Source organism: Lactobacillus sp. (genome assembly GCF_014803895.1).
This window is the reverse complement of record NZ_JAAVAU010000005.1, coordinates 1-115,343: the sequence shown is the minus strand read 5'-3', so window position 1 is coordinate 115,343 and position 115,343 is coordinate 1. Positions and strand designations below refer to the sequence as shown.

Below are 115,343 nucleotides of genomic sequence, written 5' to 3'. Positions count from 1 at the left end.
ACAACGTGATGAAGCTTATATTGGTGTTTTAATTGATGATTTAGTAACGAAGGGTACTAATGAGCCTTACCGCTTATTAACCAGTCGTGCAGAATATCGTTTACTTTTACGCCATGATAATGCGGATTTACGTTTAACTGATAAGGGCCATGATTTGGGTTTAATTGATGAAGAACGTTACCAAAAATTCCTTGAGAAAAAAGAAGCTATTTCCCAGGCAATGAAAAAGGTTGAGGAAATTAAAATTCATCCAACTGATGAAGTTCAAGAATATCTTGCGAGTGTAAAGCAAGATAGATTAAATAATGGTGTAACTGCAGCTGACTTTATTAAGCGACCAAGAGTTAGTGTTGATGCGGTTGAAAAATTGACTGGTGAAACTATTTCTGATGATCGTTATGTTAAAGAGCAAGTGGAAATTGCTTTAAAGTATGCCGGTTATATCAAGAAGGAAAAAGCAATGGTTGATAGATTACACCGTCTGGAATCTAAAAAAATTCCTGATAGAATTGACTATTCGGCAATTCCTAGTTTAGCAACTGAAGCTCGTCAAAAATTTGAGAAGATTCGTCCAGAATCTATTGCTCAAGCTGAACGTATTTCAGGTGTAAATCCAGCTGATTTAGCTATCTTGACTGCCTACATTCAGCAGGGTAGAATTGCTAAATTACCAGAAGAAAATAAATAGTAAAAGTAAAAGAGCTCTAAGTGGAGCTTTTTTGTGTATTTTTCACAATCTCTATTTTCACTAGTTAATATCTTCACAAGCCGGGAATTTGCTAAAATATATATTTTGAGAAAGTATTATTATTGAAAATATAATTTTTTCTTTTTAATTAAAAGTAAGTAAATCTATGCGAAATTTTTTCAAAAAAAGTATACTATAGGTAAGATAAATAAACAGAAAGTATGGAGGCATTATTCTTATGCAACAATTTGGTGTTATTGGCCTTTCCGTTATGGGTAAAAATCTTGCACTTAACGTTAAAAATCATGGATTCTCGGTCTCTGGCTTTTCTATTGATAAGCCAGAAGTAGATGCTTTAGCTCAATATGAAGATAAAAATTTAAAACCAACTTATACTTGGGAAGAATTTGTTAATTCTTTAGAAAAACCTCGTAAAATTTTGATTCAAATTATGGCAGGTAAGCCCGTTGATGAAACGATTCAAAAATTATTACCATTACTTGATAAAGGCGATATTTTAATTGATGGTGGTAATTCTAACTTCCACGATACCAATCGTCGTAGTCGTGAATTAGAAAAGAAAGGTATCCATTTTATTGGTATGGGTGTGTCTGGTGGTGAAGAAGGTGCCTTAAATGGTCCAGCCTTGATGCCAGGGGGTGATGAAGAAGCTTATAAAGAAGTTTCTCCAATTTTAGAAGCAATGGCTGCTAAGACACCAAGTGGTCAAGCATGTGTAGGCTATATTGGACCAGAAGGTAGTGGGCACTATGTGAAGATGGTTCATAACGGTATTGAATACGGAATTATGCAAATTATTTCTGAAGTATACGATATCTTGAGAACTGTTGGTCACTGCTCCAATGATGAAATGAGCGAAATTTTTGCAAAATGGGATAAAGGTGCAGCTCAGGCTTACTTGATTGAAATAACTTCTAAAGTATTAAAGCAAAAAGATAATTTAACGGATGATCATATTATTGATCATATTCTAAATGAAGCTTCTTATAAGGGGACTGGTAACTGGATGCTTGAAGATGCTATTCGTTTAGGTGCTCCAATTACTGTTATTGCAGAAGCAGTTCTTGCTCGATTTATGTCTAAGGCAACCTTTAGAGATGATCCAGAGCCTAAGATTGATTCCGAAAAAGCTCCTAAAGATTTAGTTGAAAACTTAGAAAAAGCACTTTACTTAGCAATGGCTGTTTCATATGCTCAAGGTTTCCAACAAATGACTATGGCAGCACATACTTATAACTGGCAATTACACTATGATACAATTGCTCAAAATTGGGAGGCTGGTTGTATTATTCACTCTCAAATGCTTCAAGATATTAAGTCTGCTTATAGAGCTGATGACAACTTGAAGAATTTATTTAAGGCACCATTCTTTGATAAGACTAAGAAAGCTAATATGCCTGCATTAAAGAAGATTGTTCAAGTCGCTGCAGAAGCTGGTATACCAACTCCAACTTTAAGTGCTGCATTGAATTACTTAGAATCCATCTTTAATCCAAACTTGCCACAAAATATGGTTCAGGGTCAACGTGATTACTTCGGTGCACATACTTACCAACGCAATGACCGTCCTGGTACTTTCCATACTGAATGGTACGAAGAAAAATAATAGTGTTTCATGTGAAACTTAAAAGCTGTAGCAAAAGCTACAGCTTTTTGTTTTATACTATTTATAGGAAAAATCCAAATAAGTAGGGGAAAGCAAATGAATAAAGAAGAAAGAAATAATCTGAAAGTATTAGGCCAAGCATTAATTGTTGGTATTCTTGCAGGAGGTGTTGTTGGATTATTTAGATTTGGTATTGAAAAGACATCAGGTTTTTGGCTAACGTTATTTAAAAATGCTCATCGTAATCCAGTATGGTTTGTTGCAATTGTAGTTGGTCTGTTTTTAGTAGGCTTAATTGCTGGATATTTTGTTAAACAATATCCTCACGTTGGAGGATCTGGTATTCCTGAAGTTAAATTGCAAATGGAAGGTAAGCTTCATTTACAATGGTGGCCCATTCTTTGGCGAAAGCTAATCGGTGGAATTATGGTAATTGGCACGGGTCTTTTTTTAGGACCAGAAGGTCCCTCACTACAGTTAGGATCATCTATTGGTCAAGGTGTTGCTCAAGGATTTAAGCAAAATAAAACTAATACAAGAGTTTTGCTTGCTACTGGTGCAGCAAGTGGTTTGTCAGCTGCTTTTGGAGCACCGCTTAGTGGAGCGCTTTTTGTACTTGAAGAAGTTTTTCATAATTTTTCACCGAAGGTATGGATGAATGCGCTAGTAGGAGCGATTGCAGCTGATTATGTTGTATCTAATATCTTTGGGCAAAAACCCTCCTTGGCATTAGCTTATAATTTTCGCTTACCAACTAACTTGTATTGGCACTTACTTATTTTAGGCCTTGTCTTGGGTCTGTTAGGTCACTTGTATAAGGTAGGATTATTTAGCTTGAGGAAAGTTTATGCTAAAATCACCTTCTTACCTTCATGGCTTCATGGTCTAATTCCTTTAGCTATTTTGATACCAATCATGTATTATGTACCATTAATTACTGGTCCGGGTAATCGATTAATTTTAGCATTGCCAAAAATGATTACAGGAACCGGATGGGCTTTGATTGGAACTTTAGGAGTTTACTATATTCTCAGAATTGCTTTCTCTATTGTGTCGTATGACTCAGGCTTGCCGAGTGGGATCTTCTTGCCAATCTTAACCATGGGTGCCTTGATTGGAGCTGTGTATGGAATGATAATGAATCAACTAGGATTATTACCGGGGAAATTTGTCATTAACTTGATTATCTTCTCCATGGCAGGATATTTCGCAGCAATTATCAGAGCACCTTTTACGGCAATTGTATTAATTACTGAAATGGTTGGCTCACTTTTCCAATTAATGCCATTAGCTGTCGTAGCTTTTGTGGCGTTACTAGTTGATCAGCTACTTGGTGGACATCCTATATACGGTCAGTTAGCAGCTGCTATGGATAAAAAAGGTACTCATAATGACGAATATATTGGGACAGAAGATGAATTGACTTTGCCAGTTTATGAGAGCAGTCATTTGGTTGATAAGAAAATTTCTGAAGTTAAGTGGCCAGAAAATACCTTGGTTAAAATTATTAAGCGAGACGGCCATGATATTATTCCTGATGGAAGCACGGTGATTGCCGCTGGGGATATGTTGGTCTTAGAAGTGGATACTAACCAGCGTGGGTATGTTTATGACAAAATGAAGAAACTTCAAGGCGTTGAACTTGATGGATGAAATTAAGATTAGATAAAGAGCAAAATTTAGATGAATTATGCTCTTTATTTTGCATAAAAATTTGTTATGATATAAAAACTAAATTTAGTATTTGTCCCAATATTGAAAAGAAAGGTGAGATAATTATGAAAATAAATGAAGCTTTAAAAGATGAGCGGATTAAGTTGGGACTCACACAGGAAAAGTTTGTAAAAGGGATTTTTACGGCATCAAATTATTCAAAGATTGAATTAGGTCAGCAGGGAATTGATAGTGATGACTTGTTTAAGTTGCTGGCTGCTAATAAGATAAATTTTGAAGATTTTGCTTTGAAGCTTAGGGAAGAATATATAAGTTATGAAAGTCGAAATGTAAATCTTCAATATAGATTAGCGACTAAATTGAGAGATGTATTTTATCAAAAAGATGTTAGTCAGATAGATGAATTAGACGCTACAATTCAATCCAGTGATGTTAGTCAAGAAGTTAAGATTAGGTCAGTCCTGATTAAACATATTTTAAAAAATACAGTAGATAAAATAGATAGTAAGACCAAGCAAAAAGTTAAACAGATATTATTTACAGAAAGTAGTTGGGTAAAAAGCGAGTCTAGGATGCGTTTATTTGTTAATTCGATGATTGTTTTTGATGGTAATGAACTTGATTATTATATATATCAGTTAATTCAGTATTATGCAGAAAATGATATGAATAATATTGAAACTGAGGAGTTAGTTGCAGGAATATGTGTAAACTATGTATTTAATAGATGGACTAAAAAATTAAAATATGTTTCTGAAGTTTTAAATCTTTTAGAAAAAGTACCAATGACACCAGAAGTTTTTGTTTATAAAATTATAGGTAGGTATTTGGATGATATTTTAAAGGATAATCAAGAGGATGCTAAAGAAATTGCTAGAGTATTAAGTAAATATGGCTTGAGTAGTATTGCAAAGTTATTACCGAAGGAAAAATAATCGCGAAATTCGCGATTATTTTTTTATTTAGCGAATCTAGTGACGAATTTGCTAGCTTACTTTAAAATAAATGTAAATTCTAATAGAGAGGTAAAAAAATGCTAATTACAATGTTACCAATCTTGTTATCTGTTTTTATTTAAAGAAAGAGGACAAAGGGGATGAAAAAGAAGATGTTAAGAAACGGTATAGTAGCTGCTTTAGGTGCTACTATGCTTGCAGTAGGAACAACAGGGATTGTGTCTGCTAATAATCACTCAGATAGTGGATTTGAATTTAATCTAAGTCCTTTTGAAGGAAGTAGTTATAGTTCTGCACGATTAAAAACTGATAAAAGTAGATCTTATGCACGTGTGACACAAATTGGAAAAGGAGAAGCTCATGTATGGACAGTACGTGCAAATGGAGCAAGTATTAATACTGGTAGCTATGATTTAAAGCAAGGTCAGAGCGTTAAGATTTATAATCGAGCATATGAAATGTATGGTCGTACTAATATTATGCTAGGTGTCCATACGGCAAGTATTAATTATGTACGTATTCATGTAAAGGGATTATGGAGTCCAGATTCTATTTAATAATTTTGAAAGATACCCAGAAATGGATATCTTTTTGTTTAGGGAGACAAATATGCTGTTTAAAATTGAAATGAAGCGACTGATTCTTAGGTGGCAAACAATAGTTGCTTTGTTACTTGGCTTAGTAATTGTTGTTATTCAGGCTAAAACCATCAATCATGTAAATGCGTTTTGGTACAATAATGCTTTTGCACATATGATTGGCTATGATAACTCTGGTTTGGGAAGCCAATTATATTCTGTATTATTACCACTAATGTGTGGGTTAGCAGGAGCAAGTATAATTGAAGAAGATAAGAAAAACAGGATGATAACATCAATTGTAGTTAGAAGTAATAAAAGAAAGTATTTGAAAAATACGCTTTTATCTGGTTTCTTAATTGGAGGAATAGTGGGTATTTTTCCATTAATTATTGAGGGAATTATTTATTTTAGTAGATATAAGGTTACTACTTTACCGTCTCACCCTGAGTTTTATTTAATAGGTAGAGACGGATGGGGATATCAGTTATTTTCTACTTATCCGTTTGTGTTTTGGACTATTTATCTCGTAATTATATTTATTTTCAGTGGCTTTTTTGCTCAATTAGGCTTAGTAAGTGCATACTTTCCAATTCATAGGGGAGTAGAAACAATTTTTCCGCTTCTGATTGTAATATTATCTACTATCTTAGGCAATTTAAGTGGCTATCAAAATTTAGCACTTTCACAATTAATAGTACCAAACTACGCTAATTGGTACAGTGATGGGTGGCTATGGATTATTGGATATTGGGTAATACTTACTGTAATCATATTTGGATTAACTTGGGAGAATTATCGAAATGATTCCTGTAGCTAGAAGAAGGGTTAAGACTGTTAGTTCAAAAATATATGCGTCTGAATTTATATTCATTGTGTTATTCATCTTGTATTATTCTATCAGTGGTTTGGCTGATGTACCATTTCTTGGTAAGATGGCAGTTTTTCAAAATATTTATGAAACAAGCTTTATATTATGGATAGGATTATGGACAGGTGGAATGGTAAGCACTATGCCTTGGAAAGGGCGACCAGATGAATTAATTCGTTTAAAGGATAGGACAATATGGTTAAAAAGTCAGCTCATCAATATTATTAAAATTTGTTTGCTTAATACAATTACTTCAACAATAGTTTTGCTTGGATTTCTAATGGTTAAACAACGTCCATTCATTATTTCCTGGACAAACCTTTTTCTTAATATTTGGCTTATTTTTGAAGAGTTAGTGGTATTAGAAGTATTTCTTTTAGGTTTTAGTATTATTTGTCATAAGCTTTCCTATGCGTTAATTAATATTTCTTTTTATGTAATTTTAGAGGTTTTAACTTTTAATCCTGTTTTAGGTAATATAATTCACTGGATTACGGGGGAAAATATTATTGTTAAGCCAAATTACGTAATTTTGATTGCATATGATTCCTGTATAATTTGGGGGATAGTCATAATTTTAATATTAGGAGAAGTATATCTGTTTAAGCGGAGAGAAATTTATGCATAGCCGGATGAAGATAAGATTATACAAGTACTTCCTTTTAATTTTAGAAATAATATTGCTAGCTCAAATTGTATTGACTGAATCATTTAGTAGTAAAACCAACATCTTCAACACCTATCATGCTCCAAATTTGGATTTCATTTTTCAAAACTTAAATTGGATCTTGTATTACTTGGTGGGAGAATTGCTAATCTTGTCTAGGTTAGAAGAGATACTACTAGCACCTAATCCCATGACACAGATCAGATATCCAAGTAGAAATAAAATTTTGGGGACGACAGTTATTAATCTAGGTGTCGCAACAATAATTTATAATTTTGTTTATTTTGCAATAATAACGTTATGCAATAAATTTCAAGATATGGAGTTAATTGCTTGGTTATTTGTTAACGCAACAGTAAGCTTCGCAGCTGTCACACTACTATTGTTACTAATTAGCTTGCTGTTTACGCAGACGTTTAGTTGGCAAGTAGGAATTATTTTAGGGATTTTTGCGCTGGCATTTAAGACGAATTTTCTATTGTTTGTAACGACACCAAGTTTAAATGCGATTTATTTTGAATTAATTTGCAGTGCAATTTTGATAGTCGGAATTTATTTTGTAAATAAAAAAGTGGAAGTGATCTGATAAGTATGGCTTATATCGAATTAAAAAATGTTTCTAAAAGGGTAAAAAATGATTGGTTGTTAAATAATATTTCTCTGGAAATAGAGCAGGGTACGGTTAATGGTTTTGTTGGTGAAAACGGTTCTGGTAAGACGATGCTCTTTCGTGCTCTCCTTGGTTTCATCAAGACTGATGGCGAAATTAAGATTAAGGGACAAAGAATCAATCTTAATAGTGAAATGCCAGTTAATGTAGGAACAATTATTGAAACGCCTGGTTTTATCAATTCTTATACTGGATTAAAAAACTTAGAGTATTTGGCTGATATTAAAAACTTAGTGGATAGAGAAGAAATTATTGCTGCAATGCGAGTTTTTGGCATGGATAAGTACCAAGACACTAAAGTAAAGAAATATTCGTTGGGGATGCGTCAAAAACTTGCGATTATTCAAAGTTATATGGAAAATCAAGAATTACTTGTTTTAGATGAACCAACTAATGGTTTGGATGATGAAGCGGTTGAAATTTTTAAACAAAAAATGAAACAACTTGCTAGTGAAGAAAAAACAATTCTGATTGCTAGTCATGATAAGGAAGTAATTAATGATTTAGCAGATAAAATTTATCGAGTAAAAAACGGTACTGTTTCAGTAATAAAAGGTTAAGATAGCAGTACACCAAGGGTTTGAAAGCCCTTTTTATTTTGTGAAAAAACAAAAAAAGGTTGAAAAATTCAAAAAACGTAGTATAAGTACTATGTTAGAATTATGGTCATATCTACGACCATTAATATAACTAAAGTTTAATTTATATGAGGAGGACTCTATTCAATGACAGCATTCTTAACCTCTGTGTCAAGCATTGTCGTAATTGTCTTGATTATGTTGCTTGGATATGTTTTGCGTCGTGCTGGTTGGTTAGCAGATAGCTTTTCAGGTAATATTTCTAAGATTATTACTAAGATAGCTTTGCCAGCTTCAATTTTTATATCTGTCCAAAATAATCTTACCCGTGGAAAATTACTTAATTTATTTGCGGGATTACTTATTCCTGCTATTGGGGTAGTAATTTCTTATATTGTAGCGTTTATTTTGGTAAAGGTAATGAAGATTCGCGTAGGTCGTCGTGGTACCTTTATTAATACAATTGCTAACGCTAATACTATTTTTATTGGGATGCCTTTAAACGTTGCTTTATTTGGTAATGAAGCAATGCCATATTTCTTGATTTACTACATCATTAACACCGTTTCTACTTGGGCATTTGGTGTATTCTTAATTAAGAATGATGATCCTACTTTGATCAAGGAAGAAAAGAAAGAACGTAAAATTGAATGGAAGAAACTTCTTCCAATGCCACTTGTTGGTTTCATTGTAGCAGTTTTATGGCTTTTAACAGGTCTTCAATTGCCTTCATTTGCTAGTCAAACCTTTACTTATATTGGTAACCTTGTGACACCATTATCGTTAATTTATATTGGTATTGTTTTAGCAAATTCCGGTATTAAAAATGTTAAATTAGATAGAGATACTGTTGTAGCTTTGCTAGGTCGTTTTGTTTTAGCACCTGCAGTTATGATTTTATTAATTAAGGTTTTTGCACCAGCTATTGGTCTTTCAATGGCACCTTTAATGAGCAAGACCTTTATCGTACAAGCTGCAACTCCAGCATTAGCCGTTTTACCAGTTTTGGCAGGAGATGCTCACGGAGATGTTGATTACGCAACTAATGTTGTTGTTTTGAGTACTATTTTATTTATCGTAGTTGTTCCAGTATTAATGTTAATCATTGGCTAATAAGCTATAGAATTAATAGTTACTATTTTCAATATTTTTTAGAATCAGGTCATATGACTTGATTCTTTTTTTTACTAAAAAATTTAGTTCTGAATATAATTGTGATATATTTCTAGTTAAAGAATTCACAATAAGTTGTATTAGTGATTTTGCAAGCCTGTAAGAAAGGAAAAATATATTATGACAGAAGAAAATTATCGTATTGAAGAAGATACACTTGGTCCCGTTAAAATTAATAAGGATGCTCTATGGGGACCACAAACTGAACGTAGTCGCAATAATTTTCCCACAGGTGAATTAATGCCACTATCAATTATTCGAGCATTTCTCCACTTAAAACGTGCTGCTACGGAATCAAATGTTGAAATTGGTGATGAACCGCAAGATAAGGGAGAAGCAATTGAAGATGCTATCGATCATTTACTTGCTCTAAGTGATAAAGATCTAAGAAAAGATTTCCCACTTCATGTATTACAAACCGGATCAGGTACTCAAACTAACATGAATGTTAACGAAGTTGTTGCAAACTTGGCAAATAAGCTCCATCCTGGGTTAAATGTTTTACCTAATGATGATGTTAACCGAGGACAATCTTCAAATGATACTTTTCCAACCGTAATGAATATTACGGCAGTTGAAGCTTTAGATGAACTTGAACCAGTAGTGGAACACTTAATTGAAGAATTAAAGGTAAAGCAAGATAAGTACTGGAAGACAGTTAAAGTTGGCCGTACCCATTTGCAAGATGCTGTACCAATTACTTTTGGTGAGGAATTATCGGGCTATATTGCTGCCTTAAAACATGATTTAGGATATATTCAGCAATTAAAGCCAACACTATATGATTTGGCTATTGGGGGAACTGCTACAGGAACTGGTCTAAATGCTGCACCTGGTATGAAGGAAAAGATTGGTGAAAAATTAAGTAGGGTATATCATCATGACTTTAAAGTAGAGAATAATAAATTCTGGGGAATGGCTCATCATTCTGGATTGGATGTTGTTCATGGTGCAATCAAGACCTTGGCAGCAGACGTGTTTAAGATAGCCCAGGATATTCGTTACTTAGCATCCGGTCCCCGTGCTGGTTATAATGAACTCAATATTCCGGCAAATGAGCCTGGTTCATCGATTATGCCTGGCAAAGTTAATCCTACTCAAGCAGAAGCTGTAACGATGGCAGCAGCCCAAGTATTTGGTAATGATACTACTATTACTTTTGCAGCTTCTCAGGGTCAATTTGAATTTAACGTTTATAAACCGGTTATTATTGCGGCTTTCCTTAATTCATGCCAAATTCTATCTGGTACTATAACTGGATTTACTGATCGAATGATTCAAGGGTTAACGGTTAATGAGCAACATATGAATGAGCTACTTGAGAATAGCTTGATGACCGTTACAGCGTTATCCCCACATATTGGTTATCATGATGCTGCTAAAATTGCCCAAAATGCTGATAAGGAAGGTATTACCTTGAAAGAAGCAGCATTGAAGAGTGGTAAAGTAACTGAAGCTGAATATGATAAGTGGATGGACTTGTTGAAGATGACTAATATTGAAAACAACACTCCTGAATAATAAAAAAGAATTAACTCAGATGTTAATTCTTTTATAAAAACAGAATCAATTGATTCTGTTTTTATTTTTCTGTTAAAATTTTCCAAAAAGTTTCTTCTCGTTCAGTCATTAAATAGTTCTTACGTTTCGCAGCTACTAGTAGAAATTCTGGCTGATCTTTATCCGATAATGGAATTAGATACAATATTATCACTTGGTTTAACGGATAAAGATGTTAAATAAGAAAAACCAATATTTTTCGATACTAAGTCTTTAACTACCATTACATCAGGACTGCGATAAATAGTATTTAGGCTAATTTTATTTCTTTCAAGTAATTGATCTAAGGCACGAGTATGAATATAATCATTATTTAGTCCAATAAAATCCATCTGTGCTAATTCTTTGAAAGAGATTGTTTCTTTATGTGCAAGAGGACTATCTTTAGAAACGACTATTTTCATGGGATAACGTTTGATTAAATGAAAATCGATTTCAGAAAAAGTATTAAGATTTGTTTGACCAAGCAGGGCAATATTGACAGTGCCAGAACGTAGCATCTGCTCTAAGTCATAAGATCCGCGCTCAATAACGTTTAAATGGTTAAGTACACTAATTTCTAATAATTTAGGCACGAGTGTCGGAAAAAAATTACGCCCAATAATTGGTGGTAAGCCAAATGAAATTTCAGCACTTGATGCTTGTTTTATTTCAGCTTCGGCAACATTAATTTCATTTAAAATTGACTGAACATGCTCGTCGAATTGCATCCCTATTTTGGTAATAATGATATTTTTGTGGGATTGATCACGAATTAGAAATTTAGCATTAAACTTTTTTTCTAAACGTTTAACTGCAGCCGTAATTGTTGGTTGACTAACGCCAAATTTTCTAGCTGTTTTTGTATAACTCTTTTGATTTACTAATTCATGATAGTATTTTAAATCTTGAATATTCAATATTATTTAACCTCATATAAATAAATGATTGGTATTTCGTTGGATTTGACTATAAATATTTCTCCCTCCTATAATCAAAAATGAGTAAAGAATTTTAGGAGGCAATCTTCATGACTAATGCATATAATATTTTAAATGATCCTTTTTTAAATAAAGGAACTGCATTCACTAAGAGTGAAAGAGAAGCACTTGGCTTGGTGGGTACATTACCAACCGAAGTTCAAAGTATTGAACAACAAGCTAAGCGTATTTATGACCAATACAAGGAACGTCCTGATGGATTACAAAAACGTGAATATTTAATGGAAGTATTTGATACCAATCGAACTTTGTTCTACTACGTTTTAGAACAACATCTTGAAGAAATGCTTCCAGTTGTTTATGATCCAGTTATTTCACCAGCTATTAAATATTATAGTGAAATTTTCATGAGACCTCAAAATGCGGCATTTCTTTCAATTGATGATCCCGATGCTATTGAAGAAAGTTTAAAGAATGCTGCAGGTGGTCGTAAGATCAAGTTAATCGTTGTGACTGACGGTGAAGGTATTTTAGGTATTGGTGATTGGGGTGCCAATGGTGTAAATATCTCTGTTGGTAAGTTGATGGTTTATACTGCAGCAGCAGGTATTGATCCAAGAGAAGTACTTCCAGTTGGTTTAGATGTGGGTACTAACAACGAAACTTTACTTAATGATCCATTCTACCTCGGTAACAAGCATGAACGCGTAACTGGTGAAAAGTACTATGATTTTGTTGAAAAATTCGTAAGAACTGCGCGTGAAGTATTCGATGATGTTTACATTCACTTTGAAGATTTTGGTCGTGATAACGCTACTAAGATTTTGAATAAGTATCGTAAGGAAATTCCAGTATTTAATGATGATGTTCAAGGTACTGGTATAGTATGTTTATCAGGTGTACTTGGTGCATTAAATATTTCTAAAGAGAAATTTACTGATCAAGTATTCTTAACTTATGGTGCTGGTACTGCTGGTATGGGTATTGCGAATATGATGTATCGCGAAATGCTTGTTGAAGGAATGGATCCTGAAGAAGCTAAGAAGCACTTCTACTTAGTTGATAAGCAAGGTTTGCTATTTGAAGATACTCCAGGTTTAACACCTGAACAAAAACCATTTGTACGTAAGCGTTCTGAATTTGCTAATGCCGATGAATTAACTGATCTTGAAAAGATTATTGCTGCGGTTCATCCAACAGTTATGATTGGTACTTCAACTAATGCTGGTGCATTTACTGAAGGTGCAATTAAAGAAATGGCTAAGCATACTGAACGTCCAATTATCTTCCCAATTTCTAATCCGACTGAATTAATTGAAGCTACTGCAGAAAACGTTATTAAGTGGACTGATGGTCGTGCATTAGTGGCTACTGGTATTCCTTCTGCACCGGTTGAATACAAAGGTGTAACTTACCATATTGGTCAAGCAAATAATGCTTTAATTTACCCTGGTTTAGGTTTAGGTGTTCTTGCTAGTGAAGCGAAGTTAGTTACTGATGAATTATTATCAGCAGCTGCTCACTCTTTAGGTGGTATTGTTGATCCTGATGAACCAGGTGCACCAGTATTGCCACCTATCAGTAAACTTCAAAGTTTTACTGAAAAAGAAGCTATCGCAGTTACTCAAGCCGCAATTGATGAAAAGCTTGCTGGTGAAGGCATTACAGATGCTAAAGCTGCTACTGAAAGTATGAAGTGGATTCCACGTTATTAATACTTTTAATTTAGAATAAAATTTAAAAATCCCTTATGAGATTCATCTACTATTTCATAAGGGATTTTTATTTATAATTATTTTGCTAAATTTTTGGCAAATTTAGGTGAAGTTTCTGCTGCAAAGAAGAGGTAGGGATATATTATGCTAACAAAAATAGCTTAGAGAAATCAGTAACTTCTTTGTTTTTAATCGATAATATTAGCTCCTAAGCAAGCTCTAAAATGGTTTAATGCCCAGTTTTGCCCAGCGGTATTTAAAGCAGCGACAGATTTTTCATGAATAACTAAATTATAATCGCGATTATAGGCATCTACTGCCGTGTGAAGGACACAAATATCGGTACATACCCCGGTTAGATGAAGGGTATCAATGTGACGATCACGTAAAATTAGATCAAGTGGTGTACCTGCAAAGGCAGAATAGCGTGTCTTGTCCATAAAAATTACGTGTTCATTGTCTTTATTTTTTTCATACCACGTTTGTAACTTACCGTAGAATTTTCTGCCCCAAGTGTTAGGTAAATTATGAGCTGGAAAGAGTTTGCTTTCAGGATGATAAGGATCATCTTTATAATGTAAGTCAGTTGGTAAAATAACCCAATTATTGTCGTCTAAAAATGTATCAGCTAAATTAACGATATTATTTTCTAATTTTTGAGCCGGCTTGCCACAAGTTAGAGCACCATTGTCATCAACAAAATCGTTAGTGTAGTCAATAATTAATAAAGCTTTGTTTGTCATACTTTTTCTCCAATCATTTTTTCTAGTATAAGAATCTTAACTGATTTCTGCAAACAATATGTTCCATGTGTAACAAAAAAGGTATTTCCGAAGAAATACCTAAAATATTAATCTTTGTAAAAAGTATCTTTAACTGCATGGGTGATGGCAATTTTAACATGTGCATAAGAAAGACCACCTTGGATATAGAGACGGTATGGGGGACGAATTGGACCATCTGAAGAAAGTTCAATAGTAGATCCTTCTACAAAGCTTCCAGAAGCCATCACAACTTCATCTTCATAACCATCTTGATGATAAGGAATAGGATCTACAAATGAATTCATTGGGGAATAGTGTTGAATTGCTGCACAAAACTTAATCATTGGATCAGGTTCACCAAAGGTAACGGTTTGGACAATATCAGTTCTTGGTGCATCCCATTTAGGTGCAACATCCATCCCCATTTCTTCACATAAAGCAGCCGTATAAATCATTCCTTTTTGTGCTTCCCCAGTAGTATGAGCAGCCATAAAAAATCCTTGGTACATGTCTCGCATGTAACCCCAGGTTGCTCCCTCACTTTTACCAGCACCAGGAACGGTTAGACGTGAACCAGCACCTTCAATTAAATCTTTACGACCTACTAAGAAGGCGCCACCTTTAACAATTCCTGCACCTGCATTTTTATATAGTGACCCTGCCATAATATCAGCACCAAAGAAAGTAGGCTCTTCAGTTTCAGAAAATTCACCATAACAATTATCAATAAAAATATTTACATCAGGACGATTTTCTTTAACGAATTCAATCATTTTTTTGATTTTAGCAACAGTAAAGCTATCTCTGACAGAGTAGCCGAGTGAACGCTGAATTGCTACTACCTTAATTGCGGGATTCATAATATCTGTTTTGGCCTTTTTATAGTCGACTTCACCATTATCCAGTAATTCTGTAGTAGCGAAATTAATGCCCCATTCTTTCATATTACCCGGTTTATTACCAGCCAGACCAATAACTTCTTGAATGGTGTCGTATGGAGTTCCAGTTAGATAGTAAAGGGTATCATTCGGACGTAGCATACTAAATAAGGCAGTAGAGATGGCATGGGTACCAGAAGCGAATTGAGGACGAACAAGTGCATCATCAACCTTAAAATAGTTAGCATAAATTTTTTCAAGTTTATCGCGGCCAATATTATCATAGCCATAACCAGTGGAGGGAACTAGATCTTCTTCACCAACATGGTGTTTTCTAAATAAGTTAAGTACGCGTTGTTGATTGTAAAGTACTTGTTCATCGATTTCTTCTAAGCGAGGTTGAATCTTTTTTTCAACCTTTTCAACTTTTTCTTGTAATTCTTGTGGTAAATCTTTTTTCCAAGATAATGTCATTTTGTAAAAAACCTCCAAATAAATTATTTTAGTACTTCAGCTTGAACAGAAATTTTGCCATCTTTACTTTGATTCCAATAAACGCCTTGAATTTCTGGAACAAAGCCTGGGAAGCGCTCAATAGCTCCAACTAGAACTTCAAAGTATTTCTGATCAATAGCTCCCCACTTTTCACCAGGAGCGACGATAAAGACGCCTGGTGGATAAGGAAGGGCTCCCTCGGCAGCAATTCGTCCTTGAACTTTGGATAGATCAACTAGTTCACTTTCATTTTTTATGAAAAACGTATCAGCTTCTTTAGGAAGTAAGGTGTAGTTTTGCATATTAGATTTTGCAAAGAGCTCCTGTTGAAGAGTAAAAGTATTGCTATCCTTATAGTAGTTATGCATTTCTTGGCATAGTTGCTTGAGAGTATAGCCTTTATATCGGTCAGAATAAGTTTGAGCAAGTTTGGGCATAACTTTTTTAAGGGGTACATCTTTATTGTAAAGTTCTTCAAATTCTAAAAATGCATCTAGCAATATATTGAGTTCTGCCTCACTGTCACCGGGTGTGAGTAAGAAAAGAATTGAATTCAAATCACCTTTAGCGCGGATGATCCTTTTCTCCATTAAAAATTCAGAGACGATTGGAGCTGGAATTCCAGTAGCTTCATATTTCTTTTTTGAAATATTTATTCCCGGGGTAATAACGGTAATTTTAGTTGGATCAAGCATTGCCTCACCCTTTGCTATTTTTTGGAATCCATGCCAAGTTTCATTTGGATTAAGTTGCCAGTATTTGCTGCTAGTTGCTAAGTCATTGATAGAAATCTCACCAAAATTATCTGGTACAAATGGACGAAAAAGTTTAGATTTCTTAAGAAGTTGTTTACGCCATTTAATACCTAAGCAAACAACTTCGTCCCACCATTGGCGATTGCTTGATCCAGCTGTAATATAAGCATTCGAGGTTAAGGAAGCATAAAGTGGATAAGAGTAACTTGAAGTTACAAATTTTAGGTAAGCATGATTAAAATGTTTGTGGTCAACGTAACGTTTTTGTCCCTTAATATGGGCATCTTTTTTTAAAATTTGTGAAGTTTGAGCCAAACCTGCTTGTTGCTTATGCAGTGATTGGGTTACTAAAATTCCTGGGTCGTCTGGACCGTATTTTAAATTGAGTGGTGAAAGTTGGCTGGTAAGTGGCATAAATTGTTCAAATCCAGCCCAAGCAGAATCAAATAAAATGTAATCACAAAGTTTGCCAATTTTATCAATGATCCATTGCGCATTATAAAAAATCCCATCATAAGTATCTGCTTGAACGATTGCTAATCTAAAAGGACGTTTCTTTTGAGCTTTTTGTGGTGCAACTTTAGCAATTTGTTTACGAATATTTTTTTCGCTAAGAGCTGCTGGATCCATTTCACCAATTAAACCTAGAGGATTACGGTCTGTGGGAATATAAACAGGTTTAGCACCTGTCATTACTAGTGCACTGTTATAAAGGGATTTATGATTATTTCTATCAAATAGAACTAGGTCACCTTCAGTTAAAAGTGCATTCGCACATATTGAGTTAGAACTAGTTGTACCGTTAGTACAGAAATAAACTTTATCGGCATTATAAGTTTGAGCTGCCTTTTGTTCAGCACTTAAGGGTGTACCATCATGTGTCATAGTATCACCAAGTTCAGGTACAGTATCACTTGTATCAGCATACATTAGGTTTTTACCAAAAAAATTATTGAAGAGAGCACCTGCAGGATGCTTATCATAGTATTGACCATTATGATGACCAGGTGTGGTAAAGCTAATTGGTTGATCTTGAGCAAAATTAATTAAATCAGTTAGAAAACCTGGAACCATTTTATCAATATAGGTTTGAGCTGCGTGTTTAATTTTCTTTAAATCTTCTTTGTTAAGTTGAGAATTATTAACTGAAATAATAGGAATAGGGAGACCGGAAGTTTGTTGCAAATTTTTAGCAGTTGTAAAAGCAGCTTGATCGTCTTGTTTTAATACAATTGCTGCTAATTGAGCAGCATTGATATGATTAGAAAGCGATTCTGTAGAAATATCAGCATCGTTAATTTTAATGTCATTGCCAATGGCAATTTTCAAAAAATTCATCGTTTCCCCTTCCAAGTTGATAAAATTATAAAAAAAGTCTTGCAACTAATGAGAAAATCATTATAATTTTCTCCATATGTCCTGTTACATTTTATAAGGATACTTTGGGATAAATTATATAAATCGTTGGGGAAATATACAAGTGAAATTAAGAATTTCGTTCTTACCACCAAATCGTCCAAGCCCAAGGTTCTCTTCTAACCCAAAATAAAGTGCAAGTATTTTAGATTAGAGGAGAGCTATGGCTTTAGAAACAGAAACCATCAATTTAGAACCAAATAAAAAACACTATATGAGCTGGCCAGTCATTGCGTTGATTGACTTTGTTACAATTATCAGTTTTGAAAATATTTTCTATCCATTTCAAAATCAAGGATTATCTGTGGTTATTTCATGGATCTTTCTGCTATTTTCTTACGTAATACCTTACGCACTGATTTCAAGTCAGATGAGTTTAACCTTTGATAATCAAGAAGGTGGTCTTGCTTCTTGGGTACGTCGGAGTAGTAACGATACTTTAGGTTACTGGACTTCTTGGATGTATTGGGTCCAGAGTGTACCTTATATTGTAGATGTCTCCAACTCAGTTATCGTATCTTTCAGTTGGATGATTTTTGGTAATAATTCCCTCGACAAAAAAATGTCAACCTTTTGGTTTGGGATGCTAACATTTGTAATTATTTTAATTTTCATTTTATTAGAAAATAAACTCAAAAATTCTCTAGAAATTCTCTCACTGATCGGTGGGGGTGCGATGTTTATTATGTCATTCCTATTTGTTGCTTTAGCAGCATGGGCAGTGCTTCATAACGGACACCACATCGCTACTCAACCATTCAACTGGGGTGCGTTTAAACCAAGCTTTAGTTTGAACTACTTTTCAACTACAGGTTTATTGATTTTTGCAATGTCTGGGGCAGAATTGGCTGCACCATATGTTTCTGAAATGAAAAATCCTAAGCGCGATTTCCCTAAGTCAATGTGGATGCTCGCAATTATGACGGGATTCTTAACTATCTTTGGTACTTTAGCATTGGCAATGTTCTTTAATGCTCACCATATCCCACATGACTTCAAGATGAACGGTCCTTACTATGCCTTCCAGTTACTTGGAGAAAGCTTGGGAATGGGCAAGATCTTGATGTATATCTTTGCTGTTGTGCAGGCACTCTTTATGATGGCTCAACTTGCCGTTTTACTTGATGCTTCAAGTCGTGTATTTGCCGGTGATGTGGCTGATAAGTTTATGCCTAAGTGGCTTACTAAAAAGAACAAGAATGGTCGTCCAGTTCACTCTTATACCTTTACTGTTGGGTTGAGTTTGTTCTTATTACTTTTAACTGGTACTTTGCCAAATATCAATACAATTTATAACTGGCTCTTGAATATCAACGGTATTATTTCACCGTACAAGACTTGTTGGGTATTCTTCGCCTTTGTAGCAATGAGAATGCACCAAGAGAAGTATCATTCTGATTATGTCTTTATTAAAAATAAAACTGGTGCTTTGACTGTGGGATTCTGGTGCTTGATATTCACATTTGTTTGTGCGACCTTAGGTTTTATTCCACAAAATGTTAAATTTGGTACCAGTGGTTTTAACCACCAATTATTACTTAACGTGATAACTGTTATTGTGCTCTTTGGTTTAGGCTTTATCTTGCCAATTCTTAGGAAGCGAGAAGCTAGACGTGAGCAGATGATGGAAAAGTAATTGAAGCAAAAAATCTTCGTTTATTCTTGTATAAGCGAAGATTTTTATTATATTCAAAAAAGAATTTTGGGAAGGAGTAAAATAATGACAATTGGAGAAGCATTGAAAGATGAACAAAGAAGACTAGGATTAAATAATAAGCAAATGGCAGGGAATATAATGTCACAAGCAACTTATTCAAAGGTCATAAATGAGAAGCAAATATTGAATAGTGAAGCTTTAGTACAACTATTGCTATTCCATGATATTGATGTCGAAGATTTCTTTGAAAAACTGAAGGAAACATATATATCTAGTAGAAAAGATTGTATAGATAAAATTAGGAAGCAAATGTTTATTGAAGCAAATACAGGAAATTTAAAAGAAGTACAACTATTAATAACTAAGTTAAAAGAGTTAGAATTATCAGATTCGGAATTATTCCATGACTATTTGATAGTTGCTGATTTAACTAAAAATTTAGATAAGCTAGATAGTAAAATTAAAAATCAGATCATTAATAAAATTAAAAATGATTCAAATTGGATTAATAATCTTCCAGCTTTACGGTTGTTCGCAACATCACTAGTTATCTTATCGTCTGAATTAATAGAAGAAAAAATGAGTTTTTTCTTTTTTAAAATTAGTAGGATGAAAAAAATTTCTGAACATATGTTAGAAAGGTATGCAATGCTATGTGATAACTATTTGCATTGGAAATTTGATAAAAGAGAAGTAAAAAATATAAATGTTCAGAATGCATTAAGTTTTTTGTATGAATTACCAGATGTACCACATTTTATGATTTATAGAATCTCAGAAAAATATTATAGGAAATTATTTGATGGGGAGATTTTAGATGCCAGAAAAATTAAAGTTGAATTATTAAAACTTGGTTCGAAAACAGGCATTAATAATTGGCCACAGTAAAAATATTTCGTATTCGAAATTTTATTAAAAATAATAAAATTTAGTATTACTCTATCTCTAGAACATTTAAGAAAAGGGGAAATCATATGGATTGGGAAATGTTATTGCCAGTATTATTACCATAATAATTACATTTTGGAGGTAAATTATGAAAAAAAGTAAATTTTGGGTATTTAGTGCTTTATTATTAACTTTAGCTGGCATGGGGGAAGCTAGTAAAGTAGAAGCAGCTACTTTATCTACTACCCCTATTGCAAAATATAGGTATAAGTATAAGACTGCTTATTATTATGATAAGTCTATTTCTGATCATTATAAAAGTGTTTGGAGCCAGGCTATTAATGCATGGAAAAATAAAGGATTTGCATGGAAAAAAGCTGCAGATCATTCTAAAACTACTTTAAGCAGTTATGCTGGTAATGATACAAGTGTAGCAGGTTATGATACAGTAAACTATAACAAATCAACTGGTCAGATTATTTCGAGTGATGTCAGAATAAATAGAACTACTTTTAAAAAGTGGAATTATAGTACGTCAGATCAAGTACATGTTGCTGAACATGAACTTGGACATGCTTTAGGATTAAATCACAATAGTGTAGGTAGTATTTCTGTTATGAATCCTGCTAATAGATATTATCCAATAGAAGATTGTGATGTCCGTGGAATGAATAAGAGGTATTCTACAGTAGCATCATTTGATACAATTCCTGGGATGGAAAATCAAATTGTAACAATTACTGTATATGACACTATAAAACCAGAAATCAGAAGCATTAAAAGTAAATACGATTCTACTAAAAAGACACTTACTATCTCCGGGTTAGCTACTAAGGGCAAGAAGGTAGTCGTGAAGTATGGAAATAAAGAGGTAAAAACAACCTCTGTAAAAGATGGATCTTTTACAACTAATGTAAAGTTTACTGGCTATAAGACCTTCTCATTGTATGCAGTAGATGCTCATGGCAAAAAGGTAACCTCTACTACAAAATTATCGTCTTCTAAGTATGCGGCTAAACAACCAGTTGCGTTGAAAACTGTACGTACTAAAAAAGGCATTACCGCTACTTTGAGTACGGAACCAAATAGTTCAGTTTCGCTTTATTATTTAGGTAAAAAAATTAGCAGTAAGAAAACAACTTCTGATAAAACTAAGGTCTTTATTTCTGCTGAAGAATTAAAGGGGAAGAAGAATTATTTCACTGTTAAGCAATTTAAAAAGAATAAGAAAGTCAGTCAAGCTACCAAGATCAAAATTAATAAAGTTGGAATTGTTTCAGTTATAAATTATTAATCAGTGAAATTAATTGAATATAAAAAGAAAGTTCGTAGATTTTGAAGTCTACGAACTTTTTATTTAGTCTTTGGAAGATTTTAAGTATATTTTTTTATCAAACATATTTAAAATTTCTGATGATAAATTATGAGCTATAAAAATAATAGTATTATCTGTATCAAGTAATTTCTTTAATATTTTTAAAGTGCTTTTTGAGTCAATAGCTGAGGTACCTTCATCAATTAAGAGTAATTCACTATTGTATAATTTTGAGCGGGCTAAGATTATTTTTTGCCGTTGGCCGCCAGAATACACATTATTGTTTAAATCAATTTGGCTATTTATACCCTTAGGAAATTTCTTTAAATCAGCTGTCAGATCAAATTTAGAAGCCCAGTATAGTGCTTCATCATTTAGCTGGGGGTTAAATAAGGTAATATTATCAGCTATTGTCCCAGGGAATAAGATAGGATCTTGGGGAACATAACCAATTTCAGAAGGATTGGGGTGAATTTCTTTGTTATTTGAATTTTTAAAAGTGATTTTTCCTGTAGTAGGCTTATAGGTCCCTAAAATTAGTTTAAATAAAGTACTCTTACCAGTGCCGCTGTCTCCTAAAAGTAATACTTTTTCACCCTTTTTAATTTTGATATCAGGATAATGAATAAGTTCGCTTGAACTTGCTTTGAAGCTAAGATTATTTAATGAAAGGGCTGCAAAGTCGGTTATATCTGAGTGAGATGGAAAATTACTTTCAATGTGAGAATCTAATTGTTTTTTTATAGAGTTATTTACTTCATGACTGGAGTTTAATAGGGTCAAATTAGTAGCTACAGCCACTAAATTAGTAAAAATACTACTGGCGAAATTACCAATACTGAAAAAAACACCAAATTCAACTGCGTTATTGATTATTAGAATACCTGTTACTGTTAAAATAATACTCTGAGCTAAAATATTAACTGAATAATTAATAGAGTTAATTTCGCTATTTTTTTTGCTTAAATTAATGGTAGATTGTTCTAATTTGCTACTTCCTTTAGCAAAGATAGACTTAAAAATATTACTTCGCTTATATCTTTGTAATACTGCTAAGCCATTAATCCAGTCAGATACTACGTTTAAGTATTTTTTATTACTATCTGACAACATAGAAGTTGCCTTTTCAACAGGTTTAGAAAGTAATTTAGGCAACATTAGGATAATTAAGGCCAAAACTATTATTAAAACAAATAATAGACGACTATAAGAATAAACAAAAATTGCGGAAAGAATAATTTCTAAACCACATGATAATATTTTTAAACAAGGATCTAATAGGCTGTCGCTAACTATTTTTATATCATTTGTTAGTCTATTTTGAGCTGCGGACACATTAACACCTTTAATCCAGTAATATTGAGTAATCTGTTCTCTGATGTGATGAATATAGTTCTGCTGTGCCTTATTGTATAAATAGACGGCAATATACTTAATAATTCCTCCGCCTACAGTAGCCAAGGTTGAGATTATGAGTAATTCAATGAATACTGAGATATGGCCACCTTTCAAAGTGTTGCCGATAGCAGTTAGCAAATTAGTTCCTGCCGCTAGAGCAATTGATCCAATTAGTATGAAGGAAATAATCACTAATGATAGACCTACATTATATTATATTTAAATAGATTCTTTATAGACATTAAATTCACAACTTTCTTTTATGGTAAAGCGTTTAGTATTTTGGTCAATCCACGGTTTCCTTCATCAATATCTAAGGATATCCTATCAAAAGAAGATGTAATCAAGTATGCAATATTATTTAATTTTAAGCAGTAATACGGTAGTCTGTTAGCCATAATTGTAATATTCTCTATGACTTTTTTGTCATGGAATTTTTTAGAATAGGTATTTAAAGATAATATTATTCCTAATAAACCTCTAGAAAAACCTCCAGTTTTTGGCATAAAAGAAGTTTTAAGATTATCGACAATTTGCTTAATATTATTATCAAATAGTTTTGAATGAGTTATATCACGATATAAAAGAAAATTGATTAACATACCAGCAGATCCATCTTCTAAATATGGTGATAAGTATGAGGAGGAGTAAGTCATTTTATATCCAATAAACTTTGAATCTTTATTTACTTTATAAAGTTTATCAATCGTGCATAAAATATCTTTTATTTGTTGAATCTGTTCTTTAGTAATAGCATTTTTTAGACAACAGTAGACTAGAGAGAGAATATTTCCTAATTTGAGTTGTTGCGCTTGCTTATTGTTTTTTACGGTATGTAGTATATTTTCAAGTTTGTCTAACTCTAAAAAAAGTTTCTTTTTGCTGATATTTTTGTTTAGGATGTAGCTATATCTAAGTGAATTTAAATTATTATTAAAAATAAAGTCACTATTGTCATCAAATTTAAAAATTTTCGAATCGTTTTCTGAAGTTACCCTATCGATATAAGCAGATTGTAAAGCTAAAGTAGCTTTTTTAAGAATAGATTTATAACTTATTTTTTCTTTTTTTACGTGAAATATTGCATTTCCATTATCTGATAATAGTACAGTTTCGGATAAAGAAATTAAATCTACAGACTCAGAGAAAAGTAACTTTTTGACAATATTAGAATAGACTTTTGGAAGGTTATAGGTAGATAAATATTCGTCGAAAAACTCATAAGACATTTTTCCTGATGTATCAATTTTTAAGAACATATTTGCTCTGGTAAATAATGATATTATCAAGTATCCCAATTGTTGATTATCTTGTCGTTCTAAGTTCAAATAAGGAGTTCTATTATCAAAAAATCCTGGAGTTCTATAAAAAGAATAGTTTTCATTGATGTCGGAAAAAAATTCTGATTGAGCTAAATCAATAAAATTAACAGAGTTATTGTCTATGTCGATTAAAATATTTTTAGCTGATATGTCACCCAAAAATATTTTATTTTGATGCAATTTTTCTAATTTGTTTATTAAGTCAACTATTATTAGCTTGTATCTTAAAATGGTGGCTTCTCTTTTAGATGAATCAACAAAGTTGTTTCTAATATCTGCTCTAAAAGAGTCAATATCCTCACCCTTTACAAGACTTTCGACTAAAAAATAATCTTTGTCTTCATAAAATTCATCCTTGTAAGTTGGTAAAAAGTTAAATTTGCTTAATCGTTTTAAGTTTTTGGCTTCATTTTGCAGTAGCTGAATTGAGGTTTCATAATTTTGACCACTCATATATCCAGACTTAGCATTTTTTAAAATAAATTTTTGTTTATTATTATCTTCTACAATAAATGTAGATCCGGAAGCTTTATTATTTAAAGCTCTAACTGGAAAGTATTTATTAAAAAGTATTTTGCTTTTTTTATTATCATCAATATTTTTTGGAAAAGGTTCAGTGACCCAATTTGGAATATAATATATTAGATTTTTATAATCTTCATAATAATCATTTTTATTATTTGGATTAAATATAAGCATATTAGGTCCTGTAATAATTCCATATCTATAGTAAATTATTGAAGAATCTTTATATCTTCTATCAGATATTACTTCTATACCTTCGTAATTTTTTAATTGCTTTATTCTATAGAGATTGTTGATATGTTTTTTAAACTCGTAGTAATTATCAGGATAAATAGTGATAAATTTACCACTAGACCACACTTTTGCATTACCACTCAAATTTTTTGAAATATTTGATGTATTGGAAATGTACTTAAAACAAACATTATTGTTTTTGCAGTAGTTAAAGATTATATCTAGAATTTTTTTATAATTTTTTAAAGTAGCAGATACATGTATTTTAAATCCTTGGTGAGGTAAGGGAACAGTATTAAAATTAAATTGTAAATAGTAATTATTTTCATTTCTACTAATAAAGACTTCATCAGATTTTTTAAATCCTGATGGTAATATGTTGGTAGAGAATTTGTCTTTTTCTAATAATAGATTATTAATATCATTTAAGTAATTTAGTTCCATTCTTATTGTCCTCTTTTTTATTAAATTTTAATATTTTATATATTTTTTTGCAATTATTTATTTACTTTTAATCAAATTAAAACTATAATACAATCAATATTAAAGAAATTTAATATTGATTGTATCTAGGAGGAAATTATTATGGAAGCTTTAAAGGAATTACAATTGCTTGCAACTAAGGATGAAGAGAAAGATCTAGTTGATCAATTTGAAGATAGTCATAATTGTAAGGGAATAACTATTGTCTGTGCCAATTAGTCTTCTATCCGGCAAGTTATGATGTATGAAAAATCATACTTTTTTTATAATATATAAAAATACTGGTAATCTCGGCTTAATTTTATGAAACCTTGATTACCAGTATTTTTTGATTTTTAATTTGTTTCAGCAATTTTAGTCTTATTTAAAAGCAATGATGACGTTACAACGGAAACGGAGGAGAAGGCCATTGCTAGTGCCGCAAGCTCAGGACTAAGTTCAAATCCTACAGCCACAAAGACACCCGCTGCAATTGGAATACCGATCGTGTTGTAAATCAGAGCCCAGAACAAGTTGAGTTTGATTCGGTTGAAAGTCTTTTTAGAAATATCAAGGGCACGAACTACACCACGGAGGTCATTTTGAACTAAGACGATACCACCAGCATCGATGGCAATATCAGTACCAGAACCCATCGCAATTCCGACATCTGCAGTAGAAAGGGCAGGGGCATCATTGATACCGTCGCCAACGAAGGCAACTTTGTGGTTACCATGTTGAAGCTCTTTAATGTGCTCGGCCTTTTCATTAGGAAGTACGCCAGCGATTACTTGATCAATTCCCACTTGCTTGGCAATAGCTTGGGCAACTTTTTCATTATCACCAGTAAGCATTACGGTTTTGAGACCACGTGCTTTAAGTTCAGAAATTGCTTGCTTAGAGCTTGGCTTAGGAGCATCTTGAATGGCAATTAAGCCAATTATTTTGCCATTTAAGCCAACATAAACAACAGTTTTAGCTTGGTTTTGTAGGGTAGAAGCTTGAGTGGACATTTTCTGGGAAATATCTATATCTTCAAGCAATCTGTCACTACCAACGAAAGCAACTTGGTCATTGTAGTACGCTTTTACACCTTTACCTTCGATAGCTTCAAATTCTTTGACCTTAACTGGGGTAATATTTTCTTCTTCAGCTTTTTTCAAAATTGCGGCTGCTAATGGGTGCTCAGAGGATTCTTCAAGACTAGCAGCTACAGCAATAACTTGCTTTTCATCACCAACAACATTAGTAACTTGTGGCTTACCAACAGTGATAGTTCCAGTCTTGTCAAAAACTACAGTATCTAGGTCGCTAACTTCTTCAAGAACTTCACCATTTTTGATTAAAACACCCATCTTGGCGCTACGAGCAGTTCCGACCATCAAGGCAGTTGGGGTTGCAAGTCCTAAAGCACATGGGCATGCAATTACGACCACACTTACCGCAAATAGCATTGCTTCAACTGGGGTAGCTCCTAAGAAGGAGTACCATACCACGAAGGTTACGATAGCAATGATTAAAACAGCAGGAACGAAAATATTAGAAATCTTATCAGTTAAGTTTTGAATTGGAGCGTGACTAGTCTGTGCCTTTTTAACTAAATCGACGATTTGAGCAAGCATGGTGTCAGAGCCAACCTTGGTAGCTTTAAAGGTAATCGTACCATTACTGTTGATAGTTGAACCAACAACAGTGTCACCAACTTTTTTAATCACAGGCATACTTTCACCAGTCACCATCGATTCATCCAAGGTTGTACTACCTTCAGTAATTGTACCGTCAACGGGGACCTTTTCACCTGGCTTAACACGAATGAGGTCGCCAACTTGAACTTGATCAAGTGGTACCTTGACGAATTTGCCGTCTTTGAGAACTTCGGCATCTTTCGCCTGAAGTCCCATTAATTTGCCTAAAGCGTCGGATGCATTGTCATGCATTTTTTCTTCCATGGCATCCCCAAGTAAAACGAAGACTGTTACAAAGGCAGCACTTTCGAAGTAAACTGCACGACCTGTAATCATGGCAAAGATACTATAGAAATAGGCGACTGCCGTTCCGACAGCTACGAGAGTATTCATATTAGCATGATGCTTCTTGAATGCCCCAATTGCACTCTTCCAGTAAGGTGCAGCACTAATTGCCATAATAATCGTTGTGGTGATAAGGGCAATCCAGTTGTACCCTGGCATCATCCAGTGAAATGGCATAGTGAACATTTGCACCAACATTGGAATTGATAGTACAAATGAAATCCAGAAGCGTTGAATATTAGTGAGCTTCATTATTTAACAACTACCTTCCCATGGAACATATCCATTCCACAAGCCCAGTCATATGTTCCAGGCTTGTCAGTAGGAATATTTACTGTAATTTCTTTTTTACCATCAAGTTTGTCATCAACGTTAAGGTCCTTGAAGACAACTTCGTTCATGCATCCCATATTGTCAGATGCAATAAATTTTAATTGTGCAGGTTTTCCTTGTTTAAAAGTAATAGTATCTGGTTTATAACCGTGATTTTCTGCATTTACAATAACTTTTTTGGTTTGATTTTTAGAAAAAATACTCATTTTATTTTACGATAACCTTTCCATGAAACATGTCCATTCCACAAGCATAATTGAAAGTGCCAGCTCTATCAGTGGGAATGTCGATAGTAGTAATTTTTTGTTTTGTTAAATCTTTGTTAACACCAAGTTGTTCAAAGACAACGTGTGATAAACAGGCTGTAGAGTCTTGCATATCAAAGTTAACTTGAGCGGGAATGCCCTTTTTTAAAACTATAGTAGCCGGTGAATAGCCCCCATTTACAACAATTGTAGCAGTTTGTTCATCATTGACGACTGTACTTTCACCAGCAGCTTCTTGGTGTTTACCAAAGAACCACCAAATAATAAAGCCAATTAATATTAGGCCAATCACAATGGCACTGATTTCACCAATATTCATTATTCATGCCTCCTAGCAAATAGTGTTATCTTCTAAGCAGTTACAAGGTACCATTTCAGGTGCGCTTTTTTCTTTTTCAACGATAACATCGTTCATCTCAATTAAATCACCTTTAGAGATAGGTGATTTTTTTAACAACTCCAGAATTACTTCCCCCTTGTGCATATCGCAGAGCTTGTTGAGGAGTTCGTTGGTTGCTTTTTTCATCATCTCAATTTGAGAAACAGTTGGTAAGTAGATAAAGCGACGACCATCTTTTTCGGTCTTAAGTAATCCCTTTTGAATGAGTCGACGTACTAAGGTCTTGATCGTTGAGTCACTCCAATCATTCTTTTTTTGTAATTCAGTGATGATTTGCGAAGTGTAGGCCTTCTTAAGAGTCCAGATGATTCTCATTACTTCCCATTCACTGTCAGAAATATTAGTTTCTAAATAGTGAGCCATAAAGTTGCTCCTTTCGTTTACATTTGTAACTATAACAACTTTGGTTACATTTGTCAACGAAAAAATAAATAAAAAAAGTTAGTATTCGGCTAACTTTTTTATTTAATTTTTATGTCTTGTCATTTAAAAATTGGCTAAGTTAATAATTTTATCGCATTGCTGAGCTTGCTTAAGATTATGAGTGACCATTAAGATAGTTTTACCATATTTAGAACGTAATTTTTCAATTTCTTCAAAAGCAAGCTGAGCATGTTTTTCATCTAAGGAACCTGTCGGTTCATCTGCTAAAATAATTTTTCCAGGCTTCAATATTGTTCGAGCAAGGGCAACTCTTTGTTGTTCTCCACCAGATAGACTAGATACTTGCTCATTTAAAAGATACGAAATATCTAAGTCTTTGAGTACCTGGGAAATATTTTCTTTTTTAGTATGAGAAGAAGATTTTATAAAATGCATAGCCAGTAATAAGTTATCTTTAACTGACTTATTGGGGATAAGCGCAAAAGATTGGAAGAGATAATTAATTACATCTCGGCGCCACATAGTAGCTTTTTTACTATTAATAGATGGAGCGGATTCATTTAAGAGCGAGAAGCTACCAGCAGTGCTAGATTCTAATAATCCGAGAATATTAAGTAGAGTGGATTTTCCGCATCCGGAAGGACCGACGAATGCCACAAATTCTTTTTCTTTAATTTTAAAGCTCAGATTTTCAAAGATAGTACGTGTACCAAATTTCTTAGTTAGGTGAGTAACTTGGACAGCATAATTTGTCATCCTATTCCTCCTTAAATTGATTGATAATATCCGAAAATTGATTTCGAGATAAGTAAAAATAAAATACGATTAATTCTATTAAAAAAGTAATTAAAATAATTGGAATTCCTATTTTACTGCGTGCAATTAAAATAATAACTATTTCTATAAGTGAAGTAAGAGTAATGAATAAAAGTGGAAGTCCATAAATTTGTTTGAAATTAAAGCCTAGAAATTTTTTAACAGCAATTTGCTGCTGGTTGATAGTTTTGTAAGCCGTAGCTAACACGATAATTAAGAGGCAAAGAATTCCCATTAGAAAAATTAGCACAATCCCGAAGAGGGTTAATGTTTCCCAGAGATTTTTTTGTTCACCATCAATATAACTAGAGATAGTTGTATAAGTTCGTATATTGTCTTCCAAATGATACTTTTGGAGGCGCTGTGGTGTAAAAATACTTTTAGCAATTTTTTGATTTTGGAATTTTAATGGACTTTCTAAACCTGAAGTTTGAATATTTCCAATATTTTCATAAGTCATATTGGCTGGTGTGAGTATATCAATAATAGGTGTTTTACCATTAGATGGCTCAGTTGATTCATTATTCCATAAAAAAATATCTTGATTAGGATGATAAAGAACAATCGCTACTTGTTTATTTTTGCTAAAAGTAGTTTGAACATCACTTTTACTTATTCCATCAGTAACAAAATCTTTGAGAAAAACTTTGAGATTTTTTTGTTCTTTATATGAATAAGTATCAGGTACGTAAAAAATCCTAAGTCCGTGTTTTGCTTTGGTCAAGATAGAAGGAGAGACAAAAAAGTTGATCTTTTTGAGATAATTTGGTGAAACCGTTAAAATAGTGAACGGCTTGGTTGGCATTTTTTTATATAAAAGCCTATCAGAAATCCAGTCTTTAGATCTATAAAAAGAACTGATATAGTAAACACCTTTTTTATCAGCAATATCTTTATAAAAGTTTAGTGTATCGTGATATAAAGATGAAGAAGGATCTCCAGGAGAACTTGGGCCATCTTTACCGGAATCAAAGCTTTTTAAAATGACCATTTTTTCAACTTTATGCCACTGTAGAGCTTGCTGAGTGTTAGCAACTATAGATTTAGTTGGACCATCAATATAAATAGAAACTGTTAGTAAAACACCACTAATTAAAAGATAAATTCCAGCGATGAAAGAATAGAGAATAGTTTTAGGGTAGCGTCCCTTGATTAAGGAAATATTTTTTAAAGTGAGGATAAGCAAAGAATCTATCAGATAAATAATGATTAGGAGAGCGATATTAACTAGGGATGCTAGGAAGAAAGTTAAAATAAATAATGTAAAGAAAGAAATTCTTCCAAAATAAACACTTAGAATAATCGAAGATAATATTCCCCAGAAAATAATAAATTTTAAAAAGGGTTTAAAACGGGCATAAAGAATATTCTTTTTGGACCATCCTAATAAAATTAAAGTTCCAAATTCTTTTAATGATGAGAGTAAATAAACAAAGAAGTAAGCGAATATTCCCAAACTTGTTATTAGTATTCCGCCTATTAAGAAGGTAGTAGTTAAACCAGTATCTTGGGCACTTCCTGATTTAGCACTAGTAAAGTCACTTTGATGCAAAGATGTGATTTTAGCCAAATTACTAATGATAGAATTATATGTATTTGTCGAAGATAGACCAACTAGCTGGTATTGTCCTGAAATTGTTTTGGCTAATTGATTAAATTTTTGTAGTTTATAAATAATTACTTGATTGGAAAAAGGAAATTTATAAATTGGGGCTAGTTGATTAATTGAACCTCTTCCTAAACCTAAAGTTGCATTTTCATTATTAGAGTGAAGAAGTCTGGTTAAAGAGTTACTCTTTAAAATTGAACGCCCATAAAATTCGAAATAGTCTTCAACTTTAGAAGCATCCCTTGCAACCCCAAGAGAAAAAGAATCTCCAATATTGTCTTTTCTCAAAAGTAAAAAATTATTCTTTTCAGCTTCGGAGGTAAGATAGTCAATTACCTCATCTTTTTTATTAACGGAAATATTATTTAGATAAATATTGTAAGATGTTTGGTTGTTTAAATAATCTTGCCATTGATTTTCATATTTATCTGCTAAAAAAGTGAGTGAACTTAGGATAATTAAAATGGTTTGAATTATGATTAAAGCGTACCCGATGAGATGAGTATGCTTTAAATTTTTGCTTTTAGTTTTCATTATCTGCAATCTCAGTATGCTTCTACTCTTTTGGTAGGATTAGTCCAAGTTTTTGCTTCAGCCAGGACACCTTTCTTCTTCCAGCCACTATTTACATCGTTGACAGAAGTACGGTGGGAATAATGACCGCTTTGACTAAGCCCATACTACCATAATTAATTTCCTTCTATATTTATTAAACTTAACTTTATTATAAAGAGCATGTCCTCTATTTGTAATATTCTGCTCATATATGAGCAGCAATAGTTTCAGAATTTGGGAAGTAGAGGAATTACACGTGTATCACCACTTTTAGATAAAATTTTTAAAATATTTTCAGTAGTAGTGGTGTCTCCTTCTTGGAATGCAAAAAAATAGAGTCCTATTATGCGATAAATACTTAGAGAAGGATATTGTGCAGTATTTTTTAGAAGTTTTGATATCTTTTTCCATACCACTGTATTTGGAGTCTGATAAGTATTGAATAAATAATTAATGCACATAGTACAGATTCTTTCTTGTATTTTTAATGGAAATTCAGAAATATTTTGATATCTTCGCAGAACTTGCGACATATAAATATCTAAATAATGTGAAGAAAACAGCTGCATTGAATTACCAAATAATTTCAAAGTCCATTGATTATCGGTCCAATTATCTATGAATAAAAGTTGTTGAATTTTTTGTTTGGTGATGACATCTATATCGCTGAAATTGTTAGTCAAAGTTGCAATAACTAAAATAGCACGCAGCTTTAGTTCATCAGAAACTTTAGAATGGTCAATTTTATCTTTTATTTTTTTTACTTTATCGAGGTCTTGAGCATAAAAAGCATCCCCTAATTGGTTAGAGAGATTTTCTTCAAAGTCTTTTGAAGTTGCTTTAGTATTGTTTAAACTTTCAATAAAACTTGAAATATTAATTTGATGAAACTTCAATAATTTGATCAATTTATCAGCAGTAATTTCAGAATTATCATTTTCAACTTTGCTATAGTAACTGCGGGATAAAATATCTCCAGCCATTTCTTCTTGGGTAAGATTTAATCTGGTACGTTCACGTTTTAGTATTTGTCCAATTGTCATTTAATCAACTTCTTTCTAAACAAAAATGATACTACTTAACTTAAGCAGTATCATTCTAAATCTAAATCAAAATACCATTACAGTGATCGATTTCATGTTGAATTACTTCGGCTATGAAGCCAGTGAAATTCTGAGTTTGTTTTTCAAAATTTAAGTTATCATATTGAACAGTAATGTCCTTGTAGCGCTTAGTCGAACGCTGTCCTTCAAGTGACAAGCATCCCTCGCTGGTAGTATATTCACCAGTCTTTTTGATAATCTTGGGATTAAGCATCACCATTGGAAGAGGCCCCACGAAGAAGGCAATGATGTTCTTATGTATCCCAATCATGTTTGCAGCAAGTCCTGCAGCACGGGTGCTGTTTGCGACTAAGGTATCGCGTAGATCATTAGCAGCTTGAATATCTACTTGAGTTGCGGGAGTAGATTTTTGGCTTAATAGCATTACATCATGAATAATATTTTGTTGAGTCATAATTAATCTTTCTTTAAAACGTATTTTTATATTCATTATAAAAGCCTTGCACTATACCGTACAAGGCTTAATTATTATCTTAAAAATATCATGCCATATTAGTTATTAAGAAGAAAACCACGAATATAATGAATAGGATATACATCATTGGGCTTACTTCTTTATAACGTTTAGCAGCAATCATTGTAATTGGATAGGCGATCATTCCAAGTGCTAATCCATCAGAAATAGAGTAAGTAAGAGGCATTCCTACAACTACTAAGAATGATGGAACAGCGATTTCAAAACTATCCCAGTCAATATGTTTAAGATTAGAAGCCATTAAGACTCCCACGATAATTAATGCTGGAGCTGTGACTGTGGTAGGAATAACTTGAAGAAGTGGACTAAAAATCATTGCAATCAAGAAGAAAGTACCAACAAAGATTGCGGTTAGTCCTGTTCGACCACCCATAGCGATACCAGCACTAGATTCAACAGAAGTACCAAGTGGAGCCGTACCTAAAATTGAGCCTTCGACCATAGCCAATGAGTCAGAAGCAAAGGCTTTACCAATACGGGGAATTTTCCCATCTTTATCAACTAAGCCAGCTTGCTGCGTCATTCCAATCAAAGTACCTGCGGTATCAAAAAAGGTAACTAATAAGAAGGTGAGGACGACCATGAAAAGTTGGGGTGTGTTAATATCTTTTAAATGGAATATAGCTTGACCAAAAGTTGGTGCTATACTTGGTGGACTTGAGATAATACCATGAGGCATCGGAATATTACCAATAATCATGCCAAAGATAGCAGTAATAATCATCCCGATAAAAATTGATCCAGGAACTTTGGCAGACATCAAAATTACTGTCAAAATTAGACCAAATAGGGTAATCCAGACATCATGGTTAGCAAATGAACCTAATCCAACTAGAGAAGACTTATTATCGATAATTAATTTACCGTTTTGTAAACCGATAAAGGCAATAAATAAACCAATACCAGCTGAAATTGCGTATTTTAAATCCTGCGGAATCGCATCAATAACTTTTTCACGTAGTTTTAAAACAGTAATCAAAATAAATAAAATTGAAGCAACTAACACCGCTGCCAAACCAGTTTGCCAATTGATATGCATTTCCGCACATACAGTATATGAGAAAAAGGCAGCACTACCAAGGGTTGGTGCTAGTGCAATAGGATAATTAGCTATTAGCCCCATAAGCAAACAACCAATAGCAGTTGCAATGGCTGTAACTGTAAAAGCAGCTCCCTTTGGAATTCCAGAAGCGCTTAAAATATTAGGGTTAACAAATAAGATGTAGGAGAGACTGACAAATGTAGTTAATGCGGCAATTAACTCTTGTTTGACAGTGGTATGAGCATCTTGTAAATGAAAGACTTTGTTCAATGTCTGCATTTTTTCCTCCGATTATTAAATTATTGTATAAACTAATTGCTTAATTGTTACTAGTGTAGCACAAAAATTTAAGCTGATTTTAGAAAAAATGAATTTCTTTGCTTGACCTTTACCTTAGGTAAGACTGTATTTTAAAAATTGAAGGGAGGAAGAGTAATGTCAAAAGAAGAATATACTATTGGGCAAGTAGCTAAAAAATTAAAAACGACTCCTAGAGCGTTACGATTTTATGAGCAAAAAAAGCTCATCGTACCTAACAAAATTGATACAAATGGCTATCGTATCTATAGTGAAAATGAGATTGAAAATTTACAAGTAATCTTGTATTTACGCTCTTTAGGATTCTCAGTTCAAAAAATTAAACACTTGCTTGCTGAAGAGAATAGTAGTCAATCCTTAGAATTATTAATTACCCAGGAAATAGCCAATAATAAGGATGAAATTGAAAATTTAAAGAAGAAGCAGAAAAAATTACTAGTTTTTAAAGAAATTCTACATAAGCGGAGATTAAAGAAAGAAAAGATTTCTGACATTACGGCAATTATGGAAAAGAACACTAAACTTGCGCAGCTTAGAAGAAGAACTATTTATTTTAGTATTGGAATTTTAGTCTTTGAAATTATTGGAATGATGTTGATAACTAATATCTTGCTTCAACATCACTTTCTCTTAGGAAAAGTGATGGCAGGAATATTAGTACTAATTTTGTTAATATTTTCTACTATGCTTGCAAAGAAATATTATGATTGCGTAGCTTATATATGCCCGAATTGTGGAACTAAATTCATTCCAACTTTTAAGCAATTTTTCTTTGCAGCTCATACCCCACGTTTTAGAAAGTTGCGTTGTCCGCACTGTAATAAAAAATCATATTGTTTAGAAGTGATTCGTTAGTTTTTTTAGTAAGAAAAAAGTGCCTCATTTGAGGCACTTTTGAATAGATTGATTTTAAAAATTTAACACCCATAGAAAAATTATGAAAACAACGAACAATACCCACATCATTGGAGTAACTTCTTTACCACGTTTGGTAGCAACCATACAAATTGGATAAGTAATCATTCCCCAAGCAAGACCATCAGAGATACTATATGCAAGGGGCATTCCAATCAAGATAAGGAATGAAGGAATTGCAATTTCTAACTTATTCCAGTGAATATGAGCAGTATTTTGAGCCATTAAAACTCCAACAATTATTAGCGCTGGTGCTGTGACTTGTGTAGTAAAGACTCCCAATAATGGGCTAAAGATCATTGAAATTAAAAAGAAGATTGCGACAAAGACAGCAGTTAATCCTGAACGACCGCCGACAGCAATACCAGCACTTGATTCAACATAAGCACCAACTGGAGAAGTACCAAATAGTGAACCAAATAACATTGCAGTTGAGTCAGAAGCTAGTGCTTTACCAACACGTGGCATCTTATTATTCTTCATGAAACCTGCTTGTTGAGCAAGTCCAATTAAGGTACCAGCAGTATCAAAAAATGTAACCAATAAGAAGGTAAGTACGACTACCCACATTTGAAGTGAATTAATATCTTTTAAGTGAAAAACAGCTTGGCCAAAAGTTGGTGCTAGGCTAGGAGCCATTGAAATTACTTTATGTGGAAGAGCAATTTGACCAGTACAGATACCGAAGATTGACGCAGCGACCATTCCTATAAAGATAGCACCAGGAACGTTTAAAATCATTAAGATAATAGTTACAAAAAGTCCAAAAATTGTAATCCAGACAAGTGGGTTGTGAAGAGAGCCTAATCCAACTAAAGTTGATTTATTTGCAACAATTAAACCACCATTTTGAAGACCTAAGAAAGCAATAAATAATCCAATACCAGAAGAAATGGCAAATTTTAAGTCAGCTGGAATAGAATCGATAATTTTTTCACGTAACTTTAAAGCTGTAATGATAATAAAGATAATGGAAGCTACAAATACACTAGCTAAAGCTGTTTGCCAAGATACTTTCATTCCTATACAAACGGTATAAGCAAAGAAGGCATTAATACCTAATGCAGGTGCTTCCCCAATTGGATAGTTAGCCACAATCCCCATAATTGCTGTACCAAGTGCGGCAGAAAGAGCAGTAGCAGTAAAAACGGCACCGGTATTCATCCCACTAGCACCTAAAACGCTAGGATTAACAAAAAGAATGTATGACATACTGATGAAAGTAGTTAATCCAGCGATAAATTCAGTTTTTATGCTAGTACCTAAGCTATCCAGTTTAAAGTACTTACTAATAAAGTCCATGTTTTCCTCCAAATAATAAAATGTTCGTGTTTTATAAGTAATAACAATACTAAAATAGTTTATCATTCATATTTTTATTTGTAAACACGAATTATCAATATAGAGCAATAAAGCATAGTTAATTATATTTATGAAAAGGCTATCATTTTGCCATATATAAAAACACGCAAATTGTATATTAACAATTGCGTGTATTAATCTTTAAAATTTATTATTAAAAATTATCCTGTCCCCAATTACAGATATCTTGCAAGATGGGAAGAAGGGTTTTTCCTTTTTTGGTTAGAGAATATTCAACTTTAGGAGGAATTTCTGGATATACCTTTCGCATAATAAGTCCATTACTCTCTAACTCTTTTAATTTTTCTGATAGAACTCTGTGAGTTATCCGACCACAGACATGATTAATTTCGCCATATCTCATTGTGCCCAATTTTGAAAGCGCAAAAAGAATATTCATTTTCCATTTACCTGATATTAAAGACAAGGCCTGATTAAATCCTTCCATATCAATTTGTTTAAATTTTGATAATGCTTCTTCGTCCATATTTTCCTCCATTAGTTACTTTTTAGATACTAGGTAATAAAAAAGTGCATACTTGTATAATACATATCTACATGTAAAATGATACTTGTAAAAAATAAGTAAATCAAGATAAATAAAAATTTAGTGAGGTATGTACGTATGGAAATTACAATTTGGTCAGATTACGCTTGTCCGTTTTGCTACATTGCAGATAAAAGAATTGAGAATATTATTGATGAGTTAGGTGTAGAAGATAAAGTAATTTGGGATCTTCACGCATTTCAACTTTACCCTGATGCTCCAAATGAAGTTACAGAAACAACTTTAGATCGATTTGCAGCTAAGTATGGTCTAACTAAGGCAGAAGCTGCTGATAAAATTGAAGGAATTTCACAAATGGGTAAAGGTGAAGGTTTAGATTTCAAGTATGCTTCAACTTTGAATACCAATACTATGGATGCACATCGTCTTACCCAGTGGGTAAAAGATACTAAAAATGATCCAAAGTTAACCAAGAAGTTGTCAGATTTATTATTTAAAGCATATTTTAGTGATAACCGAAAATTGGCTGATCATGATGTTTTAATTGATATAGCAACTCAAGCTGGTCTTGATGAAGTAGAGGTAAAGAAGTTGTTAAAGAGTACTGACTATCATGATAAAGTTGTAGCAGATGAATACTTTATTCAAAGTAATGGGGTTCATGCTGTACCTTTCATTGTTATTGATAGCAAGGGCTATATGGGTGCACAGCCTAAAGAAGTATTTAAAAAGGCAATTGAAGAAGCTCTTGAAAAAGAAGCAATCGAGGAAAAATAATGCAATTATTAATGCAACCAGTTGTAAATGTTTTTCAAACTAGCTGTTACTTTTTTATTGATGAAGAAACTAAACATGGATTTTTAATTGATCCTGGTGCGGAACCTAAAAAATTAATAGATAAAGTTCGTACAAAGGGATGGATAATTGATAAAATTTTACTTACCCATGGACACTTTGATCATTCCTATGCTGCAGCTGAAGTATCCGATGCTTTGAATGTACCTGTTGTGATGAATAAAAATGCTGTTGGCTTTATGGATAATGATAAATTAAACTTAGCAGCTCGGTATCATCAACATGTAAAATGGCCGAGTAGTATTGAATATAGTTATGATGGAGAAGTAATATCTGGGTATCAAAACAGTTTTTCTCTAAAATGTATAACTACGCCGGGACATACACCCGATTCACAGATTTTTTATTCTGAAAAATATAAATTTGCTTTAGTTGGAGATATGATTTACAACAATGACATCGGCTTAACTGAATTCCCAAAAGGTGATGAAAAGGAAATTTTAAACTCAATTACTAATAAAATTTGTAAATTACCTAACGATACTTACTTATTTAATGGACATACAGCTCCGATGACAGTCCAAGAGGTACGTGATTTATTAGAAGAAGAATATGGGATTTTTTGCTGATTAAGCTAATAGATAAAAAACGAAATTCATTTTGAATTTCGTTTTTTTGTGTTAATTTTCGATAGAGTGATAAATTTTATCTAAATTGACTTTATTATTACCAAAAATAGAAACGTTTCTAATAAAAGGAGTGTCTAATTTTTTGAGGTGCAAACTAGAATTATTTTGAATTTTTCTCTCTGCTAGTGATTTGGGTAAAATCGTGATTAAATCAGAAATAGCGACTAAGGAAATACGAGATTCTACAAAATCTACTTCGTAAATTTCTGGCAAGCTTAGTCTTGATTCAGTAAAAATAGATACTAATTTATCATGAACTGGGCATAATTTGGGGTGCATAATAAGATTTAATTTTTGCAAATCTTGACTGGTTAAAATATCTTTTTTAGTATTTTTTAAAACTTGATTATTATCTGAATAGACTACTACATATGGTTCTGAATATAAAAATTTCTCTTCATAGTTAATTGTTAATAAACGAGAAAATTGGGAATCAAGAAATATTAAATCTATTTTTTCTTCATTAAAGGGATCTACCAAGTCAAGTACTTCATTGGAGAGTTTTAATGAACGTGCTTTAAACAGAGCTGTCTTAAAGAAATCAGGGTAATGAATTGAAGCGATATTATCGAGTGATCCAATTCTAATTTTTGATAGTGGGGTGTCTTCTTTTTCAATATTATGTAGAGATTGAAAATCTTCTAATACAACTTTAGCTTTAGAATAAAATGTTTTCCCTGTAGGAGTTAATTTCATACCTTGCGGTGTGCGAGTGAATAATTTTGTATCAAAATATTCTTCAAGTTGCTTAATTTTTTTGCTGATAGCTGGCTGCGATAAAAGTAAGATTTCGCTGCTTTTATTAATACTATTATGTTCACTAACGGTTATGAAGACTTGGAGTAAGTCTATATTTAAAGAATCTATCATACTTTCACCTCTATAGTTAACTAAAAGTTATACCCCTTATTCTAACTTGTTTATTCTCAAAGATAAATATTCCAGGTAATATAAACTTGTAAAAAGTAAGTGATTAACAGAATGATAGAAAGAGGTAATAAAGATGACTGTTAAAGTTGGTATTAATGGTTTTGGAAGAATTGGTCGTTTAACTTTGAGAAGAATTCTTAAAGTTAACAATCCAAATATTGAAGTTGTAGCAATTAATGACTTAACTTCCCCTAAGATGCTTGCTCATCTATTTAAGTATGATACTATTCATGGTACTTTTGAGGGTGATGTTAAGGCTGATGAAGATGCAATATATGTAGATGGTAAAAAGATTGTTGTTTATGCTTATAAGGATGCTAGTCAAATTCCATGGGTAAATAATGATGGTGTTGATTTGGTAATTGAAAGTACAGGCTTTTATACTTCAAAGGAAAAGTCACAGGCTCACCTTGATGCAGGAGTAAAGAAAGTCTTGATTTCCGCACCAGCTGGTGACATGAAGACAATTGTATATAACATTAATCATGATACGATTGCTCCTGATGATAAGATTATTTCCGCAGGTTCATGCACCACTAATTCTTTAGCACCACTTGCTTATTACCTTAACAAGGAATTTGGTATTAAAGCAGGTACAATGACTACTATTCATGCTTATACATCCTCTCAAAAGTTGCAAGATAGTCCTGCAGGTAATGTGCGCGCTGCACGTGCTGCCGCAGAAAACACAATTCCTCATTCAACTGGTGCTGCAAAGGCAATTGGATTAGTTATTCCAGAACTTAACGGTAAGCTTAAAGGTCATGCTCAGCGTGTTCCAGTTCGTGATGGATCAGAAACTGAATTAGTAACTGTTTTGGATAAGAAGGTTACTGAGGAAGAAGTTAATGCTGCGATTAAGAAGTATACTGAAAATAATCCATCTTTTGGTTATAACGATGATGGTATTGTTTCTAGCGATATTGTAGGTACTACATTTGGTGGAATATTTGATCCAACTCAAACTGAAGTAACTACAGCTGGGGATACGCAACTTGTTAAGACTGTTTCTTGGTACGACAACGAAAATGGATTTGTTTCTCAAATGGTACGTACTTTAGATGTTTTAGCACAAACCGTTTAGTTAAAGGAAACAGTAGTACTTTTTATTTTAAATTGAAGAATGAATTTAAAAATCGGCTTCTTAAGTAAGAAGTCGATTTTTTAGAAAGTTATTGAAATGAAAACCAAACAGTATATATTGGGAATAATTCTATGTTTAGTCGCCACTGTTTCATGGGGAGGAATGTTTCCAGTAATGACTCCTACCTTGCAAAAAATAGATCCAGTGTATTTTACTTTATTTAGATATGGTAGTGTAGCAATTATTTTTACAATTTTATTAATAATTGTTGAAGGTCCAAAATCATTAAACCCTGATGGAAATTTTTTAAAATTATGGTTGTTGGGAACTTTTGCATTTGCTGGCTTTAACTTATTAGTATTTTGGGGCCAACATACAGCAGGAAAGTCTGGTTCATTGATTGCGTCTGTAATGATGGCAATTCAACCATTAATTACGGCAATTATTGCGTGGATTTTTAAAGGAAAGAAACCTAGTTTGATTTCCTTTTTATCCATGATTTTAGCTTTTATTGGTGTTTTTTTAGTAGTAACAAAGGGAGACCCCAATTCTCTTATTCAAGGTGGTAGTACTTTATTAGTCGCAACCTTATTAATTTTTTTAGCTGATTTATGTTGGGTATTATTTACTATGGGTGGAGAAAACTTTAAAAGTTGGTCAATTTTAAGATATTCTACTTTGACTACTATGTACGGTGTTCTTTCTGTAGCAATGCTAACTATTATTCTTACTCTGATAGGAATAATTAAGGTACCAAGCTTAGATTTAATAATTTCGATTCGTGGTTCTTTGTTGTATATGATTAGCCTGGCTGGAATAATTGCCGTATTTGCTTGGAATTTAGGAAATCGCTACTTAGGACCAGTTAATGGTATTTTGTTTATGAATATTGAACCGATCACCGCATTCATAATTACAGCAATGACTGGATATGCAACTACAAATGCAGAGATTGGAGGGTGTGTTTTGACCATAATCGCCTTACTTATTAATAATATTTATTTACGACAAAAAAATGCACCTCCTAAAATAGAGAAGTAATAGCAGCTAATCGTTATCTTCTGTAGTTACTTTTAAGATACTAGGTAATAAAAAAGTGCGTACTTGTATTAAAAATATTACTAGGTAAAATATACTTATAAAAAGTAAGTTTAATATTGGAGGTACAAAAATATGAATACAGATAATAAAAAAGTAAATCAAACTTTTAAAATTGTTACTCCTAGTGACAATTCTAATGTAGGAATATGTGGTCCAGACGGATGTGTGATTGATTGGGATAGACTAGCTAAGGAAAATAATAACGCATAGGGAGATTTAACATGACACAAGTAATCACAGATGAAAATTTTGAAGATGCTACTAAAAATGGTGTAACAGTGACTGATTTTTGGGCAACTTGGTGTGGACCTTGTAAGATGCAATCACCAATTGTTGACCAATTGTCTGAAGAACGACAAGATGTAAAATTTACATCACTAGATATTGACCATAATCAGGAGACGGCTAAAAATTTTGGTATTATGGCCATTCCTACTTTAATTATTAAAAAAGATGGTAAAATAGTTGATCGAATAACTGGATATACTCCAAAAGAAAAGCTAAATAAGATTTTGGATCAGTATAGTGATTAAGCACTTTATTAACTAGATATAGAAATAAAAAATCAGCCTTCAGTTGAGAAGGCTGATTTTTATTAAACTTCTATTTTTACTTTACTAATAGGTTCATTCCAATCTAATGGTAACTTACCGCATGCTTTAAGCTTATCCACAATCATACTTAAGACGATTTCACGATCTTCTTCCTTAGTCATGAAATCATACTTGTCACCATCGATAACCATTTTATCGGAATAATCGTATTTTTCATACCATGGCTTGTAGTAACGTAATAGACGCTTGTAGTAATCTTCAAGTGTTGGATCATAACTAAGCTGTTCATAAGAACGACCACGCTTTTGTATGCGTTTAAGCATTGTATCATAAGAAACATGAATATGAACTAAAAGATCAGGACTCTTTTTAGGCATCCGCTCAATTTCAGACATCATGTTATTAAGAAGTTCGTAATAAGTATCAACTTCTTCTTTAGTTGCACGACCAATATCTGCATTCATTTGGAAAAAGAGTGCATCTTCATAAATTGAACGGTCCAAAACATTGTTACCCTGAGTTAAAGCTTCTTTGATACTGTGAAAACGAGTATTTAGGAAGTATGTTTGTAATAAGAATGTATACTTTTCTGGATCGGCATAGAAAAGTGGCAAAACAGGATTGTCATCTACACTTTCGTAAAATGGCTTAGTTCCTAAATATTTGGATAAAATACTGGTTAAACTGGATTTACCGGCTCCAATTGGCCCGCTTAAAACAATAACTGTCATCACGTTCCTTCTTTTTATTTGTAATCTTACAAGTTACCAATTTCTTGTAATTTTTGGTCGATTTTTTCTAATACTTCACGCTTAGCTTGTTCGTCAACTACGAAATCCAAGTTATTTCCATCGATTTTCATCTTTGGAGAGGCATCATAATTTTCATACCATGGCTCATAGTATTGTAAAAGCCGAGCATAGTAGTCTTTTAAGCTAGGATCAGTATTAAGTTGTTCAAATGAACGGCCACGTTTTTTAATACGTTCAAGCATTGTATCTAAAGAAACGTGGATATAGATAAGAAGATCAGGCTTCTTGCTTGGATTGCCTGGGGTATCTTCCATCATATTCTCTAATAAACTATCATAAATCTTAAATTCTGTCGGATCTGCTACTTTACTATCAGCGTTCATTTTGAAAAAGAGTGCATCTTCGTAGATTGAACGATCAGAAACACTATTTTTATCTTGGATTGCTTGATTAATTTGAGCTAAACGGTGGTTGAGCAAGTAAGTATTAAGCAAGAAAGTATACCGCTTCATATCTTTATAGTATAAAGGCAAAATAGGGTTAGTATCGACACCTTCATAAAATGCTTGTGTACCTAAATGTTCAGCTAAAATACTGGTTAAACTGGATTTACCGGCTCCAATAGGACCACTTAAAACAATAACTGTCATCACGTTCTTTCTACAATATATAGTTTGCTTAATAAGTTTAATACGATATGTTGTGGTTAAGCAAGAAGTTTTTAAAAAATGTTCCACACAAAAAAGTCAAGCTTTTGCCTGACTTTTTTGAAGTAGTATATTTAGTAAATAAATTATTTTCTGTATTTAGAATCTAATTTTGCCGCAGCGATTTCGTCACAAATAATGGTTACATCTGGGTGATCTTGTAAAATTGATGCGGGAACTTTTTCGGTTACGGGTCCTTCAAATAAAGCTTTAATTGCATCTTGTTTGTCCTCACCATAAGCGAGTAAAACAATTTTTTTGCTTTGCATGATAGATCTGATACCCATGCAGATGGCTTGACGAGGTACATCTTCTTTATTTTGGAAGAAACGTGAATTTGCTTTAATTGTACTTTCAGCTAATTCTACTTTGTGAGTTAAGCTGCCGAATGGAGTACCAGGTTCGTTAAAGGCGATATGACCGTTACGACCGATACCTAAAATTTGAATATCAATGGGATTTTCAGCAATAATCTTATTGTAACGATCAACTTCTTCGTCAATATTCTTAGCTAAGCCGTTTGGGATGTAAGAATGTTTGAATGGCTTTTTATCAAATAGATGCTTTTGCATGAAGTAGTGATAGCTTTGATCATTAGCTGGATTAAGACCATAATATTCGTCTAAGTTAATGCTAGTCATTTGAGAGAAATCTAAGTTGCTATCACACATGTCATCATACATTGGAATAGGCGACGAACCTGTTGCTAATCCAAGTACCTTAGCGCCATGTTCCATACCTTCTTTAATAATTTCAAATGCTTTAGTGCCGCCTTCGATGTTATCTTTAGTTACAATAAGTTTCATATCTAAATCCTCCCTATTCCTTTTATTGGTCTAGTCCATTATATTGTAAAAAATTGGTCTAGTCAATTTTAATTAGCTAAAAAATTTAGAGTTTCTTTCTTAATGAGGTAAAATTTAGGTGAGGTGAAAAAGATGACAGATACCCTTGAACTTACGGGTCTTGGAATGGGCACTTGGGGCTTGGGAGAAGATCCAAAAAATAAAAAAGACGAAATTTCTTCTTTACGCTATGGTTTAGATAATGGAATAAAAATTATAGATACTGCTGAAATGTACGGAGAAGGAAAAAGTGAAAGTTTAGTTGGTGAAGCAATTAAGGGATATAGCCGTAGTGATTTATTTTTAATTACGAAGTTTTATCCTTATCATGGAACGCCTGAACTTGAACGCCAAAGTTTAGAGAATAGTCTCAAGCGTTTAGGTACTGATTACGTTGATTTGTATTTACTTCATTGGCGAGGACATAAACGTTTATCTGATACAGTCCGTGGATTACAGGCTTTGCAAAAAGAAGGTTTGATACATCATTGGGGTGTGTCTAACTTTGACATTGCGGACATGGAAGAGTTGATGACTGTTCCTGGTGGTGAAGAATGTTTTGCCAACGAAGTTTTATATAATGTATCTAAGCGTGGAGTAGAATTTGATTTATTGCCATGGCAGAGAGAAAAACATATTAATTTTATTGCTTATTCTCCGTTCAATTCTGGTGGTGGAGATACTATCAGAATTACTAATAATTTAAAAATGGTAGCTCGTCATCATCATGCTACACCCCATCAAATTATGTTAGCTTGGACCATGAGAAGCAGGAATATATTAACAATTCCAAAAGCTAGTAATGTTAAGCATATGAAAGAAAATCTTGCTGCTGTTAAGATTAAATTGGATGATGAAGATCTTGCTCTGTTAAATGCTGATTTTCCTCAACCAACTACTAAACAAGCACTGGAAATGATTTAGTATATTGATAAAAAAACTAGGGATTAATCCCTAGTTTTTTATGTCTTATTTTATTTTGATTTCTCCATTGAGAATTTTTTGACGAGCCTTTTGAACTGCTATCCATACGTTATAGGAAATGTTACTACTTTGAACAATATCAACACCCTTATTTTTTAAACTATAAGTAGTAGTTTTATTTCCTGGGAATTTATCATTGTAACTATCGGTCGCAATATTTTTGATGGCTAAAGCAATATTATTAGTAACTGAGGTAAGGGTGAAATTAGATTTTTGTCCCCCTTTGGCGTAGTAGTCTCCTTGGTTAGTTTGATCTGTATCAACCCCAATTACCCAGACTTTTTGGTTAATTGGTTGGGCTTCATTAATTTTTCTTGCTGCGGTAAAAACACCATTACCACTTTCTCCACTGGCTGCAAAAATAATATCAGCCTTTTTAAGATACATTGCTTGAGCAATATTTTGTCCTACATTAGTATCTGAGAAAGTATTGGTATTTTGAGATAAAATTTTTATTTTTTTGTGGTCTTTCTTAGCTTGATCTTGAATTCCCTGAATAAAACCATTTTTGAATTTGGTTGAACTCTGTTGTGTACCACCTATAAAGCCGATTACATTTGTTTTAGTAGTCTTAGCAGCTACAATTCCTGCTAGATAAGCTGCTTGCTGACTTTGAAAATTAATATTTGTAACATTTTTTTGATTATTAACTTTACCATCAATGATTGCAAAATTGATTTTTGGATATAATTTAGCATTATCTCTAATCGCGTTTTGCAAAGAAGATCCCATCCCGATAACCAGATGGAAATTCTTTTGGGCAGCTTGATCGACCAGACTGTAGATTTCACTACTATAGTTAGGAGTAAAAACTTCGTAACCATTATCGCCAGAATTAAGATTATGGTCTTGAGCATATTTTTTTAATCCTGCAATAGCTGCAGCATTGTAAGGATTAGAGTTGGCATCTGATGCATCGGTCACGAGCGCAACACTTGGATTAGCATGGTGTTGTTGAGAAGATGATGATTGATTAGAACAACTCGTTAGAAGTAATGTACTTGTTGTTATGATAATACTAATAATTAGTTTAGAAAACTTTACTTTCATTTAAGTGAGAACCCCTGTCTTTACCGAATATATGAAAAAGGATAGTTTGACCTATCCTTTTAATTAAATTATTCACTTCTTAAGGCAATAGCTGCATCTTTCTTAGCGGCCAGACGAGCAGGAATGTGTCCACCAATGAGTGTTAGTACTGTAGAAATAACAACCAAGATGAATGCTTGAATTGGATCAAGTTGGGCTACATTAGACATATCAGTTATATGATATAAAACTGCATTGATTGGGAAAGTGAGCAAGTAGGCAATGAGGATACCTAGTACGCCTGAGAAAATACCTAAAATAAATGTTTCGGCATCGAATACACGTGTAATATCACGTTTTCTAGCGCCAAGAGCCTTAAGAATACCAATTTCTTTGGTTCTTTCAAGTACTGAAGTATAAGTTAAAATACCAATCATAATCATGGAAGTAATTAGTGAAATAGCTGCAAATGCTACTAAGACATCAGTGATGCCGCTAAGTAAACCACCAGTTAATTTAGTTACTGTTCCAGACATATCAGTATAAATAATTTGATCCTTCTTGTCTTTGCCTTTGTTCCATTTGTCTAGGTAATCAAGTACCTTATCTTTAGAATCAAATGAGTTAGGGTAAATTAAAATTGCAGAAGGAATACTTGTACCGCCAATGCTGGCAATAAATTGGTCTTTTTCTGTTTTGCTCATTGATTGATTGGTCATGACATTAGTAGAACTCTTCTTCTGTGCTTTTACAATATCAGAATTCTTATTTTCGTTGATGACTTCTTCACTTAAAGCATCACTGTAGGCAATCCCATTATCAAGGAGGGCCATTTGTGAATTATTTTTACTCCGAATAACTCCAGTTAAGGTAATAGTTCGTCCCTTATTGTATAAGCTCTCGGTCAACTTATTAGGTACGAAGTTACCAGTAGGAAGTTCTTGGTAGTAGTCATTATTAGAAACAATTTTGAAAGTTTTACCAACTAACTTATTCAAGTTAATTTTTTCACCATCTTTAACATTAAGTCCCAAATTCTTAAGCGCATTTAAGTTAGCTTCATTTTTATTATTTAAAACTAAAACAACATCATTTTTGGAAGTTGGCCAGCTTCCTGATAATAATTGATAGTTTGTTTTTAAAAATGAACCTTTACTTTTATCTAGGGTAGTGGGGAAAACGCTGGTATTAACACCAACACTAGCCATTCCCTGACTTTGAGCATTGGCCAAAGTGTTTCCACTAGTATTAGTATTTGAAAATTGAATGCGTTGAATTTTACCGGAGTTATTAGCTAATAAATTTAGCTGGGCACTACGAATATAAGCAATATTATTAGCGTAATTAGGATTTATGTTCTTGATATAATCAATATATTTCTGAGTAATTTTATTTTCGTGACTATTTTTTTCATTATCAGGTTTAGCAACTGTTAAATAGCCAGTATTTTTGACATTTTTGTCAGAGGATGTACTACGTTCTGAAGGATTTAATTCTGTTGCAGTTGTGGTAATAGAAATAGGAAATTTAGCTAAAGTCTTACTTTGAGTTTGATTAATTTGTTTTTGGAAGCCATTTGAAAGGGCTAAGACAATTGCAATGCCGATTATACCAATACTGGAAGCGAAAGCAGTTAAGAAAGTACGCCCTTTTTTAGTCATGATATTAGTAAAACTAAGTTTTAATGCATTCCAGTAAGACATTTTAGTTTTAACTAGGTGAAAAGTATCCTTGATATTCTTTTTAGGAGTAAAGGGATTAGAATCGCTTAAAATCTTACCATCTTGAAAATGAACAATGCGGCTAGCGTATTCTTCAGCTAATTCTGGATTATGAGTAACCATGATAACAAGTTTATCTTTACTCAATTCTTGAATTAGCTTCATTATTTCGATACTAGTTTTTGTATCTAAAGCACCAGTTGGTTCATCACAAAGTAGAATATCAGGATCATTGGCTATTGCCCGGGCAATAGCTACTCTCTGCATTTGACCTCCGGAAAGTTGATTAGGTTTCTTTTGTAGATGTTCACCTAGGCCTACACGCTTAAGAGCATCAATAGCCTTTTGATGGCGTTCTTTGCTATCTACGCCAGAAAGAGTCATTCCTAATTCAACATTTTCAATAATTGAAAGGTGGGAGATAAGGTTGTAATTTTGAAAAATAAAGCCGACAGTATTATTTCGATATGCATCCCAATCAGTTTGGGAAAAGTTTTTGGTGGATTTACCATTAATAATAAGGTCGCCGCTATCATATCGATCAAGACCACCAATAACATTTAGTAGGGTCGTTTTACCAGAGCCACTAGGTCCTAAAATTGCAACAAATTCATGATTACGAAAGTTAATCGATACATCATCTAATGCATGAGTAACTGTGTCGCCAACATGATAGGTTTTCATTAAATGCTTAAGTTGTAGCATTATAGCCTCCTTTGGTATTAATTAATTGGAAATATGATAATTGTACACTACTTAATATAGCCAACACCAATAAGAATTGCTCGGACTATAAAAATTATCGCAATTACTCCAATAATAAATAAGTGACGTTTTTTACGCATCATAAAGACGCCAACAAATTCTCTAATTGTCGCATTAGGTAAGTAATAAAAACGAGTAGTAGAGCCAACACCATTGGCATGTAGATGAGCTTGTTTAGCATAAAGGGCAGCTCGAAATAGATGATAATTGTTAGTGAAGAACTTGGCCTTAAATTTTCGACTTCCGTAATTGCGTAAAGCAACCTCTTTAGAAAAAAGCATGTTTTCATAAGTGTTGCGGGATTGATTTTCTAGTAAAATATTTTCTTCAGGTATTCCCCGTTTTATTGCGTAATTTTTCATTGCTTGTGCTTCAGAAATTTGTTCGTCATCTCCTTGGCCGCCAGACATGATAAACGTAGGCAATTTTCGACCTTTGTCGTATTGCTTATATGCAAAAGCTATTGCTCGATCGATGCGAGCCCCAAGAAGGCGGGATACCTTTTTACCATTTATCAAGCCAGCCCCCAATACAATAAGATAATCTTCTCGGTACCGACGAGGAATAAATTGGTAAAGTATAAGATTAACTAAAAAGGTGTACATTACTAAGCATAGGTAGAGTGTAATTGCTACTATACCGTCTAATAGAGTGTCAAACCATTGCGGAAAATGACGAAATACTCCTAATTGAAAGGCAATCCAGATGAAAACTAATGTAATACCAATAATTAATGTTAGTAAATTAGGTAAAGTATGACTTTCATGTTTCCATACAAAATAGGCATTCCATAAAAAGAAGACCCAGGAAAAGATTACTGCAAAGAATATTATGATAAATATTCCTATGGCAATCAGTCCGAATGACCAGTTCATCACAGTATTATGCTGAGAAAATATTAAATATCCAAACCATAATACAAATGATAAAAAGAAGGCTGTAAAGAGTAGGCCATTGATTGAGTTTCTGGGATCGACTATCCAACAAAATAGAAATATGATTAAGCATACAAATAGTAGTGCAGTTAATGTGCTTAATCGTCGTGTATTTAAGTAATTAAATGTTTTAGTAGTATAAAAAATGATTGTTTGCATAATTATTATGTTCCTTATCCTCATTATTAATTATAATGAAGTGATTAGGAATTTTTAAGAAATTAAAGGTGATTTGTGTGAAAAGATTTTTCCGATTGGTTGGTAATGTTGCCATTATGTTATTATCCTTTGCTGGATATATGTATTTGCAACAATTTTATGTTTTACCACAGAAAACAAAAATTAATTTTGGGCTAGGAGCACTCATTGCAATTGTTACCGTAGTTGCGATTTGGTTGATGATTTGGGCATATAAATATCAATTACATCAAGAAAATGATTGGTTCTTTAATGCAAAGCCTCACTGGAGTTGGAAGAGAGTTTTAATCGCTTTTGGGATGTTCTTCTTAATTTTGGTAATGCAGATTATCTTTGTTAACTTATTTGGAGGAGCAATTTCACAAAATCAACAAGCTTTAGATAGTGTGCAAAGTCATTCGAATGCAATTTTTAATCTATTATTAGTAATTGTGGCACCAATTTGTGAAGAAACCATTTTTAGAGGGATGTTTTTTAATACATTCTTTCCAGAAGAAAATTCATGGAGCCAGATTCTTGGTATAATAACAAGTGGTTTTGTCTTTGCTTGGTGTCATGATCCAAGTTTTTCAAAATTTATTTTTATTTACTGGATGTTAGGCAGTATTTTAGCCTGGACTTATGTATGGACAAAAGACTTGCGCTATCCAATTTTAGCGCATATGTTAAATAATTTAATGGGACTTTTATAGGGGAGAGTTATAGATGGCAGATAAACCTTTTTATGAACAAGAATATCATGAGAAAGAAAATGATGTTCCTAATTTTAAATTCGGTCAAATTTGTAAGACGTTTTTTACTAAGCCTTTTACTTGGAATGCACGTGATACTAGAAAAAATTTTTGGGTTGGATATGCAATTCAATTTGTTTGTGAATTAATTTTGCTTGCTGTTTTAGCGTTAGTGATGGTGCCAAGTTATAACATTCGTGTTACTGCAACTGGCTTTGAGGCTGTTAATCAGACAACTTTACAACCCATTACCGTTATCGGCTGGATTATAATTACTGTGTTAGCAATTTATTTAAAGCTTTGTTTGCTTGGTACTGCAGTTAGAAGATTACATGATACTGATCACGAAGGCTGGTGGGTATTACTTTACTTTGTACCAACTTTTGGTTGGATTATTGTGCTTTACTTCATGGTGATTCCAACTATGGAAGAACCAGTTAGATGGGGCAGTTATTTAGAATTTAAATAAAGATATTAAAAATAGAGTCTAGTTTTTGCTAGGCTCTAGTTTTTGGAAAAATTAATGGAAAAAGAAGAGGCAGAGAAGAAGTTAACCCCTAAGGTTGTAATAGCGATTTTGTCAGCGGGGATGCTTTCCTTTTTAGGGATTCTGGATGAAACGGTCACAACGGTTACTTTTCCAACTTTAACGCGTGATTTCAACATTACGATGGATGAAGTACAATAGGTCAACACGCTAGTTTTGCTGCATCATATTTAGGTGGTTTAGGTTTAGTATTTATAAGATTTAGTTTGGGTAAACTGATATAGATTTACTTATGCCAGGCTGTTTTTACTTTTTTCCAAATCTCGGTAAAAGTAGAAACGGCTTTTTTGCAATTCATCATTTTAAGATTATTAATGATTTCTAGTACAGGTTCTTCTTTATCGTTTTCGAGGTCATTAATAATTTTTCCTAGAAAAGTAAAAGTTAATGGGAAGAACATCATGTACTGTGGTAAGTCGATTTCTTGGAGCGCTTTGAGTAATGATTTAGCACGGTTTAAGTCGTGGCCGAGGATTAACTTGATTACAGCATCCCCCAAACTTCCCATCGCTACTTGTAGGTCATAACTAGTGTTAGCTTTTTTTATGTGATCAATATCGTGAATGATATTCATACTTAGTCCGTACACCATTCTAGGCTCAAGTAAAAAGACGCAGCTTCCGAATAAACTAAGATAATATTCGCTCCAAATTTTTACTTTAGAAAAATTGTCAGCCAGTCGTTTTTGGTCGAATTCGGGTAGATAATTCTTCTTTTCAATTGCGTACAAAACATTGCATAGGCTGGCTGCAATATAGAGGTCGAATTTGTCTTTTGTTTTATGATATTTTTCAAGTTGTTCCTTAGTAACTCTTTTAATGAAAGGGACATCATCAGAATCGAGTGCTTGCCAAACTTCATCATTAACATCAGGTTCAGGGGCATAGTCTGACCAGCCCATAAATTCATGGCTTGTAATGTGAATGCGTTCCATTAACTTCACCGCTGTAGAAAAATCGATTCCAGTTACTTCATGTTCCCAACGTGATAGAGTCGCTGAAGAACAGATGCCTTTCGTTGCTTGAATCTGTGTAATTCCTTGAGTTTTGCGTAATTTTTTAAATTCTTGACCGTACATTTTTACGTCTTTCAAAACATCTTTTTCTTCATCATAGAATTTAATTTACATATTTGCAATTTTTTGAAAAGCAGCATTTTTTTCATGCCATAATTGTGACAACAATTATTGAGGAGTGAGAGGAATGCTTTATAAATATTCAAATAAGCTTAAGTTCATAATGATGGTTATAGCGGGATTAATTGCAAATCTACAAAATATTTTGTTAGCTTACATGGTGCAAACTTTGACTAATATTGCCACTAAGAAAAGCTGGGGTGATTTAACACAATTCTTTGTAATTGTGATTGGTGGCTTCATCTTAATTTTATTTGCAGGATTAGTTTTTAATCGTATGAAGACAAGTGTTGTGCAAGAGACAAATACTTACTTGCGGACAAATATTTTTAAGGGGATGCTTAATAAGTCTCAAGAAGAGAATTCTGAAGATTTAGGCTTTTTGACAAATGATTTCAAATTACTAGAAACTAATCGATTTGATGCTCAAATTGAAATTATTATGCAAATTTTCGTTTTAGTTGTAGCGTTAGGTTACGCACTAACGGTTAATTGGTTGATTACGATTTTATTTTTAGTTGGCTCATTTATTCCAATGCTGGTCTCTAATTTGTTTCAAAAGAATATCCAACATACTTCAGAAAAATGGACTGTTGCAAATAGTAAATATGTAACGCAAACTAAGAATTTTTTGGCAGGAAGTAGTACTTTGCACCTTTATCATGGCCAAGAAAGTGCGGCTTTGAAGAATCAACAGCAGGTGGCTCGATTAGAAAATAGTCTAAGAAAAATGAACTTGGCTAGTTTGGATACGAATACTTGGATCAATTTCATTGCACCGGTGATAACGTTCTTGGAGCCATTCTTATTTGTAATTTACCTGGTAGTTAATGGACAAACTGAATTGGGAGCTTTGTTTGCCATTGTGCAGTTATCTAACTCATTCGTAAATCCAATTCTGTTTGTTTTAGAAGATAGAAATAAGCTTTCTACTACTAAGAAGATTGTTGAAAAGGTCAATGTATTTTTGAAGAAAAGCAACGTTGACCAATTAAAGAAGGAGTATTTGTTCAATGAATTGAGCGTCGTAGATTTAGATTTAGTAAGAAAAGACAACAAGTTAGTAGAAAATCTTAGTTTTTCACTTGTTAAAAATCAAAAAATCGCAATTATTGGCCCATCTGGTTCTGGAAAATCAACTCTCTTGCAATACCTGATGTATGGAAAGCATGGTAAAGCTAAGGAATTACTGTTGAATAATAAGAAATTAAATGCAGGTAAATTTGTAGATTCATTTGCTTATGCAAGTCAAGCGCCGGTAATTTTTGCGGACAGTCTATGGTTCAACTTAACCTTAGGGGTAAAGATTTCCCGGGAAAAGGTTGAAGAAGTTTGTCGAAATTTAGGATTGAATGAAGTGATTAAAGAAAAAGGCTTCGATTACCAATTAGGTGATAATGTCGACCAATTGTCGGGTGGCCAACTTGCCAGAATTAAATTAGCACGGGCAATTTTAGCTGGGCGACCAGTTTTACTATTGGATGAAATTAATGCATCCCTTGATAAGAAGACTGCTAAGCAAATTCATGATTATTTGTTGAGGTCAGATTTAACATTTTTAGAGGTAATCCACCATTATGAGCCAGATGAGTTACGACGTTATGATCAAGTAATAGATTTATCAAAATATTTAGCAAATAAAAAAGATATCAGATTAATCTGATATCTTTTTTTGCTTTAAGCAGCGTCTTGCTTTTTAATAAAGAAATTCAAAATGAATGGTGATAAAACTGTTGTTACGATAATAACTAGGATGATACTTGAGTATATGTCTGTTGGGAAGAGATGATGTGAAATACCGATTTGCGCAACAATCAAAGCAACTTCGCCACGCGAGACCATACCGGCACCGACAATGCTACCTTCTAATGGTGTAAAGCCAAACATTTCACTAGAGTATTTACCAGCCCAGTACTTGGAAAGAACGGCTAAAACAGTCATTGCTAAGATGAACCAGATATCTTTAATGAAACTTGCAAAAGTCATTGATAAACCAATATCAGCAAAGAATACCGGAATAAAAATAGAATAACCAATTGCTGAAACTGACGAGTTCACCTCTTTATATTGAGGAGTTTGACGAATTGCTAAACCGCCAAAAAAGGCACCAACTACAGCACTTAAGCCAACAAAATCAGCTGCCCATGCCATTGTTAAGGCCAATACCAATGAAGCGATAACGACGGCATAATTAACTTCAACTTTTTCGGCCAACTTCATAAAGTAAGGTGCAACGAATTTATAGATTGCCCAAACAACTACGAAATAAAGGGCTTCAATTAAAATATTTAAAAAGAAATTATTAGTTAATCCGCTCTTGCCACCTTCGTGACTGAAAGTAGTGAATAAACTTAAAACAATTACGGCTAAAATATCGTCGACTACTGCAGCTCCTAAAATGGCAGTCCCAGCTCGGCTATGAAGTTTATCTGCATCTTTCAATACTTCAACAGAAATTGAAACACTGGTTGCAGCGAAGACAATACCAATAAATAGAGATTCAAGTGGTTGCAGACCAAATCCCCAACTTGCAAGTCCCATAAAGATAACAGGTAAAATAACTCCAATGCCTGCAACGGTGAAACTCAGTTTAAAATATTTTTTTAAAAGATCTAGGTCACTTTCTAATCCTGCTAAAAACATTAACAAGATAACTCCAAATTCTGAAAATAGTGAAATTGTATTACTTGGATGAACCCACCCTAAGATTGCTGGTCCTAAAACTATACCAGAAAGTAATTGACCGATTACTGGTGGAAGATTAAAGCGAGCAAATAATTGGCCTAATAACGTTGTAATAATTAGGATTAAAATTAATTCTCCTAAGAAATGCATATAAAACCTGACTTTCTTTTTTATAAAGAAAAAACTTTCAAGTGCTCATTGACCCAAATAAGCAAATCTTGAAAGTTTTTACTAAAACCCAACCACATAATAAAATTATTTAACTGAGTTTTAGTTTAGCTAAAATTTTATTTTTGTGCAAACTACTCTTTTTTAGGAAGACCAGTTTGCTCTGGATTAGTTGGCTTAGTTTTAGCAAGTAAGGCAAGCAGGATTGTAGTTAAGTCTACCGCCTCTTGCAAAATTGCACCCCAGAAAGCAGGAATAATACCAGTGAATGCGATTAATTCAATTAAAATAACAACACAAATGGCAGTGATGATGTCAATATGTGCAACTTTCATAGTATGTTTAGAAATTGCAACTGCGTCATTAACTTTAGAAAGATCGTTAACCATAATTACCATATCGGCACTTTCACTAGCAGCTGTAGCGCCTTGTGCTCCCATTGCAATACCAACATCAGCAGCCATTAAACTTGGTGCATCGTTAACGCCATCACCGACCATAGCGACAGGCCGGAGATCAGGTTTAACATCTTTAATTTCAGCAATTTTTTGTGCTGGAAGAAGATCCGCGTGTACTTCGGACTTATTAATACCAGCAGCTTGAGCAATTTTATCGGCAACATTTGCGTGGTCACCGGTAAGCATCATGATTTGCTTAACGCCTTGACGACGAAGACGAGTGATGGTTGATTTAGTTTCTGGACGAATTTGGTCCTTAAAGGTGATATAACCGGCAAATTTACCATTAATAGAAATATAGATAGCAGTTGAGTCCACATCTAACTTATCGTGATTTGGATCAACAAAAGATAATTTACCTACTCGAATTTCATTACCATCTACCTGACCACTGACACCTTTACCAGTGATTTCTTTGATATCAGAAACTGATACAAGTAATGATTTAGGGGTATTGTTGACTAACGAGGTAGCAATAATATGGCTAGACTGTTGTTCAACACTTGCAGCTAAGCCTTGGAGTTTATCTTTACTTAAAGAATTATCAGCTGGAATAACTTCGTCAATAACTAATTGATTCTTAGTTAAGGTACCAGTTTTATCAAAGGCAAAAGTTAAAGTGTTAGAAAGTTTTTCAAGTGTTGTACCAGATTTAACAATGATATGGTTACGTGACATTGAACTCATTCCGGAAACCATAGCAACTGGTGCAGCAATTAAAAGTGGACATGGGGATGCCACAACCATAACTTGAGCAAAGCGCATAAAGTGAGCTTGCCAGTCTAAGCCTGGTTGAGTAACTGCTGATGTTATCCAAGCTGCGATACCAATTACCAAGGAAATAATGGTAAAAGGTACGGCGTAACGATCAGCCATTTTAACAAATTTAGCTGGTTTAGCTTGAGATGATTTTACCAATGCTACGATTGATTGGTATTCAGAATCTTTTGCTAAAGTAGTTACTTTCATTTCTACGGCGCTGTTTCCGTTTAAAGAACCAGACATTAACTTGTCACCAACTGTTTTATCAACAGGGACAGATTCACCAGTTAATGATGATTGATCAAAGCTAGATGAACCTTTGATAATTTCACCATCAACAGGAACTTGGTTACCCGGTTTGATTAAAACAATATCCCCGACTTTTAAATCATCGACATTAACATTTTTTATTTCACCGTTGACTAATTTATGAGCAATACGGGGTGTATTTTGCAATAATGCACGTAATTCACGGTCTGCTTGGCCAGTAGCATAATCTTCAAGTGATTCACCACCAGTAAACATAATTAAAATCATCCAAGCTGCCCAGTAATCGCCTACCATCATTGTGGAAACAATGGCGATAATGGCTAAAATGTCAACACCCCAATTCCCCTCTTTAATAGTTTGAAGCATTTCAATCAGCATTGAAATAGCCATGTAAATACCAAAAATATCAATTAAGATTTCAGAAATTGGCAAAGAGAATAAGGTCGGTTTACCGCATAGAAAATCTAGAATTAAACCAATAATACCGAGTACAATAACGGTAATAAATTTCCAGTGCTTTTTCATTATGTACTTTCCTCCAAAGTTATCTATCAAACACTTTTACGGATACATTATATATCAACTAAAATTTTAGTCATAATTTTTAAACTAAATTTTGTAGCAATTTTTAAGAGTACACAAAAAAGACCTACGCTGGGAAGAACGCAGGTCTTAAGTATGGGATAAATTGTGGTCAGCCATAAAGAGGCTGACGAATTATGTTCAATCTACTTGGAGGAGTAAGAATGAAAATAAAAAGTTGGATGTTAATGCTAAATAGCTTTTGGGATATCTCCCATCTGCTATGGTTTATATAATAGATGCTAAATGTGAAGAAAGTGTGACGTTTTTTTGCAAAAATTGTAAATGTTGTAGAAAATCATATAAATTTGTATCATGTAGGAAAATAATTATTTAGTTATATTTAGTTAGAAGAAAGAAGGGGAATTGATGAAGAAGACTTGGCTGCTACTAATAGGAATATTTTTAAATATAATTCTATTTTCTACTATTAATAGAACTGTCCAAGCTGATGTTGACTATGACATAAAGCGTGTGAATGTTGACGCTACAGTTAACTCGGACGGCTCACTATCCATTACTAGAAAGATTGAATACGACTTTGATAGCTCTGCTCATGGAGTNTATTACCGACAAAACCTAGACTCCAATCAGAAGATTTCTAATGAAATGGTAACTGTACAAGCTAATAATGGTAAAAAAGAAGTTGTATCTCCTGGAAATGGGACTAACAATACTTATCAATTGACCAAGGACAGTGAGGGTTATCAGTTTAAAGTATTTCATAATATTTCTAGTAATTCCCGCTTTACCGTGACTTATGCTTATACAATTTCGAATGCAGTAATTAACTGGAAGGACACAGCGGAACTTAATTTTAAAATTATTGGGAATGGATGGGATACCGACTTAGATAATGTACATGTTAAGCTTACGATTGATAATGGTAAGTCTGTTCCTAATTTAAAGGCTTGGGCCCATGGTCAAAGTAGTGGTTATATCGAAGTGAGTAAGAAGAAGGGACAAATCATTTTAGAAGATAGTGATGTTCCAGGTGATGTTGGAATAGAGCTTCATACTATTTTTCCTACAAGTATTACTTCCCTTAATAAAAATGTAAAAAATAAAAATAATAAACAGGCAATTATTACCCAGGAAAAGAAACTGGCTGGAGAGGCTAATCGAAAACGTGCGCGTCAGAGATTGGTAGAAGTAATTATTAGTTTTGGTACTAGTATTGCTGGAATAGTTGTTTCATTTTTCTTGCTCTTCAATGCTTTCAAGTCTAAAAAAATGGGGACTAAACCCCAAAAAATGCGTAATTTACCACGAAATTATGATATTCCTAAAGTTAATGCTGTAGGAGCACAAATTTTGGATAAAGGAAGTGAACCGAATTCTGAAGCATTTACAGCTTATATCACAGCTTTGGCTGGCAAAAATCGAATAAAAATAGAAAAAATTCCTAAGAAGAGAAAAAATTATCAAATTACTATAATTGACGAGAAAGTAAAAGATGAAAATGAACTTCTAGCATATTTATTTGACTATGTAGGTAATGGTAAATCTTTTACTACTCGACAGATGAGACGAACTAAGTCTAGTCAATTGAGCAAAAAGTATCGTCACTGGCGCAGTGAAGAATTTGATAAAGTAGTCAGTGCTGGGTATATTGATGAAAAATTATGGCGTAAAGTTTCTGGGATTAAAACAGCATTTTTAACTTCAACTTTTGTAATGTTTGTGGCAAGTATTCTATTGTTGGCTTTTCTAGATCAACCTCAGTGGCCAGTAAGCATTTTATGGTTATTAGTAGTTTTAGATTTAATTGGATTTATTTATTTTAAAATTCATGCATCATTTTATACTCAAATAGGAGCTGAGATGACGAACCGAGTTAGAGGCTTTAAGAAGATGATCAAGGATATTGGTAACTTTAAAATGCGAGATGTTGGTGAATTAATTTTTTGGGAAGAGATTATGCCTTACGCTGTAGCTTTTGATTTATCCGATAAGGTGATTGATGAATTACATACAGAATTTTCTGATGAAGAGATTGCTGATTCCTTTACTACCGGTTTATGGATTGGACATGGATTTGGTAGAGGGTTTACAAATAGCTTTACTTCAAGCTTTGAACACGGTATTGGTGCTAACAGCTCTAGTTCTGGTGGTTCTGGTGGCTTTTCTGGAGGTAGTTCTGGCGGTTTTGGTGGTGGCTCTGGTGGAGGAGCGTTTTAATGAAGAGGCTTTATTGGAAGCCTTTTTCTTGTTTTTAGTCCATAGTAAAGATTTTTTAGTTATAATTAGGTCAATTAGCTAAAAGGAGAGCTGAAATAAAGTGAAAAAACGAATCAAAGTAATAGGAAAATTTTTGTTTATTTTTCTATTACTTGGGTGTTTAGCTATTGGTGGTTTTTATGCTTTTAAAAAATTTCAATCACATCATGATGCTACCAAAAAGTTTAGTAGTCGTCCTACTTTGGTAAAAGCAAAAGATGGCAATAGTATAAGTGCTGGACATCATAATTTGGAATATTTAAAGAAAAAGTTAAATAAGAAATATCCTAATTTTTATAATGCTATCTATAACACTCCTAAAAGAACACAAGTTGGCTCAGATGTTGTAATTCCAGGGCAAGTTCAAACAATGACTTATTCTTTTAAAAAAAATGGACTAATAAAAACAACTACTATGACGCCTCAAGGTATAACGGTAGCAGGTAAATATATTTTGATTACTGCTTATGATTCAACGCATCAGAGTGCATCAGTAATTTATGTGTTAAATAAAAAAACGGGGCACTATATAAAAACTATTCAAGTAAATGGAACACCACATCTTGGAGGAATTGCTTATGATCCAGTAGCTAAAAATATTTGGATTACTGGTAGTCAGAATGGTCAATCAGCTTTGATGTCATTTACTTATAAGGAACTAGAAAATTATAAATTTTCTAAAAAGAATCCTTTTATCAAATACAATTATATTGTTGCATTGCCGACAATCGAGCGAGCATCGGCTGTGACATATGATGATAATCAATTATTTGTAGGTTTCTTCAATAAATCGGATAAAGGTAGAATTGTAGCTTATCCGATTCCACGAGTAGGACAATTTAAAAATACAATTACTAGTGATCAAATTAAAGCAGCTACCGGTACTGCTACTTGGGCATCTGGTTCTGGAGCTGCATCTATGAATCGTCAAATTCAAGGTATTGCGGTTTATGGAGATTGGATTATTTTGAGTCAATCGTATGGTAGTAAAGATTCTAAGCTCTATTTCTTTCCTGCATCAGCAATCAATAATCTAGATGAATCAAATGCTGATAAGGTGGTAACTGTTCCACCATATTTAGAGCAAATTTATGCATATAAAGGTCAGTTGTTAATGCTATTTGAATCAGGGGCTAAAAAATATGCTAAAGATTCTGTGACAGTAGTTGACCGTGTGTTGTCGGCAAATATTAATGCCTTATTAGGAAGCTAGGTAAATAAATGATAAAAAATAAGACAGTTTTTTGGGTAAGAGTTGCAGGTTGGAGTGGATTGTTGGCTGGATCAGGGATGCTTGAAATGTATAAAATGACTGGAAGTATGTTATTTTTAATAACTTTGGGAATAGTTGTTATTTTTTCGGCATATTTATTAACGACTGCTAAAACGCCACGCTGGCAAAATTCAAAATGGATAGTAAAAGTAATGATTTTTTCTTTGATTTTCTCTTCATTAATCCAGACAATATTTTTGTGGTTAGCCTACAGAAGTGCTAAAACACAGAATAAGTTGTAACAAAAATAGAACTTAATATTTGTTATAATTAAAAAGTAGAATAATTTTACTAAGATTGTTAAAAAAGGGGCTAACTGTTTTTGTAACATTGTTGTAAAATTAAAAAAAGATTACGAGGTGTAAGAATGGCAGATAAATCAAAAACCGAACATCAAAACACCAGAGGTAAAGAAATCGGCTTATTTATTGGTAAGACTGTTTTCTATTTTGCCATCTTGGTTGTGCTTGTCTACCTCTACTCTTACAGTGGGATTGGTGGAGCAAGTTTCATTTATAAAGATTTCTAATTGAAAGGATCGCGTTCAATGATTAAAGACGTAATCAAGAAAATTGATCAAATTGCTATAGATGATCCTAATCGTATCGCATACGACTACTTAGGTGAAACTAATACATATGGTGATTTGAAAAAAAGATCGGATGCATATGCAGCAAAATTAAAAGAGTTGGATATTCCTGAAAAGGCTCCAATTATGATTTGGGGTGGACAAACCTTTGAAATGGTTGCTAGCTTTTTAGGAGCAGTTAAGGCTGGACACGCTTATATTCCGATTGCAAGTTACTCAAATAGTGAACGACTTACAATGATTCAAGAGGTATCTGAAGCACCATTGGTTATTGCAATTGATGAACTACCAATTGAAATGCATGATATTAAAGTATTACAAGCTAATGAAGTTCCAGATGGTAAGTTTGAAATTACTGATGAAGATTTTGTTGAAGGTGATGATAACTTCTATATTATCTTTACCTCGGGAACCACTGGTAAGCCAAAGGGTGTTCAAATTAGTCATACTAATTTATTAAGTTTTGTAAATTGGGAACTGAATGATTTTGGTCTTCCAGAAAAGCCAAGTTTTTTGGCTCAAGCACCATATTCATTTGATTTATCAGTTATGAGTTTATATCCTGCATTAACTGCAGGTGGTAAGCTTGTCGTTTTGCCACATGATGTAACTCAAAATCTCGCACAATTATTCCAAATCTTACCTACTTTACAGTTCAATGTGTGGGTATCAACTCCTTCATTTGCTGAAATGGCTTTCTTAGATCCAACATTTAAAGCAGATCATCATAAAGAATTAACTCATTTCTTGTTCTGTGGTGAAGAATTGAGCCATAAGACAGCTAAGATGTTGAAAGTTAAGTTTCCAGAAAGTCACCTTTATAATACTTACGGACCAACAGAAACTACTGTTGCCGTAACTGCTGTTGAAATTGACGATAAAGTTTTAGAAAAATACGATCGTTTGCCAATTGGTATTTCTAAGAATGATACTGAAGTTTCAATTGATACGACTAAAGGTGAAGATAAGGAAGGTAAGCAAGGTGAGATTTTAATTCAAGGACCTAGTGTTTCAAAGGGATACTTGAATAATCCAGAAAAAACTGAGGCTGCCTTCTATAAAAAAGAAGGCGATAAGTATCCAACTTATCGTACAGGTGACTTAGGATTTCTTGATGGCAATATGCTATTTTATCGCGGGCGTATTGACTTCCAAGTTAAATTTAATGGTTACCGTATTGAACTAGAAGAAATCAATTTTTACTTAGCTAAACACCCACTAGTTAGATACGGTGTGGTTGCTCCTAAGTATAATAAGGATCATAAGGTTCAACAGTTAGTGGCAGTCGTAGAATTAGCCGATGGTGTAAGAGAGAAATATTCTGACTCAGAATTGACCAAGACTTTACGTGAATCCTTGAGTAAAGATATTATGCCTTATATGCTTCCACAAAGGTTTATTTATCGTGAAGATATGCCAATTTCTCAAAATGGAAAAGTTGATATCAAACAGGTAATCAAGGAGGTAAATAACGCGTGATTAATCTACAGCCTTATAGTAATCCGCGTTACTTCGTTATTCTTTTTGTGGCGTTATTACCATTAATTATTGGTTTATATTTTGGACGTCGTTTTAAGATTTATGAAGCTCTTGTCTCGTTATTATTTCTGTTCTTAATGTTTGATGGTCAAGATGCCATCCAAGGTTATCAATTAATTGGATATATTATTTTCCAGTTCCTTTTAACCTTTGCCTATGAGAAGTATATTAAGTCAGGTAAAAATCAAACTTGGGTATTTTGTCTGGTAATTATCTTGTCAATTTTACCTTTGGTGGTTGTCAAGATAGCACCGCATATACCTGATCCAACCGCGGATCTAATCGGATTCTTTGGGGTTTCTTACTTAACGTTCAAAACCGTTCAAGTATTAATGGAGTTGCGTGATCATACCCTTAAAAAAGTTGATCCAATTACTTATGCACGTTTTCTATTATTCTTCCCAACAATTTCTTCTGGTCCTATTGACCGTTATAAGAGATTTGCTCAGGATTATAATAAAGCTCCCGAAAGAGATAAATATATTGAGGATCTAAAAATAGGTACTAGATATATTTTCCAAGGTTTTTTATACAAATTTATTATTGGTTATGTATTTGGGACTCTTTGGTTACCTCAATTGGCTAAGACTGCATTAATTAATGGTCATATGAATGGTGGACTACGTTTATCATGGGCCTTAGTTGGTTATATGTACTGTTACAGTATGTATTTATTCTTTGATTTTGCAGGTTATTCGCTCTTTGCTGTAGGTACTTCATACTTTATGGGTATCCATACGCCAATGAACTTCAATAAACCATTTATTTCAAAGAATATTAAAGATTTCTGGAACCGTTGGCACATAACACTTTCATTCTGGTTCCGTGACTTTATCTTCATGCGTTTTACTTTCTTTGCAATGAAGAAAAAGTTAATTAAAAATAGAATTCGACTTTCGCAAGTAGCATATTTTGTTGATTTCTTAATTATGGGTTTCTGGCACGGCTTAACGTGGTACTATATCGTATATGGTATCTACCATGCCCTTGCCATTATCATTAATGATAAATGGCTAAGGTATAAGCGGAAGAATCGTAAAAAGATCCCGCATAATAAATTTACCGAAGCCTTTGCTATCTTCTTAACCTTTAACGTAGTATGTTTCAGTTTCTTGATTTTCTCAGGATTTTTGAGCACACTATGGTTTGGTTGGAAGTAAAGTAAAATGTTTTAATTTTTGAAAGGAAATAAAAAAGATGGATACAAAGCAAACTGTTTTAGATATTATTAACGAATTAACTGGTGAAGATTTAAGCGATCGTATGGATGAAAATATCTACGAAAATGGCTTACTTGATTCAATGGCAACTGTTCAAATGTTACTTGAATTACAAGATCAAACTGGAATTACTGCTCCTGTATCAGAATTTCACCGTGAAGATTGGGATACTCCAAATAAGATTGTGGCAATGGTAGAAAGTTTGAGAAATGAGTAATAAACGAAAACTGTGGCAGATTTTCGGCCCAGTTATCTGTGCTTTTATTCTATTATTTGTGGTATTTATGGTGCCATGGAATGGAAAAGTATCAGATGGTCTTTTGTTTAAGGCATCAGTTTCACAATCTCGGAATGTTTTTAAGGGTGAAAAGATAAAGCAAGCAGCTTTTGAAAAAGATTACGTTCCTTTTTATGGTTCTAGTGAATTATCAAGAATGGATCCATTACACCCAAGTGTTTTAGCGTATAAGTATCATAGAAATTACCGTCCATTCCTTTTGGGTGGTCCAGGTAGTCAATCTTTGACACATTTCTTCAGTTTACAAGAAACTAAGAAACAGCTAGCTGGTAAAAAAGCAGTTTTTATTATTTCACCGCAATGGTTTACAAAAAAGGGACAGGATCCTGCTGCGTTTGGGATGTACTTTTCTCAGCTACAAGCAATTGATTGGATTTTAGGTGCCAAAAATAGTACAGCTACACGGTATGCTGCACGGCGACTTTTACAGATGCCATCTGGTACTTCAAGTGAAACTACTAAGTATGCCTTGATGACATTAGCTTCAGGTCAAAAGCTCTCTAATGAACAAATTGCATGGCTCAAGATGAGACAGAGACTTCTCACCAATCAAGATAATTTCTTTACTACTTTTGGTATGAAGAACAATATTCCTAAGATTCAAAATGGTGCTAATAAGCTACCAGGAACTTATGCATATGATAACTTGCGGCAGTTTGCTAATGAACAAGGTGCAAAAGACACAACTAATAACCCATTTGATATTTCTAATAGCTTCTTTAACAAGCGTTTAAAGAAGAGTGATTTGAAAGGGTTGAAGGGTTCACAAACTAAATATGACTATACTAATTCACCAGAGTATGCTGATTTTGAATTAGTACTTGATGAATTTGCACGTGAACACGTAAATGTATTATTTGTTATTCCCCCAGTAAACTCTAAGTGGGCAAAATATACTGGTCTATCAGAGAAAATGTATCAAAGATCTGTTAATAAGATCAAGGATCAACTTCTTGCTCAAGGTTTTGATAATATTGCTGACTTGTCACATGATGGTAATAAGAAGTACTTCATGGAAGACACTATTCACTTAGGTTGGAATGGTTGGTTGGCAATGGATCAGTATGTAAAACAGTTCATGAAGCAACCTAATATTCCAATGACTTACACTATTAAGGACTATTACTTTACTAATGCTTGGTGTCGAAAAAAGAATGTCAAGTCTAGTAAAGTAGTAGCCGCTAGTGAGCAAAATGGAAACCAACTTAAGACAATGCTTAATATGCAAAATGTTCAAGGTACTGTCTTAGTAGTAAAGAATGGGAAAAAGAAGTATTCCTATTCTACTGGTTGGGCTAATGAGGAAAGTCATAAGTCAAATACAACTAATACAAGTTATTTAATTGATTCTGTTCAAAAATCAATGACTGCTGTAATGCTTATGCGTCAAGTTGAAGCTGGTAAAATTAAACTTACTGATAAGTTATCTAAATACTATCCTCAAGTTCCGCATGCAAAGGATATTACAATTCAACAGTTACTTGACATGACTAGTGGTTTAGCTACGCGTCCAGGTAGTGTTTTAGGTAGTCCTACTTTTAAGAGCAATCAAGCTGGAATTAATTATGATATTAAGCATAATTTAATTTACTTATCTAAAATGCATGGTAAGAGATACTATTCTTCAATTAATTATGTTTTAATTTCAGGTATTTTAGAAAAAGTTACAAACCAGAGCTATGAAAGTCTCTTTAATGAAACCTATGTTACGAAGCTTGGCTTAAAACATACTGCGTTTGTTTGGAGTAGTGCTAAACAGTTAAAGGCAATTAATTTTGCTAACTCGTATAAGTATGTTGGCGATAAACATGGTGATACAGCTAAAGTAGCTATAAACCTTAATGAAATTCATGGTGAATTAGGTGCTGGGTCAGTTGCTATGTCCAATGGAGATATGTATAAAACGCTTAAAGCAATGACTGATGGTACCTTATTAAGTAAAGCATCGGTAAAGAAGTTATTTAGTGGTTCTGCTCCTAAATATTATGGTGGTGGTTTTTACAACTTACCAAGTGGATTTCGTTCTGCTAATGGTGCTGGTTCAGGCTATCATTCTTTTGTAAGAATCTCTAATAATGGTAAAGATGCAATTATTGTACAAACTAACCATCCAGTTAAGAGTTTTAAGAGTGTTAAGAATCTTATGGATCAATTAATGGTTGATTTGATGAAAAATAATTCTTAGTAATAAATGAAAGACCTGCTTATGCAGGTCTTTTTTATAAAGAAAATTATACCGTCAAATATTTATAGTTCATTGTTACATTTATATTTCTGTGTTATTATTTTCTTGTACCGTCATACGTTAAATTCTTTTCTCCGGTAGCGAAAAGAATTTAGCGTAATATGTGGTCAAAGACGGTATAACACTGTGTGATGTGAGCCTGATTCCAATGTTGGTGGAATTAGGCTTTTTTTGTGCATCTAAAAGTGATTATGATTACAATTAAGTAAAAGAATAATATTTGAGAGGAAATAATATCATGGATGAATTACTAAAATTAACTGATAGATGTCATAAGTATGGGATGGAATATTTGGATAGTTGTAAGAATTTCGTTTATGAAAATAAGGACGTCATTACAAATGTTGTTAATGTTGCTTGTGCAACCGCGATGGTTGGGATGATTTCTAAAGCTACTGTAGAAATTGTACATGCAATTAATGATAAAAAATAAACAATAAAAAGCTGATTTGATATGAACCCTAAAATTAGGACATATTATTGATTAGATCTGATTCATAATCGCATTCCGATATTCAATCGGGGTGCGATTTTTTAGTACAGTTTTGATTCTTTTGGTATTGTAATATTCAATATATGCTTTGATTGCTCGCTCTAGCTCATCTAAATTATGGTAGTTATCTTCCATGTTATAGAACATTTCTCTTTTTAGGATGCCAAAGAAGCCCTCCATCATGCCATCATCTAAAGAATTACCTTTACGTGACATACTTTGAGTAATGCCATGATTTTTAAGCCATGATTGAAAGAGAGGATGTTGATATTGCCAGCCTTGGTCAGTATGGAAGACAAGAGCTGGATATTTCTTGTAAGCTAGCTCTAACATATCCATTACCTGCTTTAAGACCGGATCACGATTGAGAGTGTAGGAAACTATCTCTTGCGTGCAACCGTCCATGATTGGTGATAGATAAAGCTTTTCACCATTTAAATGGAATTCTGTAACATCTGAATACCACTTTCTGTTCGGCATCACGGACTTAAAATTACGTTTGATCAAATTAGCTTTGATCTTACCAATAGTTCCACGATAACTTGAATATTTATATCTACGTCTGATGGCAATGCCATATAAGTGCATCTTAGTCATTAGACGTTTTACTTTTTTATGATTGATCTTATGTCCTTCACGTTGAAGCTGTGCAGTGATTCTTCTATAACCGTAACGATGTTTGTGTTCTTCATATACTTCTCTAATTCTTTCCATGATCTTCTTATTCTTTCTATCTTTATCATCATGTCCTTGAACATAGTAATAGTTACTCCTAGATAGATGAGGAAGGTCAGGGTTAGAATTGATTACTTTGAGCACAAAACTTACAGTCACATGAAGTTCCTGCCTTAGTTTAGTGACTGCAGAAACTATTTCTTGTGCTTTTGGTTTCTGGTTCTTTGTGCCACTAAGGCGTCCAATTTTTTTATAAATTCGTTTTCGACAGTAAGCTCGAGATTCTTCTGTTTGAGGTCCTTGATTTGTTTTTGTAGTTCTTGGATCTGTTTGTCTTTGTCCTTCATTGGGTCTTCTGCCTTTCTTATGGTTAATGACATTATACCCATCTTTGATATATTTGCGCAGCCAATTATGAAGCATTCCTTGGCTTGGAAGAGCCAAATCAAGTGATATTCTGTATATTGCCTCGTCTCCGGTAAGAACTCTTTGAATAGCTTTCTCTTTAAATTCTGTTGAATAAGAGGTGTGAGGCCTATTTAATATCTCTAAGCCGTGCAAATCAATCAATTCAAACAAATATCTAAGATTAGCAGAATTAACTCCATATTCTTCTCCTAATTGGTAAGAAGACTTACCGTAATATTTCCACTTATTATAAATATCAGTTTTGTCTTGTTTAGATAATTTGGTCATAATAAAAACCCCAAAATTCTTTGTCCGAATTTCGGGGTTCATATCAATTAGTATTTCTAACCAGCTTTCTTTTTATTTAAAGAATTAATTACAGCAAATACACTTACAGCTGCTAAAACTAAGACAGTACAAAAAATAAATAAAACCAAATAAGAAGCATTATCAATAATCAAAGCTCCAATTAGTGGTCCTAGTGCACGTCCGGCAGAAGCAACTGATTGAACAATACCTTGGTACTTTCCCTTATCAGCATCGCTAGCGCGATCATTAACAAAAGTCGATACTGCTGGAAAAGCTAAAATTTCTCCACAAGTTAATAGTCCCATTGCAATGAAAAATCTTGCATAGTGAGTTGCTCCAATTAGTAGTAAAAATGCACCTGCAAATAAACAGAAACCTAAATATAAGCGACCATTTAAATGCCTAGTTAGCCAATCATCAAAGTAAGTGAGTATTGGTTGGAGGGTAACAATCAATATTGCATTTAGGGTCCATAAAAAACTATATGATCTGACTGACATATGCAAACTTAACATATAGGAAGAAATATTTGAATTCCATTGTTCGTATGCGATCCAAGCTGCCAGAACGCAGACAAGCAGAGAAATAATCGAGCGTTTAGCTCCAAGAGGAATATGATCATTGTCTTTTGGAGTTAAAGAATTTTCTTTCTGGTTTGTATGAGCGTTATTAAGTCCCCGATATTCAATAGCAACCACGATGTTAAAAAATAAGAACATCACGAAAGCTAGAATAAAGATATAGGTAATTCCCATTGGTAATATGAATCCCACCATTAAAGAACCGAAAACTAGTCCTAAATTTTGGGTGAAATAAAGTACGTTAAAGATATAAGAAGCATTTTTACTACGAATCAAGGTAGCAATGGAATTTAATCCTGTGACTACAATACCGTTTCCTAATCCTAAAGTAACAAGTAGGATTGGGTAAGCAGGCCATCCATGAAATAAAACTAAGAGGAAGGTGGAGATTGTTGCCGTAGTTACACCAACTAGGATGGTATGGTAGGGATGCCAACGATCAAATAGCCAGCCGCCTACGCCATTGCCGACCATTGTAAAGGCAGAATTAATAAATAAGACTACACCCGCTACTGTTAAAGATTCATGCAAGTAATTATGAATATAAATAGTAGTTAAGGGCCAAATAAAACTAATACCTGTATTAACAATTAAAGATCCAGCAAATAACCAAATTAATCGCAGTGGATCTTCTTCTTTTTTTCTAATCAATGTATGACCACCTTTCTAATTATTTTAGCTATATAATAAAAAGCTACTTGATGAGTAGCTTTTGTTTTATATTATATTGTGCCGTAAAGTAGGATACTTGGCAACTACGTTTAGTCTTGTTTCCACATATCTCCGAAGTTACGTAATACTTCTTCAGTTGAAAAGCTATCTTTACCCTTATGTTGGCGAGCTAGTTGGATTTGTTTGCTAGAGAGGTGATTAGTCAAAAAATTTTTAATAAGTTTATTGATTAATTCAGTCTCTTCAACTGAAAAATGAGAAAGATAGTAATCCAACATTCTTGAGGTTTCATCGTCTAATTCTATAGTACGTTTATTCATGGTTTTCCTCCTTTAATCTACATAAATATTATATCAGTATTAAGCTAAAAAGCTTGATCATAATATTTAGTTTCACATGAAACATATATTAGTTATTTATTTAGAACTATAATATTTTGCTTATACATTAAGAAAAACTTTGAGTGAAATTTCACAATCAAAAAGCTAGATATTGATAAATAAATATGTCATCATAAAGGTAACTTCACAATTAAATAAAAAACTGTGGAATTTTATCCACAAAATATTGCAATCTGTGGATAACCTGGTATAATTATACCTGTTAGAATTAGCACTTAAAGTGAGAGAATGCTAAATATTAATTACTTAAATAAGAGGAGTGGAATATATATGGCATACTTTGATAACGGTAGCTACAATTTTGATGATTTATTTAATGAATTAAATAGTGACTTCTTCGGTAATGGAAATAGTAGAAGAATGTCTAACAATCAACCAATGAATTTCCAAGCAGGTCAAGCACCTCAACAAGGAAATGGCCAACAAGCTAAGAAGGAAAAGGAAATTGGTGTTGACTTAACTGAACAAGCTAAGAATGGTAAGTATGATCCAGTTATTGGTCGTACTGCAGTTATTGACCAAGTAATTGAAATTTTAAGTAGACGTAAGAAAAATAACCCAGTTTTAACTGGTCCTGCAGGTGTTGGTAAAACTTCAGTTGTTGAAGGTTTAGCACAAAGAATCGTTGATGGTGATGTTCCTGAAAAGTTAAAGAGTGCACACATCATTGAATTAAACATTAATGAATTAGTTGCAGGTACTTCATTACGTGGTTCATTTGAAGAAAAATTAAAGAAAATTATTGATAAAGCTAAGGGTGACAAGAATGTTATTCTCTTTATCGATGAATTACATAACATTGTAGGTGCAGGTTCAACTGATTCAGAAAATAATTCTGGTGATGCAGCAAACATCTTGAAGCCTGCTTTAGCAAGTGGTGAAATTCGTGTAATTGGTGCAACTACTACTAGTGAATATCAACAAATCGAAAAGGACCCTGCTTTAGCTCGTAGATTCCAACCAGTTCAAGTTCCTGAACCAACTATTGAAGATGCTGTTGAAATCTTAAAGGGTTTGGCTCCACGTTATGAAAAATACCACAATGTAAAATATGATCCACAAGCATTAAAGCTTGCCGCAGAACTTTCTAATCGTTACATTAACGATCGTCACTTGCCAGATAAAGCAATTGACTTGATGGATGAAGCTGGTGCTAAGAAAGCTTTAGGTATGGATCAAAAGGATGAAACTTCAATCAAGAACAAGATCCGTACCTTAGAAGAAAAGAAGGCAGAAGCAGCTAAGTCTGAAAAATACGATGAAGCAGCTAAGATTAAGACACAAATTGAAGACTTAAAGAAGGAACTTAAGACTGCTGGCAAGGCTAGTGAACTTAAAGTTACTCCAGAAGATATGTACTCTTTGATTCAAACTAAGACTGGTATTCCAATGAGTGAAATCAATGCAAATGAAGCTCAAAAGAATGCTAATTTAGCTTCTGACTTGAAGAAGGTTGTTATTGACCAAGATAAAGCAATTGATATCATTACTGATGCTATTGCTCGTAAGCAAGTCTTCAAAGACTCTAACCGCCCAACTGGTTCATTCTTATTGACTGGTCCTACTGGTGTTGGTAAGACTGAATTAGCTAAGCAATTGGCTATCAAGTTATTTGGTAAGGCTGATGCATTGGTACGTTTGGATATGTCTGAATACCAAGACCAAATGGCCGTTAATAAGTTAATTGGTTCTGCACCAGGTTACGTTGGTTACGGCGAAGGTGGTCAATTGACTGAAAAGATTCGTCACCAACCATACTCATTAATTTTACTTGATGAAATTGAAAAGGCTAACCCACAAGTCTTCAACGCATTGTTACAAATCATGGATGATGGTCGCTTGACTGATGCTCAAGGCAGAACTATCTCATTCAAGGATACTATCATTATCATGACTTCTAACGCTGGTTACTCTGATAACTTGTTGAAGGGTGATGACCAAGACGCATTACGTAAGGCTCTTGAAGTTTACTTCAGACCTGAATTCTTGAACCGTCTTGACGCTATCGTACCATTCAACTCATTGAACAGCGAAGATATGCTTAAGATTTTAGATCTTTACTTAGCTAAAATGGAAGCTTCTCTTGCTAAGAGAGACATTAAGCTCCATGTAACTCCAGAAGCTAAGAAGTACTTAGCTAAGAAGGGCTATGATAAGGAATTTGGTGCTCGTCCATTAAGAAGAGTAGTTGAACAAGATCTTGAAACTCCAGCTGCTAAGTTGATTGTTTCTAAGCCTGATACTAAGGAAGTTAAATTCACTATTGATGACAAGCATTTGTACTTAAATGGTGAAATTCTTGATGATATCTTGTTTGATAAAGATACTCGTGAGCAAGAAAAGAAAGACGCTAAAGAAGCTAAAAAAGAAGAAAAGAAGGAAGAAAAATAATTTTTCTTCTAACCAATAAAAACTCAGGAATATTCCTGAGTTTTTTTGTATGTTTAATCACTTTGCTATGTGTAAAACATATTATTTTCTCTTAAAATAATTAGACCAATTTTTAAAAAAAGGGTATAATTAAAAATCGTTAAAAAGTTTTTAGGAGGAAAACGCATGAGCGGAGAAAGCGAAACTCAGATAAAATTAGAAGAAGATCAAAAGTATAATCGCTTGACAGCACTGAAATTATTTGCGATGACATCTTCGATGGTAATTTCAGTTAACGAACTTGCCCCGTTTGGTAAAACTGGTCCAACAGCTTTATTTTATATTTTATTAGCTGGAATTTTATGGTTTATACCAATTACACAAATGGCTGGTGAAATGGCTTCAGTAAAAGGCTGGGAAAAAGGTGGTATTTTTACCTGGGTTAAAGGAACACTTGGTGAAAAGACTGGTTGGACAGCTCTATTTTATCAATGGATTCATATCACAATTGGTATGAACACTATGATGCTGGTTATTATTGGTTCATTATCTTTAACGTTTAATATGCCACAATTAAACAGTAATCCTTGGATTAGATTCATCATGATGATGATTATTTTGTGGGGAATTACTCTCTGTGAATTAGTTGGTGTGAAAAAGATTGGTAAGATTGCAGAATGGCTCTTTGCAATTGGGATTGCTTTGCCGGTTATTTTGCTTATTATTGCCTTTTTTGTCTATTTAGCTCAAGGAAGACCGTTGCATTATACTTTAAACTGGTCAACAATTTTTCCACATCAATTAAATGGGACTACTTTGGTTGCTTTTGTACCGTTTATCTTAGCCTTCTGTGGTGGGGAAGCTTCTGCACCACATGTTAAGTATCTAGAGCATCCCAAAAAGTATTCGAACGTGATGTGGGCTTTAGCTATTACAGCAATGTCTTTTGACTTACTTGGTAGTATGGCAATTGGAATGACTGTTCCTAAGGGAGAAATTTCTAATAGTAGTGGTTTTGTGTTTGCTTTTGGACATTTACTTGATTCAATTGGGTTACCGGGTGAACTTTTAGAAAAAATTATTGGTGTTATGTTGGCTTGCGGAATAATTGGTGAACTTGGTAACTGGCTTTCGGGTCCTAGTCAAGGGATGTTTGAAGCCGCCAAGGAAGGCTACATGCCTAAGTATTTTGCTCATTCTACTAAACGTGATGTTCCAATGCGTTTAATTGTAGTGCAATCTTTAGTTGTAACAGCCTCTTCTGTGATTTTGAATTTCACTAGTGGTAATAATTCTGATTTTGCTTTCAATGTTTCTCTTGCTTCAACTACAGCTCAATACTTAATCGTTTATATCATTATGTTAATTGCGTTTATTGCTTTGAAGCTTAAACATACTAACTTAGAGCGTAGTTATTACATGACTAAAAATAATACGTGGAGTATAGTTGTAGCTTTTATTGCTTTATTTATTACTGTAATTGCTTTCTTTGTTAGCTTTATTCCAGCTACTGGTACGCCAGATAATTTACGTGTACCTTATGTGGCTATTATGATTGGAATTTGTATTGTGGTTACAGTATTACCATTGATTATTTATCATTATCATTATAATTTTGGTAATGCCAAAGAAAAATAATTGTTTGACGGTCTAAGGGACCGTCTTTTTTTATGAATTTTAATTTTGTTATTTTTTTCACAAAGTTGTGTTATGATTATCGTAGATATTATTTACATATGGATTTTTGCATATTGAAAGGAAGCAATATCTATGAAACCTGGAAAATATGATGTCAAAGCACAAGGTCACGGTTCGAGCTATATGCCTATGGAAGTGACCTTATCAGAAGATAAAATTGAAGATATTAAAGTTGATTCTAAAGGTGAAACTAAAGGTGTAGCAGATGAAGTGTTTCATAGATTACCCAAAGAAATTGTAGATAATCAAACACTAAATGTAGATACAGTTTCTGGAGCTACGATTTCTAGTCATGGGGTGATCGATGGGGTAGCTCAAGCAATCACAAGTGCTGGCGGAGATGCTGAAGAATGGAAAAAGCGTGCTAAGCCTGTTAAAGTTAGTGCTAAAGATAAAGAATATACTACAGATGTAGTCGTTATTGGGGCCGGTGGTGCAGGGCTTGCAGCAGCAGCGCGTTCAATTCAACACCATCGTCAGGTAATAGTTTTAGAAAAATTCCCACAAATTGGTGGTAATACTACTCGTGCTGGTGGCCCAATGAATGCAGCGGAACCCGATTGGCAAAAACAATTTAAGGCTTTATCTGGCGAAAAGGAAACTTTAAAAAAGCTAGCAGCAATTCCAATTGAAAAGATTGATGCCGAATATCATGATGACTTTAAAGAATTAAAAAAACAAATTAAAGATTATATTGATTCTGGTGCAGATTATTTATTTGATTCAACTCTTCTTCATGAAATTCAAACTTATTTAGGTGGGAAACGCGTTGACTTGAATGGTAACGAAATCCACGGTAATTATGCTTTAGTTCATGAGTTAGTTACTAATACTTTGGCCTCTGTAAAATGGTTAGCTGACTTGGGTGTAGATTTTGATCAAACCCAAGTTACGATGCCGGTTGGTGCCTTGTGGCGTCGAGGTCACAAGCCCGTTGAACCAATGGGTTATGCCTTTATCCATATTCTTGGTGATTGGGTTAAGGCTCATGGTGGTAATATTTTGACTGAAACACGAGCTAAACATTTATTAATTGAAGATAATCGTGTAGTTGGTGTTGTGGCTGAAAAGGCTGACGGTTCTAAAATTACTGTTCATGCTAAAGATGTCATCTTAACCTCGGGTGGTTTTGGTGCAGATACTAAGAAAGTTCAAAAATACAATACTTACTGGAAACATATTGATGATGATATTGCGACTACTAACTCTCCAGCAATTACTGGTGATGGCATTGACTTGGGTGAAGAAGCTGGTGCTGACTTTGTTGGTATGGGCTTTATTCAAATGATGCCAGTGTCTGATCCTAAGACTGGTGAGTTATTTACTGGTTTACAAACTCCACCAGAAAACTTTATTATGGTCAACCAAGAAGGTAAACGTTTTGTAAATGAATTCGCGGAACGGGATACTTTAACCAAGGCTGCAATTGATAACGGCAGTTTATTCTATTTAATTGCTGATGAAAAGATTAAGGAAACAGCTTATAATACTAGCCAAGAAAAGATTGATGCTCAAGTTGAAGCTGGCACTTTATTTAGGGCTGATACTTTGGCCGATTTGGCTAAGCAAATTGGTATGAAACCTGAAGTTTTGGAAGAAACTATTAAAAAATATAATTCGTACGTTGATGCGGATAATGACCCAGATTTTCATAAGTCTGCTTTTAACTTGAAGTGTGAAGTTGCTCCATTCTATGCTACTCCTAGAAAGCCAGCTATCCACCACACAATGGGTGGTGTAAAGATTGATACTGCTACTCATGTTATTAACACTGATGGTAAGGTGATTCCAGGTTTGTATGCTGCAGGTGAAGTAGCAGGTGGTATCCATGCAGGTAACCGGTTAGGTGGTAACTCATTGGCTGATATCTTTACTTTTGGGAGAATTGCGGCTGATACTGCTGCTAAAGAAATTTTGTGAAATTAAATAATCCTTAATAATTGCATTACTAGCCCTGTTGCTAGTAATGCTTTTTTGGTAGAATATTTAAAATAAAATGATTATTTAATGAGGAGAAGAATATGAAAGAAACGTCCAATAAAAAACTAAGTACGAAACAATATTTAGTCGTTGCTTCCATGATTTTTGCACTTTTCTTTGGAGCCGGTAACTTAATTTTTCCACTTCATTTAGGACAGTTAGCGGGAAAAGCTTGGCTCCCTGCAGCACTTGGATTCTTAGTAACGGGAGTTGCTCTCCCTCTATTTTCATTACTAGCGATTGCAATTACACGTAGTGATGGAATGTATGATTTGGCCCGCCCAATTGGGGGAAAATTTGCTATTATTTTTATGACCTTAATTCATCTAACAATAGGACCTTTCTTTGCTACACCAAGAACTGCAACCGTATCTTATACAGTTGGTGTTGCCCCATTACTTCCTAAACAGTATCAAGGAATTGGGCTGATAATTTTTACAGTTATTTTCTTTGGGGTAGTTTATGCAATTGCCTTTAATCAGAGTGATATTTTATCTAGTCTGGGGAAAATCTTAAATCCAATTTTTTTAGTAGCCTTATTTTTAGTATTTGTAGTTGCTTTTGCTAAGCCAATGGGAAATCCTTCTGCTATGCCAATTTCTAGTGAATATACTTCTGGAGCATTCGTAAAAGGATTTCTTCAAGGATATAATACGATGGATGCCTTAGCTGGATTAGCTTTTGGTGTAGCAGTTGTATCTGCTATTCGTTCAATGGGAATAAAAAAAGAAAGTGAAATTGCTAAGGTTACTGCCAAATCAGGGATGATTGGAATTCTAGCAATTGGGGTGATATATTTGCTTTTAATTGTGATGGGAGCAATGTCACTAGGCCAATTTAAGTTATCTGCTGATGGCGGAACTGCATTTTCTCAAATTGTAACTTATTATGCTGGAACGTTTGGTCAAGCATTCTTAGCATTCTTAATTGTCTTGACTTGTTTAACAACTGCAGTAGGTTTAGTAGCAGCATTTGCGGAAGATTTTCATCAACATTTTCCAATTTTTTCTTATCGAGTATGGCTTACCATTGCCTGCGTAGCCTCTTGTTTAGTAGGATCATGCGGACTTGATCAAATTATTAAGTGGTCTCTACCAATGCTAATGTTCTTATACCCCTTAGTAATTGTTTTAATTGTATTGTCACTACTCTCACCATATATTAAAAAAGATCCTGTAGTTTATCGCATAACAGTTGGGTTAACTTTAATACCAAGTTTTTTTGATTTGGTGAATAGTTTGCCAGCACCGCTTAATCAGACAAGTTTTGTAGTATGGATGAATAAAATTAGAAGTAGTTTTTTGCCAATGTCGGATTTAGGTCTGTCGTGGATTGTTCCAGCATTAATTGGTTTAGGAATTAGTGTTATTCTGCATATTTGGCGAAGAAAAGCTGGAAAAATATGATTTCAAAATTTGCTTTCAATATCTGGAAACAACTATAATAAGCTTGAGTTTAAGTAATAACAAAGAAGGTAGATTATGGAATTTAAAGATTTAATTGAAAAGCGTCATTCTACACGTGAATTTTCAGATAAACAAATTTCTAAAGAAGATTTAGAAGATATTTTGAAGACTGCTAGTCATGCCCCATCTTGGGAAAATTCTCAACCTTGGAAGGTTTATGTTGCAACAGGTAAGACCCTTGAAGGAATTAAGAAGGACCATTTGGAGTTAGCTGATAAGGGAACTATTTCCTGGACTGATGTTAAGCCAACTGTTGAAGATGACTGGACTAAACAAGAAGATGAAAATGTTGCTAATTTTACTAAAGAATTAGCTGACTTTACTAAGGGAGACTTTAGCTTTTTTGCTGAGAAACAAAGATACTTATATAATGCTCAAGCTTTGATTTACTTCACCAGTGATGAAAAAGCAACTCCTTACAAGTACTATGACATTGGTTCGTTTGCTCAAAACTTGATTTTAGCAGCAACTGATAAGGGAATTGGTACAGTTCCGGCTTATGAAATTGTTCGTTTTCCTGATACAATTAGAAAACATATTGATATTCCTAAAAATGAAAAGATTTTTATGGGAATTGCTTTAGGCTATCCAGATGATGATCGTGTTAACCAATTTAAGCTTGGTAGAATGGATATTAATAAATTCGTAAAATTTAGCGATTAGTTATGAAAATTAGTTCGAGTTAAAAGCTCGGACTTTTTTCTTTTAGATATATTTGAGATAGAATATTAATATCTAACAATTATAAAGGAGTTTTTTAATGAAGACAGGTAGTAAAATTATTACTTTAGACAATGGCTATCACTTATGGACTAATACTCAAGGTGAAGGTGATATTCATTTATTAGCTCTTCATGGTGGACCAGGTGGTAATCACGAATACTGGGAAGATGCTGCTGAGCAATTGAAGAAGCAAGGTTTGAATGTACAGGTTACAATGTATGATCAACTTGGTTCGTTATATTCTGATCAACCTGATTATTCTGATCCTGAAGTGGCCAAAAAGTACTTAACTTATGAATATTTCTTAGATGAAGTTGATGAAGTTCGTGAAAAGCTTGGCTTAGATAATATATATTTAATTGGTCAAAGCTGGGGTGGACTTTTGGTTCAAGAATATGCTGTTAAGTATGGGCAACATCTTAAGGGTGCTATTATTTCTTCAATGGTCGATGAAATTGATGAATATGTTGATGCAGTTAATAGAAGAAGACAAGAGGTGCTTCCTCAAACTGAAATTGATTTTATGCACGAATGTGAAGAAAAAGGCGACTATGATAATCAACGCTATCAGGATGATGTTCAAATTTTGAATATTAACTTTGTTGATAGAAAACAACCTTCTAAGCTTTACCACTTAAAGGATATTGGTGGTAGTGCAGTTTATAATGCTTTCCAAGGTGATAACGAATTTGTAATTACCGGTAAATTGAAGGATTGGCATTTTAGAGACAAATTAAAGAACATTAAGGTTCCAACTTTACTTACTTTTGGTGAAAATGAAACTATGCCAATTTCTACTGCAAAGACTATGCAGAAAGAAATTCCAAATTCACGTTTAGTTACTACTCCTGATGGTGGTCACCACCATATGGTTGATAACCCGGATGTGTATTATAAGCACTTGGCTGATTTTATTCGTGAAGTTGAAGACGGAAAATTTAAAGGCGAATAAACTAAAAAACTACTACCGAACATTTTAACTGTTTAGTAGTAGTTTTTCTTTTACATTTTTTCTTGGCGATGTTGTTGAATATCTAAAATAATGGCAATGACCATTAAGATAACTCCTACGATACCAAAGAACATAGCAATAGTTTTTGGTGAACCAAATGGTGCTTTGAAATAGCTATCAAACCAAATAGCAGATATTGCAGCTTCAAAGATTGCCCAACCATATTGCTGACTTTTAATCATTATAAAGTAGTAAATGTAGATAACTACAAGAGTTACTAAATTAACTGGAAAATACCAAGATGAGTAGTTAGGTACAAAAATACTCAGAATGATTAAAATTAATGCGATTATCCAAAAAGTATTTCTTTGTTGTGGTGTATTCATATTTTCCTCCAGAATCTTAAAAATAGCACCTGCTAATAATTAATATTACAATAATATTATAACTTACGAAAGCGGTTAAATGCTGCATAAAAGTGTTTTAGAAAGGAAATATAATGTCTAAAAATACAAAGTGGGTAAAACTTTTAAGTGGGGTAGCTCTTGGGGCTGCTTTGGTTATGGGAACTGTGGCATGTAGTTCTAATAACACTAATTCAACTTCTAGCCAATCATCTACAAAATCTAACTCAAGTAAATCTAGTTCAGAAAGTAGTAGTTCAAGTTCCTCCTCGTCCTCTTCAGTAAATGAATCAACTGCTAAAAAAGAAAGTGCTACTATTAAAGTGAGCCAATCTGAGGCAGTTGATATGTTTAATAAGAAGTTTGCCGATAGTAAAATAAAGAGCATTGATTTAAAACTTAGTGGTTCAGCTTATGTCTATTCAATCGATGGTTTTGATTCCAAGAAGGAACATGAACTAACAATTGACGCTGTAACTGGTAAGGAAATTAATTCTAAGTCTGAAGCCTTAGATTCAGATGAACATAATCAAAAAGGCTTGGATCTTTCTAAAGTAATTAGCCGTTCTGAAGCGGGTAAACTTGCTGAAAAGCATGTTGGCAGTGGTAGTGCTATTGAATGGGATCTTGAAATGGATGAAAATACTGGTCGTCCAGAGTGGGATATTACTGTTGAATCTGGCATCCACAGGACTGAGGTTAAGATTGATGCAATTAATAAGAAGGTCCTTACTAGCGAGCATGATAATTAAAAGTTAAATAATTAGCAGTCCCTTCGGGCTGCTTTTTTAGTATAGTTAAGATAATAATAATTACTAAAGGACTAACTTATGGATAATATCAAGATTTTATTAGTAGAAGATGAAGAAAGCTTAGCAAGTTTTATACAAACTGAATTGGAATTAGAAGGTTATCAAGTAATTTGGGCCCAAAATGGTCAAGAAGCTTTAGAAATGTTTGAGAAAGACAAACCAACTCTTATCTTACTTGACTGGATGTTACCTGTATACGATGGTTTAACGGTATTGAGAAGAATTCGTAAAAAAAGTGATGTACCGATTATCATGTTGACGGCTAAAAATCAGGCGAGTGATATCAGTAATGCGCTTGATCAAGGATTAGATGATTATATGACTAAGCCTTTTGAAATAGAGGAATTATTTGCACGAATTCGAGTAGTTTTGCGTCGTCTTGAAAAAGAGAAGAAACGTGAAAATACGGTTACAAATGTTTTGAGGTTTAGTGTATTAAAGCTTGATTTGGTTAATCATAAGTTTGAATGTGGGGAGGAAAATATCTATCTTACTCCCAAAGAGTTTGCTTTAATGGCAGAGTTGATGAAAGATCCAGAAAAAGTTAAAAGTAGGGATGAATTGTTAGATGTAGTCTGGGGGTATGACTTTGTGGGACAAACTAATACTGTTGATGTTTATATTAGAACCTTAAGAAATAAACTCGGATTATACCGTGATTTAATAAAAACTATTCGTGGCTACGGTTATTGTCTAAGAAAGCTTGATTTGGATGACTAAAAAAACTAGGACCACTGCTCAGCAATTAACAAGTTTGTTTTTAAAATTATTTATCGCAATTTTGTTTATTGTAAATTTAGCATTTGTTATTATTTCAACGATTTTTGTTTATCAAACTGCCCAAAAGCAAGCTCATGAATTAATTGAAAATGTTAAAGATAATGTTGAAGAGCGTGGACATCACGATCACGATAATATTAAATGGGATACTTTGTTAGATGCCTATATTGCCCGTCAGGATGATGATGCAATTAAAATTGTGACGCCCAAAGAAAAAACTTTTTATTCTGAGGATGGGGACAAACTTTTTAAAAAAGTAGATACCAGTCGTCATTACAATAATGTTTTTTTTGCCTCAAGGAGTGTTTATTATTTAGAACAGTCTAATGTATGGGGATATAAGGTAACAGTTGCCTTAAATGTTGATGGTCTCTTTCAGCTTGTTATTCAGTTACTCATTACAATGATTGTTTTGAATTTAGGAGCCATTTTGCTTTGTATTCCTCTGATAAGAAGATTTGCTAAAAAGTGGAGTTTTTCTTTAGAAAAAATGGATCATGAAATTCTTCAAATTCAAAATAATAATAAAAGTCAAAATAAAACTATTTCAGTTCCTCAGCAACCAGTAGAAATTAAACATCTGGCTCAATCTTTTAATAGTTTGCTGGATTCGCAATACCAAGCAATGCAAAGAGAACATCAATTTGTAACAGATGCTTCGCATGAATTAAAAACACCTATAGCAGCTATTCGAGGCCATGTAGGTCTTATTAAAAGGCGAGGAAAAAGTAATCCTGAAATTATAGATAAGTCACTTGAGTATATTGATTCAGAATCCTTGAGAATGCAGGAATTAGTTAATGAATTGCTTGAGTTAGGGCGAGGACAAGGGAAATCTGCAGCAATTGAAAAAATTGATTTAGTAGGAGTAATAAAGAATGAATGTGAATTAATATGGCAAGAATTTCATCGTCACGTCCAATTGAAGTCGCCTAATGAGTTATTTTATGCAATTAAATTAACTGATTTTCGTCATTTAATCCATAATTTATTAGAAAATGCAGCAAAATATTCTCAAAAAGGTACACCAATATTTTTAAGTTTAAAATCTAAAAATAAAGGTTTAGTCTTGAAGGTAAAAGACGAAGGGCAAGGTATTAAAAAAGAAAATTATAATAAAATTTTTGATCGTTTTTTCCGTGAGGATCAAGCACATTCTAATAAAATTTCGGGTACTGGTTTAGGGTTAGCAATTGTAAAAAAAGTAGTAGATGAATATCATGGACAAATCAAACTTAGCGCCAATCACCCTAACGGCATGATCTTTACTATTTATCTTCCTTACGAAAAATGAAGAAATCTTCATTTAATCTATATATAATTTTGACTTTTAAAAGTTAGTTTCCTCGTATAATAAATATAGAAATTAAGTGAGACGAATTAGAATATAAAAAGAGGTATAAAGAATTATGTTCAAGAATATTAACAAGAAATTATCTGCAACTGTAGCAATTTTAGGTTTAGCAGTAGGTGGAAGTGCAATTACAATTGGAAGTTTAAAAAGTACGTCTGGAACTACAATTGTCCAAGCAGCCACAAGTACTTCCCAAATAAAACTTACTAGAACTCAGGCTGTAAAGAAATTTACTCAAAAGTTTGGTAATAAATCTATTGAATCAATTAGTTTGAAGCCAAGTGGAAATAAATATGTTTATATCGTTGATGGCTTTGATAAAACTAAAGAATATGAAGTTAAGATTAATGCTAAAACGGGTAAAATTATTAGCTCAAAGAGTGAAAAATTAGATACTACCGATCACAAGAGTGCGGTTAATTTAAAGAAGGCAATTAGTCGGTCTAGTGCGACTAAGATTGCAAAAAAGCATGCAAGTGGTAAGGCTGTGAAATGGACTTTAGAAAAAGAAAATGGTAAATCTGTTTGGGTAGTAGAATTTGTTAACGGTACTGAAGTAGAAATTAATACATTAACCAAAAAGGTAATTAGTGTAGAGAAAGATAACTAGACAAAATAACACCCTTGAGTTAGAGGGTGTTATTTTTTTAGAGATTAAAAATGAAGAAATCTTCATTTGATTTACATCTAATTTTGGTTTTTAAAAGCTACTTTTTTCGTAAACTAAATATATAAATTGAACGAGATAAATGTTTAGACGAAAGAAGGATTAATTTATGAAAACTATTAATTTAAAGAAACTATCACTTGCCGCTGCAGTTTTAGGATTAGCTGTTGGAGGTACAACTGTAGTAGCGAATAACTATGTTAATGCATCAGATAGTTCTACTCAAGTTACTAAAAGTAAAGTAAGTACTTCTAAGATTAAAATTACTCAACAACAAGCTATTGAAAAGTTTACTGAAAAATATGGTAATAAATCAATTGAGTCAATTGAATTAGAAGCTCACCGTGGTACTTATGTTTATACTATTGAAGGATTTGACTCAAGTAAAGAATACCGTGTAGATGTAGATGCAGAAACGGGTAAGGTTTTAACTTCAAGAAGTGAAAATTTAGATAAAGATGATAAAAATGTGGCCTTAGATTTAAGTAAGTTAATCAGTCGCGATGAAGCTAGTGAAATTGCACAAAAAAATGCTAGTGGAACTGCAGTTGAATGGACTTTAGAAACTGAAGATGGCAAAGCTATTTGGAATGTAGAATTAGTAGATGGTTCTAATAAAACTAAGGTAGAGATTGATGCCGCAAGTAAGAAAGTTTTAAGTACTAAAAAGGATAAATTAAAAGATAAAGATTCAAGACATGGTGATAAAAGTAAAAAAGAAAGATATACTAGTGTTTCTAGCAATGTAATTAAGGCAACAGAAGCAATTGAAATTGCACAAAAGAATGCTAGTGGAACGGTGGTAGAAAGTAAATTAGAAAAAGAAGATGGAAAATGGATTTGGTCAGTAGAATTATTGAATAACTCTACTGAAACTGAAGTAGAAATTAATGCTATAACTAAAGAAGTAATTAAGGTAGAAAAAGATACAAATAATGATAAGGACTAAAAAAGTGTATCCCAATTTTAGGGATACACTTTTTATCTGTTTTTAGGAATAAATCCAGCGATATCATCGTAAGAAAAAGTATAGTCAAGCTTTTTATTGTATGCTTGTTCATAAGCTTTTTTCTTTTGTGAATAATCAATATCGCGCATTCTACGTGCATTTTCGTCAACACTTAAATTAGGGTCTGGATAAATTGTAGGCAAAACGTGGAGAATACGACGAGTTTTATGGAATTCAGGATGATTTTTTTCATAACTTGATTTATCTTGAAGTTCCACAAAGCAGGAAATAATAGGTACATTTAATTTTGCAGCGTAGTAGTAGGCTCCCTTTTGAACAGGGCGTGGTTTACGATAATTGAACCACATCTCTTGTTCAGGATAAATAAGAACCCAGCTTTTTTTGGCAAAAGCATTTGATAAATGTTTTGGAAATTCACGTCCTAGATATCGTACGCTATTACTTAAGGGAATACTATCGATATTTTTCATCATGAACCCAATCCATCCTGGTAAAAGTAGATTAGTATCTTCTACGATAATAAAAAGACGCTTATGTGCTTTTAGGGCTAATTTTTTAATTGGTAAGCTATCAAATTGATTATAATGGTTGGAGGTTATAATCGCACTAGGGATATGTTTAATGTTCTTTGTAGAATCAATCTTATCTCCTAAAGTAAGGATAAGAGCTCCTAAGTCAAAAGCCCCGCGAGTAAAAAGATTTACTAGTTTATGGGAATATTTTTTACTATCTTTCCAAAAATGTTCTACTAATTGTTTGCTTTTTTCTTGGCTTAAAATGGGATCGCCAATTTCGGCTTTAGCATGAAAAGCTTTATTTTGAATATTTTTTTTAATATTTTCAATTACTTTAAATCTGTCTCCACCAATTATCATAGTTTAACCCGCTCTCCTTGTTCTTTAATATGGAACCAACTGTTAGGGCTGTTTCTGATGCTATCAATTTTACCAAGCATATGTTTTAGTCCTTTACGGGCATTAGCTCGATCTTTGTCGGTGAAATTATTAAGTTCATCTTTTAATTGTTGATAGTACATCGTTTCTTTTGCACTGTTCCAGAAGTATTCCTGATATTGAACATCTGGAAAATGCCAAGGCTTGAAGAAAAGATTGTAGTGCACTAAGTGTGGATTTTTAATGGGTTCCATATTTTCATTAGGCATTGCATCCCAACTGGGATCAAGATATTTAATTTTGTCTTCACATATCTCGTTTAGATATGATTGATCTGGTTCAATTGTTGGGACATTATATTTGTTAATTAAATAGTAGAATCTATCAGAAAACTTTTTATCTCTAAAAGCTTTCATATCAAGCAAAAGAACACCGGAATTAATATATTTTTCTGGTGGAAAAATACCTTGACACTCTTTAATATACTTTTGCATGATTGGTATAAAGCGGACTGATAAATCAGCACACGCACCAAAATAATTTTCTTCTAGGTCAATGTTGTACAAGTTAGCAATATCATCATTAACAACCGTATCAGCATCAAGATAGATCCCCTTGTCATATTGAGGGAATAAATCTGGGATAAATAAACGGTAAAAAATTGACATTGTAAAAAAGTCAGCTCTAAGATAATTGCCTTCGGTATTCTTTATAGGTTTAACTAATTTATCATCGATATGCTTGAATTCAATTTTTACATTTTCTTTTTCAAATGTTTTTAAATTTGCCATGCTATCAGAAGTTAAATCTTGATGCAAAAAGGTAATAATATAATTATTTTTAGAACTGACTCTTTTAACAAGAGAATTTAATGATACTGCCGCATATTGAGTGAAGTTGTCACTAATGGTATAAAATACTGGAATAGTTTGCATATTTAATCTTTCTTTTTTAATAAAGGTTGTAACTTCAAGTATTCATTTAAAATATCATCATAATCGTGAATCTTTAAGATACTATGAATTTTATCAACTTGCCAAGGTTTTACAGTTAAGGTATGAATAATTGGAAAAAATCTAAAGCTTGTAGTGAAGTGCTGGATTACAGTATTAGAATGAAGTTTTCTTTGCTCATTATACTTACGAGGAGCATATTTCTTCTTTTTAGCTAATTTATTAATAGCTGTTTGATCTGGTAAAAACATTTTTTTGGTTTGCATTAGCTTACGGACACGAGCAAAAAGGTTTGTCTTTTTTATCTCTTTCATATTTAAGAGTAAGACCCCAGAATTAATATAATCAAATGGTCTTAAACGATTGTGGAAGAACCAACGGCCATAATAATCCAATATTCCTACTAATTCTGTATCATGAAGATTTTGATTATAAAAAGAATCGATATTCTTCCTTATAATAATATCATCATCTAGGTAAAGAATTCGGTCAGGTATTTCTGGAATCTGATCTGCAAAAAGGCGCAGCATTGCATAAGGCGTGAAGCGGGTATTTTGATTAACCTTAGGAGCTTGCGCTTCATAAAGGTCAGTGATATCAAAAAGTTTAATTGTATTTTTAGGATTTTTTCTTTGAATGATTTTTTCAATGAGGTTAATTGCTTGAGAGCTAAAAGGATAAAACTGCTTATTATCGTTAGCTGTAACCATAGTTAAAACGTAGATATGTATCTCTTTAACATGTTTTAAGAGTGAAAGTGTTGTAATTAAGACACCATCTTCAGCGTGTGAATCGCCACAAAATAAAATATTCATGATAAATAACTTCCCATTATTTTTTCTGATAGTGATACAAGCTGCAGTTGCTGGTAGCAGCTCTTTGTTTTAGTTGTTGGTAGATTTTTTCATGTAACTGCATTTGTTGTTGCTTTTTAGGTAATTTTTCATCGGTGAAAAAGGGACCATCGATATAAACAATAATTTTAGGCTTTGTGGAATGCTTTCTTTTTTGATAAGTAGTAGTCATTGTAAAAGAAGGAGTCTTGAAAGTAACTGGAAAATTCATACTTGTTGTGGGAAAAGGACGAATTTTAGTGTAGTATGGCCAAACGTGTGCTTCTGGGTAGATGACGATGTGTTTATTTTGCTTAATAAGCAATTTAATAGCTTTAAGTAGACTAACGTTTTGTTTTAGGTCTTTGCCAACTGGCAGACCACCGTATGGAAGTAAATATTTTCCAATAAAAGGGATTCCCCAGTTAGATTGGCTAGCGAGAGCATAATAATCTTGAATTCCTAAAAGCGTTAATGGCATAAAAGCGTCATTAATTGGTTGGGTATGGTTAGCAAAAACAAAATATCCCTTGTGTTTATAAGGTACTAATTTTTCTTTTCCAACTACTTTAACGTGTAATATTCCATAACTTAAAAGATAAGCAAAACTACCTGCTAATGTGCGAACAATTTTATTAGGGAAATTTTGATTAATAATTTGATAGTTATCATTCAGTGAAAAATTTTGATTATCACTTTCTACCAAATCATCGGTCAATTTGTGGTAATAATATATTTTTTGTTTATGCATAATATCATAATTATAAAGGAATTCTTAAGCTAAACATAGTACAAAAAGAAAAAAGCGTTGTTAATAAAACAACGCTTGAGTAATCATAGAAATGTTATTTAGTAGCTTGTGCTACAGCTTGTTGACCAAGTAAGTTAATGAAGTTAAAAGGACGGTCAAAGTTAGGCTGAAAGAGCATATCAACCATCGCCATAAAGTTAATGGTATTATGATTTTGGATCATTACAGACACTGCATTGGCATACATAGAAATGTCGTATTTGCTCATAAATTGTGCACCGAGGATCTCGTTGTTACTCTTATTCCATACTACTGTACCTAAAATTGGTGTATCGTTAGGCATAAATTCAGGACGATAATTATCTTCAAAAGTTACACTATCGGCATCAAAACCAGCCTTTAATGCGGCATCTAAAGTCATTCCTGTTGAAGAGAGTGTAGTGTCATAAAGTTTAAGACCAGAAGTTGATTGAGTTCCCATATAAGCTTGATGATTACCAAAAATATTAATTCCTACTAAAGTACCTTGTCTAATTGCATTAGTTGCAAGTGGTACATAGGCTTCTTTATTCGTAGGGTTAAAGTGAACTGCAACTGCATCCCCTGCACCATAAACATCTGGATTAGAAGTTTGCATATAGGCATTAGTCTTGATTGAGCCATCTTTATTAAATTCAAGTTGATCTTTGAAGAGAGCAGTATTTGGTCTGAAACCAATACATAAAATGGCGATATCAGCATTATAGGTATTTTTATCAGTTTTAATGGTAATGCCGTTTTCGTTTTCTTCAAAACTAGCTACCATTTCGTTAAAGGCCATTGTTACGCCATGTTTTTCAAAATCTTTGCTTACTTCATCGGTATAGCGTTTGTCATAATATTTGCTGAGCATTCTATCTTGAGCATCGATTAAAGTAACGTTCTTGCCATTTTTGCTGTAAGCTTCAACTAATTCTATACCAATGTAGCCCCCACCGATAACAACGATATTTTTGGCATCTTTAGCAACTTCAAAGAGTTTTTTAGCGTGATTATAGTTTTTACACAAGTAAACATTCTTACTATGGATACCTGGTAAATTAGGTATGATAGGCCATGAACCGGTAGTTACAACTAACTTGTCGTAGTGGTCTTCAGTTTCTTTACCTGAGGTTAAATCTTTAACTTTAATGGATTTGTTAGCTAAGTCAACACTTGTTACTTCGTGTTCAAGTTTTACACTAGCGCCAATTTTACTTAAAAGTTCAGGGCTTGAGTAAAACATGTCGTCAATATTCTTAGTTTCGCCACCCAAGTAAGTTGCAATCCCACATGATAAGAAAGATACGTTGTCGTTCTTTTCATAGATAGTAACTTCGGTATCTGGATGAGTACTTAAAATTTGATTTGCAGTAATCGTGCCTGCGTGAGTACAACCGATAATAATAACTTTCACAATAAACCTCCTAATTACAATTTTGTATTCTCTTTCAGTATAACTAATTAGGTTGAAAAAACTATGAATATTAACCTAAAAATTATTTAGTGATCGTTTTTTCGACTGTTTGGTAAGCATCTGTATTGGGTAAAGTGAAATCTATGTTAGTAGTACCGTTCCAACTGGTTTGCATATTGACTAATTTAGTTTCATTATTAACCACATTAACTGGTTTTAGACCTAGAGCTTCACGAATATTTTTTGAAGCTTGGTTAATTTGCTCGCTAGTAGCAATTTGAAAATCTAGCCCGCTAATTTTGGCATTTTTACCACGAAGGCCATAGTTTTGGATAGTAGTGAGATTTTTAACATAATTATTGTATAAAGCTGCAAAATTATCTAAAGGAATGTCAGTTTTGATATTACCTTTGACTGCGTTGACAAGTTTGGTAGCAGTAATTAAATTGCCTGTTTTTTGGAATTTTTCAAAAGCATTCATTAAGATTTGTTGACCACGTTTTTGCCGACCATAATCATTATCCGGATCGTCGTAGCGCATGCGAGCATAGCCTAAAGCTTGCGTACCATTTAAATATTGCTTTCCTTTAGGGTAGGTATGACCTTCAAAGGTAAATTTAAAGGGATTATTTACTTCAACGCCATTAACTGCATTAACGACTTTTTCCAGCATGCCCATATTTACTAAGGCATAATATTGGACAGGAACATCCAATAATTCGCTCACTTGTTTTTCAGCTAATTTTGCACCACCTAGGGCATAAGCAGCGTTGATTTTTACATAGTCGGGTCCTTCATTGGTACTAACTTTTACTAAAGTATCACGAGGAATAGCAGTAATCGTCACTTTTTTGGTTTGTGGATTAACTGTCATTAATTCCATAGTATCAGTATTGCCAGTAGTACTTGCTTTACGACCAAGAGCTCCATCGTCCGTACCTAGTAAAAGGATTGAGATTGGTTTACCCTCTGCGATTCTTTTTTCATCTTGGGCAGAGTGGTTGCTAGAAATATTATTGGTAGTACTACGAATATAACTAAATCCGGAGATGCCAAGTATAAATAAAACTACCAAAATTCCTAGGACACCAAATAAAGTTTTCTTTTTCAAAATTATTTCCTCCAAATTTTTTATTCGCACTCTAGCTTAAATAGTAGGAGTAATAATTTCTAGATAGATATAAAAGACTTTGAAAATTTTTTACGTTGATATAAAAATTCTTTATAAGGTATTAAAAATAGGTATATGAAAGCACAAAAAAAGCACCGCAGAAGCGATGCTTTATAATTATGGGTGGTCAGGGGATCGAACCCTGGACCCACGGATTAAGAGTCCGTTGCTCTGCCAGCTGAGCTAACCACCCGTTGGACAACCAACAAATAATATTATGCCAGCTAAGTATAAAAAATGCAAGGATAAATTTAAACTTTTTTGAAAAAGTTTAAAGATTAAAAAATAAAAAAAGCACCGCAGAAGCGATGCTTTATAATTATGGGTGGTCAGGGGATCGAACCCTGGACCCACGGATTAAGAGTCCGTTGCTCTGCCAGCTGAGCTAACCACCCATTGGACAACCAACAAATAATATTATGCCAGCTAAGTATAAAAAATGCAAGAGTTTTTTTACAATTTTTTTGCAATAATTTAAAACAAGCCTGAAAAACAGTATAATAAAGATATTATTATGAGGAGGAAACCCTATGCCGAAAAAGATTTTAGTGGTAGATGATGAGAAACCAATCTCGGATATCATTAAGTTTAACCTTACTAAAGAAGGATATGATGTTGAGACAGCTTATGATGGTGAAGAGGCTGTTGAAAAAGTAGACGAATATAATCCAGATTTAATGATTTTAGATTTGATGCTACCCAAAAAAGATGGCTTGGAAGTAGCACGTGAGGTACGAAAAACTCACGATATGCCAATTATTATGGTGACAGCTAAAGACACTGAAATCGATAAAGTTTTAGGGCTTGAGATGGGTGCCGATGATTATGTAACTAAGCCTTTTTCTAATCGAGAATTGGTAGCACGTGTAAAAGCTAATTTACGTCGTCGTGATATTAGCCAAAAAGCTAATGATGATGAAGAAAATAAAAATATCTCAATTGGTAATTTAGTTATTATGCCAGAGGCTTATATTGTAGAAAAGAATGGTGAAAAAATTGAATTAACACACCGTGAATTTGAATTGCTACATTATTTGGCCCAGCATATGGGACAAGTGATGACTCGTGAGCACTTGCTTCAAACTGTTTGGGGTTATGATTATTTTGGTGACGTAAGAACTGTTGATGTGACAGTGAGACGTTTACGCGAAAAGATTGAAGATAATCCATCTTCACCAACTATTTTGGTAACGAGACGTGGTGTTGGATACTACGTCAAAGATCCATCTGATGAGTAAATGAAAGGCCACCGTGAAGTGGCCTTATTTTGTATGGGTAAGTAATGTGAAAAAGATAAAGAGAATTTTTACATCAATTAATTTTAAAATTGCATTGATCTTTATGTTGCTTTTGTTAGCAACAATTGAAATTGTTGGTGCTTATTTTACAAGGCAATTAGAACAAAGTTCGATTCGAAATTTTGAAACATCTATTCAGATACCAAATATTATTACTAATCAAATTTCTGAGCAATTAAGTCGAACAAACACCCAAAGTGCTAATCGACAATTAAATAAAATTGTGGCTAATTACAGTAATGATGCAATTAATCAAATTACAATTGTTGATAATAAAGGTGTTATTCGAGCAGTTTCAAATGTTAATGATCAAGCTCGAGTAGGTCAACGCGATACAAGTTCTGATATTAAAAAAGTAATTTCTAGTGGGCGCCAAGTTTCTAAAGTTGTTAATGATAATGGTAATTACATGGTACAGGTAACGCCACTTACTTTAGGAAATGGAACTAATACTACCATTGGTGCAATTTCTATTCGTGCTAGTATGCAGAGTGTTTTTAACAATATTCGTAATATATCGATAATGTTTTTAACTGCTTCATTGATTGCTGCGCTTTTAGGAGCTGTTGTTTCGATATTTATTTCTCGGGCAATAACGAGACCAATTGAGGAAATGACTGGGCAAGCGATTAGGATTTCGGATGGGGATTACTCAGGACACGTGAATATTTATGCTGATGATGAGTTAGGGCAGTTGGCTAAAGCATTTAATACGTTATCAGTAAGAATAGAACGTACTCAAGAAATTTCTGATGGTGAGAGGCGACGATTAGATAATGTATTAACACACATGACTGATGGTGTTATTGCTACTGATCGTCACGGTAATATTACAATTATCAATGAAACGGCCTTAGATTTTTTAGGTAAAAAAGAAGATGAGGTTATTGGCCGTCCAATAACGAAGTTATTAGGTCTAGAAGATGTAACGATTCAAGACTTAATGAGTACTCAACAAGAATTAATTGTACCGGTGAATGTCGGTACGCATGACGAGATGATTTTACATGCTAACTTTTCGTTGATTCAAAGAATTACTGGCTTTGTATCTGGGCTTGTGTGTGTGTTACATGATATTACTGAACAACAGAAAAATGAACGTGAGCAGCAACAATTTGTTTCTAATGTGTCACACGAATTGAGAACGCCACTCACAAGTATGCGAGCTTATGTGGAAGCCTTAAATGATGGGGCTTGGCAGGATCCCAATATTGCACCTCAATTTTTAGGGGTTGTTCAGGATGAAACAGAACGTATGATTCGAATGATCAATGATTTATTAAATTTATCACGAATGGATCGTGGTGTAGCTAAAATGGATCTTGAATGGGTTAATATTACTGACTTTGTTAATCATATTCTAAATCGTTTTGACATGATGATTAAAAATGATGCTGAAAAGAATAAAAATAAGGTAAAGAAGTATTCTATTAAGCGAGAATTTACGAAGCAGGATCTATGGGTAGAAATAGATACTGATAAGATGATGCAAGTAATTGATAATATTATGAATAATGCTATCAAGTATTCACCAGATGGTGGAGTGATTACAGTACGCTTATTACAATCACATAAGCACATCATTTTAAGTATTTCCGATCAGGGATTAGGTATCCCAAGAAAAGATTTAAATAAAATTTTTGATCGCTTCTACCGTGTTGATAAAGCCCGTTCTCGTAAGCAAGGAGGAACTGGATTAGGGTTAGCAATTTCTAAAGAAATTGTAGAAGAACACCATGGTCGAATCTGGGCTGATAGTGCAGAGGGTAAGGGGTCAACCTTCTATATTTCCTTACCGTTTGAACCAATATCTGAGGAAGGAGCTAGTTGGGATGAAATTTAAACATAAGCTAGGTAATATTTGTCTTACTGTTGGTTTGATTCTAATGGTACTTACTTCAATAGGATTATCAGCATATATTTGGGGATCTGATTCGCGTTTTTCTCGAATTGAACAAACATCTAATCAGTCTCCCACCAAAAAAGATGTAGGGCAAAAATCTTTACGTGAAATTTATATACCTACAAAACTTTTTTACTATCGTAATAGTCAACTGTATCAAGTTTATGCAGGCCAAGTAAATTTGCCCTTGCAGTTTTCTAAGATGACTCAACCATTAGAAAAAAATACACCTATTAAAGTAACTAAAGATAAAACTTATTATAATAATTTACTTAAAAATCAAAGTTATATTCAGCTTACTTACCCAGATCAAATTACTATTTCGCTTTTTCTTACTAAGCTAAAAAAAGCGAATAATGGTGAGTTCAATCGTATTTTTGTGCCGGTCGATACCACTGAGAAATACCTTTACTTAGGAAATGACAAAGATTATACAGTATATAAAGTAGCAATAGGTAAAGTTAAATTTGATAAATTTTATAAGCAGATTAGGAAAGCTAAATCTCAAGTTCCAGTTGCCTTACATCGATTAAGTGATGCTTATTTACCTTTTTATGAAAAAGAAACACAATTACCTAATTATAGCTATTTGACTGATCAAGAATCGGATTCATACTTTGTTTATCGTTTACTTGGAACAGGTTCAATTAATCAACGTAATAGTTCAGCATCAATAACTTATTCTAATGGAGTTTATGAACGATTAATTGCGGCTAAAAAGAGTCATAATTATGAATACGTAAATTATAATGAAAATAAACTACCAACATCAGTTACTAAAAAACTAAGCAGTAGTTTATCTTATATTAGAAAAATTGGCTTAAGTGAACCAGATTTGCACTTTTTTGATGCAGATAACAACACAATGATTTATCAAAGCTTTGTGGAAGAATATCCTGTCTTTTTCCCAGGAAATTATAATACACGAGCCCAAATTAAGTTTGCTAAAAGTGGCTTGAAAATTAACTTCAATAGTTTAAACTTGCAAATTCCAATTCCAAGTAATGGTTCAAAAACTACATTACCAGCAACTAAAGTTGCGCTTAATAGTTTGATTGAAAGCGGCTATGCCAAAAAAGATATCAGTCGAATAATTGTTGGTTATACTGTAAAAGCTGATAGTGACAGCAGTTCTCGATTAGTGGACTTAAAACCAACGTATTATGCCAAAATTAAAGGAAAGTGGCGGTCACTAAAAGAGTGGATTGATGCTTCACCTCTTAATGGTTCAAGTGCTCAGGCTAAATCAGAGTCTAAGGAGGGATTAGAGGATGGACTTTAAACGAATCCAATGGATATTTCTAATTGTTTTTATTGGAATTAATATTTTTCTAGGAATAGAAATTATCCAAATTCCTACGTTACTTTCTAGTAATACGACTACTACGAGTGGAGATAATTTACAACAAGAAATGGCTGCGGATAATATTAAAATTCCTCATGTTAGTAATAAAGAATCGGATGGTTATTATTTAGCTGCAAAAGTTGATAAAACTTGGATTAATAAAGCCCAAAGTCAAGTTGGTGATCAGATGACGGTGACAACATCAAGTACCGAAAGTAGTGTAAGTGCAACACTTAATAATCCAGTAGCAATTAGTTCAGATAAGAAAAAAGCTATCAAAGATTTAAATAATTTTAAAAACAATGCTAAAAATGTTTATAAAGGTGATGAATATGTTTATTCACCAGAGTTATCTGAAAATAATGATTATATTTTCTTACAAAAAACGCCGTATGGCTTAATTTATTCAACGAGAGCACGATTACATATTACGGTAAAGGATAATAAAATTGTCTCTTATTACCAGCGTTATACTGATAAAGTTTCTACAGTAAGAGAACGTCAAACGACTATTAGTGCTAAAGAAGCAATTAATTCTCTTTATACTTACAGTGAATTGCCGAATAATTCTAAAGTGATTTGGATCAAATATGGTTATACTAAACTAACTCAAGTTCGAGGAAGCGTGATTTTTTTACCGTCATGGTTAGTAGCTATAGAAAATAATACTTCAAAGACAGTGACTGTAAAACGTGTAAATGCTTTTACTAGTACAATTATTCAACCACAGACTACCTCTGAAGAAAAAAATGATGATGAAGTTAAGGATTAAGGGGTGATTTTTGTGAAAGTATCTGTATTAGCGAGTGGATCCTCGGGGAATATAACTTTAATTCAAACTCCGCAACATAATGTATTAATGGATGCTGGAATATCTGGTAAAAAAACTAAAACTCTTTTATCCAATGTTGGTGTGGATATCAAAGATATTGATATGGTTTTTTTAAGTCATGATCATACAGATCATTCAGGTGGCTTAGGAGTTTTGATGCGACGTTATTCTCAAATTAATGCCTTTGCAAATGCAGGGACTTGGCAATATTTGATTGATAGTAATAAAATTGGACAATTGCCAATAGATCAAATTAATACTTTTGAATCGGGAAAGACAAAAATTTTTGGTGATTTGGAAGTAACAAGCTTTGCTACTAGTCATGATGCAGCTGAACCACAATATTATGTTTTTGCTAGTGGAGGAAAGAGATTTGCTTGTTTAACTGATACAGGTTATGTTTCAAATAATGTTAAAAGCCAAATTGAAGCTGCAGATGGATATTTAATAGAGTTTAATTATGATGATATGATGTTGCGGCGTGGTCCCTACTCGTGGTCACTTAAGCAGCGGATTATGTCTGATGTAGGTCATTTATCGAATGAGCAAGCGGGTGAGACTTTACTTGACGTAGTGAAATCTAATACCAAGAATATCTTTTTGGCTCATCGTTCTCAGCACAATAATACCCAGTACAAAGCTCATGAAGCTGCTTGGGATATTTTGGTTAATGGGGATGCAGAATTACCAGGAGATGTTCAAATTCATGATACCGCTCCAAGTAAGCCAACCGACTTGGTGGAAATTTAGTAATTTAAAAATAAATCTTCATAATTTCTTCAAATTTGCTTTTTATGATAGATATTGTGAGAAATAATGCATTTATATATATAGACCAATGCAAGAAAGGGAAGAGAAATGACTGAAAACAAAAAGAAAAATAATACTCTATTGAAGACTGGAATTGTTGGTGTTGTTGCTGGACTTTTAGGTGGTGGAATTGCTTATGCTGGGATGAGTCAAGTAAGCCAAAATAGTGCTCAAACTGCTGCACCAACTGTGACAACAGTTAAAAATACTAGTAAAAGCTCTGGTCAAATGACTGCTGCTTTCAATGCGGTTAAGAATTCTGTTGTTTCTGTAGTAAATTTAAAAAGACAAAGTAGCTCTAGTTCATCAAGTGATTTATTTGGTATTTTTGGTGACTCTGATGAAAGTTCTTCAAGTTCATCAAGTAACTCTAAGTCAAATCTAGAAACTTATAGTGAAGGTTCTGGAGTTATTTATATGAAATCTAATGGTAAAGGCTATATTGTAACCAATAATCACGTTGTTTCTGGTAGTGATGAAATTCAAGTTATTCTAAGCAATGGTAAAAAAGTCACAGCTACAAAAGTTGGTAGTGACTCGGAAACTGACTTAGCTGTTTTAACTATTGATGGTAAATATGTAACCCAAACTGCACAATTTGGTAATTCTAAAAATGTAGAACCAGGTCAATCAGTAATTGCTGTTGGTTCACCATTAGGTAGTCAATATGCTACTAGTGTTACTCAAGGTATCATTTCTGCTAAGAGTAGAACGATTGATGTAACAAATTCCTCAGGACAAGTAACTAACCAGGCTACTGTTATTCAAACTGATGCGGCTATTAACCCAGGTAACTCTGGTGGTCCATTGGTAAATGAATCAGGACAAGTTATTGGTATCAACTCTATGAAGCTTTCACAATCTAGTGATGGTACTAGTGTTGAAGGAATGGGTTTTGCTATTCCTAGTGATGAAGTTGTAACAATTATCAATGAGTTAGTGAAAAATGGTAAAATTACTCGACCACAATTAGGTGTTCGTGTAGCTTCAGTTAGTGAATTAACTGACTATAGTAAGAAGCAATTGAATGTGCCATCTAGTGTAAAATCTGGTGTTTACGTTGCTTCTGTAACTAAGAATAGTAGTGCTTCTAAAGCAGGCATGAAGAGTGGAGATATCATCACTAAGGTGGATGGTAAGACTATTAAAGATCTTGCGTCATTACATACCGTCTTATATGCTCATAAGATTGGAGATCATGTAACTGTTCAAGTAGTTCGTGATGGTAAAACTAAGAATTTGAGTGTAACATTGAGTAAATAAAAATAAAGGACTCACTGAAATAAAATGAGTCCTTTTTCTGTATATTAAATTTGTGAAACAGATAAAAGTTCGTGTTTTGATTGAATACAAATGCAGAAAGTTCTGTGGATAACTCTGTGGATTGTGTATAACTAGTAAAGAAAGCCTTTTACAAAAATGAAGATAAATCTATCTTTATATGACTATAATGTTATTTATTATATAAAGATCTGTCTGTAAATTATTTGTATAAAGGCTATTTATGGTTAGTAATCACAAAAACACAAATGATATTTTTGTGATTTTTATTAATTAATAAAAAAATACATAAATCACAAGTTAAACCACAATTTATAGTATGTAACTAAATTTTGTAACTAAATATTGTGGGTATAAAATTCGGTTTATTGTCTGGACGTTTCACAGCTCACCAAGTTAAAATGGAAAATAAATAAAATTAAGTGAGGGAATCATGAATATAAAAATTGTATGTGTAGGCAAATTAAAAGAAAAATACTTTAAAGATGGTATTGCAGAATATATGAAGAGAATGGATCGCTATGCCAAGATGAAAATAATTCAAGTTCCTGATGAAAAAGCTCCTGAAAAGTTAAGTCCAGCTGAAATGAAAAAGGTAAAGGAGATTGAAGGAGAAAGAATTTTAAGTAAAATTAAAGACAAAGAATATGTTTACGTAACTGCAATTAAAGGTAAAGAAAGAACTAGCGAGGAATTTGCTAAAGAAATTCAAAATTTAGGAACTTATGGACATTCAGATATTACCTTTGTAATTGGTGGGAGTTTAGGTACTAGTGATGCTGTGAATAAACGAGCTGATGATTTGATTAGTTTTGGTAAATTTACTATGCCCCATCAACTAATGCGCTTAGTTTTAACAGAACAAATATATCGAGCATTTATGATTAATAATGGTAGTCCTTATCATAAATAATTATTTTAAAAATAAGATTGGTTGAAAGATTAGCAAAATTGTTAAAAAAGATAACCAATCTTTTTTTGTTAAAGTAATGGGTTTAATAATACTACGTGGCTTATTTTCACGGAAACCATGTGAAATCATACCTTGAGTAAGTCCATCTGCCCAATTAAGAGCCATAAGGATAGCTTTAAAATATAATCTAGGTGACCAAAATGAAAGGTGTAAGCCACGCATTTCTCCTGCCACTTGAATACGGTGTACTTCTTCTTTAATTCTAGGAATAACATTGAAAGCTGCCAAAAGACCATATGCAAATTTGCTAGGAAGTTTAAAATTTTGTTCTAAGGAACGAATTAATTCATTAATATTTGTGGTTTGGCTAATACATCCTCCAGCAAAAGTAAATACGTAAATTCGAGTAAAAAGTACCCAAGCATAAGTAGTATTTTTATTAGGAGAAAACCAATAAATACTACTAAACATTGCAAAAGCTGCTAACAGTGGTACAAAGAGCAATAATAGAAAAGTTTTAAACTTAATATGGTGAAATAATAAATAGGCTATACAAAAGATAATCACAATTAAGTTTGCCAAAAGATTGGCCTTGAGAGATATTTCCAAGGAAATAATTAAGGCAAGAAATAATTTAAGACTGGGATTCATTCTTTAACCCTCCGGTAGTATATTGAAGATGTTGATTTTCAAGGACAAGATGATAGTCACATAATAAGTCTAATTGGTCACTTTGATGACTAATTATAATTAAAGTTTTATCTTTTGTAAGAAATTGTGTTCTTAATAAATCACTGATTTTAGTAATACTTTGAGTATCTAAACCAGCAAATGGCTCGTCAAGCAATAAAATATCAGGATTAGCTAAAATCATCAGTAATATTTGTAATTTTTTCTTTTGACCACCCGAAAGAGAATAGACACTTTCATCTGTTAGATTATCAAGTTTTAATTCGGCTAAAAATTTTTGAATTTGAACAGGAGTAAATTTTTTACTCAATTTTTGACTGAGTTCAATTTCTTCTTTAACAGTAATCATTAAAAACTGATCATTAGGATTTTGAAAAGCTTGTGCTACATGAGTAAGATAATTTTTCCGTTTAAGTGTGGTTATATCAGTTCCCTTAAAAAATATTTTACCTTTATAAGGAATTAATTTGGTAAGTGCTTTAAATAAAGAAGTTTTTCCAGCCCCATTTACTCCGCTTAAAAGAGTGCAGTGACCCTCAAAGATTTTTAAGTCTTGTTTAGTAATTAATATTTTATTGCCCTGACTCAAAGAGAAATCTTTAAAGTTTAAAATTGCTTTCTCATTTTGAGGTAATGTAAAGGTAAGCTTTGGAAAAATTTGTTGTTGAAAGAAAGCTCGTTTTTGGTCACTACTTAAGGAGATAATTTTTTTATCCGTTTTAAATAAAAATACTTGATCACATATTTTTTCATAGCCGTTTAAATTATGGTCGGTAATGATAATAGTTTTACCAGCTTTTTTAAGCTTTGCTAAGTAATTAAGTAAAAATTTTCTGTTAAGTGGATCACAGTTTGCAAATGGCTCGTCTAATAAAATTAGGTCAGAGTCCATTGCGATAATAATGGCCAAAGCAATACGTTGTTTTTCTCCTCCAGACAAAGTTAAAAAATCACGGTGAAGTAAATCTTGAGTATTCGTCTCTTTAGTAGCCAAAGCAATACGTATTTGTGCTTGCTGTGATGTTAGTTGCAAATTTTCTAAAGAAAAAATAAATTCCTGATAAGGTGTTTTCATTGTGAATTGTTTATCAGGGTCTTGGAATACCATTCCCCAGTGGTTGAATGAGTTTTCTATTTTTCCATGACTAATATGACCACCAAATTGAGGATATAGACCAGCGATGATTTTCAATAAAGTAGATTTGCCACAGCCAGTAGGTCCGGCTAGTAGAGAAAAACTCTCCGACTTAATTTGAAGGGAGAGTTTTTCAAAAATATTTTTATGTTTTTGATAATTAAAGGTAAGTTGATTAATTTTGATCATTTTTGATTATATGAGCTTTTTCTAATAAATTGATAATTAATTTGACTAAAATACAACAAAAGATAATCATTGAAATCCAGCGTACACCAAAGTAAATAACCATCTTATAGAGGGGATATTGATTATAACCATTTTTAAAAAAATCATAGATATAAGTCACTATGGTAGTTGTTGTGGCTGATAAAAAGAGTGTAAAAGTATTATAGATTTTGTAGCCAGTTAAAGTGAAACCAAGTTCATTTCCAATACCTTGTATTAAACCAGAAATAAGATTGGCTACCCCCCATTGAGCCATCATAAAGGTTTCTAAAGCAGCTCCTAAAAATTCTCCTAAGAACGCACTTCCGGGTAAACGTACTAAAAATCCAGCTATTGGTCCAGCCATACACCAAATCCCCATGGTGATATCATTTGCCATAGGACCATAACCAATAGGCGTGAGCACTAATGTTAGAAAATTATAGATATTATCACTAGTAACGTAAATAAGTGCAAAGATAATGGCAATTAAAGCAATTAAAATAATATCTCGAAGATGAATTTTTTTCATAATATTCCCCAATCTAAGGGGCCAAAAAAAGACTACCAAAATAGTAGCCGTAAATAGTCAAAAATATTACATTTTCCCTTCGCAGATGTTAATCAGATCAGGTTCAATGGGTATATTCTCAGCCAATGGCACCCCAAAATATATTTCTACTTATACTATATCATGTCCCCTAATGAAACCAAAAAATAAATAAAAAATTATAGTTAGTCAATGTTTTGGACTAAAACTACCTTTAATTAAAATAACATCTATAAATTCTAAAAAAAAATAATTTTTTTTAGATACCTGTATAATAGTATTTTTCTAAAGTAAAAAATATTAAATAGTACCCTGCTAAACCCTTGATATATCAATAAAAATAACGGTTTGGATTATAAAAAAGTAGTCCATATTTGAAGTATTGCAAATGTTTTTTTTAATTGATAATATAATCTCGAAAGTTCAAGAGATTGTTAATTTAATGCATAGAGGGGTAAATTTCATGAAGTTACGTAAAACTGTTATTAGCTTGGTAAGTTTTTTATCTGTTGGAGCAATGTTTTCTACTTTTACTTCAACTGTTAATGCAGACAGTACTGATTGGTATTACCCAGCATTAGGTAAGGCTGAAGATATGCCTACAAAGCCTGAATCTTCTCAAACATCTGAAACTAAGAAGAGTGTTAAACAAACAAAAGTTTCAAAAAAGCGTGCAAAGAAGAGTAGTAAAAAGCATACAAAGAAAAGCTCTAAGAAGCACGTTACAAATACTGCGAAATAATAATTAAACTAGTAAAAAAGCACTATCGTTGATAGTGCTTTTTTATTACATTTTTTTAAGACGTTTTATGCGTTCTTCAGTAGGTGGATGGGTATCAAATAAACTATTGAAACTTCTTTTTTTAAAAGGATCTTCAATGTACATTCCAGCACTGGAGCGATCTGCTTTTTTCATCGGTTGACTATTAGAAATCTTCTCTAAAGCTCTGATTAATCCTTGAGGATTACGTGTTAATTTAACAGAACTAGCATCTGCTAAAAACTCTCTATTACGCGATAGAGCCATTTGTGCTAAAGCAGCGGCAATTGGCCCTAGAATTAAAACAAATAGAATAGACACGATTTTTAGGACCATAGTTAAAATATTATCGTCATCATCGTCATCTTTTCCTAAACCACCCCACCAAATGAGATTTGAGCCTAGGTCGGAAAGAAATGAAATTACTCCTACCAAAACTACACCGATAGTAGAAACTAAAATATCGTAGTTCTTGATATGTGATAATTCATGGCCTAGAACACCTTCTAATTCGCTTCGGTCTAGCCTCTTTCGTAAACCACTGGTCACCGCGACGGAGCTATGCTGAGGGTCCCGTCCCGTCGCAAATGCATTTGGACTTTCATCGTTAATGATATAAACTCTTGGCATTGGAACCTGAGCGACCATAGCCATATCTTCAATAATGTGCCATAACTCAGGATCATCTTGCTCATGAATTTCTTGGGCATGATTTAAATTCATTACCAAATTGGCAGGATTACGTAAAACAATAAAAAGATAAATTACACTTCCAATTACTGCCCAAATAATTCCAATTAGAGGTTTGCCACCAATTAAGTAGCCGATGCCAGCACCAACAAGAGCAAGGATGATAACAAATGTAATCATCAAAAATGCTGTTTTACGCTTATTTTGTGCGATTTGTTGATAAAGCATAGTAATTAAAACTTAACTTTGGGAACGGACTTTTCTTCAGTTGGTGTTTGAAGGTAGTCGATCTTTTTGAAACCATGAATTTTAGCTACAAGATTAGATGGGAAAGTTAGAAGTTTCTCATCGAACATAGCAGCGGTTGAGTTGAACAATTGACGAGAGTAAGCAATCTTATTTTCAGTATTAGTTAATTCTTCTTGAAGAGCTAAGAAGTTTTGATTTGCTTTTAAATCTGGATAATTTTCTGATAAGGCAAAGATAGTTTTCAAAGAATCAGTTAATTGATTGGAAACTTCCATTTTTTTAACATGATCAGAATCTGGAATATTAACTAAATTATTTCGTAAAGAAACAACCTTTTCTAAAGTTTCACTTTCATGTTTGGCGTATCCCTTAACTGTTTCAACTAAGTTGGGAATTAAATCATTACGACGTTTTAATTGAACATCAATTTGGCTCCAGGCTTCATCTGCATGTACACGTGCTTTTTGCAAACCATTATAGAGAGCAATATAAATGGCAATTATTAAGACTAAAATAATTACAATAATCCATAGTAAAGGCATGTAAATGCCTCCTTTCATCAGTAGTTTTATGTTGCATCTATTTTAACAAATTTTAGATAACTAGAGTAGCAAAAAAGACGCTTTTTCAAGCGTCTTAAACTAAAGTATAAAGTCTAAAATTAGCCAGCCTAATCCAATTAAAATTAGCAGACCAATATATTCTAATACGGTAAATACCCAAAAGAATTTTGACTTAGAAACACTACCATGTTCTACAAAACTCTTGAATACTAACATATTAGCCATTGATCCCACAATTGACCCGAAGCCACCAATGTTAGAACCAAGGAAAAGTGCTTCAGCGTATTTAGTAAACTTCCCAATTAAAATTGTTGAAGGAACATTAGATATAAATTGACTAGAAATAATTGAAGTCAAGAATACCGAATGTTCTGAGAACATTGTCTTAGAGATAAGTGCTACAACTAATGGGATTTGTTGGATATCACTAATAAAAATGAAGAAGCAAGTAAAGGTAAGTAATAATGCGTAGTCGACGTGAAGCATTATTGCAGGATTAATAATCAAAGCGAGAATAATCGCTACAATAGCAGGCACATAGGCTGGAACGACATTAAATACACCAAAAAAGAAAAAGACAAAAACAGCAACTGTTAAAATAGTTGGTCGTGTACTAATTCTAATATCCTGTAATGGTACTTCAGGGATTGGGACTGGTTTTACAAATGCGAGAAAAAGTAACAAAATTAGTAGACTAGCTAGTAATAACGGTAACGACCATCCAAAAAATTTTATTGGTGAAACGTTATATTGATTAACTACAAAAATGTTATGTGGATTTCCCCACGGAGTAAAAGCTGCTCCTACATTAGCTCCCATACCTATCAAGGTAACAGGTAAAATTTCTGGTAATTTATGCCTTTTAGCGATTGTTAAATATAATGGTATCAAAGTTAAAACGGTGATATCATTAGTTAAAAACATTCCGGCAACTACTGATAAAAGTGTAAAAATAGTTGTCAGTCTTCGCGTATTCTTCGCATGTGTAGTTAACTTATAAGCAATAACATCTAGCACATGGAGATAGGCAAATATTTGAATAATTGTCAACATTGCCAAGACAGAGAATAGCGTGTGAAAATTAATATCTGCTATTCTCGGTCTGGCAAAAAAAAGACTAATAATCGTTATAACAACCGTAATTTGTAAAATACGGTCTTTAGCGATGTTTTTGAAGACGGTCATTGAAGGTCCCCTCTTAAAATTAAATCAACATATCTATTTTGAACTCTTTTTACATAGTTCGCAACGTTTTTTTGCATGAAGTCGCAGATTAAAGTTGCTTCTTGAGCTAATAACTAGTGTTTTCTTAATTATAATGCTATATTAAAGTAAGTAATAAAACAACTCTTATATTAAGGAGGAAACATTATGTTAGATCCTAAAAACGTTGAAATGAAAATTAAAGATGATGCTAAAACTATTATGACTAAAAAGATTAAGCCTGGTCAAGTTGTTTTACTAGCATTGAACGATGGCTCAAATGGTTATTCTAAATTAGGTGGAACTTGTACAATAGGAGCTAACTTTCAGTTGGTTGCTTTAGATCATAAGGATCCAGAATTTTCTATTCCAGTTAAAAATAATGCAGGATTCGATATGTATACCTCCGACAAGGAATTAGCATTTCTTGATGCAGGCTTAGTATTGAACGCGCGTAATGCTACTTTAGCACTTTCTGACAATGAGGGTATTGTGGATGGTGCTGTAAGTATTGAAGAATTTAAGGGCAATAAGCTTACCAAGGAAGAAATGGAAAAACTTGGCGGTAAAATTTGCTAAGTTAAAGAAAATCTTGAATTTACGTGCTTTTTCGTGATATGATAATAAAAGATTTTCGAAAATTTATATTTGAGAGGAAGATAAAGACATGTCACGTAACATTCACACTGGCATCAACCCACACCGCAGACCTAAGAACAAGTCTAATTCTAAGGAACGTGTAGATCACGCTGCAGAAGTTGTTGCTTTCTTGAACAAAGCTAAAGAAGACGAAAACAAGTAATTAATATTACTTAAAAAGGAAATGCATATGCATTTCCTTTTTTCTTTGCACTAATATTTCATTTGCTTAGGGAAGATAATTTTGGTAGTATAGAAAAAATTTAAATTTTTTAGTAATAAGGAGGAGAAAAATGGGTTTAAATGCATATATTCAAGGTTTTAATAGTTTGGAATCAATTGATCGTGCACCAGGATATTTTAAATATCAACATCATTCAGTAGCTGATCACTGCTTTAGAACAGCTGAATTGGCACAAATGATGGGTGATATCGAAGAAGTGATTGGTAAGCAAAAAGTTAATTGGAAAGCTTTATATGAAAAAAGCTTGAACCATGATTATACTGAGCGTTTCATTGGGGATATCAAGACACCAGTTAAGTATGCAACTCCTCAATTACGGAAAATGATTGGTGACGTTGAAGAAACTATGACTGCTAAATTTATTAAAGAAGAGATTCCGAAAGAATTTAGAAGTATTTATAAAAGACGCCTTTCTGAAGCTAAAGATGACACATTAGAGGGTAAAATTTTATCAATTTGTGATAAATTAGATCTTCTTTATGAAGCATATGGTGAAATTGAATTAGGTAATCCTAATCCCGTTTACATGCAAATGTTTAAAGAGAGTTTAGAGACGATTAAGAAATATGACGACATGGTCTGTGTAAAATATTTTATCAAGAAAATTTTACCCGATTTATTCAAAGGAGATTTTGCTGGCAAAGATAAAATGCAAAGAATAGCTTTTAGCATTTTACTTATGGGAGATGAGGAATAAGTGAAGTTTGAATGTGCTTCGTGTGGTTTGCGGTTAAATAGCTTACATTTTAAGCAAGAGGGATTAATGAATCCCAAGCTCACAAGCATTTGTGATATTTGTATTGAACGTGGTCTTACTGCTGAAAATTATGAAAATAAAGTTGTCCAAGATGTAGCGCAGGTCATCCTGTATGGCTTTTTAGGAAAAAAGACAACCAATAATAAATGGCAGACTAAGGACTTTATTGTTAATCGTAACGACCGTAAGAAGTATGAAGGATTTATTCAGGATTATGATGGCAATGAAGTAGCACTACAGCAGATTTCAAGGGCTGAGTTTAATCAGGCTGTAATTGCTAGTGAAGATAGGCAAATAAATTATATTCCCGAAATTAATATAGATTTTGCAGTAAATATGGAAAAGCTGGGTATTCCAGTAGACTTTTCTTTAAATGAGGTAGACTATATTGATCGTGAACGGATCCGACGAAGATATAATTATCGCTGCCAGTATTGCGGACGCAAGGGCAAGAGTGTTGACCACAAAGATCCAGTCTCGCTGTCACATGATAATAGTTTGGATAATTTGATTTTGTCATGTAGTGAATGTAATAAAATTAAATCAAATATGCCTTATAGTTTATTTAGTAAATTAAATGATCAATTAATTAATGTAAATAAAAAGCTAGTAAAGTATGAAGATACTCTGGCTAGCTTAAAGGAACAATTTCAACAGGCTAAGCGTAATTTAGCGGCTCAGGTTCATCTTAAGGGCGTAGTAAGTGACCCTGAGTTAAATGCTATGCGTAAGCAAAATAAAAAGCTACAAGATGCTATAGATAGCTTGGAGAGTGATTATAGTGCATTGCGTCAGATGAGAAAGACATATTTTGATAATGGTTGGAAACTTTCTCAAGAAGAACAGAACGGTGAAATAATTTAGTGCATGAAAAAACGACTTCGTTAGAAGTCGTTTTTGTTTATAATTCACTGTTTCTAAAGTTACGTAAAAACTTTTGAGTTTTTTCTTCTTTGGGATTTTGGAAAATTTCTTGAGGAGTTCCTTGTTCAGTAATCAAACCATCACTCATGAAGATAACTTGGTCAGAAACGTCACGTGCAAAGCCCATTTCATGAGTAACGATAACCATTGTTAAACCAGTTTTAGCAAGTTTACTCATGGTATTTAATACTTCTCCAACCATTTCTGGGTCAAGAGCACTAGTTGGTTCATCAAAGAGTAAAACTTCAGGGTCCATTGAAATTGCCCGGGCAATAGCCACACGTTGCTGTTGACCACCGGATAATTGCTGTGGTTTAGCAGTCAAGAAAGGATCCATTCCAACTTTTTTTAAGTTTTCAATTGCGACCTTTTTGGCCTCTTCTTTAGAACGTCCTAAAACTAATTCTTGACCTACCATACAGTTTTGAAGCACATTTTTATTATTGAAAAGATTAAATTGTTGAAATACCATTCCAACTTTAGAACGGAACTTATTTCTGTCATACTTATCGGCTAGAACGTTATCACCGTGGAATAAGATCTTACCACCAGTAGGTTCTTCAAGTAAGTTAATACATCTTAGTAAGGTTGATTTCCCACCACCGGAAGGTCCAATAATTGTAATTGCTTGACCTTTGTTGATGTCAAAAGAAATATCGCGTAAAACTTTGTGGTCGCCATAGCTCTTTTGTAAGTTTTCGACTTTTAAAATATGTTCATTATTATTATTGCTCATGTTCGAAACCACTTTCCTTAGGATCTTCTACTTGGAGTTGATTTGCCATTAAGTTGTAGTTCTTAGGGCCTTCAAGTTTCTTTTCGATGAAGTTAAAGATACGAGTAATTGAGAAGGTTAAAATCAAGTAAATCATTGAAATGACGAAGTAAGTTTGGAAGAATTGGAAGGTTTGACTGGCAACGGTTGTACCAACAAAGAACAATTCTGAAACTGAAATAATACTCAATACGGAAGTATCCTTGATGTTTACGATAAATTCATTAGTAATAGATGGTAAACAGTTCTTGATAGCTTGAGGTAAAATGATGTGCCACATTTGTTGTGAGTGATTCATACCAAGTGCTTGGGCTGCTTCGAATTGACCCTTAGGAGTGGCATTAATACCACCACGAATAACTTCAGCAAGGTAAGCACCAGTATTGATAGAAACGATAACTAAAGCAGCCACAGTACGATTTAAATTCAAGTGCCATAATTGAGCGATACCGTAGTAAATAACAGCTGCTTGAACCATCATTGGAGTACCACGGAAGACTTCGATATAGATAGCTAAGATCCAATCGATAATCTTCAAGCCCCATCTTTTACCGGTAGATTTTGGAGTTGGAACAGTACGAATGATACCCACTAATAAACCGATGAAGAAACCAACAATGGTACCAACTAAGGCAAGAAGTAGGGTCATTCCTACACCACGTAAGATCATACCACCGTAAGTGTGCATCATAGAAACAAACCAGTTTTCTTTCTTAGTTGAACTACCAGCTTGAGGTTGTTCTTTAATAGCATCAGCCATTAATTGGTTGCGCTTTTTGGTAGAAATACCGGCTAATACTTTGTTGACTTGGTTTAAAAGTTTTGTGTTGCCTTTCTTAACACCGATACTGGTGATTGAATCATCTTTATCAACGTTGAAACCTTGCATTTTGTTCAAGTTAACAGCAACAATATTCTTGTTCACACGCTTGTATGATTGATATTCAATATCTTCAGCAACGTACCCATCAATAGTACCAGCTTGAAGGCTTTGTCTCATTGCAGAAAAACTACGCATTGCTGGTTCGCGCTTTGAACCAGAGATTTGTTTAATTAAATCGTAGTGTAAAGTACCTTGTTGAGCAGTAAGCTTTGCATTTTTGAAGTCTTTTAAACTTTTAGCATTAGCATACTTACTATCGCGATTCGTAATAACTACGAAAGTACTAGTTCGATATGGATTAGAAAAGTTAATGGCTTTACGACGTTCAGCAGTAGGAGACATCCCTGCAATAATTAAATCGATTTTGCCAGAAGTTAATGCTGGAAGTAAGCCATCCCATTCAGTTTTTTCAACAACGACTTTTCGATGAAGCTTTTTACCGATAATTTTTGCAATTTGGACATCATAACCATTAGCGTATTCTTTAGAACCATCAATCGGTACCGCACCGTTAGCACTAGTAGTCTGTGTCCAGTTGTATGGGGGATAGTTAGCTTCCATACCTATCTTTAATACAGGTTCGTTCTTTGCGGCAGCTTGACTGATATTAGAATTAATATTTAAGCCAACTGTCAAACTAATAATAAAGGCTAAAAAAATGGACAGCCATTTTACTTTTGACTTCACTTTGAAATTCCTCCAAAAAATTATTTCAAATAGAGCCAATACAATAAAAGCGTAAGTAAAAACCTCGCTGTTACCAAAAACAACGAGGTGGAAAATCATTAGTGTTTAAACCAAATCATATAGCGCTCCCTGGGGACTACCAGGACAGTCTACAAGATATTGTCTTGCAGCCCAATAAACTTATTTCACGAAAAATAAATTTATTTCGGCGAAAATCCTAAATAATTTGCTCAAAATATTCGTGTACTCCCAAATTATTCGTAACCTTCGCAACCTCTATTGCATTGGAAAATTATTTAACTGTTGAGAATAATAAAGTATTTTTTAATTTTTGTCAAATCCAAAATCTGGATCTATATCTCTTTTCTTTATATCAGAAACGTAAGGATTGCCACTGACAATGAAGCGAAGTGGTTTTTGAGCCCAAAGTGGATCAGATTGATTAATACCAATTCTTGGAATTGCCTGGATATTTTTAATTTTTTTCTTGGAAGAAAGATTAATGTCAAAGGGAGATTCTTCAAGTGAATGGCGGTTCCATCTACGACTAGTTACACCAAAGGCTTGCATTAATTTAGCAGGACCGTTAGTAAGGAGGACTCCATTTTTACCATGACGATTTTTGATCATGGTCTCAATACCAGAAATGGGATGAATTGCACGAATTAATACTCCTTGGCCAATATCTTTTTCTTGAGTTGCAACATTAAAGAAAAAATATTGTCGCTGAGCATAAATATAAAGCGTCCCACCAGGTCCGTAAAGTCCTTCGTTTGCGGGTGATCTATGGCCACCATAAGAGTGAGCAGCACGATCTTTAGGGCCAAGGTAAGCTTCAGCTTCTACGATTATGCCTGAAAGTATTTCTGAACCGTTATTATAAGATAAAGTTCTACCTAATAAATATTGCGCTATTTCTGCAGTAGGACGATTAACAAAAAAATTACTATGATTCAAATAGAAACCTCATTTCTAAAATTGAAAGACTCTAAGAATGTTTCTTACCATTTTTGGCTTGACGAAGGTAGTGAAAGGCAATTGTTAAGCCTATAGTTGTAAATACAATAATTGCAAAAATAGCATCGGGGACTTTGAAGTTAAGGGGTGGAAGAGCTACGAGCAATTTTAAGGCAATAATAGCAATTAGTATATAAGCCATCGTTTGAAGTTCAGGAATGATTTCCATTAATTTGATAATGATTTCCGCCACACCTCTCATGCAGAGAATACCAATCATCCCACCAATTAAAATAACGACTGGATTGTTTGACATTGCTAAAGCTGCAAGAACTGAATCAATTGAAAAAACAATATCCATTGATTCAATCGAGATAACTGTTCGCCAGAATAAAGATAGGTGGTGTTTTTTCTTACTACTTTTGACAAGCTTAGCTTTTTCGTGTTCTTCTTTTTTCTGTTGTTCCTCTATAACTTTTTGTGGATGACGTTCATCATAAAAGTATTTGAAAACAAGGTATAGTAAATAAATCCCGCCAAGTAACTTAATTTCCCAGAAATGAATTAAATAAGTACCAATGCCAATAACGATGAAGCGGAATAAGTAAGCTCCCCAAAGACCATAAACAAGAGATTTTCTTTGTTGGCTTTTATCAGGCAGAGCTTGTGTCTGAGCGGCGAGCACAACGGCATTATCCACTGATAAAAGGCATTCCATCAAAATTAATGTTAAAATCATCATCCAGTCATTAACACTAGTTAAAACTTGTGTCCAATTATTACCGTCAAAAAATGGTTGATAAAGTTTAAGTATTTGCATCTATTTTTCCTTTCGCTTACTAGGCTAATTATCGGTCGCTACTGTCGATAACCTTAGTTGATTTTGGCATAATTGGCAATAGTATTTAGACTTCTAGTTAAGAAAAGATGTCTAACGCATTTATTAAGATAATAGAATTTATGCTCTTACTTTAAGGAAGAGTATTTTACATCTTACAAGAATAAGTGTGTCAAGGAAGTCTGTAATTATATAACTGCGATAAAGAATAAATGTTTGGTATAATGTTTAATAAGAAATTTTCTAAGAGGGCGTGACTAAATGACATTATTCTATTTAACTTTTGATACTTTAATTTTATTTTACTGCATCTATAGCTGGTACTGGCAAGCTGTCATTAACTATAAAGCACGCTTTAGAATGTCATCAGTTATTTGGGCGTTAATTTTCTTTATCTTTGGTTACAGTATGGATTACTTTACCGCTCCAACTTTAGCTACTAATATTTTTGTGGCCGGTGTGTTGACTATGAGTATTATTGATGGCTTTTCCGGTTTGTCTTCAAAACGGATTGTGGTGAGTGGATTCTTCAAGCGTACATTAAAATATAGCGATGTCGCACATATTACTTTAATACCCGTACCTAATCCTAAAAAGCCAACAGTAATGGCAATTTTCCAGACTAAAAGACGCCAAGCTTATTACTTACGCTTTTCTCATCAATTGGAAGAGGTTATTAAAATCTTGCGTCAGTATGTAGGCACAGGAGTCGGAATAGAAGTTAGAAAGATGATATAGATATTCTTAGTAAGATCTAATTATAAATAAAAATGCTGATACTCTTCGTTTTGAGAACGGTGATGTATCAGCATTTTTATTTCAACATTATAAAATTGGTGAAAGTAAGCGTGAGAAGGACTGTTTAAATCTTAGCCAACGTGACCAATGTGCGGTAATTTCTGGTGTAAGTTCGGTACACAATTCCATATCTTTTTTGAAGATATTTTTAAGTTCTTGAGTTGTTTTTTTATTATAGAAGAACGCATCCGCTTCAAAATTTAGGGTATAAGAACGGTAGTCCTGATTCATTGACCCAACCGCAGTGTAGTTATCATCAACTGTTACAGTTTTAGCATGAAGAAAGCCATTATTGTAAATGTAGATATGCACGCCTTCATGCATCAGGTAATTTGCATACCATTGAGTCGCCCGGTAGATAAAAGGATGATCGGGCATGCATGGAATCATGATGCGAACATCGACTCCAGAATGAGCAGCGGTTACCCAAGTAGCAATCATTGGATCATCAGGTACTAAATAAGGAGTTTGAATCCAAAGTGACTTTTTAGCCATCATCATCATTCTAATCATTCCGTTACGGAGATAAGGTAATTCACGGTCTGGACCATCACTAATAATTTGGGTAGCAACATCACCTTCGTTAAGGTTCTCTTCACGAATCTTTGGAAAAAGTTTAGTGCTAAAGTTAATGATATTCTCTTCATTTTTGACTGATGCATTCCAATCTAAGACAAATCTTTCTTGTAATAAAAGGGATGCAGAGCCTACAATTCTAACATGCGTGTCACGCCAAAAGCCAAACTTCTTAGAGCGATTGACATATTGATCACCAACGTTGAAACCTCCTGTCCACGAAATTTTTCCATCAATAACGACAACTTTACGGTGGAGGTGATAATTCATACGATATTTTCTAATCATATTTTGTGCAGTGATAAAGGCCACTACTTCTCCTCCTAAGTCTGTCAAAGGTTTAAACCAGGTCCGACTAGCCCCTGGTGATCCCCATGGATCATAAATTACCCTAATTTTTACTCCTTGTTTTGCCTTTTTAATTAATAAGTCTAAAAAAGTATTTCCCAGGTCATCATTCATGAAGGAATAATATTCAACGTTAATAGTTTCCTTTGCTTGTTCAATATCTTCAAAAAGATGCTTAAATTTGTCATTACCTTCCGTATAAAAATTAACGCGATTATTTTTCGAAAGGGGAGCTTCTTTGCGATAGTTAAAGTAGTCAATTAAGATTTGAGCTTGACTAGATGTATCATTAATACCGCTAGATTTTGGAGTTTTAGAAATTATTTGATTTAATCTTTGTAAACCAATATGTTTTTGCTTATTGATTGCAAAAATATTTTCTTGAGAAAGTCCACGACCTAAAAAGCCATAAAGGATGAAGCCAACAACTGGAAAGAATAGGAGGACGATCAGCCAGGCCCAAGAAGTTGCAACAGACCGCTTGCGGTGAAACACTACGTAAAATGCTAAAACCGTATTAATAGCCCATATTAACTGAACAAAGTCATTTTGCCAAAACAATACAAACCTCCTTGATTATTGCTAACTGAAATGAACTACATCGGGAATGAATTCCCGAGTTTCTGGGAACAACAGGTAGTGTTTAGGATCTTACAAAGAATTAGCTTTCGATGTCCGAAAGGTCTCATACCTAACTCACAGAACCTGTCTATCTTACCATGGCCAGTTCCTGACCAGTTGGCTTCATTATTGCTATTGCTTTATTTAAGATATTAACTGCCGCATTTATATCTCGATCATGATGAGCATTACACTTCAGACATGTCCATTCACGTATCTCTAGTGGTTTCTCACCACTGTTATAATTACAATTTGAACAGATTCTTGAAGTATTTCTTGGATCAACAAGGACTAACTTCTTGCCATACCACTCACACTTATATTCAAGCATCGTTCTAAATATCCGCCATGAGCTATTTGCAATCGACTTAGCTAGTTTGTG

General features: G+C 33.4%; 109 protein-coding genes, 2 tRNA genes, 1 pseudogene, 2 riboswitches and 1 other annotated feature (1 of these 115 running past the window's edge). Of the genes and pseudogenes, 61 read left to right on the top strand and 51 right to left on the bottom strand.

The window, feature by feature from the left end; genetic code table 11:
• From mnmG to HDR40_RS02700, 11 genes are all read left to right on the top strand, one after another.
• Nucleotides 1-688: the 3' end of a tRNA uridine-5-carboxymethylaminomethyl(34) synthesis enzyme MnmG gene (mnmG, locus tag HDR40_RS02750; RefSeq protein WP_290626292.1), read on the top strand. The gene continues 1,223 nt to the left of window position 1, outside the view; the window shows 688 of its 1,911 coding nt (coding positions 1,224-1,911); its start codon lies off the left edge, out of view; it ends in the stop codon at nt 686-688.
• Between the two features lie 238 nt (nt 689-926).
• The gene (gene gndA, locus HDR40_RS02745; protein ID WP_290626290.1) at nt 927-2,315 is read left to right on the top strand and encodes an NADP-dependent phosphogluconate dehydrogenase; all 1,389 of its coding nucleotides are present in this window, start codon (nt 927-929) and stop codon (nt 2,313-2,315) included.
• 96 nt (nt 2,316-2,411) lie between these two features.
• Nucleotides 2,412-3,968 carry a ClC family H(+)/Cl(-) exchange transporter gene (locus HDR40_RS02740; RefSeq protein WP_290626289.1) on the top strand — a complete coding sequence of 519 codons (1,557 nt, stop codon included), beginning with the start codon at nt 2,412-2,414 and terminating at the stop codon, nt 3,966-3,968.
• A 125-nt stretch (nt 3,969-4,093) separates the two neighbouring features.
• Entirely contained in the window at nt 4,094-4,924 is an 831-nt protein-coding gene (locus HDR40_RS02735) for a helix-turn-helix transcriptional regulator (RefSeq protein WP_290626287.1), read from the top strand.
• A gap of 161 nt (nt 4,925-5,085) precedes the next feature.
• Complete coding sequence (locus tag HDR40_RS02730; RefSeq protein WP_290626285.1) at nt 5,086-5,502, top strand: DUF2712 domain-containing protein; 417 nt, start codon at nt 5,086-5,088, stop codon at nt 5,500-5,502.
• A 52-nt stretch (nt 5,503-5,554) separates the two neighbouring features.
• On the top strand, nt 5,555-6,343 hold the full coding sequence (locus HDR40_RS02725) for a hypothetical protein (RefSeq protein WP_290626283.1): 789 nt from the start codon (nt 5,555-5,557) through the stop codon (nt 6,341-6,343).
• Nucleotides 6,327-7,022, top strand: a complete 696-nt coding sequence (locus HDR40_RS02720; RefSeq protein ID WP_290626281.1) for a hypothetical protein — start codon at nt 6,327-6,329, stop codon at nt 7,020-7,022. The genes HDR40_RS02725 and HDR40_RS02720 overlap by 17 nt, the downstream gene beginning before the upstream one ends.
• A gap of 190 nt (nt 7,023-7,212) precedes the next feature.
• Entirely contained in the window at nt 7,213-7,647 is a 435-nt protein-coding gene (locus HDR40_RS02715) for a hypothetical protein (protein ID WP_290626279.1), read from the top strand.
• Between the two features lie 5 nt (nt 7,648-7,652).
• On the top strand, nt 7,653-8,291 hold the full coding sequence (locus tag HDR40_RS02710) for an ABC transporter ATP-binding protein (protein WP_290626277.1): 639 nt from the start codon (nt 7,653-7,655) through the stop codon (nt 8,289-8,291).
• A gap of 165 nt (nt 8,292-8,456) precedes the next feature.
• Nucleotides 8,457-9,422: an AEC family transporter gene (locus HDR40_RS02705; protein WP_290626275.1), complete on the top strand. Its 966-nt coding sequence runs from the start codon at nt 8,457-8,459 to the stop codon at nt 9,420-9,422.
• A gap of 180 nt (nt 9,423-9,602) precedes the next feature.
• Nucleotides 9,603-11,003 (top strand): class II fumarate hydratase, encoded by a 1,401-nt coding sequence (locus tag HDR40_RS02700; protein ID WP_290626273.1) that lies wholly within the window; start codon nt 9,603-9,605, stop codon nt 11,001-11,003.
• 158 nt (nt 11,004-11,161) lie between these two features.
• Here the strand turns inward: HDR40_RS02700 and HDR40_RS02695 are convergent, their stop codons facing one another.
• Entirely contained in the window at nt 11,162-11,941 is a 780-nt protein-coding gene (locus tag HDR40_RS02695; protein ID WP_290626271.1) for a LysR family transcriptional regulator, read from the bottom strand.
• 110 nt (nt 11,942-12,051) lie between these two features.
• Here HDR40_RS02695 and HDR40_RS02690 point away from each other — a divergent pair, with 110 nt between their 5' ends.
• Nucleotides 12,052-13,677: a malolactic enzyme gene (locus HDR40_RS02690; protein ID WP_290626269.1), complete on the top strand. Its 1,626-nt coding sequence runs from the start codon at nt 12,052-12,054 to the stop codon at nt 13,675-13,677.
• Between the two features lie 188 nt (nt 13,678-13,865).
• Here HDR40_RS02690 and HDR40_RS02685 read toward each other — a convergent pair whose 3' ends face one another.
• From HDR40_RS02685 to HDR40_RS02675, 3 genes are all read right to left on the bottom strand, one after another.
• The gene (locus HDR40_RS02685; protein ID WP_290626267.1) at nt 13,866-14,420 is read right to left on the bottom strand and encodes an isochorismatase family cysteine hydrolase; all 555 of its coding nucleotides are present in this window, start codon (nt 14,418-14,420) and stop codon (nt 13,866-13,868) included.
• A 107-nt stretch (nt 14,421-14,527) separates the two neighbouring features.
• Nucleotides 14,528-15,793 carry a methionine gamma-lyase family protein gene (locus tag HDR40_RS02680; protein ID WP_290626266.1) on the bottom strand — a complete coding sequence of 422 codons (1,266 nt, stop codon included), beginning with the start codon at nt 15,791-15,793 and terminating at the stop codon, nt 14,528-14,530.
• A gap of 23 nt (nt 15,794-15,816) precedes the next feature.
• The gene (locus tag HDR40_RS02675; protein ID WP_290626264.1) at nt 15,817-17,907 is read right to left on the bottom strand and encodes a putative ornithine decarboxylase; all 2,091 of its coding nucleotides are present in this window, start codon (nt 17,905-17,907) and stop codon (nt 15,817-15,819) included.
• Nucleotides 17,908-18,148: 241 nt separating this feature from the next.
• Here HDR40_RS02675 and HDR40_RS02670 point away from each other — a divergent pair, with 241 nt between their 5' ends.
• The 3 genes from HDR40_RS02670 to HDR40_RS02660 all read left to right on the top strand — a co-directional run bounded on the left by HDR40_RS02670 (nt 18,149) and on the right by HDR40_RS02660 (nt 21,824).
• Complete coding sequence (locus HDR40_RS02670; RefSeq protein ID WP_290626263.1) at nt 18,149-19,621, top strand: APC family permease; 1,473 nt, start codon at nt 18,149-18,151, stop codon at nt 19,619-19,621.
• Nucleotides 19,622-19,705: 84 nt separating this feature from the next.
• Nucleotides 19,706-20,530, top strand: a complete 825-nt coding sequence (locus tag HDR40_RS02665; RefSeq protein ID WP_290626261.1) for a transcriptional regulator — start codon at nt 19,706-19,708, stop codon at nt 20,528-20,530.
• A gap of 148 nt (nt 20,531-20,678) precedes the next feature.
• Nucleotides 20,679-21,824, top strand: a complete 1,146-nt coding sequence (locus HDR40_RS02660; RefSeq protein ID WP_290626259.1) for a matrixin family metalloprotease — start codon at nt 20,679-20,681, stop codon at nt 21,822-21,824.
• Between the two features lie 63 nt (nt 21,825-21,887).
• Here HDR40_RS02660 and HDR40_RS02655 read toward each other — a convergent pair whose 3' ends face one another.
• From HDR40_RS02655 to HDR40_RS02605, 11 genes are all read right to left on the bottom strand, one after another.
• Complete coding sequence (locus tag HDR40_RS02655; protein WP_290626258.1) at nt 21,888-23,435, bottom strand: ABC transporter ATP-binding protein; 1,548 nt, start codon at nt 23,433-23,435, stop codon at nt 21,888-21,890.
• A gap of 68 nt (nt 23,436-23,503) precedes the next feature.
• Nucleotides 23,504-25,768, bottom strand: a complete 2,265-nt coding sequence (locus tag HDR40_RS02650; RefSeq protein WP_290626256.1) for a serine/threonine protein kinase — start codon at nt 25,766-25,768, stop codon at nt 23,504-23,506.
• Nucleotides 25,769-26,142: 374 nt separating this feature from the next.
• Nucleotides 26,143-28,068, bottom strand: a complete 1,926-nt coding sequence (locus tag HDR40_RS02645; RefSeq protein ID WP_290626254.1) for a copper-translocating P-type ATPase — start codon at nt 28,066-28,068, stop codon at nt 26,143-26,145.
• Entirely contained in the window at nt 28,068-28,355 is a 288-nt protein-coding gene (locus HDR40_RS02640) for a cupredoxin domain-containing protein (protein ID WP_290626252.1), read from the bottom strand. The genes HDR40_RS02645 and HDR40_RS02640 overlap by 1 nt, the downstream gene beginning before the upstream one ends.
• Nucleotide 28,356: 1 nt before the next feature.
• Nucleotides 28,357-28,734 (bottom strand): cupredoxin domain-containing protein, encoded by a 378-nt coding sequence (locus HDR40_RS02635; protein ID WP_290626250.1) that lies wholly within the window; start codon nt 28,732-28,734, stop codon nt 28,357-28,359.
• A gap of 12 nt (nt 28,735-28,746) precedes the next feature.
• Nucleotides 28,747-29,178: a CopY/TcrY family copper transport repressor gene (locus HDR40_RS02630; protein WP_290626248.1), complete on the bottom strand. Its 432-nt coding sequence runs from the start codon at nt 29,176-29,178 to the stop codon at nt 28,747-28,749.
• Between the two features lie 123 nt (nt 29,179-29,301).
• Complete coding sequence (locus HDR40_RS02625) at nt 29,302-29,955, bottom strand: ABC transporter ATP-binding protein (protein WP_290626246.1); 654 nt, start codon at nt 29,953-29,955, stop codon at nt 29,302-29,304.
• Nucleotide 29,956: 1 nt separating this feature from the next.
• Nucleotides 29,957-32,158: a hypothetical protein gene (locus HDR40_RS02620; RefSeq protein WP_290626244.1), complete on the bottom strand. Its 2,202-nt coding sequence runs from the start codon at nt 32,156-32,158 to the stop codon at nt 29,957-29,959.
• 248 nt (nt 32,159-32,406) lie between these two features.
• Nucleotides 32,407-33,222: a helix-turn-helix transcriptional regulator gene (locus HDR40_RS02615; protein ID WP_290626242.1), complete on the bottom strand. Its 816-nt coding sequence runs from the start codon at nt 33,220-33,222 to the stop codon at nt 32,407-32,409.
• A gap of 61 nt (nt 33,223-33,283) precedes the next feature.
• Nucleotides 33,284-33,697: a peptide deformylase gene (locus HDR40_RS02610; RefSeq protein WP_290626346.1), complete on the bottom strand. Its 414-nt coding sequence runs from the start codon at nt 33,695-33,697 to the stop codon at nt 33,284-33,286.
• A gap of 88 nt (nt 33,698-33,785) precedes the next feature.
• Entirely contained in the window at nt 33,786-35,099 is a 1,314-nt protein-coding gene (locus HDR40_RS02605; RefSeq protein WP_290626240.1) for an NCS2 family permease, read from the bottom strand.
• A 156-nt stretch (nt 35,100-35,255) separates the two neighbouring features.
• On the opposite strand from HDR40_RS02605, the gene HDR40_RS02600 reads away from it, so the two are divergent.
• Entirely contained in the window at nt 35,256-35,993 is a 738-nt protein-coding gene (locus tag HDR40_RS02600; protein ID WP_290626238.1) for a MerR family transcriptional regulator, read from the top strand.
• Nucleotides 35,994-36,047: 54 nt separating this feature from the next.
• On the opposite strand, the gene HDR40_RS02595 is transcribed toward HDR40_RS02600, so the two are convergent.
• Nucleotides 36,048-37,355: an NCS2 family permease gene (locus tag HDR40_RS02595; RefSeq protein WP_290626236.1), complete on the bottom strand. Its 1,308-nt coding sequence runs from the start codon at nt 37,353-37,355 to the stop codon at nt 36,048-36,050.
• Between the two features lie 214 nt (nt 37,356-37,569).
• Nucleotides 37,570-37,902: a winged helix-turn-helix transcriptional regulator gene (locus HDR40_RS02590; RefSeq protein WP_290626234.1), complete on the bottom strand. Its 333-nt coding sequence runs from the start codon at nt 37,900-37,902 to the stop codon at nt 37,570-37,572.
• A 138-nt stretch (nt 37,903-38,040) separates the two neighbouring features.
• Here HDR40_RS02590 and HDR40_RS02585 point away from each other — a divergent pair, with 138 nt between their 5' ends.
• The gene (locus tag HDR40_RS02585) at nt 38,041-38,700 is read left to right on the top strand and encodes a DsbA family oxidoreductase (protein WP_290626232.1); all 660 of its coding nucleotides are present in this window, start codon (nt 38,041-38,043) and stop codon (nt 38,698-38,700) included.
• Nucleotides 38,700-39,347, top strand: coding sequence for an MBL fold metallo-hydrolase (locus tag HDR40_RS02580; RefSeq protein ID WP_290626230.1), 648 nt, complete (start codon nt 38,700-38,702; stop codon nt 39,345-39,347). The genes HDR40_RS02585 and HDR40_RS02580 overlap by 1 nt, the downstream gene beginning before the upstream one ends.
• A 51-nt stretch (nt 39,348-39,398) precedes the next feature.
• Here the strand turns inward: HDR40_RS02580 and HDR40_RS02575 are convergent, their stop codons facing one another.
• Nucleotides 39,399-40,277 (bottom strand): LysR family transcriptional regulator, encoded by an 879-nt coding sequence (locus tag HDR40_RS02575; protein WP_290626228.1) that lies wholly within the window; start codon nt 40,275-40,277, stop codon nt 39,399-39,401.
• 133 nt (nt 40,278-40,410) lie between these two features.
• Here HDR40_RS02575 and gap point away from each other — a divergent pair, with 133 nt between their 5' ends.
• From gap to trxA, 4 genes are all read left to right on the top strand, one after another.
• On the top strand, nt 40,411-41,421 hold the full coding sequence (gap, locus tag HDR40_RS02570) for a type I glyceraldehyde-3-phosphate dehydrogenase (RefSeq protein WP_290626226.1): 1,011 nt from the start codon (nt 40,411-40,413) through the stop codon (nt 41,419-41,421).
• 96 nt (nt 41,422-41,517) lie between these two features.
• The gene (locus tag HDR40_RS02565) at nt 41,518-42,462 is read left to right on the top strand and encodes a DMT family transporter (protein ID WP_290626224.1); all 945 of its coding nucleotides are present in this window, start codon (nt 41,518-41,520) and stop codon (nt 42,460-42,462) included.
• Between the two features lie 132 nt (nt 42,463-42,594).
• Complete coding sequence (locus tag HDR40_RS02560) at nt 42,595-42,732, top strand: hypothetical protein (protein WP_290626222.1); 138 nt, start codon at nt 42,595-42,597, stop codon at nt 42,730-42,732.
• A gap of 11 nt (nt 42,733-42,743) precedes the next feature.
• Nucleotides 42,744-43,055, top strand: coding sequence for a thioredoxin (gene trxA / locus HDR40_RS02555; RefSeq protein ID WP_290626220.1), 312 nt, complete (start codon nt 42,744-42,746; stop codon nt 43,053-43,055).
• A gap of 62 nt (nt 43,056-43,117) precedes the next feature.
• Here trxA and HDR40_RS02550 read toward each other — a convergent pair whose 3' ends face one another.
• From HDR40_RS02550 to HDR40_RS02540, 3 genes are all read right to left on the bottom strand, one after another.
• Nucleotides 43,118-43,807, bottom strand: coding sequence for a deoxynucleoside kinase (locus HDR40_RS02550; protein WP_290626218.1), 690 nt, complete (start codon nt 43,805-43,807; stop codon nt 43,118-43,120).
• A 26-nt stretch (nt 43,808-43,833) separates the two neighbouring features.
• Nucleotides 43,834-44,481 (bottom strand): deoxynucleoside kinase, encoded by a 648-nt coding sequence (locus tag HDR40_RS02545; protein ID WP_290626216.1) that lies wholly within the window; start codon nt 44,479-44,481, stop codon nt 43,834-43,836.
• 140 nt (nt 44,482-44,621) lie between these two features.
• A complete protein-coding gene (locus tag HDR40_RS02540; protein WP_290626214.1) occupies nt 44,622-45,341 on the bottom strand; it encodes a glucosamine-6-phosphate deaminase in 720 nt (239 codons plus the stop codon).
• A 132-nt stretch (nt 45,342-45,473) separates the two neighbouring features.
• Between HDR40_RS02540 and HDR40_RS02535 the strand changes: the two genes are divergently transcribed.
• Nucleotides 45,474-46,304, top strand: coding sequence for an aldo/keto reductase (locus HDR40_RS02535; protein ID WP_290626212.1), 831 nt, complete (start codon nt 45,474-45,476; stop codon nt 46,302-46,304).
• 45 nt (nt 46,305-46,349) lie between these two features.
• On the opposite strand, the gene HDR40_RS02530 is transcribed toward HDR40_RS02535, so the two are convergent.
• The 3 genes from HDR40_RS02530 to HDR40_RS02520 all read right to left on the bottom strand — a co-directional run bounded on the left by HDR40_RS02530 (nt 46,350) and on the right by HDR40_RS02520 (nt 50,973).
• A complete protein-coding gene (locus HDR40_RS02530) occupies nt 46,350-47,414 on the bottom strand; it encodes a BMP family ABC transporter substrate-binding protein (RefSeq protein WP_290626210.1) in 1,065 nt (354 codons plus the stop codon).
• 68 nt (nt 47,415-47,482) lie between these two features.
• Entirely contained in the window at nt 47,483-49,819 is a 2,337-nt protein-coding gene (locus HDR40_RS02525) for an ABC transporter ATP-binding protein/permease (RefSeq protein ID WP_290626208.1), read from the bottom strand.
• 47 nt (nt 49,820-49,866) lie between these two features.
• Nucleotides 49,867-50,973 (bottom strand): YdcF family protein, encoded by a 1,107-nt coding sequence (locus tag HDR40_RS02520; RefSeq protein WP_290626206.1) that lies wholly within the window; start codon nt 50,971-50,973, stop codon nt 49,867-49,869.
• A gap of 77 nt (nt 50,974-51,050) precedes the next feature.
• On the opposite strand from HDR40_RS02520, the gene HDR40_RS02515 reads away from it, so the two are divergent.
• The 3 genes from HDR40_RS02515 to HDR40_RS02505 are packed head-to-tail and all read left to right on the top strand — an operon-like array spanning nt 51,051 to nt 52,431.
• A complete protein-coding gene (locus HDR40_RS02515) occupies nt 51,051-51,704 on the top strand; it encodes a type II CAAX endopeptidase family protein (RefSeq protein ID WP_290626204.1) in 654 nt (217 codons plus the stop codon).
• Between the two features lie 13 nt (nt 51,705-51,717).
• On the top strand, nt 51,718-52,212 hold the full coding sequence (locus HDR40_RS02510; protein WP_290626202.1) for a DUF805 domain-containing protein: 495 nt from the start codon (nt 51,718-51,720) through the stop codon (nt 52,210-52,212).
• Between the two features lie 54 nt (nt 52,213-52,266).
• Nucleotides 52,267-52,431 carry a multidrug MFS transporter gene (locus HDR40_RS02505; RefSeq protein WP_290626200.1) on the top strand — a complete coding sequence of 55 codons (165 nt, stop codon included), beginning with the start codon at nt 52,267-52,269 and terminating at the stop codon, nt 52,429-52,431.
• 85 nt (nt 52,432-52,516) lie between these two features.
• Here the strand turns inward: HDR40_RS02505 and HDR40_RS02500 are convergent, their stop codons facing one another.
• On the bottom strand, nt 52,517-53,383 hold the full coding sequence (locus tag HDR40_RS02500) for an Rgg/GadR/MutR family transcriptional regulator (RefSeq protein WP_290626198.1): 867 nt from the start codon (nt 53,381-53,383) through the stop codon (nt 52,517-52,519).
• Between the two features lie 109 nt (nt 53,384-53,492).
• Between HDR40_RS02500 and HDR40_RS02495 the strand changes: the two genes are divergently transcribed.
• The gene (locus tag HDR40_RS02495) at nt 53,493-55,088 is read left to right on the top strand and encodes an ABC transporter ATP-binding protein (RefSeq protein WP_290626196.1); all 1,596 of its coding nucleotides are present in this window, start codon (nt 53,493-53,495) and stop codon (nt 55,086-55,088) included.
• Between the two features lie 14 nt (nt 55,089-55,102).
• On the opposite strand, the gene HDR40_RS02490 is transcribed toward HDR40_RS02495, so the two are convergent.
• Nucleotides 55,103-56,260, bottom strand: coding sequence for a cation:proton antiporter (locus tag HDR40_RS02490; RefSeq protein ID WP_290626194.1), 1,158 nt, complete (start codon nt 56,258-56,260; stop codon nt 55,103-55,105).
• A 43-nt stretch (nt 56,261-56,303) separates the two neighbouring features.
• Nucleotides 56,304-56,354: a sequence feature (sodium ion sensor (DUF1646 type); this cis-regulatory element may regulate processes involved in with the transportation of sodium ions), on the bottom strand.
• A 58-nt stretch (nt 56,355-56,412) separates the two neighbouring features.
• Nucleotides 56,413-58,293: a heavy metal translocating P-type ATPase gene (locus HDR40_RS02485; RefSeq protein ID WP_290626193.1), complete on the bottom strand. Its 1,881-nt coding sequence runs from the start codon at nt 58,291-58,293 to the stop codon at nt 56,413-56,415.
• Between the two features lie 426 nt (nt 58,294-58,719).
• Between HDR40_RS02485 and HDR40_RS02480 the strand changes: the two genes are divergently transcribed.
• From HDR40_RS02480 to HDR40_RS02440, 10 genes and pseudogenes are all read left to right on the top strand, one after another.
• Nucleotides 58,720-60,531 carry a DUF2207 domain-containing protein gene (locus tag HDR40_RS02480; protein ID WP_290626191.1) on the top strand — a complete coding sequence of 604 codons (1,812 nt, stop codon included), beginning with the start codon at nt 58,720-58,722 and terminating at the stop codon, nt 60,529-60,531.
• Nucleotides 60,532-60,631: 100 nt separating this feature from the next.
• Nucleotides 60,632-61,783, top strand: a complete 1,152-nt coding sequence (locus tag HDR40_RS02475) for a hypothetical protein (RefSeq protein ID WP_290626188.1) — start codon at nt 60,632-60,634, stop codon at nt 61,781-61,783.
• Nucleotides 61,784-61,791: 8 nt separating this feature from the next.
• Nucleotides 61,792-62,085, top strand: a complete 294-nt coding sequence (locus tag HDR40_RS02470) for a hypothetical protein (RefSeq protein ID WP_290626186.1) — start codon at nt 61,792-61,794, stop codon at nt 62,083-62,085.
• A gap of 125 nt (nt 62,086-62,210) precedes the next feature.
• A complete protein-coding gene (locus tag HDR40_RS02465) occupies nt 62,211-62,372 on the top strand; it encodes a teichoic acid D-Ala incorporation-associated protein DltX (RefSeq protein WP_290626184.1) in 162 nt (53 codons plus the stop codon).
• A gap of 18 nt (nt 62,373-62,390) precedes the next feature.
• Nucleotides 62,391-63,911 (top strand): D-alanine--poly(phosphoribitol) ligase subunit DltA, encoded by a 1,521-nt coding sequence (dltA, locus tag HDR40_RS02460; protein WP_290626182.1) that lies wholly within the window; start codon nt 62,391-62,393, stop codon nt 63,909-63,911.
• Complete coding sequence (dltB, locus tag HDR40_RS02455; protein ID WP_290626180.1) at nt 63,908-65,131, top strand: D-alanyl-lipoteichoic acid biosynthesis protein DltB; 1,224 nt, start codon at nt 63,908-63,910, stop codon at nt 65,129-65,131. The genes dltA and dltB overlap by 4 nt, the downstream gene beginning before the upstream one ends.
• 37 nt (nt 65,132-65,168) lie before the next feature.
• Complete coding sequence (gene dltC, locus HDR40_RS02450) at nt 65,169-65,408, top strand: D-alanine--poly(phosphoribitol) ligase subunit DltC (protein WP_209687031.1); 240 nt, start codon at nt 65,169-65,171, stop codon at nt 65,406-65,408.
• Nucleotides 65,401-66,690 (top strand): annotated as a pseudogene (gene dltD / locus HDR40_RS09900) (D-alanyl-lipoteichoic acid biosynthesis protein DltD); the annotation flags it as partial. The gene dltC and the pseudogene dltD, both read left to right, overlap by 8 nt.
• A gap of 12 nt (nt 66,691-66,702) precedes the next feature.
• Nucleotides 66,703-67,674: a serine hydrolase domain-containing protein gene (locus tag HDR40_RS09895; RefSeq protein WP_365936768.1), complete on the top strand. Its 972-nt coding sequence runs from the start codon at nt 66,703-66,705 to the stop codon at nt 67,672-67,674.
• Nucleotides 67,675-67,972: 298 nt separating this feature from the next.
• Nucleotides 67,973-68,167, top strand: coding sequence for a hypothetical protein (locus HDR40_RS02440; protein ID WP_290626174.1), 195 nt, complete (start codon nt 67,973-67,975; stop codon nt 68,165-68,167).
• A gap of 51 nt (nt 68,168-68,218) precedes the next feature.
• Here HDR40_RS02440 and HDR40_RS02435 read toward each other — a convergent pair whose 3' ends face one another.
• From HDR40_RS02435 to HDR40_RS02425, 3 genes are all read right to left on the bottom strand, one after another.
• Nucleotides 68,219-69,598 (bottom strand): IS3 family transposase, encoded by a 1,380-nt coding sequence (locus HDR40_RS02435; RefSeq protein WP_365936766.1) that lies wholly within the window; start codon nt 69,596-69,598, stop codon nt 68,219-68,221.
• Nucleotides 69,599-69,654: 56 nt separating this feature from the next.
• A complete protein-coding gene (locus HDR40_RS02430) occupies nt 69,655-70,851 on the bottom strand; it encodes an MFS transporter (protein ID WP_290626172.1) in 1,197 nt (398 codons plus the stop codon).
• Between the two features lie 110 nt (nt 70,852-70,961).
• Nucleotides 70,962-71,192 carry a hypothetical protein gene (locus HDR40_RS02425; protein WP_290626170.1) on the bottom strand — a complete coding sequence of 77 codons (231 nt, stop codon included), beginning with the start codon at nt 71,190-71,192 and terminating at the stop codon, nt 70,962-70,964.
• Nucleotides 71,193-71,543: 351 nt separating this feature from the next.
• Here HDR40_RS02425 and HDR40_RS02420 point away from each other — a divergent pair, with 351 nt between their 5' ends.
• The 6 genes from HDR40_RS02420 (at nt 71,544) to HDR40_RS02395 (ending at nt 80,462) form a co-directional block, all read left to right on the top strand.
• The gene (locus HDR40_RS02420; protein WP_290626168.1) at nt 71,544-73,664 is read left to right on the top strand and encodes an ATP-dependent Clp protease ATP-binding subunit; all 2,121 of its coding nucleotides are present in this window, start codon (nt 71,544-71,546) and stop codon (nt 73,662-73,664) included.
• 165 nt (nt 73,665-73,829) lie between these two features.
• Nucleotides 73,830-75,281, top strand: a complete 1,452-nt coding sequence (locus HDR40_RS02415) for an amino acid permease (protein WP_290626166.1) — start codon at nt 73,830-73,832, stop codon at nt 75,279-75,281.
• A 132-nt stretch (nt 75,282-75,413) separates the two neighbouring features.
• Complete coding sequence (locus HDR40_RS02410) at nt 75,414-77,261, top strand: flavocytochrome c (protein ID WP_290626164.1); 1,848 nt, start codon at nt 75,414-75,416, stop codon at nt 77,259-77,261.
• A gap of 101 nt (nt 77,262-77,362) precedes the next feature.
• Entirely contained in the window at nt 77,363-78,727 is a 1,365-nt protein-coding gene (gene brnQ, locus HDR40_RS02405; protein WP_290626162.1) for a branched-chain amino acid transport system II carrier protein, read from the top strand.
• Between the two features lie 75 nt (nt 78,728-78,802).
• Nucleotides 78,803-79,450, top strand: a complete 648-nt coding sequence (locus HDR40_RS02400; RefSeq protein ID WP_290626160.1) for a nitroreductase — start codon at nt 78,803-78,805, stop codon at nt 79,448-79,450.
• A 97-nt stretch (nt 79,451-79,547) separates the two neighbouring features.
• Nucleotides 79,548-80,462 carry a prolyl aminopeptidase gene (locus HDR40_RS02395; RefSeq protein ID WP_290626158.1) on the top strand — a complete coding sequence of 305 codons (915 nt, stop codon included), beginning with the start codon at nt 79,548-79,550 and terminating at the stop codon, nt 80,460-80,462.
• A gap of 50 nt (nt 80,463-80,512) precedes the next feature.
• On the opposite strand, the gene HDR40_RS02390 is transcribed toward HDR40_RS02395, so the two are convergent.
• Complete coding sequence (locus tag HDR40_RS02390; protein WP_290626156.1) at nt 80,513-80,848, bottom strand: hypothetical protein; 336 nt, start codon at nt 80,846-80,848, stop codon at nt 80,513-80,515.
• Between the two features lie 113 nt (nt 80,849-80,961).
• Between HDR40_RS02390 and HDR40_RS02385 the strand changes: the two genes are divergently transcribed.
• The 5 genes from HDR40_RS02385 to HDR40_RS02365 all read left to right on the top strand — a co-directional run bounded on the left by HDR40_RS02385 (nt 80,962) and on the right by HDR40_RS02365 (nt 85,428).
• Nucleotides 80,962-81,618, top strand: coding sequence for a PepSY domain-containing protein (locus HDR40_RS02385; RefSeq protein WP_290626154.1), 657 nt, complete (start codon nt 80,962-80,964; stop codon nt 81,616-81,618).
• 78 nt (nt 81,619-81,696) lie between these two features.
• Nucleotides 81,697-82,398, top strand: a complete 702-nt coding sequence (locus HDR40_RS02380; protein ID WP_290626152.1) for a response regulator transcription factor — start codon at nt 81,697-81,699, stop codon at nt 82,396-82,398.
• A complete protein-coding gene (locus HDR40_RS02375) occupies nt 82,391-83,752 on the top strand; it encodes a HAMP domain-containing sensor histidine kinase (RefSeq protein WP_290626150.1) in 1,362 nt (453 codons plus the stop codon). Before HDR40_RS02380 ends, HDR40_RS02375 begins: the two co-directional genes overlap by 8 nt.
• Nucleotides 83,753-83,867: 115 nt before the next feature.
• On the top strand, nt 83,868-84,422 hold the full coding sequence (locus HDR40_RS02370) for a PepSY domain-containing protein (RefSeq protein ID WP_290626149.1): 555 nt from the start codon (nt 83,868-83,870) through the stop codon (nt 84,420-84,422).
• Between the two features lie 166 nt (nt 84,423-84,588).
• Nucleotides 84,589-85,428 (top strand): PepSY domain-containing protein, encoded by an 840-nt coding sequence (locus HDR40_RS02365; RefSeq protein ID WP_290626148.1) that lies wholly within the window; start codon nt 84,589-84,591, stop codon nt 85,426-85,428.
• Between the two features lie 32 nt (nt 85,429-85,460).
• On the opposite strand, the gene HDR40_RS02360 is transcribed toward HDR40_RS02365, so the two are convergent.
• The 8 genes from HDR40_RS02360 to HDR40_RS02325 form a co-directional block, all read right to left on the bottom strand.
• Nucleotides 85,461-86,324: a lysophospholipid acyltransferase family protein gene (locus HDR40_RS02360; RefSeq protein ID WP_290626146.1), complete on the bottom strand. Its 864-nt coding sequence runs from the start codon at nt 86,322-86,324 to the stop codon at nt 85,461-85,463.
• Entirely contained in the window at nt 86,321-87,277 is a 957-nt protein-coding gene (locus HDR40_RS02355; protein ID WP_290626144.1) for a glycosyltransferase family 8 protein, read from the bottom strand. Before HDR40_RS02355 ends, HDR40_RS02360 begins: the two co-directional genes overlap by 4 nt.
• Nucleotides 87,278-87,279: 2 nt before the next feature.
• Nucleotides 87,280-88,110, bottom strand: coding sequence for a glycosyltransferase (locus HDR40_RS02350; RefSeq protein WP_290626142.1), 831 nt, complete (start codon nt 88,108-88,110; stop codon nt 87,280-87,282).
• Between the two features lie 16 nt (nt 88,111-88,126).
• Nucleotides 88,127-88,879 carry a 1-acyl-sn-glycerol-3-phosphate acyltransferase gene (locus HDR40_RS02345; RefSeq protein WP_290626140.1) on the bottom strand — a complete coding sequence of 251 codons (753 nt, stop codon included), beginning with the start codon at nt 88,877-88,879 and terminating at the stop codon, nt 88,127-88,129.
• Between the two features lie 94 nt (nt 88,880-88,973).
• Entirely contained in the window at nt 88,974-90,314 is a 1,341-nt protein-coding gene (locus HDR40_RS02340; protein WP_290626138.1) for an FAD-dependent oxidoreductase, read from the bottom strand.
• Between the two features lie 82 nt (nt 90,315-90,396).
• Complete coding sequence (locus HDR40_RS02335) at nt 90,397-91,425, bottom strand: LCP family protein (protein ID WP_290626136.1); 1,029 nt, start codon at nt 91,423-91,425, stop codon at nt 90,397-90,399.
• Nucleotides 91,426-91,605: 180 nt separating this feature from the next.
• A tRNA-Lys gene (locus tag HDR40_RS02330) sits at nt 91,606-91,678 on the bottom strand.
• 129 nt (nt 91,679-91,807) lie between these two features.
• Nucleotides 91,808-91,880, bottom strand: a tRNA-Lys gene (locus HDR40_RS02325).
• A gap of 135 nt (nt 91,881-92,015) precedes the next feature.
• Between HDR40_RS02325 and yycF the strand changes: the two genes are divergently transcribed.
• The 7 genes from yycF (at nt 92,016) to rlmH (ending at nt 99,867) form a co-directional block, all read left to right on the top strand.
• Entirely contained in the window at nt 92,016-92,723 is a 708-nt protein-coding gene (yycF, locus tag HDR40_RS02320) for a response regulator YycF (RefSeq protein ID WP_290626134.1), read from the top strand.
• A 46-nt stretch (nt 92,724-92,769) separates the two neighbouring features.
• Entirely contained in the window at nt 92,770-94,626 is a 1,857-nt protein-coding gene (gene walK / locus HDR40_RS02315; RefSeq protein ID WP_290626342.1) for a cell wall metabolism sensor histidine kinase WalK, read from the top strand.
• Nucleotides 94,616-95,968, top strand: coding sequence for a two-component system activity regulator YycH (gene yycH, locus HDR40_RS02310; RefSeq protein WP_290626132.1), 1,353 nt, complete (start codon nt 94,616-94,618; stop codon nt 95,966-95,968). The genes walK and yycH overlap by 11 nt, the downstream gene beginning before the upstream one ends.
• Nucleotides 95,958-96,803, top strand: coding sequence for a two-component system regulatory protein YycI (locus tag HDR40_RS02305; RefSeq protein ID WP_290626130.1), 846 nt, complete (start codon nt 95,958-95,960; stop codon nt 96,801-96,803). The genes yycH and HDR40_RS02305 overlap by 11 nt, the downstream gene beginning before the upstream one ends.
• Before the next feature lie 12 nt (nt 96,804-96,815).
• A complete protein-coding gene (locus HDR40_RS02300; protein WP_290626129.1) occupies nt 96,816-97,613 on the top strand; it encodes an MBL fold metallo-hydrolase in 798 nt (265 codons plus the stop codon).
• A gap of 108 nt (nt 97,614-97,721) precedes the next feature.
• Nucleotides 97,722-98,936: a trypsin-like peptidase domain-containing protein gene (locus HDR40_RS02295; RefSeq protein ID WP_290626127.1), complete on the top strand. Its 1,215-nt coding sequence runs from the start codon at nt 97,722-97,724 to the stop codon at nt 98,934-98,936.
• 451 nt (nt 98,937-99,387) lie between these two features.
• Nucleotides 99,388-99,867, top strand: a complete 480-nt coding sequence (gene rlmH, locus HDR40_RS02290) for a 23S rRNA (pseudouridine(1915)-N(3))-methyltransferase RlmH (RefSeq protein WP_290626125.1) — start codon at nt 99,388-99,390, stop codon at nt 99,865-99,867.
• Here the strand turns inward: rlmH and HDR40_RS02285 are convergent, their stop codons facing one another.
• From HDR40_RS02285 to HDR40_RS02275, 3 genes are read right to left on the bottom strand one after another with little or no spacing between them, the layout of a single operon-like run.
• The gene (locus tag HDR40_RS02285; RefSeq protein ID WP_290626123.1) at nt 99,868-100,518 is read right to left on the bottom strand and encodes an energy-coupling factor transporter transmembrane component T; all 651 of its coding nucleotides are present in this window, start codon (nt 100,516-100,518) and stop codon (nt 99,868-99,870) included. It abuts the gene before it with no gap.
• Nucleotides 100,502-101,881: an ABC transporter ATP-binding protein gene (locus tag HDR40_RS02280; protein ID WP_290626121.1), complete on the bottom strand. Its 1,380-nt coding sequence runs from the start codon at nt 101,879-101,881 to the stop codon at nt 100,502-100,504. The genes HDR40_RS02285 and HDR40_RS02280 overlap by 17 nt, the downstream gene beginning before the upstream one ends.
• Entirely contained in the window at nt 101,868-102,431 is a 564-nt protein-coding gene (locus tag HDR40_RS02275; RefSeq protein WP_290626119.1) for an ECF transporter S component, read from the bottom strand. The genes HDR40_RS02280 and HDR40_RS02275 overlap by 14 nt, the downstream gene beginning before the upstream one ends.
• 57 nt (nt 102,432-102,488) lie before the next feature.
• Nucleotides 102,489-102,577, bottom strand: a riboswitch (TPP riboswitch).
• A 335-nt stretch (nt 102,578-102,912) separates the two neighbouring features.
• Between HDR40_RS02275 and HDR40_RS02270 the strand changes: the two genes are divergently transcribed.
• Nucleotides 102,913-103,191, top strand: a complete 279-nt coding sequence (locus tag HDR40_RS02270; protein ID WP_290626117.1) for a hypothetical protein — start codon at nt 102,913-102,915, stop codon at nt 103,189-103,191.
• Between the two features lie 45 nt (nt 103,192-103,236).
• Here HDR40_RS02270 and htpX read toward each other — a convergent pair whose 3' ends face one another.
• The 3 genes from htpX to HDR40_RS02255 all read right to left on the bottom strand — a co-directional run bounded on the left by htpX (nt 103,237) and on the right by HDR40_RS02255 (nt 105,896).
• On the bottom strand, nt 103,237-104,127 hold the full coding sequence (gene htpX, locus HDR40_RS02265) for a zinc metalloprotease HtpX (RefSeq protein WP_290626115.1): 891 nt from the start codon (nt 104,125-104,127) through the stop codon (nt 103,237-103,239).
• A gap of 5 nt (nt 104,128-104,132) precedes the next feature.
• Nucleotides 104,133-104,690 carry a LemA family protein gene (locus tag HDR40_RS02260; RefSeq protein WP_290626113.1) on the bottom strand — a complete coding sequence of 186 codons (558 nt, stop codon included), beginning with the start codon at nt 104,688-104,690 and terminating at the stop codon, nt 104,133-104,135.
• Nucleotides 104,691-104,789: 99 nt separating this feature from the next.
• A complete protein-coding gene (locus HDR40_RS02255) occupies nt 104,790-105,896 on the bottom strand; it encodes an SLC13 family permease (protein ID WP_290626111.1) in 1,107 nt (368 codons plus the stop codon).
• 186 nt (nt 105,897-106,082) lie between these two features.
• Between HDR40_RS02255 and HDR40_RS02250 the strand changes: the two genes are divergently transcribed.
• The 4 genes from HDR40_RS02250 to HDR40_RS02235 all read left to right on the top strand — a co-directional run bounded on the left by HDR40_RS02250 (nt 106,083) and on the right by HDR40_RS02235 (nt 108,418).
• A complete protein-coding gene (locus HDR40_RS02250) occupies nt 106,083-106,493 on the top strand; it encodes an iron-sulfur cluster biosynthesis family protein (protein ID WP_290626109.1) in 411 nt (136 codons plus the stop codon).
• Nucleotides 106,494-106,581: 88 nt separating this feature from the next.
• Entirely contained in the window at nt 106,582-106,716 is a 135-nt protein-coding gene (locus HDR40_RS02245) for a hypothetical protein (protein ID WP_290626108.1), read from the top strand.
• Between the two features lie 130 nt (nt 106,717-106,846).
• Entirely contained in the window at nt 106,847-107,494 is a 648-nt protein-coding gene (locus tag HDR40_RS02240) for a YfbR-like 5'-deoxynucleotidase (RefSeq protein WP_290626106.1), read from the top strand.
• On the top strand, nt 107,495-108,418 hold the full coding sequence (locus HDR40_RS02235) for an HNH endonuclease signature motif containing protein (RefSeq protein WP_290626104.1): 924 nt from the start codon (nt 107,495-107,497) through the stop codon (nt 108,416-108,418).
• 37 nt (nt 108,419-108,455) lie between these two features.
• Here HDR40_RS02235 and HDR40_RS02230 read toward each other — a convergent pair whose 3' ends face one another.
• From HDR40_RS02230 to HDR40_RS02215, 4 genes are all read right to left on the bottom strand, one after another.
• Nucleotides 108,456-109,214: an amino acid ABC transporter ATP-binding protein gene (locus HDR40_RS02230; protein ID WP_290626102.1), complete on the bottom strand. Its 759-nt coding sequence runs from the start codon at nt 109,212-109,214 to the stop codon at nt 108,456-108,458.
• Complete coding sequence (locus HDR40_RS02225) at nt 109,204-110,823, bottom strand: ABC transporter permease subunit (RefSeq protein ID WP_290626100.1); 1,620 nt, start codon at nt 110,821-110,823, stop codon at nt 109,204-109,206. The genes HDR40_RS02230 and HDR40_RS02225 overlap by 11 nt, the downstream gene beginning before the upstream one ends.
• Before the next feature lie 112 nt (nt 110,824-110,935).
• A riboswitch (Lysine riboswitch) is annotated at nt 110,936-111,110 on the bottom strand.
• Between the two features lie 37 nt (nt 111,111-111,147).
• Nucleotides 111,148-111,780, bottom strand: coding sequence for a DNA-3-methyladenine glycosylase (locus tag HDR40_RS02220; protein WP_290626098.1), 633 nt, complete (start codon nt 111,778-111,780; stop codon nt 111,148-111,150).
• Nucleotides 111,781-111,811: 31 nt separating this feature from the next.
• On the bottom strand, nt 111,812-112,600 hold the full coding sequence (locus HDR40_RS02215) for a TerC family protein (protein ID WP_290626096.1): 789 nt from the start codon (nt 112,598-112,600) through the stop codon (nt 111,812-111,814).
• A gap of 279 nt (nt 112,601-112,879) precedes the next feature.
• On the opposite strand from HDR40_RS02215, the gene HDR40_RS02210 reads away from it, so the two are divergent.
• Nucleotides 112,880-113,356, top strand: a complete 477-nt coding sequence (locus tag HDR40_RS02210) for a hypothetical protein (protein WP_290626094.1) — start codon at nt 112,880-112,882, stop codon at nt 113,354-113,356.
• Between the two features lie 87 nt (nt 113,357-113,443).
• On the opposite strand, the gene cls is transcribed toward HDR40_RS02210, so the two are convergent.
• Nucleotides 113,444-114,901: a cardiolipin synthase gene (gene cls, locus HDR40_RS02205; protein WP_290626092.1), complete on the bottom strand. Its 1,458-nt coding sequence runs from the start codon at nt 114,899-114,901 to the stop codon at nt 113,444-113,446.
• A gap of 148 nt (nt 114,902-115,049) precedes the next feature.
• On the bottom strand, nt 115,050-115,343 hold a 294-nt coding region (locus tag HDR40_RS02200; protein ID WP_290626090.1), incomplete at its 5' end, for an RNA-guided endonuclease TnpB family protein.

What these genes read in the sequence shown, in the direction of transcription:
- gndA (WP_290626290.1), top strand. Translation starts at nt 927, where the DNA reads ATGCAACAATTTGGTGTTATTGGCCTTTCCGTTATGGGTAAAAATCTT.
- HDR40_RS02740 (WP_290626289.1), top strand. Translation starts at nt 2,412, where the DNA reads ATGAATAAAGAAGAAAGAAATAATCTGAAAGTATTAGGCCAAGCATTA.
- HDR40_RS02735 (WP_290626287.1), top strand. Translation starts at nt 4,094, where the DNA reads ATGAAAATAAATGAAGCTTTAAAAGATGAGCGGATTAAGTTGGGACTC.
- HDR40_RS02730 (WP_290626285.1), top strand. Translation starts at nt 5,086, where the DNA reads ATGAAAAAGAAGATGTTAAGAAACGGTATAGTAGCTGCTTTAGGTGCT.
- HDR40_RS02725 (WP_290626283.1), top strand. Translation starts at nt 5,555, where the DNA reads ATGCTGTTTAAAATTGAAATGAAGCGACTGATTCTTAGGTGGCAAACA.
- HDR40_RS02720 (WP_290626281.1), top strand. Translation starts at nt 6,327, where the DNA reads ATGATTCCTGTAGCTAGAAGAAGGGTTAAGACTGTTAGTTCAAAAATA.
- HDR40_RS02710 (WP_290626277.1), top strand. Translation starts at nt 7,653, where the DNA reads ATGGCTTATATCGAATTAAAAAATGTTTCTAAAAGGGTAAAAAATGAT.
- HDR40_RS02705 (WP_290626275.1), top strand. Translation starts at nt 8,457, where the DNA reads ATGACAGCATTCTTAACCTCTGTGTCAAGCATTGTCGTAATTGTCTTG.
- HDR40_RS02700 (WP_290626273.1), top strand. Translation starts at nt 9,603, where the DNA reads ATGACAGAAGAAAATTATCGTATTGAAGAAGATACACTTGGTCCCGTT.
- HDR40_RS02690 (WP_290626269.1), top strand. Translation starts at nt 12,052, where the DNA reads ATGACTAATGCATATAATATTTTAAATGATCCTTTTTTAAATAAAGGA.
- HDR40_RS02685 (WP_290626267.1), bottom strand. Translation starts at nt 14,420, where the DNA reads ATGACAAACAAAGCTTTATTAATTATTGACTACACTAACGATTTTGTT.
- HDR40_RS02680 (WP_290626266.1), bottom strand. Translation starts at nt 15,793, where the DNA reads ATGACATTATCTTGGAAAAAAGATTTACCACAAGAATTACAAGAAAAA.
- HDR40_RS02675 (WP_290626264.1), bottom strand. Translation starts at nt 17,907, where the DNA reads ATGAATTTTTTGAAAATTGCCATTGGCAATGACATTAAAATTAACGAT.
- HDR40_RS02670 (WP_290626263.1), top strand. Translation starts at nt 18,149, where the DNA reads ATGGCTTTAGAAACAGAAACCATCAATTTAGAACCAAATAAAAAACAC.
- HDR40_RS02665 (WP_290626261.1), top strand. Translation starts at nt 19,706, where the DNA reads ATGACAATTGGAGAAGCATTGAAAGATGAACAAAGAAGACTAGGATTA.
- HDR40_RS02660 (WP_290626259.1), top strand. Translation starts at nt 20,679, where the DNA reads ATGAAAAAAAGTAAATTTTGGGTATTTAGTGCTTTATTATTAACTTTA.
- HDR40_RS02650 (WP_290626256.1), bottom strand. Translation starts at nt 25,768, where the DNA reads ATGGAACTAAATTACTTAAATGATATTAATAATCTATTATTAGAAAAA.
- HDR40_RS02645 (WP_290626254.1), bottom strand. Translation starts at nt 28,068, where the DNA reads ATGAAGCTCACTAATATTCAACGCTTCTGGATTTCATTTGTACTATCA.
- HDR40_RS02640 (WP_290626252.1), bottom strand. Translation starts at nt 28,355, where the DNA reads ATGAGTATTTTTTCTAAAAATCAAACCAAAAAAGTTATTGTAAATGCA.
- HDR40_RS02635 (WP_290626250.1), bottom strand. Translation starts at nt 28,734, where the DNA reads ATGAATATTGGTGAAATCAGTGCCATTGTGATTGGCCTAATATTAATT.
- HDR40_RS02630 (WP_290626248.1), bottom strand. Translation starts at nt 29,178, where the DNA reads ATGGCTCACTATTTAGAAACTAATATTTCTGACAGTGAATGGGAAGTA.
- HDR40_RS02625 (WP_290626246.1), bottom strand. Translation starts at nt 29,955, where the DNA reads ATGACAAATTATGCTGTCCAAGTTACTCACCTAACTAAGAAATTTGGT.
- HDR40_RS02620 (WP_290626244.1), bottom strand. Translation starts at nt 32,158, where the DNA reads ATGAAAACTAAAAGCAAAAATTTAAAGCATACTCATCTCATCGGGTAC.
- HDR40_RS02615 (WP_290626242.1), bottom strand. Translation starts at nt 33,222, where the DNA reads ATGACAATTGGACAAATACTAAAACGTGAACGTACCAGATTAAATCTT.
- HDR40_RS02610 (WP_290626346.1), bottom strand. Translation starts at nt 33,697, where the DNA reads ATGACTCAACAAAATATTATTCATGATGTAATGCTATTAAGCCAAAAA.
- HDR40_RS02605 (WP_290626240.1), bottom strand. Translation starts at nt 35,099, where the DNA reads ATGCAGACATTGAACAAAGTCTTTCATTTACAAGATGCTCATACCACT.
- HDR40_RS02600 (WP_290626238.1), top strand. Translation starts at nt 35,256, where the DNA reads ATGTCAAAAGAAGAATATACTATTGGGCAAGTAGCTAAAAAATTAAAA.
- HDR40_RS02595 (WP_290626236.1), bottom strand. Translation starts at nt 37,355, where the DNA reads ATGGACTTTATTAGTAAGTACTTTAAACTGGATAGCTTAGGTACTAGC.
- HDR40_RS02590 (WP_290626234.1), bottom strand. Translation starts at nt 37,902, where the DNA reads ATGGACGAAGAAGCATTATCAAAATTTAAACAAATTGATATGGAAGGA.
- HDR40_RS02585 (WP_290626232.1), top strand. Translation starts at nt 38,041, where the DNA reads ATGGAAATTACAATTTGGTCAGATTACGCTTGTCCGTTTTGCTACATT.
- HDR40_RS02580 (WP_290626230.1), top strand. Translation starts at nt 38,700, where the DNA reads ATGCAATTATTAATGCAACCAGTTGTAAATGTTTTTCAAACTAGCTGT.
- HDR40_RS02575 (WP_290626228.1), bottom strand. Translation starts at nt 40,277, where the DNA reads ATGATAGATTCTTTAAATATAGACTTACTCCAAGTCTTCATAACCGTT.
- gap (WP_290626226.1), top strand. Translation starts at nt 40,411, where the DNA reads ATGACTGTTAAAGTTGGTATTAATGGTTTTGGAAGAATTGGTCGTTTA.
- HDR40_RS02565 (WP_290626224.1), top strand. Translation starts at nt 41,518, where the DNA reads ATGAAAACCAAACAGTATATATTGGGAATAATTCTATGTTTAGTCGCC.
- HDR40_RS02560 (WP_290626222.1), top strand. Translation starts at nt 42,595, where the DNA reads ATGAATACAGATAATAAAAAAGTAAATCAAACTTTTAAAATTGTTACT.
- trxA (WP_290626220.1), top strand. Translation starts at nt 42,744, where the DNA reads ATGACACAAGTAATCACAGATGAAAATTTTGAAGATGCTACTAAAAAT.
- HDR40_RS02550 (WP_290626218.1), bottom strand. Translation starts at nt 43,807, where the DNA reads ATGACAGTTATTGTTTTAAGCGGGCCAATTGGAGCCGGTAAATCCAGT.
- HDR40_RS02540 (WP_290626214.1), bottom strand. Translation starts at nt 45,341, where the DNA reads ATGAAACTTATTGTAACTAAAGATAACATCGAAGGCGGCACTAAAGCA.
- HDR40_RS02535 (WP_290626212.1), top strand. Translation starts at nt 45,474, where the DNA reads ATGACAGATACCCTTGAACTTACGGGTCTTGGAATGGGCACTTGGGGC.
- HDR40_RS02530 (WP_290626210.1), bottom strand. Translation starts at nt 47,414, where the DNA reads ATGAAAGTAAAGTTTTCTAAACTAATTATTAGTATTATCATAACAACA.
- HDR40_RS02525 (WP_290626208.1), bottom strand. Translation starts at nt 49,819, where the DNA reads ATGCTACAACTTAAGCATTTAATGAAAACCTATCATGTTGGCGACACA.
- HDR40_RS02520 (WP_290626206.1), bottom strand. Translation starts at nt 50,973, where the DNA reads ATGCAAACAATCATTTTTTATACTACTAAAACATTTAATTACTTAAAT.
- HDR40_RS02510 (WP_290626202.1), top strand. Translation starts at nt 51,718, where the DNA reads ATGGCAGATAAACCTTTTTATGAACAAGAATATCATGAGAAAGAAAAT.
- HDR40_RS02505 (WP_290626200.1), top strand. Translation starts at nt 52,267, where the DNA reads ATGGAAAAAGAAGAGGCAGAGAAGAAGTTAACCCCTAAGGTTGTAATA.
- HDR40_RS02495 (WP_290626196.1), top strand. Translation starts at nt 53,493, where the DNA reads ATGCTTTATAAATATTCAAATAAGCTTAAGTTCATAATGATGGTTATA.
- HDR40_RS02490 (WP_290626194.1), bottom strand. Translation starts at nt 56,260, where the DNA reads ATGCATTTCTTAGGAGAATTAATTTTAATCCTAATTATTACAACGTTA.
- HDR40_RS02485 (WP_290626193.1), bottom strand. Translation starts at nt 58,293, where the DNA reads ATGAAAAAGCACTGGAAATTTATTACCGTTATTGTACTCGGTATTATT.
- HDR40_RS02470 (WP_290626186.1), top strand. Translation starts at nt 61,792, where the DNA reads ATGATAAAAAATAAGACAGTTTTTTGGGTAAGAGTTGCAGGTTGGAGT.
- HDR40_RS02465 (WP_290626184.1), top strand. Translation starts at nt 62,211, where the DNA reads ATGGCAGATAAATCAAAAACCGAACATCAAAACACCAGAGGTAAAGAA.
- dltA (WP_290626182.1), top strand. Translation starts at nt 62,391, where the DNA reads ATGATTAAAGACGTAATCAAGAAAATTGATCAAATTGCTATAGATGAT.
- dltC (WP_209687031.1), top strand. Translation starts at nt 65,169, where the DNA reads ATGGATACAAAGCAAACTGTTTTAGATATTATTAACGAATTAACTGGT.
- HDR40_RS09895 (WP_365936768.1), top strand. Translation starts at nt 66,703, where the DNA reads ATGCTTAATATGCAAAATGTTCAAGGTACTGTCTTAGTAGTAAAGAAT.
- HDR40_RS02440 (WP_290626174.1), top strand. Translation starts at nt 67,973, where the DNA reads ATGGATGAATTACTAAAATTAACTGATAGATGTCATAAGTATGGGATG.
- HDR40_RS02435 (WP_365936766.1), bottom strand. Translation starts at nt 69,598, where the DNA reads ATGACCAAATTATCTAAACAAGACAAAACTGATATTTATAATAAGTGG.
- HDR40_RS02425 (WP_290626170.1), bottom strand. Translation starts at nt 71,192, where the DNA reads ATGAATAAACGTACTATAGAATTAGACGATGAAACCTCAAGAATGTTG.
- HDR40_RS02420 (WP_290626168.1), top strand. Translation starts at nt 71,544, where the DNA reads ATGGCATACTTTGATAACGGTAGCTACAATTTTGATGATTTATTTAAT.
- HDR40_RS02415 (WP_290626166.1), top strand. Translation starts at nt 73,830, where the DNA reads ATGAGCGGAGAAAGCGAAACTCAGATAAAATTAGAAGAAGATCAAAAG.
- HDR40_RS02410 (WP_290626164.1), top strand. Translation starts at nt 75,414, where the DNA reads ATGAAACCTGGAAAATATGATGTCAAAGCACAAGGTCACGGTTCGAGC.
- brnQ (WP_290626162.1), top strand. Translation starts at nt 77,363, where the DNA reads ATGAAAGAAACGTCCAATAAAAAACTAAGTACGAAACAATATTTAGTC.
- HDR40_RS02400 (WP_290626160.1), top strand. Translation starts at nt 78,803, where the DNA reads ATGGAATTTAAAGATTTAATTGAAAAGCGTCATTCTACACGTGAATTT.
- HDR40_RS02395 (WP_290626158.1), top strand. Translation starts at nt 79,548, where the DNA reads ATGAAGACAGGTAGTAAAATTATTACTTTAGACAATGGCTATCACTTA.
- HDR40_RS02390 (WP_290626156.1), bottom strand. Translation starts at nt 80,848, where the DNA reads ATGAATACACCACAACAAAGAAATACTTTTTGGATAATCGCATTAATT.
- HDR40_RS02385 (WP_290626154.1), top strand. Translation starts at nt 80,962, where the DNA reads ATGTCTAAAAATACAAAGTGGGTAAAACTTTTAAGTGGGGTAGCTCTT.
- HDR40_RS02380 (WP_290626152.1), top strand. Translation starts at nt 81,697, where the DNA reads ATGGATAATATCAAGATTTTATTAGTAGAAGATGAAGAAAGCTTAGCA.
- HDR40_RS02375 (WP_290626150.1), top strand. Translation starts at nt 82,391, where the DNA reads ATGACTAAAAAAACTAGGACCACTGCTCAGCAATTAACAAGTTTGTTT.
- HDR40_RS02370 (WP_290626149.1), top strand. Translation starts at nt 83,868, where the DNA reads ATGTTCAAGAATATTAACAAGAAATTATCTGCAACTGTAGCAATTTTA.
- HDR40_RS02365 (WP_290626148.1), top strand. Translation starts at nt 84,589, where the DNA reads ATGAAAACTATTAATTTAAAGAAACTATCACTTGCCGCTGCAGTTTTA.
- HDR40_RS02360 (WP_290626146.1), bottom strand. Translation starts at nt 86,324, where the DNA reads ATGATAATTGGTGGAGACAGATTTAAAGTAATTGAAAATATTAAAAAA.
- HDR40_RS02355 (WP_290626144.1), bottom strand. Translation starts at nt 87,277, where the DNA reads ATGCAAACTATTCCAGTATTTTATACCATTAGTGACAACTTCACTCAA.
- HDR40_RS02350 (WP_290626142.1), bottom strand. Translation starts at nt 88,110, where the DNA reads ATGAATATTTTATTTTGTGGCGATTCACACGCTGAAGATGGTGTCTTA.
- HDR40_RS02345 (WP_290626140.1), bottom strand. Translation starts at nt 88,879, where the DNA reads ATGCATAAACAAAAAATATATTATTACCACAAATTGACCGATGATTTG.
- yycF (WP_290626134.1), top strand. Translation starts at nt 92,016, where the DNA reads ATGCCGAAAAAGATTTTAGTGGTAGATGATGAGAAACCAATCTCGGAT.
- yycH (WP_290626132.1), top strand. Translation starts at nt 94,616, where the DNA reads ATGAAATTTAAACATAAGCTAGGTAATATTTGTCTTACTGTTGGTTTG.
- HDR40_RS02305 (WP_290626130.1), top strand. Translation starts at nt 95,958, where the DNA reads ATGGACTTTAAACGAATCCAATGGATATTTCTAATTGTTTTTATTGGA.
- HDR40_RS02295 (WP_290626127.1), top strand. Translation starts at nt 97,722, where the DNA reads ATGACTGAAAACAAAAAGAAAAATAATACTCTATTGAAGACTGGAATT.
- rlmH (WP_290626125.1), top strand. Translation starts at nt 99,388, where the DNA reads ATGAATATAAAAATTGTATGTGTAGGCAAATTAAAAGAAAAATACTTT.
- HDR40_RS02285 (WP_290626123.1), bottom strand. Translation starts at nt 100,518, where the DNA reads ATGAATCCCAGTCTTAAATTATTTCTTGCCTTAATTATTTCCTTGGAA.
- HDR40_RS02280 (WP_290626121.1), bottom strand. Translation starts at nt 101,881, where the DNA reads ATGATCAAAATTAATCAACTTACCTTTAATTATCAAAAACATAAAAAT.
- HDR40_RS02275 (WP_290626119.1), bottom strand. Translation starts at nt 102,431, where the DNA reads ATGAAAAAAATTCATCTTCGAGATATTATTTTAATTGCTTTAATTGCC.
- HDR40_RS02270 (WP_290626117.1), top strand. Translation starts at nt 102,913, where the DNA reads ATGAAGTTACGTAAAACTGTTATTAGCTTGGTAAGTTTTTTATCTGTT.
- htpX (WP_290626115.1), bottom strand. Translation starts at nt 104,127, where the DNA reads ATGCTTTATCAACAAATCGCACAAAATAAGCGTAAAACAGCATTTTTG.
- HDR40_RS02260 (WP_290626113.1), bottom strand. Translation starts at nt 104,690, where the DNA reads ATGCCTTTACTATGGATTATTGTAATTATTTTAGTCTTAATAATTGCC.
- HDR40_RS02255 (WP_290626111.1), bottom strand. Translation starts at nt 105,896, where the DNA reads ATGACCGTCTTCAAAAACATCGCTAAAGACCGTATTTTACAAATTACG.
- HDR40_RS02250 (WP_290626109.1), top strand. Translation starts at nt 106,083, where the DNA reads ATGTTAGATCCTAAAAACGTTGAAATGAAAATTAAAGATGATGCTAAA.
- HDR40_RS02245 (WP_290626108.1), top strand. Translation starts at nt 106,582, where the DNA reads ATGTCACGTAACATTCACACTGGCATCAACCCACACCGCAGACCTAAG.
- HDR40_RS02240 (WP_290626106.1), top strand. Translation starts at nt 106,847, where the DNA reads ATGGGTTTAAATGCATATATTCAAGGTTTTAATAGTTTGGAATCAATT.
- HDR40_RS02230 (WP_290626102.1), bottom strand. Translation starts at nt 109,214, where the DNA reads ATGAGCAATAATAATAATGAACATATTTTAAAAGTCGAAAACTTACAA.
- HDR40_RS02215 (WP_290626096.1), bottom strand. Translation starts at nt 112,600, where the DNA reads ATGCAAATACTTAAACTTTATCAACCATTTTTTGACGGTAATAATTGG.
- HDR40_RS02210 (WP_290626094.1), top strand. Translation starts at nt 112,880, where the DNA reads ATGACATTATTCTATTTAACTTTTGATACTTTAATTTTATTTTACTGC.